Source organism: Prevotella sp. oral taxon 475 (assembly GCF_018127805.1).
In the GTDB taxonomy this organism is placed as follows: domain Bacteria; phylum Bacteroidota; class Bacteroidia; order Bacteroidales; family Bacteroidaceae; genus Prevotella.
On record NZ_CP072334.1, the window covers coordinates 115,343 to 230,685 of the forward strand.

A 115,343-nucleotide genomic window follows, 5' to 3' on the forward strand; every position below is an offset into this window, starting at 1 on the left:
TAGGGAAGCAAACACGGAACCGCCGACGAGCCTTTTTAACGGAATGAAGAGGTGGAAGGAGAGCTGTTGGTGGGCTTTTTCAGTCGGAAGGAGAGCTGGAACAGGGCAGGTGCGAAGATGAGCAGCGAGCAAAGAAGACCGAGATACATCCGTTTGTCATCGCCATGGAAAAGATCGATGAGTCGGCCATCGGCCTGATGGGGTAGCAACTGATACATCACGTAGGCTACGGTGTTGTTGATCCAATGCAAAACGATGCCGGGCACGATGCTTCCCGTGCGATGATAAAACCAACCAAGCAGCAAACCCATGAGGAAAGCGTTCGAGCTTTGGGCCACATTGCCGTGAACCAATCCGAAAAGAAGGGCCGATACCACGATGGGAATCCATGGCATGCGCCCGTTGAAATAGCGTAACAACGAACGAAGAATGGCTCCGCGGAACACCATCTCTTCGGCGATGGGGGCCAGAATGCCCAAAGCCAGATAGCCCCAGCGGTTGGACATCATGCTTTTCAGCACCTCTTCCATCTCGATGGGCAGGGTAAGGTTCAGCTGTTCGTATATCCATTCGAGCGGAAGGATGGCTCCCAAGCCCAACAAAGCCACCCAAAGGAGAACTGCCCAAGGCCGACTGCGAAGGTAAACACGAGAAAAAGGCGACCATCTGCGCCATACAAACAAGGCGATGGTGAGCACATTGCCTATCGCACTGCCCCATACCAGCACGCTGCTACGGGCTGAAAGGAGAGGGTTACCGCCCCCTCCATGAACTGAAGCCTGGGGACTAACGGTGTTCAAGACGAACATCACGACGGGGGTAACAAGAATGGAGATAGCGATAAATACAACGAGATACAGCAGTACGTTGAGAATGTCTTTGTTTTTAGCGTTCATGCCAAGTGCGGTTGTTAAGGATGAATAGGGTTCTTACTTTCCTCTTGTCGGCGGCTAACTGAATTTGCAAGTCCCGAAGAGAGTCGAATTTCTCTTCGTCACGTATGCGATAGAAGAATGAAAGGCGCAGATGCCGATCGTAGAGGAGACCATTGAAATCGAGGATATGGGTTTCGATGGTGGTGGTTTGTCCGCCGAAAGTGGGGCGATGGCCGATGTTGGTCATACCCAGGAAAGAGTCTTCCAGGCCTTCTATTTCGACGCGGGTGGCGTAAACGCCGTTCCGTGGCAACAGTTTTTGCGGATTTTCGAGCACTAGATTGGCCGTGGGGAAACCCAGTTTGCGCCCCTCCTGAAAGCCGGGAGCCACCGTTCCGCCAATCTTGTAGGCATACCCCAGGGCGCGATGAGCAGCCGAGACGTCGCCTTTTTCGAGCAGTCGACGGATGGAAGACGAACTGATCGTCTCGCCATAGGGGACAAAACGTGGAGCTTCCGTTACGGCCATACCCAGTGAGAGGCCATATCGAAGATAGTCTGCAAAGCCCTCTTGGCGGTTGTGCCCAAAGCGATTGTCGTGACCGATCACCAGATCGGCCACGCCAAGTTGCCTTTTCAGTACCCGTTGCATAAATTGGTGGGCAGAGAGTTGCGCCATTTTCTCATTGAAATCCAGCAGAATGCAACGGTCGACACCCATCTGTTGCAACATCGCGAGCTTCTCTTCGGGTGTGGAAAGCAAGGCGGGGATAAAATGTTGCTGCACCACTTGCCGCGGATGTTGCTTGAAAGTAATCACCAAAGAGGGGAGATCCTTGCGGTAAGCTCGCTGTTGAACATATTGAATCAAAAAGCGATGGCCGCGGTGAACGCCATCGAAGAAGCCGATCGTAGCCACTGTGGGCACGTCGATAGGAGTGTCTTTTTTGAGTGTTAGGATTTCCATCTACACCTTTTTATAGGGTTTGTCAATGCCATTCGTGAGGCGGGTTCAGGCTCTTCGTTTGAAAAGTCGCCACAGTTCGCCCGTCCACAACACCACCGAAGAGCCTGCCACAAGGCTCGTCCACTCGCCGAGTGAGAGGGGAGAGGTGCGGAACATTCTGCCGCCAAAGGTGACAATGAGCCACTGTCCACCAAGGATGAGCAGCAGGACGAAGAGCAATCCGCGGTCGGCATACAGTCGGCGGAAAGTGGAATGATGAGAGTTGAGCGTCTTTGCGTTGAAGAGATTCCAGAACTGAAGCATCACAAAGGCGGTGAAAAAGAGGGTGAGTTCGTGCACATCCACTCCTTTCGAAGCGTTGTTTTGGAAGAAAATCAGCATCGTAAAAAGCAGTACAAAAAACGTAATACCGCAAAACACAATGCCACGGGCCATCGATGGCGAGATGATGGGCGCATTTTGAGGACGCGGACGCTCTGTCATCACTTCCCGAGACGGAGGCAACGAGGCTAAAGCAAGGGCCGCAAAGGTGTCCATAATCAGATTGACCCACAGAATTTGGGTAACGGTGAGGGGTATTTCTGTACCGATGACCGCACCGCCCAACACCAAAAGAAGGGCCGTGAGATTGACAATGAGCTGGAAAAAGAGAAACCGACGGATGTTGTTATACAGCGAACGACCCCACATCACGGCTCGTTCGATGGAACGGAAAGAGTCGTCGAGGAGGGTCATATCCGAGGCTTCTTTCGCCACACTCGTGCCTGAGCCCAACGAAAGGCCTACATGAGCGTGGTTGAGAGCGGGCGCATCGTTGGTTCCATCGCCCGTGACAGCCACCACTTCTCCTCGTTTTTGCAACAGATTGACGAGCCTTTGCTTGTCGGTGGGTCGCGCCCGGGACATCACCCGCAGCACTTTCACCCGCTCATAGGCCTCTTCGTCGGTGAGAAGAGCGAAGTCGGGCCCGGTGATTTGTGCCTCTTGGGGAGTGGTTTCGTCCCAAATGCCAATCTGTCGGGCTATCTCTATGGCCGTGGCAGCAGTGTCTCCGGTCACCATCTTCACCTCGATGCCGGCATTGATACACTCTTTTACGGCCGCAGGAACATCGCTTCGGATGGGGTCGCTGATAGCGGTGACGGCCTGTAAACAGAGCGGATGGGTGGCGTTGAGGCGATTGAGGTCGGGAGTTTCGCCCTCGACCAGTTCTCGATAGGCAAAGGCCAGCGTGCGCATAGCTCGGTCTTGATAGCTGAGAAGTAATCGATTGATTTGAGAAACACGCTCTTGCGGTAGGTTACAAAGGGCCATCACCACTTCAGGAGCCCCTTTGACGAAGAGCCTCCGTTTGCCTTCGACCCGCGCAACAGTGGCCATGTATTTGCGTTCGGTGGAGAAAGGCAGTTGATTTTCAATCTTTTCCAGTCGCCGAAGGGTGTGATAGTCGGTACCATTGGCCTGCAACCACAGCAGTAAAGCCACCTCTGTAGGGTTTCCGATGCCTTTCAGGGAAGTCTCTTCATCGTCCGTTTGAGTTTCCAAATGGGCAGTTGTGTTGAGCGCAATGGCCTCTTTGAGCAAACTTTCGGCATCGAAACAGCGTAGTTCTTGCACCTGCATGCAGTTCTGAGTCAGCGTTCCTGTCTTGTCAGTGCATATCACTGTGACGGCACCCATCGTCTCACAAGCGTGCAATTTGCGAACCAGGTTGTTGCTCTTCAGCATCCGTCGCATGTTCAATGCCAAGCTAAGGGTCACCGCCATGGGCAATCCTTCGGGTACAGTCATCACGATCAGCGTGACCGACATCATGAAATAGTTCAGCACACGCTCGATCATCTGCATGTAATGGGTGGTGTGCCACACTTCCTGCGTGAAGAGATCGTGCCCCAGGAAGACGATGAATGCCGAGAGAGCCACGCCGAATCCCACTTTGCTGATGAGCTTGGCCAGTCGGTCGAGCTGCTGATTGAGGGGCGTTTTCACGGCCGTTAGTTCGGTAGACTTGCTGGCAACCTTTCCAATTTCGGTGTTGTCGCCCACCGAAATGACACGAGCCAGGCCGCTTCCGCTCATCACCATGGTAGAACGGAGCACGATATTGGCGGGATAAGTTGCCTCTTCTGTGGCACGAGAGGGGTCGGCATGCTTGGTGATGATGGGCTCGCCGGTGAGCGAAGATTCGTCGATTTGCAGGTCGGCCGACTGCAATAGCTCTCCGTCGGCCGGTATCTCATCGCCTACTTCCAGTACCATCACATCGCCCACAACCACCTCGTGGCGTGGAATCTGCGTGGTTTCGCCCTCGCGTCGCACGGTTACGGCTTGTTCTTCACTCAAAGTGGTGAGCACGTTGAACTTCTTTGCAGCATCGCGTTCAAAGTAAAAGCCGATGGTTGTGGCCAAAATCACAGCCAGAAAGATGCCTAAAGTCTCGAGAAATTCGCCGTCGATGAAACAAAATACCAGTGACACGGCGGCGGCCACAAGTAGTATTTGAATGATGGGATCGCGATATTTGTCGATGTAAAGGGCCCAAAGCGACGCTCGTTTAGGTGGTGTGAGCATATTTTCTCCATATCGATGGCGTTGTTCTATCACCTCTTTGGCAGTGAGTCCGCTCGTGTTCAACTGTCCTGTTGCTGTTTCTATACTCATCGTTTCATCCCAGTTTTCTGAACGACAGATGACTTTCGTCCATTCCTGTTCTCCTTGTTCGCGTTTGGTGGACGTGCCATCTATCTGATGCAAAGGTATATAAAACGTGTAGAAGTCTTCTTTCCGGCCTTTCAGATTTACGTCTTTTTATGGAAAAAAGATGTCAACGAGAGCAATGAGAACCAGCTCTCTAATTGCCGAGTGCAACCTATTTTATACAAAAAATTTGTGTATTTACATCGAAAAGATTATCTTTGCACCCATCAAAATGCCTGCATTCAGGCATTTAGGGCTTTTAGCTCAGTTGGTTAGAGCAACAGACTCATAATCTGGAGGTCCTTGGTTCAAGCCCAAGATGGCCCACAAATAAAAAGAGCTTTACATCTTTTTGTAAGGCTCTTTTTCTGTTGATGATCAGGCCTTTCTCTTTATTTTCTCTCTGAAAAGTCCTTTGGGGAGGCTTTTTAAGAAGGGCCGAAAGGGCGACAGACGGCAAAGCGTAGTGAAGAAGAACAGAAAGGAAAGCCTATTTTCTTTGAGAAGAAAATAGATTTTGGAGGAAGAAGAAGATCGGTTTGCGAGCAAATGCAGATCGATGAGCACCTAAGTGATTGATCGTTTCAGCTGTTTGGCCAATTCCCAAATAACAATTCCTGCGGCAACCGATACGTTCAGCGAGTGCTTGGTGCCAAATTGCGGAATCTCAATACAGCCATCGCAGAGGTCGACCACGCTTTGTTGAACCCCCTTCACCTCGTTTCCCAGCACCACGGCATAGCGTTTTCCCGATTCTGTGCAGAAGTTTTGCAGCATTGTCGACCCTTCGGTTTGCTCCACGGCGTAAACCAATGCACCGCTCTCGCGCAACTGTTGCACGGCATCTTCGGTGTGTTCGAAGTGCAACCAAGCCACACTGTCTTCCGCTCCCAGTGCTGTTTTGTGTATTTCGGCACTGGGCGGCGTGGCCGTTATGCCGCAAAGATAGACGGCTTCGATGCAGAACGCATCGCAGGAACGGAACACCGAACCTACGTTATGCAACGATCGGACATTGTCTAACACAACGATGAGCGGCCGTTTCGGGGCCTCTTTAAATGCTTCTACCGACAGGCGACGCATTTCTATGGTGCGGAGCTTGCGCATGTTTCTTTGTTAATGGAGGATGACGGATGAATCATCAGGCTCTTGAAGAGGGCTTTAGGGGTGGTGCGAGGATGGAGATGGACATGTAAAACAGGGCTGTTGGCTGTCGGGATGGAAGAGAGCATGGGGCCAAGTATGGAATGCCGTTTTCTCATCTCTTAGCTTTTGGCTTGTGAAAGCTAAGAAAATGAAGTGCAAAAGCTAAGAAAACGCACGGTGAAAGCTAAGCTTTTGCAAACCATTTTCTAAGTTATTGGCTCACAGAGAAATAGGGCTCTGTCTGGGAAAGCTCTGCATGCTCTCCTTTTTCTCGTGCTGTTGTGTAGGGCAAGAGGGTGGTTAGGCCTGACTGTAAGCCACGGCATAGGCCTTGATTTGCTTCACCATCGAGAGTAAACCATTGGAACGGGTAGGTGAAAGATGATCTTTCAGACCGATGGCGTCGATGAAATGGAGATCGGTTTCGATGATTTCCTTCGGTGTATGTCCGCTAATGACCCGTATGAGCAGGGCGATGATGCCCTTGGTGATGAGTGCATCGCTGTCGGCACTGAACTCTAAGAGTCCGTCTCTTAGGTCGCATTGCAGCCACACTCGGCTTTGGCAACCCTCAATGAGGTTTTCTTCCACTTTATACTTGGCATCCAAGGGTGGAAGTTCGTTGCCCAGGTCGATGAGCATTTGGTATTTGTCCATCCAATCGTCGAACGCCGAGAACTCTTCTATCACCTCTTCTTGCAGCGAGAGGATGCTTTTTGGGGGTGTCGTCATTGTCTTTTTTGATGTGTTGTGTGTGTGGAATGTTGTTGAAACGAGCCTGATGCTATGACTTGAGAATAAAGACCTTATCGTTGGGTCTTACCTTTTCGGGCACGGGAATAGACACCCGTGTGCCTTTCTCTGCGCGTTCTACCGGCTGAAGCTCGTAGCGTATCTCCGTTGCGTTGAGGTATAGCACGCCCGTTGTTGGTCCGGTAATGAGCAAAGCGTCGCCAACGCTCACTTCGGAAGCCTCGACGGCGATCTCGGCAACGCCTAAACGCGAGAAATATTTGATGACTTTTCCGGCCAATACCTTCTTTTCGGTGGCCTTATTGCCATAGTTTTTGGTCCATTCGCCCATTGTTTGCCCTTGATAATAGCCGTCCCAGAAGCCGCGATTGAACACTTTGGCCAGTCGTTCGTCCCACTCTTGTTTTTTCTCCTCGGTGAAAGTGCCGTCTGAAACGCTCCGGATGGCCTCCTGATAGCAACGAACCACAGTGTAAACATACTCCGGTCCGCGGGCTCGCCCTTCGATTTTGAACACCCGAACGCCTGCTTCCATCATGCGATCGATGAAGCGAACGGTTTTCAAATCTTTGGGGCTCATGATGTATTTGTTGTCTATTTCGAGCTGATGTCCCGTCTCATTGTCGGTCACAGTGTACGAACGACGACAGATTTGCACGCATTCTCCGCGGTTGGCAGAGCGATTAGCATCGTGCAAACTCATGTAACACTTCCCGCTTACGGCCATGCACAGCGCGCCATGACAGAACATTTCGATGCGAATGGGCTGTCCGTTAGGTCCTGTAATGTGCTGTTTGTCTATCTCCCGGGCGATGTGTTGCACCTGCTCCATGTTGAGTTCGCGGGCCAGAACGGCCACGTCGGCAAACTGTGCATAGAACTTCAGGGCTTCGATGTTCGAGATGTTGAGCTGCGTAGAGAGATGAACCTCTACTCCCACCTGCCGGCAATACATCATCACTGCTACGTCGCTGGCAATCACCGCCGAGACTTGGGCCTCTTTGGCCGCATCGATGATGGTACGCATGGTGGCTAAATCGTTGTCGTAAATGACGGTATTCACCGTGAGATAGCTCTTCATGCCGTGTTGTTGGCAAGTGCGAGCGATGTCGTTGAGGTCTTCGAGAGTGAAATGATTGGCCGAATGGGAGCGCATATTCAACTGTCCGATACCAAAATAAACCGAGTCTGCTCCTGCTTGCACGGCTGCAACGAGGCTCTCTCGCGAACCAACGGGGGCCATGACCTCAAAATCTGCTGTCTTCTTCTCGTTCATCACGTTGCAAAGTTACGAATTAAAAACATTATCTTTGTCTGCCTATGTACAGATTATTTGTAATGATGGCCGTGCTGACGCTTCTGTCAGGATGCGGCAAAAGGGAACCCAGGGCGGGCGAAAACCACCTGACGGTAGACGTGTTGCTTAAAACTACGCCGGTGAAAGACCAGGGACGGAGTGCGCTTTGCTGGGTGTATGCCATGTTGGCCACGATAGAAACGGAGCATTTGATGCGTGGCGACTCGGTGAATCTTTCCGTTTCTTATGCTGCGCGCATGGCTTTGACCGATCGCGCGCGCACCTATTATCTTACGCGTGCAGCCCGTCCGCTTTCTCAAAGGGGAATGGCTTCAGAACTATTGCATACCATTCACACCCACGGACTGCTGGCTTACGATACCTACTCTGTGCCCCGGGCCGACGTATTCAACGTCTTGGGTCGCAGGATGCAGAACGTCTGCCGGTTGGCCATAGCCCAACGAGAGGGCCTTTCATGGCTCAACGCACGGCTCGACGACCTTGCCGACCGCTCGTTGGGCTTTCTTCCGCGCACGCAGTTTATGCTGGGTGCCGCCTATACGCCGCAAGAATTTGCTCGCAGCGTTTGCCGTCGAGACGAGTATCAGGCACTGACCAGCTTTTCGCACCACCCGTTCTACGAGCGGTTTGCACTCGAAGTGCCCGACAATTACCGTCAAGACACGTTTCTCAATCTGCCTATCGACTCGCTCACAAACCTTGTCGAGCGTTCTCTTCGCTCTGGTCATCCCGTGTGTTGGGAGGGAGATGTCAGCGAGCCGGGCTTCCTTTTCCATCGCGGTCGGGCTGTTATCGAGAACCGGGATGCCGCTGTTACGCAACAATGGCGGCAAGAAGAGTTTGAGACATTCCGCACAACCGACGACCATTGCATGGCCATCGTGGGCCTGGCGCACGACGACAGCGGGCAGAAGTTCTTCATTTGCAAAAACTCTTGGGGCCCGAACAACCCTTATCAGGGCTTGATGTTTCTCTCTTTTGCCTATTTCAAACTCAAGACCATTGCTGTTTGGGCAATTCATCATTGATCATGGGGTGAATGGAGAATGAGCAATTCAGAGTTGGGAGGATTGCAAATTGGTAATGGATGGCTCGTTGCAGAGGGCCACTTTACTGAAAAGAGAACCGACAGCGTGCAGGCATGATCGGTTCTCTTTTCCTTTTTTATCTATCAAATGCGATCGAATCTAACGGTCGATCGTCCATTCTCAATCGCCAATCAACACTTTAAGGTCTTCTTCCACGGTGGTAATGCCGGCCAAGCCAAACTGTTCTACCAACACTTTCAGAACACCCGGCGAGACAAAGGCCGGCAACGTGGGGCCGATATGGATGTTTTTAACCCCCAACGACAGCAGAGCCAATAGCACGATCACAGCCTTTTGCTCATACCAAGCAATGTTAAAGGCCAGGGGAAGATCGTTGATGTCGGCCGCACCAAAGATTTCTTTGAGTTTCAAAGCCACCACAGCCCAAGTGTAAGAGTCGTTGCACTGCCCGGCATCGAGCACCCTTGGGATGCCATTGATGTCTCCGAGGTTCAGCTTATTGTATTTAAACTTCGCGCAACCCGAGGTCAATATCACCACATCCTGCGGCAGTTGACGGGCGAACTCGGTGTAATAGTTGCGGCTTTTCATACGTCCGTCGCATCCGCCCATCACCACAAACTTGCGGATGGCACCGCTTTTCACCGCCTCTACAATCTTGTCGGCCAGGGCAAACACCTGGTTGTGGGCAAAGCCGCCCACGATTTCGCCCGTCTCAATCTCAGTAGGAGCCTGGCAGGTCTTGGCCAAAGCAATCACCTCGGAAAAGTCTTTGTGCCCGTCAGTCCCCTCTTCGATGTGTTTCCAACCCGGAAAACCGGTCGAGTTCATCGTGAAGACACGATCTTTATAGTTGTCTTTCGCCGTGGGCGGAACGATGCAGTTGGTGGTGAACACGATGGGACCGTTGAACGTAGCAAACTCTTCGCGTTGCTTCCACCAAGCATTGCCGTAGTTGCCCACGAGATGTTTGTATTTCTTCAGCTGTGGATAGTAGTGCGCCGGAAGCATTTCTCCGTGCGTATAGACATCTACGCCAGTACCCTCGGTTTGTCGAAGCAGATCTTCGATGTCGTGAAGGTCGTGCCCACTGATGAGGATTCCGGGATTCTTTCCCACGCCGATGTTCACCCGAGTCATCTCCGGATGTCCGTAAGCACCCGTGTTAGCCTTGTCCAATAAGGCCATTGCGTCTACGCCCCACTTACCGGTTTGGAGCACACAGTCGAGCAATTCGTCCATGCCAGCGTCGGGATTGGCGATGATCGCCAAAGCGTCGCCCATAAAATCGGTTATCTCCGGACGGGTGCATCCCAAGCGCGAGGCATGCTCATAGTAAGCCGCCATACCTTTGAGGCCCAGCACAACGAGCTCTTTGAGCGAGCGCAGGTCTTCGTTTTCGTTGCGAAGCACACTCTCCCGGAGGCTCTGTGCGTCGTAGTCGACTTTCTCTCCACCCCACAAAATCTCGTGATAGGCTGGCAGTTGCACTCCGTTTTTCTCGGCAATCTCCAACAGTTGTTTCTTCAGAGCGATGCCTTTATCTACTTTTCTGAGGATAGAAGCGTTGTCGAAGTTGGCGTTGGTGATGGTGGCAAACAGAGCATCTACAAAGAACGTGTCTACCTTCGGCACACTCTGGAAGCCCGCTTTGCGGATGGCACGGTCGATGGTGGCCACGCCACGAACCACACCTAACAGCAGGTCTTGATAGTTAGAGGTGGATGCTTCCTTACCGCACACACCCTTGACGGTACATCCCGTACCCTTAGCTGTTTCCTGACATTGGAAACAAAACATCTTGTTCTCCATCTTGTTTTTGTCTTTTTTAGTGTAAGTCTTGAGCAAGCACATGGCGCGAGTGCGGGTAACATAGTCGCCGTTCTAAACAACTGTGATTCAACTGCTTACCCAACGTTTTTCAAAAGCTAAGCTTTTGACTTCCATTTCCTTAGCTTTCGAAGGTGAAAAACTAAGCTTTTGCACATCATTCTCTTAGCTTTTGCAAAACCTCTTGTCGGGTTTTGTTCGGCGAAGGGGCCACAGCCGGATGCGAAGGGGAAACGAAAGGTGCGCAGAACGACGGGGAAACCCGTGTCGAACCCGTGCTGCACGGTCTTGCATTTGCGGGTGCAAAGGTATTTTGCCGATACCTACTAAAGGGTAACAAATGTGCCTCCGAGTGGTTAATCTGCGTTAAAACTAATAATAAGTAGGTATTGGTGCTTGCTATAAATATCAGCTTTTTTTCCTCAAGAGTTCAGAAAATACGTCTCACTCCTCGGCTTATTACTCCTTATTCCTCTCCTCCCTCCTCCTTACTACTTCCTTTCTTACTACTTGCTCCTTTTCTCCTTACTCCTTACTACACAAAGAAAAGGCCCCTGCCTCGCTGGTAAAAACCGGGAGACAGGGGCTTTTTCTTAGGGTGTTGAGAGAGATACGGGCAGCAGAATGGCCCGAGAAAGGAGGCCTTAGAAGGGGCGTTTGATTTGCATCAGCATCTTATGCGGTATCTCTTTGAGGATAGTGGCTACGATTTCCCGACAGGAAAGACGCCAGAAAAGACCGTAGTGCTTGAACTTACGAACCGTGGCTTCGATGTTGTAACGCATGCCCGAACGCACCGCTGTCTGAGAGATGTACTTCCCAAAATTCCCTCCGTTGAAGACGATGTCCAAGATGGCCTTTTCGTATCGCTGAGCCTTAGCAGGCAGAGGGAGAGGAAATTCTTCTTCGGGCAGGCCCAATCGGTGGACAAGAATCCATCCCACAGCGCCGAAAGCTCGCCGAAAGCCCATCTTTTCGAGATGAAGAGCCAGTGCGTCTCTATCGATCTCGGTGCGAAAATGATGCAAGAGGCAGAGCAGATCGCAGAATTGACGCAGTCCTACACCCAGCTCCACCAAGTGATGATAGAGATGCAGAAAGGTGTAAAGCACATTCACGGTGGGACAGAGCGTGGGAATGCACACCCCGTCGATCTCCGTTTGGCTGCGAGGAGAGGAGTCTAACAGGCGGTTCCAATAGCGTTGAATGCCGGAATGGTTGAACTTGATCATACAGAAGTGCATCTCGAGCGGCACGTCTTGGTAGCTGAACTCGTGGTGTTGCTGCGATTCGCCCTCGTTGATGTCTACCTGCCACTGCGTTTTCAGCACCTCGACGGCCCGCCGGAAACAAGTGGGCGGACAGTAGAAGTCGATGTCGCCGGGCGTTCTCTCGGTGGGATGGGGATATAATCGAGCCAGGGTCTGCCCCTTAAAAACCAGGTGTTCGATGCCCTCTGCACCCAACACGTTCTCCAATGCAATCAGTACGCGATTGGCTTTGTGGTTCAACTGCTCGATCATTCTTGCTCTTGAAAAGACCAAAAGGGCATCCTCCCGCTCCAACTGTACGTTTCCACGCATCAAAACGCCGGCAACAAGTCCTTCAACGGTTTGCCGCCGCGCCTGCAACAGCAACTGTTGTAGGGCCGTATGCGAGAGTGCGGAAAGAGATAAAGGTTCGCCCCACAGCTCGTTGCGGAGCACCGAGAAGAGGAAAGCCTCGGTTCGGGCTTCCCGTTTCAGGGTTTCAGCGGCAAGAAGGCTCTGTTGTACGGCAACGTTTTTCATGCGTCCAGTTCTGCGTAGATCGAGTTTTTGCTCTTAAACTCGGGTACCATCTCCTTCATCTTCTTGACAATGGCCATCTCGTTGTAAGTGTGCGAGATGGAAACGAGCTCTTCTACGTCTCGATTCACTTGCTCATAATCGTATTCACGCACCTTGGCAATCCTCACTTTGGGGTTGAATGAGGGTAGCGTTCCTTCCTCATCGTTGAGCACTTCCTCGTAAAGCTTCTCTCCGGCACGCAGACCGGTGTATTCAATCTGCACGTTCTTGGCTCCCGAAAGCAGAATCATGCGCTTGGCGAGGTCGGCTATTCTGACGGGTTTTCCCATGTCGAAGACGAATATTTCGCCGCCATGCCCCTTCGTTCCGGCCTCTAACACCAACTTACAAGCTTCGGGAATGAGCATGAAGAAGCGAATGATGTCGGGATGAGTGACGGTAACCGGTCCGCCGGCTTTGATCTGTCGCTCGAACAAAGGAATGACCGAACCGTTCGAACCCAAAACGTTTCCGAAGCGGGTGGTGACAAACTGCGTACTGCCGGGCACCTTTCCTTCTTTCTCGGCTTTGTCTAAGCTCTGCACATAGATTTCGCAGATGCGTTTAGAACAGCCCATTACGTTGGTGGGATTGACGGCTTTGTCGGTGGAAACCATCACAAACTTCTTCACACCGTAGGCCCAACTCAAGTCGGCCACTACCTTTGTGCCCCACACATTGTTCTGAATGCTCTCGCTGGGGTTGTTCTCCATCATGGGCACATGCTTGTAAGCGGCAGCATGAAAGACATAGTCGGGGCGGAAATCGGCAAAGATTCGTTCCATGCGATCTTTGTTGGCGATGGATGCAATCACGGTAGAAGTCTTGATGTGGGGATGTTCGTGCGCCATCATCAGTCGGATATCGTGTTGCGGAGTCTCTGCCTGGTCTACCAGCATCAGCTCGGCCGGCGAGAAAAGACAGATCTGCCGCACCATCTCCGACCCGATACTGCCCGCCGAACCCGTGATGAGAATCTTCTTTCCGGCCAACAGATGGCCCACGCTCTCCATGTCGATCTGTATCTGATCGCGAGGCAAGAGGTCTTCGATACTGATTTCTTTGAGCGTGTTGACCAGCTGATTGGAAGAGGTATTGTCCCATTCCTGCACGCCCTCGGTCATGTATATACGCACGCCGGCATTGATCAACAAGTCTTGCAGGGCACTATTGTCACGGAAAGCATCATTGCGCAGTGGCGAAACCAGTACGGCATTGATTCGGTTTTCCCGGATGACATCTCGCAGTTCCTCGCTAAAGGGATATACTTTCTTGCCCATGAGATAGCGATTGGCAAAGCCATCCTCGTGAGCAATGAAGCCAAAGAGCCGAAACTGCTGAGGTTTCTGCGAGGCAATGTTCTTTGCCAGTCCTACGCCTCCCTCTTTCACGCCGTAGATGAGAGCCCGTTTGGCTTTCTCGTTGTCGAAAGCGGTGTCGTAAATGCCCTTGATCACAATGCGGAACGTCCACAACAAGATGGTAGACACGATGTAGATGGAGACGATGTGCCGCAGATTGAGCGGCAGAATCCAGGAGTGGATGGGCGGATAAAAGATGATGGGGTAATGAATGAGCGTTACGGCCAGGAAAGAACCGGTCATCGCGTAGGCCACCCGCTTGAGATCCACAAAGGAGGAGTAGCGGATGACGCCCGAATAGGTATGGAACCAGCGAAACCCCAGGATGTTGAAGAAGAGGTAGAACAGCAGTGTGGTGCTGATGGGGGCGATGTTTGCCACCGTCTTCGGTATCTTGAAGAATAGGGCAAAGACAAAGATCCCCGACAAAAAACAAATGGTACAGTCAATCAAAAAAATGCACCAATAGGGCAACGACTCTTTTTTGAAGTACCAGTCGATAATTTTACTAAACAGATTCATTGTTGTGCCAGTTTACGAATATCGGTTTGGGGAAGCACGAAAACCTATAGATGCTGTTGTCTTTCTACAGGTTTGAAAATCAAACGATTAGAAGATGCCTTGCAAAAGCTAAGAGATAGGTTGGCAAAAGTTAAGCTTTTGGAGGGCGAAAATTAAGCTTTTGAGGGGTAAAAGCTAAGAGATGACAAGACGATGGCTCAAAACGGGGAAACGACTTGGCCACATGGCGGGAAATCTTTTCGGCCCCATGGGGTATGGTTTCACCTCGTTCCGCCTTACGCTCGGAAACTCTCTGGCCCTGTCTCCACCTCCTGTCATCAACGCAAGAAAAAGGAAACGGGAGACCGGTGCCGATGCTTAGCAGAGAGCTTTCACTATCCGGGCGATGTCTTCGTCGGTGACATACGGTCCGGAAGGCAAGCACAGCCCCTTGGCAAAGAGCCTTTCGGACACGCCGTTGACATAGGCCGGAGCATCTTTGAACACCGGCTGCGTGTGCATAGGCTTCCACAGCGGTCTGCTTTCGATGTTGAGGCTCTCGAGATGCAGCCGCAGTTGTTCGTAGTCACGCCCCGTTTTCTTTGCGTCGACGGTGATGGTGTTGAGCCAATAGTTGGGTTCCATGTAGTCTTCGGGGGCCACATGCAGACAGATTCCATCCACCTGGGCAAAGGCCTCTTGGTAAAGGTCTTTCGTATGCCTGTGATGGGCCACATGATCGTGAGCGATCGTCATCTGTCCGCGACCGATTCCGGCGCAGATATTACTCATACGATAGTTGTAACCGATGTCTTTGTGCAGATAATAGGGCATCGGCTCGCGGGCCTGGGTGGCGTAAAACATGGCCCGCTTCTTGGTTTCTTCGTCGGGACAGATGAGTGCGCCGCCGCCACTGGTGGTGATCATCTTGTTGCCATTGAAGCTCATGATGCCGAATCGACCGAAAGTGCCCACCATTCGGCCTTTGTATCTCGAGCCGAAGGCCTCTGCCGAGTCTTCCACAACGGGGATTTCATATCGTTTAGCCACTTCCATCACCTCGTCGATATAGGCCGGCATGCCGTAGAGATAGACCAACATAATGGCCTTGGGCTTGCGTCCGGTCTTGGCGATGCGGTCTTTGATGGCCTCTTCCAGCAGGTTCGGATCCATGTTCCAGGTATGCTCTTCGCTGTCTACAAACACAGGAGTGGCTCCTAAATAGGTGATGGGATTGGCGGATGCCGCAAACGTGAACGATTGACAAAGCACTTCGTCGCCGCTCTTCACGCCTAATAACACCAATGAGAGGTGGATCGCCGCCGTACCGGCTGAAAGAGCCACGACGTGTTTCCCCTCTCCTGCAAACTCTTCTAAATCTTTCTCAAATTCATTGACGTTCGGACCTAAGGGTACTACCCAGTTGGTGTCGAACGCTTCCTGAATGTACTTCATTTCGTTGCCGCTCATGTGAGCAAGGCACAAGTAGATACGATTATCCATAACTCTTTTTTTATAACTTCGTTTCATTCGCTCCCGCCTTGAAAAGGTCGTGGGCGGTAGGATTGTTTTTATGTATTGTGAGAACTTTTCATCCGGGCCGGCACACCGATATAGAGCCCTCCGTCTTCCTGAGTGTCGTCTAAGAGGATGGCTCCGGCTCCGATTCGGTTGTCGTTCCCCACCTTGAGATATTGCGCCACGGCGGCGTTGATGCCCAAAAAGTTTCGGTCTCCCATGCAGACTCCACCCGATAGCTTGACGCCGGGCATGAGGGCATTGCCGTCTCCGAGGCAGACGTCGTGCCGCAGACTGATGTCTCCGTTCAGAATATTGAAGTTGCCGAGACGCACATTGCACGAGAAATGACAGTGCGGACAGATGATATTGCCCTCTCCGATGGAGAAAGTGTCGGGGTGCCAGCACTCAACGGTGGGATCGATCAGGTTGGGATAGGAGATATGGTTGTTGGTGATGCGCTGCCGAATGCGGGCCAGCGTCTGCGGATGGCCTACGGCAAGGACGACGGAAAGTTCTTCTTCGCGTCGGTTGAGCTCTTCTATTCCGCCTAAGATGGCTCCAAACTCGTTGGCTTCTCCTATGGCGATGCCGTCGTCATAGAATCCGATCAGGTTCCATATCGGGGCGTCGGCGGCGTTGTTGATGCGGTGGATGAGGCAAGCTGTCTCGCGTCCCATACCGCCTGCACCGAAAATGGCAATGTCTTTCATCTCAGTTGTGTCCGTTAAAAACCTCCATCGTGGCTTGCCCCTCTTTGGAAATGCCGTCTCTTTTCAATACGGCCCGGATGGTGTAGGCAATTACCCGAAGATCGGTCAGCAGGGAGACGTGGTCTACATACCACACGTCGTACTCAAATTTCTTTGTCCACGAGATGGCGTTGCGCCCATGACACTGCGCCCAACCGGAGATGCCGGGACGCACTTCATGCCGACGTGCCTGCTCTGGGGTGTATAATGGGAGGTATTGTGGCAGCAACGGTCGGGGACCTATTAAGGACATGTCGCCTAATAGGACGTTGATGAGCTGGGGCAGTTCGTCTATCGAAGTGGAACGAACGAAACGGCCGACGGGCGTCAGTCGTTGTTCGTCGGGCAGAAGTTGCCCTTGCGCATCTCGTTCGTCGGTCATCGTCTTGTATTTGATGACCCGAAAGAGCTTGCCATCTTTTCCTGGACGTTCCTGAAAGAAGAAAGCTCCCGCTCCTTTGTTGGCAAAGTGAAGCCATAGGGTGACTATCAACAGTAACGGACTGATGAACAGCAAAACCAATAACGCGATGCTGAAATCGATGATGCGTTTGAAAAAATGCTTGTACATCCTTTGTTCTTATCTAAATGAGGGATGGGTGTCGTCGGCAAGCACCTTTTCGTATTGGGCTATCACGTTTTTGATGTCGAAATTCTGCTCTGCCCATTGCCGACTATATAAAGACATGGCGTTTCTTTCGGCCGCCGGTAGTAAGAGATATTTCTCCATGGCATCAGCCAAAGCTGCTACATCTTGTACGGGAACGAGATAACCGTTCTTTCCGTCTCTTACCATTTCTCTGCATCCCGGATGCTCTGTCGTAATGATTGGCTTGCCTACGGCGCAGCCTTCCATCAAAGAACGGTTGAGTCCTTCCGAGTAATACGATGGTATACAGATGACATAACCCGGACGACTGTAGAAGTCGAGCATGTTTGTCGTTACGCCCATATATTCGATATAGCCATTTTCAACATCCTTTGCTACCTCTTCCCGACTGATGGCTTTGGGATAAGTGAGGTCATATTCTCCGACAACTTGGAATTGAACATCGGGATATTTCTTGCGAATCGCCTTTGCCGCCTCCACAAACTGTCGGTATCCCTTCTCTTCAATCAAGCGAGCAATAAAGAGAAAGGTGATAGATGGGGCTTCGTTGTTGAAGTATTGATAATGAGTAAGGTTGACTCCTTCACCCCCTTTCAACCAAATCATTTTCTTATCATTGCAAAGTTTCAACCGTTTGACTGCTTGAACATTCTCTTCATTCAGTAAGAAGAGATGTTGCGCACAGGCAAGTCCTATCCGATACAACGTGCGTGCAATTTTAGAAGAAAGGTTGTTGTTCGTAAAGGTATAGCCCAATCCCGCCATCATATCTGTGCAGGGGATACCTCGTAAGCGGCAAGCGATGGCCCCGTAGATATTGGGTTTGATGGTATAGTTGAAAACATAATCTGGTTTTTCTTGACCGAGAATCTTCCAAAAACTTGAGAAGAAACGTAAATCGTTAAGTGGATGGGTTGAAGTGCGGCTTACATCGATGGTGTAAACCTTGATTCCAGTCAACTCTTCCAGATATTTCTCGTCGGTTTCGCTCTTGATCACTACAAGAACGACGGTTTTTCCCTGCTCTTTAAAATGCTGAATGATGTCTCTCCGAAAGAGAAGCATTCCGCTTAACAGGTTGTTACAAAAAAGGATTTTGCTCATTTCCGTTCGAGTAAGGATTTGTATACTCCCACATATTCGTCTACCATCTTGTTGATATCGAACATTTGTGCACGGCGATAACAAGCTTCTGCCACCTGTTGATAATACGTTTCGTCGTCGTGTAGGCGTTGCAGAATCACAGATAAGGCTTCCGCATCTTCATGTGGGAAAAGAATGCCATATCCTTTGGTTACTTCGTGAAGCCCATTTACATCGCTTGCTACAAAGGGCTTGCCCGATGCCATTCCCTCAATGTTGGATAAAGAGAGGCCCTCCCAATGGGATGACATCACCACTACATCTGCTGATTTGAGAATGTTGGGGACGTCTGAGCGAACGCCTAATAGTGTTACTCGTTGCTGAAGTTGTAAGGAAGAAATCAAATTTTCCAACTCAGAACGACGTACACCGTCGCCTACAAGCCATAATCGATACTCTTCGGGTAACAGGGAGATAGCTTTGATAAGCGTATCTTGATCTTTCGCCTCTCTAAATCCTGCCACCATTACGGCAATGAATTGGTTAGGATGAGACAATTCGGTCAGAGGTTGCTCATTGTAGAAGCGCGATACATCCACTCCATTATTGATGGTGATGATCTTATGATGAGCAGAAGAACCTAAATATTCCTGTAATTTCTCTTTGGCGATATCGGAAATACATACCGTTTTGTCGTATTGCCCATACATCCATCGGTCTATCGGTCGATAACCAACCCAATTGCGACGCCGATTGTTTGTGGAATGTTCGGTTGTAACCAGTTTGGTTTTACGATGGATATTGGCCAATGCCGCAAAGAGCTGGGCTGAAGTGTTGTGCGTATGTACTATATCATAGGCTCTCATCAGGCGACGTAGCTTAAAGATGAACTTCCAATTGTACACATCCCATGTCTCACTGAATTCTATCACGCGACAGTTATGACTTTTCAGCTTTTGTTTGAAGATCGTATCTCCGCCGGCAAATGATACAACATCAACCTCATGTCCTCTTGAATGAAGAGCCAACGTAAGGTCGGTAACGATTTTTTCGGCACCACCAGTTTGGAGTGATGTAACAACTTGCAGTATCTTCATCTCATGCGTATTGATGTATAGTGGAACAAGGAACGGTCTGTAGTAGGAGTAAATGCCGTCTGTAGTAGGACTACATCTTGTTTGTCTTAGGAGTAGATCTCACCGGTTGGGATCACATCGTATACTTTGTTAGCTAAGCTCCAGCGATGATAACGTTGTTTTTCAGATCGAAAGAAAGGGTAGACAGTATTTAGTCTACCTCCCAACGCCTCCAAATAAAACGCCCGGGTGTTTTCATTGAAATAACCTTTGCTGGATTACCCGCTGCCGTACAATCCTCGGGAATATCTTTAACAACGACTGCTCCAGCACCGATGGTAACATTATTGCCGATATTTACATTCTCAACGATACATACCGAAGGACCAATATAGACATTATCGCCAATGGTGGCAGCATTGAGTGACAAACTACCGATGGTAGTAAACTGCCCGATATTGACGTTGTTACCTATCTTTGCAGAGACATTGATAACAACCGGTCCACCATGCATGATTTTAAAGCCGTAGCCTATTTTAGTTCCTCGTTCAATATCTATATGATGTCGTAGCGAGATGATTCTGCAAATCAGTCGAGGAAGGAGATTGAATGGTGACGGTAGGTGTTGAAGTCGGAACCAAAACATAAACCGGAAACCTATGTCAAAGAAGCCTTCGCGCAACAGACTCATCCATGTCATCTGTTTCTTTCCTGTGATGCGATAAAGATCGGAGCGTACATAAGTCCAACATTCTTTCAATCCCATCTCACTGTTTCTTGTTGAATTTTGAAAAAAGTAAATGCAATCGGTATCGAAGTGATAAGCAAATCATTCGCTGATAGGCGATTCCTTTCATTAAGAAAGGAGAATGAGAATGTAGCAATAGATACTCTCTTAGATTGGTTTTGTAATGATACCGTTTGATGTCTGCATTAATTCTGTCGAAAAAAGGATGTTCTTTCTTCGCTACATCCTGAGGAAAGTTGACGGCAACTCCGATTAAACCATTGATTCGGTTTCTAAGAATACTTTCCATATACCGCTCTCTTTGCTCCGGTGGAATGGAGTTGACACGGCAATCATCAAAAAGATATTCATAATCTAAGGTCTTTTTGATAGTATGAGAGGCACTCGACGTGTGTCGCATAAAGTGATATACGCTCTTTTTCACAAAGTGCGGTGGGCGAGTAAGTGAGAACAAGATGCGTATACTCATAATCATATCTTCTGCACCGTCTATCTCGCGAGGGAAATCGAATGTGTTTTCAGAAAACAGTTCTTTTCGATAGAGCTTTCCCCAAGGCTGTGGAGGAATCAGTGTCGAGTCGATAACGCCTTGTCGATATTGCTCTAAGGAGAGATTTTCGTCTACCTCTAAATTGACGAACGACCCTATTACCAATTCCGTATTCTCGGTTTGTGCATAAAGACGCTCCAAGGCATCAAGGGGAAGCGTGTCGTCATTGTCTGCGAAAGTGATCCAATCTGAGGTCGCCTTTTTAACTCCTGCGTAACGAGCTTTGTTAATTCCGCCATTCTCTTGATGAATAACCATTACATTTTGATGTTGGGCAGCGTATTCATCACAAATCTGTCCTGAACGGTCAGGGCTTCCATCGTCTACCAATACAATTTCAACATCTTTCAATGTCTGCTGTAAGATGCTGTCTACACACATCCGCAAAAAGTTCTCTGCTTTATAAACAGGAACGACGACAGATATTTTATATTTTCCCATATAGCGTTTTTGTCGATATGTTCAACGTTTTTGTAAGACCTAATGGTTTAAATTCCTATGGATAACGGGTAGAATATAAGGAGTAAAGATGCGGTTGAAGAGAAAACAGCATAAGCGATAGATGATGAAATGAGACACAACAGCATTTTCCATCTTCTGTAACAGAGTTGCCTTGATTCCATTTGACCAACGACGAATAGGATAAAAGCCCTTTTCGCGTGCATTTTTCATCACCTCGTCAAACTCTTTTCCGGTGTAGTCTGCTGTTAAGATTCTTGTGAGTCCATATCTTTTTTTCGAATTGAGGGTGTCAACACACATTTTGAAGAGTTGAGAATCGTATGCAGCATACGTTTCAAACAAACCATTCATCAGTCCTATCACCGTGATATAATCAGGCACTAATCTACGTGCCTTGGCTCTCGACCGATCTGTCGAAATACTATTAGACCGCACAACATATCTATGAATGGCGGCATTGCTTCTATAGATTCGTGGATTGAGCATAAAAACCTGTCCTGTCCATAAGGTGTCTTCGCATCCATAGTAATGAAACCGCAATTTGTTTTCCTCAATAAAGTCTCTTCGGTAAATAAAGTTCCAACAGAATGAGGGGAAATAATGATAGCGTTTGATCAGTTCATGGGTTGTCCCTTTGAAAGAGATGGTCTTGTCGATGGCCGGAATCTCTCGAAAGTCGTACCAGCTTTCATACATCAACAATTGCCAATCTGTGTCGCCTTCGAGTCCTTCCAGCACTTGTTTGATGCCTCCTTTTAAAAGATAATCATCAGAATCCAAGAAACAAATATACTCGCTATCGACATGATTTAGTCCTGTATTGCGAGCCTCGGCAAGTCCGCGATTCTCTTGATGAATAACTCGGATGTTTGCATAACGTGCTGCATAGCCATCACAGATGGCCGAAGAGCGGTCGGTCGACCCATCATCCACCAACAGAATTTCATATTCTTGATCCTCCAAGCCTTGATTGAGAAGAGAATCAATACATCCCTCCAAATATTCTTCCACATTATAAACCGGAACAATAAAAGACAGTTTCATGCTTATTTCTTTTTAGAGATGATGATATTGGGCAAGTTCTTATATTCTTTTTGATGAATCATTCTCTTTGCTTTCCAGTGTCCTACCAGGTAGGCCGTGAAGAATTTCGGACTGCATAGGAACAGAGAATAACAGAGACGAGTGCTCAAACCGTTCACAAAACGAGTGATATAAGCAATATCATCCAGCATTTTGCCTCCTATACTTTTCCCTTTCAGTTGATAACAGCACCTGTGCCAGGTCAGGTACAAAGACATGGCACGATACATCAGCTTAGAATAGCTTTTTTCCTTAATGTTGTTTGTCCCTGCGTCTAAATGAAGAATCCCCGTATCATAGGCCATAACAACTTGATAACCGTTGAGATGCATCTTGTGAAACATCACTTGATCTTCGCCAAATGTCCCCGCCGGAAACTGGTCTATCCATTGTTCGTCTTCATAATGTATATCCCGAAAGACTTGTGTTTTTACCAAACAGGCCGTTCCGGGTGCGCTCATCGTGGGTAGAACGGCCCCTTGATCGGGGTTTAAATTATACGAGAAAGTACCATTCCGACCAATTTTGATAGCCCAACCATCATTCTTCCGGCCATATTGTCCATGCGCAAAGAAATCGATGACACGCCTTTTCCACGGCGTATGATGATTATGAAAAGTGTCTGGCGCAATGCAATCGGCCTGACTGGCCTTCATTTTCTCATAGAGTTTCTCTACTCCATCTTCCGGAAAGTAGATGTCATCATCTAAGATCAGAAGGTATTCTGTATCCACCTTTTCACAAGATGCCGCACGTTGGTGTACCAATCCTCGTGGCGTGTCAATATATTCTTCCATCCCCACCTGCTCTTTGGGTCGATCAAAGCCATGTGCCAAATGCACAAAGATGTGCTTAGGCTTGACGGTTTGCTGATGCAAAGACCTTAATTCTTGCAAATATTTCTCTCCTGCCTTTCCCACTGTTCTGATGGCTACGGAGTATTCAAATTTCTCTTTCATGCTAATACAAAACGTTTACTTGTTTGAATTTTTTCTCTAAGAAAAAGATGAGCAACGAAAAGGTGAAGCCCAAAACCAATGTTAGAAGATAAGCCGTCCAACTTCTTATCCCTATCGCAAATAATATTCGAATGATAGGAAACTGAATAAAATAAATCATGGTGCTACAATTCCTTAATCGGCGATAAATCTGTCGAGGTTTGAGGTTGAACGTAAGACTTGTTGCCATCAACAAACAGGCCGATAACGGAAGAGAGAACGTGCTGTCGGTACGCAAGGTGCTTCCTACATAGCCCGATTGGATGCACCATCCCAACTCGATAACATTCATTCCTATTGCAAGGAGTGTGGCTACATACAACTTCGTTCTGTGCTTTTTCCATATCGGAATCCATGTTTTATGCTCTGCAAAGGTTTTCCCGATGACAAAAAACAATAGTGCCGCAGGAATGAAATTGCAGAACGAACCGAAGAATGTGCGGACTTCGTTGAAGAGCATTCCCTGTCCTAATAAAAAGTAATAGGAGCTATCCATGATAGAAAGGAGATAGAGAAACAGGGAAAGCCCCCATAACAGAACCGAGCTTTTCGGTGCAAGGTATTTTACGATCCAAATACACCAAATCGTTGAAAGGACAAACCAACCCCCTCCACAAAGACCTATAAAGAAGAATTGCTTGAAGAAGTAGGTTAGTAACTGAAGAAAGTCGTAACCTTCTTTTGAGAAGAGATGATAATAGGTGTATAGAATGAAAGGCAGTGTGAAGATACACCAAGTGGAATACAAGGTGAGAAGTCTTCTTGTCTGACTTCGACTTCGATCTTCCTGATGACTGTATAGCAGAAAAGCAGACGCCATAAAGAACAGTGGAACTCCATTTCTGGCTACAGCCATTAACATCCATGCGGCATACCATTGCCCTGTTCCCTCTTCATAATTCCAAAAAAGAACGGTATGCACTGATACAATCAGTAGGGCTGCAATCAGCTTATAAATGTCTATGGAGTAATATCTTTCTTTCATTTCTTATTTCAAGAATATGATTTTGATGCACAAGTGCCAGATAAATAATGATGTGATCGACTGTTACAACCAGGCTACAGCCTATATCTTTGCATCTGGCTGAGAATCAGATGCTTACAAAACGATTTGCAAAAGCTAAGAAAACGCATGCCAAAAGCTAAGAAAATAGAGTGTGAAAGCTAAGAAAACAGGATGCGAAAGTTAAGCGTAGGGCGAATGCAAGATCGACCGAGGTGCTGTTTTATGTTCTCAGCCGTTATCTGATGGTTGGTTATATCTAACATGAGGATGACTTTGTGATGTGATATTTTCTTCTCCAATAATGATATAAGGCAAGGCCCGGTAGCAGACTGATCGAGAGAAGTGCCCGGAAATGCGGTATCGATTGTATTTGACGTTGGTTGATTTCCGATGTTGGAAAATATATCTCCGACAAACTACGCTGGGCAAATCGAGAATAGACGATATAAAGGAGGGTTTGTTTGATGCGTGTTCGTAGATGAAACTCATGGCTCATCGTCTCCAGCGAACCTTCAATTCCTCCCAGGGGACATTGGAATCGCAATCGCTTGCCTTGTAGCGTGAGGCCTCCATCGACATATTCGGCTAAATAGATGATCTTATTGACAAAAAGCATTTTCCATCGCTTGCCTAACCGAATCCAAACGATGGCCTCACTCATAAATCGTTCGTTGGGATATTCGGTAAAGGGAAAATCTCGCAGAAGCTCGGTGCGGAAAATCTCTGCATGGTCTTCACCGCTCACACCTCGGTTGTATCTCACATCGATATAGTTTCCGATGAAAGAGGATTCCTGTGAATACGTATGTCCAAAAGCATTGTTGGGACAAGAAATGTGTCCTCTTAAATAAGAGATTCCAAAGATTTGTTCTGATTTTGTCTTTTGCCAATCTGAAGTAATGGTTGAGACGGCATCTGGAGTTAGGAGGTCATCACTGTCGACAATAAAAAATAAATCTCCTTTTGCTTCTCTTACTCCAACGTTGATGGCAGTGTGTTTGCCTCCATTTTCCTTTTGATAATACCTGATAGGGAATCGATCTTTATTCTCCCTTCGTATCTCTTCTATCACAAGGGATGTATGATCTGTACTCCCATCATCCACAATAAGCCATTCGAAATTATACAGACGCTGCTCTCTCAGACTCTTGTATAATTTGAAAAGGAGATCGGCTCGGTTGTAAGTAGGAGTGAAAATTGTTAGTAGGGGCATTTTAGATTCCATGTCGATGCTTGTTAATTCCATTTGAATACAGGACGATAGAATTTATTCGAGTCGTATTGTGGATCGTATTCGTATCTTTGATAAACCGGATCTCCTTCCCTATGTCCTTCTGTCAGGAATGTTTTGTAGGGATAGGCACGGATACCCCAGCTAATCAATATACGGCCATATAACAGACAACTCAGGAGGATAAGCATGGTACTTACCTGCCTCTGACGATTTACTTTCATTGCGATGGTTGTAAAAAGTGCTATAATGCCTATCATATAATACCAACCTAATCGGCCACCAGAGGAAGAACGAACGAAGAAAAGCAAAATCACACAGAACATCAAGGCACAATTGAGATAAACAAGCGATTTCTTGTTCTGAGGAATCTCTTTATATTGAGAAAAAATAATAAAAAGAAAAACAACGACCTCAAGTAGATATTCTATTCTGAGACCAGCTTCCTCATAGTCCTGCGCATATTGCATTACCCGCTCTTCTGAACCGGAAAGCTCTCCAAAACGTGAAAATAATGCTCCCGGAAGTGGAGAAAGGCCTATGATAAAGGCCACAAGCATGATGGTAAGAATAAGTGAGATTTTATACTTTCGGATGGGTATAAAATACATCGGAAGAAAAATAATGGCAGAGTTATGAAAGGAATAAGCGATCAACATCAGGAATAGAAACCTCTTTAGATTTCGTTCATAAATATACTTCAACGACAACCAGCCAACACCCACTCCTATGACTTCACGCAGATATGTAAACGTAAAGAAGAACATCAGTGCTAAAAACAAAATACAGGCAAAGGGATAGTTGTCTGCGTATTCTTTAATTGAGAAAAAGAAGAGTAAATAGATGATGAGCGTTACAAAGAAGATAAAAATATATCGGTTAGAGGTGATATGAGATAGAATGAAATTAAGAAAAACATATCCAAATTCTTTCTCATAGTCCATAATAGGTGATTCCGTATAGCTGAACCCTCTATCAATATCATCAGATAAGAGATCAAAGACTTCTCCATATATATAACGGTCGTATCCACCTAACATATCAGATATACCTACAAAGAGAGCTAAGAAGAATAGGAAGAAGAATAGTCTCCGGGCATTTTTGGAAGATTGCTCTTTGCTTGAGAAAAACCAAATAAGGGCCGCTGAAAATATCAAGATATAGACCAACATAGTTTTATCGCTTTCCTATCACAAAGGTTGTAAATCGAGGAGATAGTTTATCCATCAACCCATAAATGCCCACACATAGAATTGTGGTGCAGAGAGGTATGCCAAACAGTACCAACGTCAATGTGAAGGTGTTGATGGGCAGAATCTTTACCCAATAGAGCGATGGAAACTTGATAACAAACATGTGAAAAACAAAAACAAAGAAACTGCTCTCTACTAAAAACGGATGGGCTTGTAGCTTTTGGTGTTGTCGTAAAAGATCGGTAAAGAGAATGATCCCTAAAATACCGATCATCTGTGACAGTTGGAAAAAGGTTTGATATGGCAAATTGTTTGCCCAACAATAGGTGTTGATGCCTATCAGCAGGCAAGAGCCAAGCAGAATAGGGGTGCAGTATGGACGCAGAACTTCTACAAAATTATTTTGCCTAATGCTGAACCAGGCTCCCAGTGCATAGAAGAAAGAGGCCCTGACGCCTATTCCCGGAAGCCACTGCCCTATTTGGAAGATCCATAAGAGGCCCAAGACAACGATAATAAGGAAATTTGCTCTCTTTATCATCCAATAGAACACTGGAGCAAAAAGGTTTAATATCATCAGATCTCGAATAAACCACAATGGAATAAGTCCTTGATCTAAATCCCAATAGGCATTCAGAATTTCGGAGAAACTCATCTGTAAAATACTTCTTTTCTCGGTTAGCCAAGTCGGATAAAGTATTCCGATCAAGGCAATGAATAGGATAAAGCAGGTATTCCAAAATACATAGGGTATGAATAGCGAATGAAAACGCTTCTTCAGTTTATCTATGAACATTTTTGGAGTAAAGGCTTTTCCGCAAAAGAATAGAAATCCGGAGATGAAGAAGAAAAGGGGTACTGCCATATTGGCTATTTCCACTCTGACGATATGCTCAATATAATCAAAAATAGGGAATTGATCCTCTGTCACATAGACTATTCCTCCAATTGGCTTATCTATCAAATAGGTGTGCAACATCACAACCGCTGCACACAATGGGAAACGAAGCAATGAAATAACTTGTGATGTATCTTGGCTTGGTCTCATCTTATCAAACTACGGTTGGAACAAACTGAAAAAGTTTTTAGCAATCGTTCTACGAGAATGATGCTGAAGAACACAGTGCCTTCCTGTTGCAGCTATTTGCTCATAGGTGGGCACGTTGTCCACAACATCTTTCAATAAAACAGTTACCTCCTGAGGAGTTTCGTACTGTAAGCAAGAGACACCGTTCTTTACAGCAATATTTTCCAAAGCATATTCTGTTCCGATGACTAAGAGTCCGTTTGCTAAGGCGTCTAAAACCTTTCCTTTGGTACCTGTTCCCACAGTAATGGGGGTGAGTTGTATATCGTGTCGCTGCACCTCCTCTGTATAATTAGGCGCAAAAGGGATGTGTGTCACGGTATATCCCGCACGAGAAAGCTTCTGAACAGCTTGCTCCCATCCCCTTCCTAAGAAAGTAATTGCGTAATGTACTTTCAGTTCGGAACAAGCATTGATCATCTCAGGAATCCACTCTTCTACGCCTTGCTGCATATACAAATTATTTTGTCCTGCAATCAATAAACGAATCGGTGTATGGAATTTGATCTCTTTGGATGTGCTTATTTCATAATGCGGATGCCTTAAAAATTCTGCTTGTATATCGGGATTGACCCTTTTTAGGAAGTTAGCATCGGCCTCACCTACCACGCAACAGGTAATAGACTTGTCTGCAGGAAGCTCTTTTTCGATTTTTAAGTATTTGGGATACATCAGAAATTTACGAAAAAGATTCCATGTATCTTTAAAAATGAAACGTTGCCCTAACAGTCGATAGTAATATAATGCCTCACTATCTGGCCCCAATAAAACTCTTCGCGTGTTTGGGAATTGTTTCAGTAATGGTGCATACTCTTCTCCATAAATCCAAATTCCATCAGCATGCTGAGCCTGTATGTTCTCTAATTCTTTTTTGGAAAGACGAACATAACTGCTGAATGGATGGCTCATCAATATTCGTACTATGGGATGCAACCGAGAAAGAAACATCCATCTCATCCATCTCCTTTCTTTTAAAATGTGTATGCGTACATTTAGTTCTACCTCACTTTGTGAAATTTGTTCTTTAGATAATTGATTTGTATTAAAACTAAATATCTTAACTTCTACTTTCTCATCCTCTTGTTGCCTATGTATCAACAAATGATAAGGTAGAGCACTTACTCCTCTTAAGTTTTCTTTAAAGGGGGTAATGGGAGTTATTAATACGATTCTTGTGCAGGGCATGGAGTTGAATTAAGATCTTACGATTTGAGATAAATAGTCTTTATGAAGAAATTAAGTGAATATCTTGGGAAAATTTAAGAAGCAAGATGCAAATATTCTTTTTCTCCAAGAGTCCCACGGCCCTTTCATCGGATAGAGCCCTTGATTCTTTAATTCGTCAATAATGGCTTTGTTTATTCCAAGTTTACCCCAAATACTTTTATTTCTATATAATGAATAAACTAAGCCGAATAAGGAATTTTGACTCCTGTGATAAATCACATCGGCTAAATATGAATCTGAATGCTCATAGGACTTTGCCAAATCGCGAAAAGAACGTATAATAAAAATCTCGTCCTTGACATACTTTATTTTTTTCTCTGGAATTAATGATTTACTTGTAGAATTGATATGATGGATATAAAAATATGGAATAAGATTTGAAAATAATACTCTATTTGCCTTTGGCATAAGACGATATGTCAGCTCCACATCCTGATGTGTAATGCCTGGGACAAAAAATATATCATTATCAATAAATAATGTCTTCTTCACTATCAATGCACAGATGGAAGAAGGATTATATCCTCTTATAACTGCCTGGACACCCGTGATCACTTCGCAATGCGGTAAACTGGGTTGTCCGCACTCAATAGAGATTAATTCGCCTTGTTCAGAAATCCGCTGCAACTGTATAGCCAAGATATCTAAATCATTATATTCTCCCAATGTCCTAAAAACCTTAGATAATTCTTTGCCATTTAGCTTGTCATCTGCATCAATACACCAAACATAATCCCCTCTACAGTGTTTTATTCCTAAATTCCTTGCTACACTTTGACCTTGATTCTTTTGTGTTAGGTAAGTGATATTTGCATGCTGTTGTTTATACTGCTGAACAATATTCGGTCCATTATCAGTAGAGCCATCATTGATAATAATTATTTCATAATATTCTTCGGGCAATCTGGCATCTAAAATCGAATTCAAACATTTGTCGATGTATGCCCCTGCATTATACATTGGGATGACTATACTTATCTTACACTTATATTTCATGATTCAAGAAGCTAATATAATCAAAATTGTCCAAATAGCGTTTAACGCTAAAAAATCCTTTATACTCAAGTATTTTACCTGGAAACCAATCTCTATATAATGAATGCCCTTTATAAAAAGATATTCTTGTTCTCTACTTTTATCCGTAAGAGAGAAGACCAATTTGGGATACTTTATAGATGAAAAAGCCTTCAGCTCTTTATCCTTTATCGTCCGGCTTTCATATACAATAAACGTATTATTCAAATTTGCCCTCTTCATTCTCTTCATCCACACAGCCCTTCCTTCATCAAAAGATGCATAGTGCACGAAACCTATTTTAATTATACGTCCATTATACTCCTGTATTCCAACAGGAAACACATTCTCTGTTTGTTTCAGTTCATGCACATCTAATTTGGAGAACTCTTCGAGATGTTCAACAAAATAAAGGAAATCTTCAAAGCAAAGAAAGAGTGTATTAATTGTAGGTGTGTTAAACCTCAACCCTAAATCGTGAAGAATAACACCTCCAACACAATTATTGCAGATAATGGTTGGGTTATCATTTCTATTTATGCGAGATTTTCGGATATGATACATCTTACGAGGAAATCGCATCAGTCTGTCCGAAAGCCCTCTTTTATGTCCATTTAAATGGCCTTTCACTCTTTTTATAAAATTCATAGCCTGCCATCCACTTGTTCTCTTGTGATAGAACCTTTTACATCATAGACTACTCCATTCTCAGCTAAGTATCCCCTCCAATCGATTGCGGTAAATTCTTTATGAGAAACAGCGAGAATCACAGCATCATACCTTGCATATTCTGCAACAGAGTTAACAATGCGTATACCATACTCTCTTTCTACCTTGGCACTATCTGCCCATGGGTCGCATACGGTAATGTTATCCGTATATTCCTGCAGTGTGGTATAAATGTCTACAACCTTTGTATTCCGCACGTCGGGACAGTTTTCCTTAAACGTGATGCCGAGAATTAATATCTTAGCATCTTTCACCAGTACTCCTTTCTTATTCATTAGTCTTATCACTTGGTTAGCCACATAGGCTCCCATGCCATCATTCAAACGGCGTGCCTCTGATATGATACGAGGCATAACGCCATACACCTGTGCTTTCTGAATCAAGTAATAGGGATCTACGCTGATACAATGTCCGCCTACCAGACCGGGATTAAGTTTGATGAAGTTCCACTTTGAAGAAGCTGCCTCAATAGCATCGTGCGTATCAATACCCATAGCATTAAATATCTTCGCCAATTCGTTCATAAAGGCGATGTTCACGTCGCGTTGTGAATTCTCAATTATTTTCGATGCCTCGGCTACACGTATCGATGGAGCTTTGTGCGTACCATTCGTTAATACCGAATTGTAAATCGCATCAACAATATCAGCTATTTCGGGTGTAGAACCAGAGGTCACCTTCTTTATCTTCTCCACCGTATGTTCCTTGTCTCCAGGATTAATACGCTCAGGCGAATAGCCTGCATAGAAATCGGTGTTGAACTTCAAGCCCGAAACGTTCTCAACTACCGGCAGGCACTCTTCTTCAGTTACACCAGGGTAAACGGTTGATTCATAAACAACGATGTCTCCTTTTGAGATAACCTTCCCCACGGTAGTACTTGCCCCGATAAGTGGAGCTAAATCGGGTCGGTTATTCGCGTCTACCGGTGTGGGGACAGCAACCACATAGAAGTTGCAGTTGCGTAATTCTTCCAAGTCTGTAGTACATACAAAACCGTTACGTAAGGCCTCTTGTAACAATTCATCCGACACTTCTAACGTTACGTCATGACCTGCCATCAGAGCATTCACGCGATCTTGATTCATGTCAAAACCAATCGTTTTATACTTTGTAGAAAAAAGGCGAGCAAGAGGCAAGCCAACATAACCTAAGCCAATAACAGCAATTTTTATTTCTCTCTTCATATTTATTATCTTTCTAATATTTCATACATATGATAGATATAGTTTAAAAGATGTTTGCGTGATATGGTGTCAAGCATCCGTCTCCTATTTAGATTCACTTCAGCAGCAGATAAAGGAGTCTTCAGCTCTTCTGCATTTAATTCGTTCTGAAGGGCAAACACCCGTATACCAAGATTTTTATGAAACTGATAAGTCAATCCTGAAACAGACAGGAAGACTTTACAACCATTCCATACGCCCAATCTAATATTTCCCATCGCCTGTTGACGTTCATGGAACAAGATGATATTGCTGCAAGAGGAAATAATTTCATTATATTCTTGATAGGGTACAAATTTCTCCATGGCGACAAAGTTCTCACCCCAATACTCTTTACCAACAGTCTTCACTTTCTCACGATAGGCAATTGTTCCTCCATAGCTTAACGGAACATATATCTTACAATTTCCAATATCAATGTTTCGTAAGGATTCAAATACATCTAAGTGATTATTTGTTGGGTCTCCAGAATTACCGATAAGGATGTTATTCCCTTTGGGCAATGGATCTCCGAGGTTTTCTTCCGATACAATATCATCCAAACTAAAATAATATAGACCCACCTGTTGAGCCTTAAAGAAGGGTAGTCTTCTCATCAAGTCATACTCTTGAGGTATCACACTCGAGAAATAATCTATTCGTGAGATTGCCGATTCTATCTTCTTCTTATTGAAAAAATAGTTCATCTCTACATGCAGTCCCATCAGATGCTCCTTAACTCCCTTTCTCATCACACGCTTTGTGTATGGTTTGTATAGCGGGAGCTTTATAAAAGGATGCCCTTTGGTTGGAATAGAATATAAGTCATATCCCCATGAAGACCATATCACTTTTATTCTCTGTGGTATTTGCTGAAGCATATCGAAAACTCCGATTCTCAATCCATGCAATACCAACACCTCGCAGTCTGTTAAAACTCTTATGAGATCCTTGGAAGGGATAATTCTTATATATTCTTTCTGTTGGATATATGTAAAGTTATCACTGGCATGATCTGTTACAATGGCATAAATATGGCTGTGTTTACCTTTTGTATGTTCCATAATAGAGATAAGGACATCTATAAACTTATCATCTACTACCCAATGTAAAAACGTCATTATGATTTTCGTGCTAAAACAGATATGATCTCGTATAGTTCGGGAAATCTTAATAGATATGAGCTACCTATATAATATGTAATTGCTACACAGCTTGCCGTCAAAAGACTAATCAAGCTACCGTTGATAATAGTTGTTAGATAATAAGCAATAAAACCCATCACTATCGAATTGAGTAAAATAGGTAACAGATCTCTCACCTGTTTGAGAAATCCAACCCGAATCAAGGTACCCGTATAATAGGTGTTTATTCCCAATGAAAGAATAGAACCAATAACAAGCCCCCAACACATACCCATGACCCCCATTGGAATTGTACAAGACAGAATCAATACACCAAGTAACTTCTTGTATAATTCTAATTTCAGAAAAAGATCCGAACGTCCCTTCACTTGTAGTAGGTTAAGATTAATGGCATGAATGGGATACCACATCATTGCCAAACTGAGAAGTTGGAGGAACCGAACACAGCCATCCCACTTGGATGTAATCATAACGCGAATGAGAGGCGTAGCAACAGCAGCAAGCATAAGCATGGATGGAAATACCACAAAGGCTGAAACTCGAAGAATTCTTCTATAATTTGAAGCCAATTTCTCATCATCATTCTGCATCAAACTCAATACCGGGAAAGTCACTCTTTGTAAAATCCCTGTTATATTGGAAGAAGGTAGTGAGGCATAACCCTGAGCGCGCGAGAATAGACCCAATTGTATAGGATTGTAGAATTTACCGATTACGATTGGATAGGCATTATTATATAAAGTATCAAGTAAGCCGGAGGCCAGTACCTTAGATCCAAAATTAAACAAATAGCGAAACGATGTCTTGCTAAATCCTGTAACGGGGCGCCAACGTGAGAACAACCAAAGCAGCATACAATTAAATAAAGCCGAACCTGTAGACTGTACCACCAAAGCCCATACACCGAAACCATGGTATGCCATGACAAGTCCAATCACCCCTGAAACAATTGTACAAACGAGAGAGATGATGGCCTGGGATCTAAAATCTACAGCAATCGTAAATAATGCTCGTTGAACCACACATAGCGAATTAAAAATTATGCTCAATCCCGTTACCTTTATAATAGGTGACAATAAAGGTTCGTCATAAAAATCGGCAACCAGTGGAGAGATAAGAAACAGGATGCCATAACAGACTACTCCCACAATAATGTTGAAATAGAACGCCGTAGACTTATCCGCCTCACTCAAGTGCGGTTTCCTTATCAAAGCTGAAGAAAAGCCACTATCTACAAAAGCTTGAGCCACAGCCATAAAAACAACAATCATGGCTACAATGCCATAATCGCTGGGTGTCAGTATGCGTGCAAGGAAAATAGAGAAAACAAAGCTGACGCCTTGTGAAGAGAAGCGATCTACGCTGCTCCAAAACAAACCTCGTGTTGCCTTTGCCTTTAAATTATCAGACATCTCCTATCCCTTACATAACTAAATGTTGGAAGTACAGTTCATCACATCATTCGTCCGACAAGAGTCTCAATCTTTAGTTTCCTTCTTTCCATCCATCGGAACAAAGGTTGCTCTATATACTTGATCCGTAACAAATCAATCATTACACACACAACATAAACTGCTATGACAGAGAGGAATGCGTGTATCCATAAATAATAGGGGGGGGTAAAATATTTGACATTTTTCAAAACGTCACCCCACAACCATTCACGCATGGCATTACTATTGCCATGTATCAACAATACGCCAAATGTAGCTGTTGCTACTCTATTTATCCAAGCGCAGTATGGCAGCTTCATCTCTTTGAAAAAAAGAAATAATGATACGGAGGTAAGTAGGGCAAGAATCTTGTTAGAGTCGCTTACGAAATAATATAACGTTCCGATATGTAACTCTTTTCCCGTCATTTTGACGAGAAAGAAAACTGAAATGATACTAAGATAGACGACCAATAGGCTCCCCAACATCAACAAAACCACTCGCGATCTATTTCTTAGTAGTGATATACCATACAGTCGTATATATGAACCAATAAGGTAGACGACGACATACCATCCTATATATTCATAAAATCCAAAAGGGATGAACGTACCAATAACAGAATAGACGCCAATCAAAAGTATCAGGAGATGCCGAAATTCACGCTGGGACAGAACCCGCACCAACTTGTTGATAAAAGGGATGAGGAGATAGAGTACAATGAATGATCCGACAAAACCATGCCCTATTCCTAAAGGAATCCAAAGCACCATATCTTTCAATTCTCCCCACGAGAAGGGGCGACCGTTCATCAAGAAGATCAAGTATATGGTTGTGGCATAAAACTGTATCTCAAACAATAGCTTAAAGAGCTTCTTCCAAGAAAAACTTTTCTGACACATGAAATATCCTGTTATCAGAATAAAGCAATTAATACCTGTCTTTCCACTCCATCCGAATAGAGCTAAGAAGAGACTGTTCCCAGTTTCATCATTCGCACTCCACACATCTGTAAGACCGCTGTTTACCACATAATGGTGTGCAATAATCATTAACATCAACAAGATGCGGAAAAGTTCAAGGTTTGAATTTCTTACGAACACTTGTGTTTGATCTTTCATGTGGGTTTGCCTGTTTTCTTTGTTTATTTTGGACGACGTGTTCAAAAAAGAATCATTTGCATCGCATTTTTGACGTTTTCCTCCCACCTCTGATGTTCTGATGGAGATTTCTCCTTTTCAGAGATTTCTATGTCAAGGGTCTTTTACAGGATTCGGCAAGCATACTTTGCAACTCCCTGTGGGACAGGATCTTGCAAAGCGCATTCTGTTTTCTTATCTTTTGCAGGTCATTTTCTTAGCTTTTGCCTAGCAATCTCTTAGCTTTTACCATGCATTTTCTTAGCACAGAGCATACAGATGCTTTTCGATCGTAACCATTCATAACGTTGACCATGATCCCCAACTTGCGTATTTTTAGGAGTTTTATTCTAATAGTCAAGTATGTGCCTTAAATTGTTCCGGAATCTACGTGTATGTTCTGCCCTGTGATGCTTTGCGCTTTATCGCTCAGGATAAAGGCCACTGTTTCGGCAACAGAGTTAATCGAAGTCGCTTTTTTGAGTGAAGTGCGCTTGTATATTCTGTCTTTTTGCTCTTCGGTTAGTGTGGAACTCATGCTTGTTTCCATGAAGCCGGGAACCACGATATTGCTTCTGATGCCGAGCTCGCCCCATTCTCTTGCCGTGTCTTTTGAGAAAGCCTCCAAAGCTCCCTTCGATGAGGCATACATGGCCAGACCTTTATAGCCGGTGTGGGCACTGATGGACGAGATGTGAACAATGCAGCCTCGGGTGTGATGCAGCAGCATATTGCGAATGGCATATTTGGTTATCATCATCGGCGTGAACACGTTGACGGCATACATCGCTTGAAGTTTTGCGAGGTTCAGATTGGTTACAATGTCGTCGTAAGCGATGGCGGCGTTATTCACGAAGCCGTGTAAGCGCACTTTGTTCAATACGAAGTCTTTAAAAATAGATTGCCTAACGTTATCGGAGTCCGACAAGTCTACGCTTTTGAAATATAGACGGTCTTGGTATTCTCCTTGCAGCTTCTGAAACTCTTCGCTGAAACTGCGGGCAATACCGTAAACGGTATGACCTTGTTGTAGAAGAACTCTGCATATCTCGAGCCCGACGCCGCGGGAGCAACCTGTTACTAAATAGTTCATCTTTTTTATTCTATTCTGGAATATAAGTAATTCTATATCTTGTTTTTCTTCGGAGTAGATGCTGTTTGCTTGAGGAATAGACGAGCATGCAACTTGTCCCCTTTAGAGAGATGAATACGTGGTATGCATTTATCGTCTATCGTTTTAGTTTGCCAGTCCGCGTTAACGAAAAGGTTTCTACAAACTTGATTCTGCGGGGAATCTTGAAATCCTGCAATCTGCTTTGCAGCTGTTGTCTTATGTCTAATTCCGTGAGCTGCGACTCTTCATCCAATTGCAGTTCTGCGCAAAGAACGTTGCCAAGTATGGCGTTGGCTTTACCATATACCAAGGATTGACGCACGCCTTGAATACTGTTGATCACCTCTTCAACCTCTTGTGGATTTACCTTGTAGCCTCCAACGTTGATGAGTTCGTTCTTTCGGCTTTTGAATTTGAATAGCCCGGCAGCTTCATCCACCCATTCTATCAGGTCGCCCGAATGATAATAGTCGCCATCGAAAGCGAAACTATTTGATTGGCCTAATAAGGAACGATGAATCAACAACTCGTCGTCTACCACTCGGAACAGGCTTCTATTCCTTTCCGGTATCTGAAAATATTCGCCTTTAGCTGCGAACAACGTGCCGGCTTCGGTGGAAGCATACACGTTGTTAATCTTTGCTTGGGGGAATATCCTATGTATCTCTTCGTGCAAATGCGTATCCGACTTCTCGCCTCCCAGCGTAACACGAACAACCGATGGATATTCCTTCTCAACAGGCAGCAATAAACGATAGAATGTGGGGGTGGCTGAGATGTGGGTAATACCATACTCGGCAATCTTTCGATACACTTCTTTCCGACTGTCGTTGAACACATCAACCAGTGTGTTCTTATTCTCGAAAGCCTGAAAGAACACCTGTAAGCCGGCCATGTGAGTGGGATTATAGGCATAGCCCCACACCTGATTCCGATATTTATCGCCTGTGCGAACCGAGCGTGTGAGCGTGTCGATGGAATGAACCACTTGTTTCGGCTGTCCGGTTGTCCCCGATGTGAAAATCGTAATCGTGGAAGTAGATTTCTGCATAGCCGTTATAAGCTCGTCGATATGCTTAAAAGAGTATTTGGGCAGTGCCACCGACTTATTGATAAGCATGGGGTCTATGCCCGACATTTCAGAAATCGACAGATCGGAATCCAACAGCACCAAAGGCTGGTTCGTAGCAATTGCCTTTACCAGATTTGCGAAGAACGCGAAGAGTGTATCGGCCTTATGATAGGGATAGTATTCCTTGTGTAGCTGAATCTCCTCCAGCAGCATAGCATACGAATACTCTCTTTCTCTGTCATAAAGGAACATTGCCATTACTTCTGTAGCTTAGTATAGACCTCTGAAACAGTGTTCACAAGTCCGTCTTCAAAGATGTCAATATCGAAAGCATCTTCTATCTTCACTGTCAGTTCTGCTAAGTCGAAGGATGTTAGGCCAAGGTCATCGCGAAGATTATCTCCTTCGTGAATTTCCTGTAGCAGTTCTAACCCTTTTACTGCTCGTATTTCATTGATAATTTCTAATACTTTTTCTTCCATATTGTTTAAAATGATCTTTCTTTTCTATTGGAATATTACCTTTTTGTTAGATTAAAGTTATCCCTCCATCAATAACCAAATTGATACCTGTAACCCAATTGGAAGCATTGGATAATAAATAAATAACAGCCCATGCAATCTCGTTCGGTTGTCCGTATCGTTTTAATGGGTACATCGCCTTATCCTTATCTAATTGTTCTGTTGTAAGTGCACCTGTATTAATAAGTTCTGTCTCGACCATCCCTGGACAAACCGCATTTACTCTAATATTTTTATTTCCCAACTCTTTAGCTGCCCCTGCAATAAATGTGCTTATAGCCCCTTTACTTGTAGCATACATAGAATTTCCTAAAGAGACATACCCAATACCTGCGATAGAACTTGTGAATACGATAGAGGATCTATTGAGTATCTTCTTCTCCTTTAGGAGATTTTTTAGGAGCATAATAGGAGCAATCGTATTAATTTGCAGAATGCTTTTTAACCTCTCTTCCTTAATGAAATTAACCGGCCGCGATTCAACAATCCCAGCATTATTCACGAGTCCATGAATAACGGGGAGTTGAGAAACCATCTCTGCCATAGCTTTGGAGTCAGTCAAGTCACACAAGAACATTTTGTGCCCTTCGCCCGACAATTCGCTCATCGTCTCTTCAAGTCTCTCCTTGTTCCTTGCCATAGCGATCACCTTTGCTCCTAATTTAGAACATTCTATCGCTGTGGCTTTGCCTATGCCAGACGAAGCTCCTGTAACGAGGATGGTTTTTCCCTCTAAAGAGAATGGATTGTAATTGCTCATCATACTTCAACTAAGTTGGATACAACAACCTGTTCTGTAGAAAACGCAACCGTTCCCCATGACAGACCTACTCCGAAGCCACAGCAGATAAATTTTGTCGGTCGGTTTTCTATTTTTCCCTTTAACTGCGTTACCATTGTTAAGGGTATAGAGGCGGAAGAAGTATTGCCGAATTCATACATGCACGATGGAACCTTTGCCGGGTCTATACCCAGCTTTTTTATAATCATCGTATTCATCTTCATATTGGCTTGATGGAAGACGTAATAATCGGCTGTTTGGTAATCAAAGCTAAAATGTTCAGCCAATTTCTTTACCGATTTGGCTGCGGTACCCATGCCGAAGACAAAGACATCCATGCCTTTCATTCGCGTCTGTAGTCTGTTTAGCTTTTTCCCTTCTACGTCTTCATACTCCAAGGACTGTGCTGTTATCTGGTTCCTACTGCCACCATCAGGCGTGATAATAGCATCATAGCCAGAACCATCTGTCCCAAAATGGAATTGAAACCCTTTAGCCCCTTCAGCATATTCCAGTGCGGTTACGGTTCCAGCATGCCCGAAGAGAGGATCAAGAGGTCCTTCTGCTATAGGCTTAGCGTCTCCTACTAATAATAACGCCTTTTTCATACTCCCTGTAGAGAGTAAAGAGGCTATGGTGCTGAGCCCATAGACCCAACCGGAACACCCTAAAGAAATATCTTCAGCATAACATTCCTTACTCAAGCCCAGCCTGTCCTGCAGTATGCAAGAAGTGGCGGGCAGTATGTAGTCTGGTGTTTGAGAAAGGAATATCAGCATGTCTATATCCTTTTTCTCCCATTTCAAATCCGTAATCAATCTTTCTGCTGCTTCATAGCATAAGTCTGAAGTAGTTAGAGATGAGGATATCCTACGTTCTTTTACACCAGTTGTTTCTACAAAGGCCTCAGGCGTGTAATCAGTGGAAATATTATCTTTATCATTTGGATAAAGATTGCTCATAATATTTTTAGGCACACCCGCTGAAAGACCAGACAGCCTTACGTTCTTTATCTCTATAAATGCCATTAACCTCTTGATTTTACGATATTAAATAGGTCTTCTATCGTATTGCTACCCTTGATGTCATCTCCTTTCACGGTCACGTCGTATTCTTCATCAATCATTGCTATGATTGACAACGCAACTAAGGACGACCATTCATCAAGCTCTTTGAATACGGTCTCTGCTTTAAATGCACTCGCATCAGTATCATCAAACTGTGCTGCAAAATTCTCAATAAAATCTTTTAATTCCATGTTGATTAAATGTTATATAGTTAAAAAATAAAAGCTTTAAAACTTTAGTCGTATTGCAGGATTCCCAAATACGGTAGTATTTTCTTTAACTCGCCGTATAACGACAGCACCAGCTCCTACGATTGCATGGTTATCAACCTTTTGATGAGGGGTAATAATCGCTCCTGTATGGATGGTAACAAAATCTCCGATAGTAGCATAGCCTCCAATGAATGCGAAGGATTCTATCTCGCAATAATCACCCATCACCATGTCATGTCCCGTTGTAACATACTGTTGCAGTGTCACGAAATTGCCAACTGTCGCATTATTCGAAAGACTGACATCCTTAAAAATAATACAGCCGTATCCAATCTTTGTAAAGTCAGAGACATAAGCCTGTTTATGTATTAGATTGATAAATGTTCCTCCCTTTTGAAGAATTATATCGGTATATTTCTTCTTATAATGTACGTCCCCCAATGCACAGATAAAGACATCGTCGGGCTGTGGTTGATAATGCTCCACACTGTCAATAATAGGAGGATAATCCCCCAACCCATCTAAAGCATCTGATTTGCTATCCAAGAAACCTTTTACAATGAATTCTTCATTATATCCTCTACAAAATTTTGTTGTAGAGAATATCTCTCGTCCAAATCCTCTTGCACCTATAATTAATAAGTTCTTCATTTTGCAATACAATCAATGGTTCTTTGGATGTCTTCTTCGCTCAACGCGTGATGCATCGGCAAACAGATTACGCTGTTTGCCATCTTTGTGGCTTGCGGAAGATTGGCAGGATTGGCACTCTCTAATCCACGGTAGGTGGAGAACTCGCTGATGAGAGGATAGAAATAACGGCGTCCCCACACATTTCTATCCTTCATCTTGAAGTATAACTCATCGCGGGTCATACCATATCTCTCTGCATCCACAAAGATGGGGAAGTAACTGTAGTTATGTCTTACGCCGGGTATATCATCCCAGAAGGATATACCTTCTACGTTACGCAGTGCCTTACGATAGGCCATTGCCACCTTCTGTCTTGCCTCAATGGCGGCATCCACTTGCCTAAGGTTGAGCAATCCGTATGCAGACCGCACCTCATCCATCTTACTATTGATGCCGGGAGCTACCACTTCTGTCTCACTGGCGAAGCCAAAATTCTTCAGATAGTCAATGCGTTTCTTTGTCTTTTCATCGTGCATCACCAACGCACCACCTTCAATGGTGTTATAAACCTTAGTAGCATGAAAACTCAATGTAGCCACATCTCCCGCATTAATGATACTTTGACCATTCACCTCCACGCCAAAGGCGTGTGCTGCATCGTAGATAACCCTTAGCCCATATTTGTCGGCAATACTCTGAATGGCCCCCACATCGCATGGCTTACCATATACATGCACCGGCAGAATAGCTGTGGTACGGGGTGTTATGGCGGCCTCTATCTTATTGGGATCAATGTTTCCTGTACGCGGATTAATATCCACAAACACGGGTTTTATACCGTTCCACCACAGGGCATGTGTCGTTGCAACAAAACTATAGGGAGTTGTTATCACCTCACCTGTGATATGCAGAGCTTGGAAAGCCGTTATCAGAGGCAGCGTACCATTGGTAAACAGACTGATATATGGCACTTTCAGATATTCGCAAAGAGCTTTTTCCAACCGCTGATGAAACGATCCGTTGTTCGTAATCCACTTGCTATCCCATATCTCTTTTAAGAGAACGTTGAACTCTTCCAAATCAGGGAGCAGCGGAGCGGTAACTGTTATAATCTTCTTATCCATTTATTTGCTTAGCAATATCAATTTTCTTCAAACATCCGCATCACTCTTTCCACAATCGGAGCCATGTCGTAGTATTTGTATTCGGCCAGTCTACCACCGAAGATAACGTGTGATTCCTGATCTGCCAGCTGTTTATACTGCTGGTAAAGCAAACTGTTACGTTCGTCGTTAACGGGATAATAGGGCTCCATACCCGACTGCCACTCGGTGGAATACTCTTTAGAGACCACTGTCTTAGGGTTCTGATACACCTCTTCGCCGAACGATTCGAAATGCTTATGTTCAATGATACGCGTATAAGGTACCTCGGCTTCGGTGTAATTCACCACCGCATTTCCTTGATAGTTGGGCATATCAAGCACCTCATGTTCAAAACGCACGGTGCGATATTCCAGATTCCCGAATCGATAGTCGTAGAATTCATCGATTTTACCGGTAAAAACCACCTCCTTTGCCAAAGCATTGAATTCATCCCGGTGGCTAAAATAATCGGTATTCAGGCGTACTTCCACCCCCTTGAGCAAAGCCTCAATCAGGCGATTATAGCCTCCTATGGGGATGCCTTGATAACGATCGTTGAAATAGTTGTTGTCATAGACAAAACGAACGGGCAATCGTTTGATAATAAAAGCAGGTAAATCCGTGCACTTCCGGCCCCATTGTTTCTCGGTATAACCCTTGATGAGCCGTTCGTAAATATCGCTACCGATTAATAATAAAGCCTGTTCTTCCAAGTTGCGAGGCTGGGCAATACCCTCCGATTGCATTCTTTTCAGCACTTCTTGGCGTTGCTCTTCAATCTTGTTCATCGCCTCTTGCGGCGTTGTTACTCCCCACATCTGGTAGAAAGTGTTCATATTGAAAGGCAGATTGTAGAGACTTTTTCCGTAGCGAGCCACCGGACTGTTGGTGTAACGGTTGAATTCCACCAGCGAGTTGACAAAGTCCCACACACGCCGATTGGACGTATGGAAGATATGGGCCCCGTATTGATGCACCCTGATTCCCTCTACATCTTGGCAATAGATGTTTCCACCTGCGTGCGGACGTTTGTCTATCACCAGGCACCTCTTGCCTTGTTTCCGTGCTAAATGGGCAAAGGTTGCTCCAAAAAGGCCAGAACCGACAATCAGATAATCATACATAAAGATAAGTGATTCTTTTGTGGATGACCCGATAGGTCAACATATAGAAGAGATTTACTCTTCTTTTCCGTTCTTTTTCTCGTTTCTTTCAAAGTGCGTTCTTTTTGCCATGACAAAGTTCAAGCGAGCTTGGCATTGTTCATTTGTCTGAACAAAAACGTCCTTCGAGAAGTAAATGTTGTGATGCAGTGGTCGTAATGCACACCGTCTCCTCCCTCTTTTCTCTCTTGAAAGAGGCAAAGGATGTGGTTATCCCTCATTACGACATTCCCCCTGCTTTAGAATGAAATGATCATTCGCAAGTATTTGTCTATAACGTCTTTATCTATCTCGCATCAAATCGAGTGAATTGCTGCAACGGGAGAAGCCCCTTTGTTTGCTGCAAAACACAATTTTTGCAAAAGTAGATATTTTTCTTGAAAGAAACAATAGGGGAAGCCCTAATTAAAATAGGAATTTACACCAGGTCTTTTCTTTGCTTTTTACAGCCGTTCGGAGAGAGAACATACTTCATAGGCTGGCTCTTCCCCTCGAGCATCTAAAAAAGGCCCATTTCATCGGAAAGAAAAGACATTGTTAACGGACGGAGAGGTGCACCGTCTCCGCCCGAAAACACTTTTTATGCAGGGCTCGTTATCAAATGTGTCGGCCCCGAAACGCAACCGTCAAGGTGCGTCAAAGATTCGCCTTCTGTGAAAGAGCCGCTATAGGAAGAGGCTACAACCGAAGACCGCTGCTATGGTAACCATCAGCGCAAGGACTTTCAGGATGAAGAGAATCATCTCGCGACGCTCTCTGTCAAGCCTCATCTGCGCCGCCTTTACCCACCAGAACGCCGAGAATAGCCGTGGCGATGGCAGCAATCACTTTGATGACGAGTTTCCAAGTCGACATGTTGTTTTTACTCATGGAATGTTGATTTTAGGGTTGATACATGGTATTGAAAAGGTATGTACAAAGGGGTGGAATCGTTGTTTAGTGTCCGCTGGGAGGCGTTACGCTGCCACCGCCTGCGCCCGACGAGGCCTTTTTGCGCGCCTTTTCTACCTTGTTGTCGGGCAACTCTCTCACCTTGCAGCCATGCAGTAAGGCTTTCACACGCGACTTGTCTTTGTTGACCCGCACCTCCGGCCGAAACAGCACATGGGTGCCCACTACATTCTTCGTCACATTGAAGTCTTCGGCCTTGGCGGCAGGCTTGGTGTTAAGCCCAATCTTAAAGGTGCCGAGCCCATCGAGCTTGATTCGCTTCGAGTCTTGCAACTGTTGCTTCATCACATCCACCAGTTCGGCAATCACGGCTACGATGTCCGACCGCTTCAGGGTGCAGTTCTGCTGCATGATGTCGGCCAATGCCATGGTGTTGACGGTCTCGGTGGCCACTGCGCGTGCATACCACTGACCCTTGAACTTGCTTTCTTTTCTCTTTTCTTGGTGCAATTTATAAAACACTGCCATAAGAATAATGTTTAAATGGTTAAATTAATAAAGTTGAGAATATTGGTTTTGTCTTCGACGCGCCTCTTCCTTTTTGTCGCGATGCGTTAGTCGACGTTACGCATTTTTCTCGATTTCATCGGGAGATTTGTGTCTCATTACGTTTGCAAAGTTAGCACATTTCGGTCCCCTTGTCAAGAGTTGATGGGATAGAGTATGGGATAGTTTTTCATCAATACTTGCTGATGACGATCGATCGGTTGATCATAACCCGCTCGCAATCAGATGATTAAATTTTCCGATCGTCGGCGTTGAACTTTCGTTCTTCGGCGTTCCAGATGAAAGGAAACGTGAATCCACCGGGCGCCGTCGCTCTTTCGGTGTTCGAAGAAGAGCTGATGGTAGGGCAATGTTTTCTCGATGAAATGGTACATTTTAAGTCCTACCTCTCGATTCGACACGTGTATGTCGGCGGCCTCGCCGCAAAGATGCTGCGAATGGCCCACTCCGCCCACAGCTTGGTTGAGTGCTTGGCAGCGATAGCCGCTCGTGATCCGAATCACGCCGAAGCGACGGCGCAACGGTTCGAGAATGTTTTCGCAAAGTAAACGCAGATTTTTCACCACCTCTGCGGAGGGTTCGTTAGCGATGTTCAGTCGCACAGCTGCGCCGGAGCGTATCATCTCGGCCAGCGTAAAGTGTTGTGTAAGGTTCATGATTGTTAAATAGAAATACGATTATATCCTTCATCTCACGTCATCAGCGATGCATATAATCACCCATGTCCAGCCATTCTTGCAGCGGTTGAGGCCGATTCTGTTCGAAAAGCAGCCAGCCATATCGCTCGAGCACAGGTCGTTGATAGACATTTTTGCGCAGCATGCCCTTGCTCACCGGGGCATAGGGATTGCGGGGCACCGGTAAATGCAGATTAGCGCAGATGCGCCGAACAAGCCAAAGGAAAGAGGCAGCCCGCCCCTCGTCGTCTTTTACGTCTGCAAAACGGTAGACGATGTGGGTCATTTCCAGCAGATCGATTTTTGTGCCTCTCCATCTTCGTCGTTCGTTTGGAGCGGTTTGCAGCAGTGGCAGAAAAGCCTTTATCAAGTGTCTGCGCGCCAAATCCAGTTGTTCTTTCCCCGTTTGGGGGAGGGTTGTTGTTGCTTTCATGTGTTGAAACGTTTTTTTCGACATACATTATTTATACATATTAAGGTGTGATTTTTTGTGCGAATCGGCATCCATTGCTATTCCGATTTCGACTGCAAACTTAGGATCTTAAATGGAAGTATTCTTTCTAAAAATCACTATTCCCGTTAAAATGATATAAAAACATTCGTTCGGTATCGCTGTCAGGCACTCTTTACACGCACGATGACGCAGCCCTTGTCGATCGCCTCCCAACTCCTATTGCACCAAAGGACAACGTCTTTGGGGATAGGGATGCAGGATGGTGCGGAGAGGTTGAAGAAGTAGCGTTGGGCAAAAGCTAAGAAAACGAAGGCCCATCTCTTAGCTTTCGGCTTGCATTTTCTTAGTTTTTGGCCTGCGTTTTCTAAGCTTTTGCCATGTGCTTTGTAAGCCGCTGGTTGCCAGGGAGATAAAAAGGAACCTGCGGGAGGAGAAACGAGAGAGGGAAAAGCAAGAAGGAAAGACGGCTCCGATCGCCGTTTTTTGCGTATATTTGCAGTTCCATCTTAACGGAAGAACAATGAAAACAACGTCTACGCCTCCACTCCTCGAAACGCCGGTGCCTGCCCGTGGGCAGGGTTATGGACCAGTTCTCTCGCTCACGCTCGCCCCGATGCCTCGCCTACGCGTAGGTTTTGTGGGACTGGGGGCGCGCGGATGCCAAGCCGTTCGTCGTTGGTGCCATCTCCAGGGTGTAGAGATAACGGCTCTCTGCGATGCGTCTCGTCAGGCCACGGAAGAGGGAGTGCAAGTTGTCGAGCAGGCCGGCCTGCCGCGCCCAACCCTCTATTGGGGCGAGAAGGCTTACAGAGAGCTGTGCCGACGGCTGGATTTACATTTGGTTTATGTCTGCACCGACTGGCTCTCTCACACTCCTATTGCTCTCGAAGCCATGGCCTGCGGCAAGTGTGTAGCCATGGAAGTGCCGGCAGCCACTACGCTTTCCGACATTTGGCAGCTGGTAGACGCCGCTGAACGCAGCCGGCTTCACTGCATGATGTTGGAGAATTCGGTGTACGACCACTTCGAGATGTCTGTCCGATCGATAGCGCAAGCTGGGCTTTTCGGTCATGTGGTGCACGTGGAAGGTGGCTATGCCCACCCCATCGGAGAGCGATGGACGGCCTGGAGAATGGCGTATAACCAACAAACTCGGGGCGATCTCTACCCCACACATGGTTTGGCACCGGCCTGCCAGCTGTTGGGCATTCACCGAACCGACCGCTTAGAGCGTCTCGTCGCCATGGACACGGCGGCCTTTTCGGGGCCCGATGTCTATCGCCGCCTCATGGATCGCCCCTGCAATGCTTTTGCCAACGGCGACCAAACCTCTACGCTCATCCGCACTGCACAAGGGAAAACCATCTCTTTGCAACACAACGTGATGACGCCCCGCCCTTATAGCCGCTTCTTTCAGGTGGTGGGCACGCAGGGTTATGCTGCCAAATATCCGGCAGAAGAGTTGGTTTTCAGTTCCGCTTCGGCGGCAAAGCTGGGCCTCGAGACCGGCGTAGGCGATGCGCCGCTCACCCCAGCGCAGAGGGAAAAGGTGCTGCAAAGGTTTCGTCCGCCCTTCTCCGAGCAGACGTTGCAACTGGCCCGGCAGCTCGATTCGCGGGGCGGCATGTCGTTCTTGATGGACTTCCGCCTGGCGCAATGTCTCCAACAGGGACTCCCGTTGGACATGGACGTGTATGATTTAGCCGAATGGTGTTGCGTGGCCGAGCTCTCTCGGCTCTCCATCGAGCAGGGGTCGGTACCCGTCTCTGTGCCCGATTTCACGCGGGGCGCTCTGCCTTCTTCTCTCTCTTCGGACTTTTCTACACCCTGATGGCTACTCGTTTGCCCCGTCGAAAGACAAATCGACAAAAACCGAAAGGCAGAGATGACATTTTTTCTTCTCCGATTATATATATTAAAAAAGAAGTGTTATTTTTGCAAGTTGTTAGTATCTTTTTATTAGAAAACCGTTGTGGAGAAAACCATAGACATAGATAGCATACTGAAAAGCAAAATGGGCGATCGGGCTCGGCTGGTGCCTTCCTTGTTGATAAGGTGGCTCAAGCATATTCTCCACCAAGACGAGGTGAACGCTTTCCTTTGGGATAGTAGGCATTTGACGGGTGTAGAGTGGCTCGAAGCCTGCGTACGCTATCTCGACATGACGCTCGACATCCGCGGAAAAGAACATTTGCCCGACAAAAACAACGGTAAGCTCTACACTTTTGTCTCCAATCACCCCCTCGGAGGTATCGATGGGGTGGCTCTTGGGGCTTTAATAGGACGTCACTACGACGGAAACTTCCGCTATTTGGTGAACGACCTGCTGATGAATCTCCCCGGTTTGGCTCCGCTTTGCATCCCTATCAACAAGACCGGAAGCCAAAGTCGCCGCTTTCCGGCGATGGTCGAGGCTGGATTTAAAAGCGGAAAACATCACATCTTGATGTTCCCCGCCGGATTATGCAGTAGGAAAAACAACGGCATCATCCGCGATATTCCTTGGAGCAAAACGTTTATTACTAAGAGCGTAGAGGCTCAACGAGACGTAGTGCCTATCCATTTCGGCGGTCGAAACTCGGCTCGCTTCTATGCACTGGCCCATCTTTGCAAGCGGTTGGGCCTCCGATTCAATTTTGCCATGCTGTTCTTGGTGGACGAGATGTATCGAAATGTGCACCAAACGTTCACTGTCACCATTGGAAAACCCATTCCCTGGCAAACGTTCGACAAGAGTAAAACGCCGATGGAATGGGCTCATTTTGTAGAAAATAAGGTCTATGACCTGCCCCTAACAGAGCAATGATTCACTCTCAAACCAACCATCCCATCACAAGAAAGAAGGTTGCGGAAACCGACAACCGCATAACATCAGGCAAAATGGAAGAAGACATCATCCAACCGGTAGACAGACGCTTGCTCAAAAGCGAACTTACCCCCGAAAAACAACTCCGTATGACCAACAAAAGCCATAACGAAATCTATATCGTTACGGCTCAAAACTCGCCTCATGTGATGAAAGAGATCGGTCGTTTGCGCGAAATCGCCTTCCGCAATGCAGGCGGTGGAACGGGAAAAGCGGTGGATATAGACGAGTTTGACACCATGGACGGAGGCTATAAGCAGCTCATCGTGTGGAATCCCGATGCCGAAGACATCATCGGAGGCTACCGTTTTCTTTATGGAACAGACTGGAAGATGAATGCCAACGGGCAGCCTTTGCTGGCCACCAGTCACATGTTTCGCTTCTCGGAGAAATTCCTTACCGAGTATATGCCTTATACAGTAGAGCTTGGCCGATCGTTCGTAGCGGTGGAATATCAGAGCATTCGCAAGGGAGCCAAAAGCATTTTTGCACTCGATAACCTTTGGGACGGACTCGGAGCACTCACCGTGATCAACCCCAACCTGAAGTATTTCTTTGGCAAAATGACCATGTACCCTTCGTACATTCGGCGCGGACGCGACATGATTCTTTACTTTCTCAAGAAGCATTTCGACGATAAAGAGAATCTCATTACCCCGATGAAACCGCTGATAATCGAGACCGACCCTCGCGAACTCGAAGCTCTTTTCTGTCAAGACGACTTCAAAGAGGATTATAAAATCCTGAATCGGGAAATCCGGGCCTTGGGTTATAATATCCCACCGCTGGTCAATGCCTACATGGGGCTAAGTCCTACCATGAAGCTTTTTGGCACTGCCATCAACAATGGCTTCGGAGATGTCGAAGAAACGGGCATCCTTATCGCCGTAGACGAGATTTTAGAAGAGAAGCGGGTGCGCCATATCGATAGCTTTATCCAGGCCAACCGCGAAACATTGGAGTTGACAACAGGACTCAACAAAATCATTTATCGCGAAAAAGTATAATCTCTTACAACCGGCTTACTCCATTTCATTACCGATGAAATGGCCGAAAATCGCTCCCGTCGGGGCGATTTTTCTTTTTATTGTGCCGCTGATGAAAGGAGCAAGGAGGCGAATGTAAGGAGTAAGAGGGGAAAGTAATAGGGAGGGAGAAAGGGAATTGCACATCCGTTGAAGTTCATCAACAACTCCGTCAGCTTAGCTTTCGCACTTCAAAAGCTAAGAAAACGCATTGCGAAAGCTAAGAAAACGTGATGCAAAAGCAAAGCTTTTGAAAACGGGTTTGCAAGTGGCTGTGTACCAACTCACGAACCCGTTGCAATGCAAAGAGAGGAACGCGGAGAAAGGAAGTAAAGAAGAGAGGAACGTTCAGTCGAAAAGTCCGGGTTGAAGACTGTTCTCCGTCAGTATGTTTCGGCCCAAGTGGCGATAGGCCAACTCGGTGACCATGCGCCCGCGAGGGGTTCTTTTGATGAAACCCTCCATGATAAGATACGGTTCATAGACCTCTTCCAGTGTGCCGGCATCCTCACCTATGGCCGTGGCAATGGTAGAAACACCCACCGGTCCGCCTTTAAACTTATCGATAATGGTGAGCAAGATCTTGTTGTCTATCTCGTCCAGGCCATACTGATCGATGTTTAACGCCGTGAGAGAGAGGCGTGCGATGGTGGTGTCGATGCGTCCGTTGCCTTTCACTTGGGCAAAGTCGCGCACACGACGGAGCAGGGCATTGGCGATACGAGGCGTGCCACGAGAACGTCGAGAGATTTCGATGGCAGCGTCTTCGTCTATCGGAACATTCAGGATTCGGGCCGAACGGCGGATGATTCTCGCCAGTGTGTCGGGGTCGTAATACTCTAAATGCAGGTTGATGCCGAAGCGAGCGCGGAGCGGAGCGGTAAGGAGTCCGCTGCGAGTCGTGGCTCCGATGAGTGTAAAGGGGTTGAGGTCGATTTGGATGGAACGGGCCGACGGACCCTTATCGATCATGATGTCGATGCGATAATCTTCCATGGCCGAGTAGAGATACTCTTCTACCACGGGCGAGAGACGGTGTATCTCGTCGATAAAGAGCACGTCGTTGCTCTCGAGTGAGGTAAGAATGCCGGCCAAATCGCCGGGCTTGTCGAGTACAGGACCGCTGGTGATCTTGAAGCCTACGCCCAATTCGTTGGCGATAATGTTGCTCAAGGTGGTCTTCCCGAGTCCTGGCGGCCCGTGCAAAAGGGTGTGGTCGAGCGGCTCACCGCGATATTTGGCGGCTTCGACAAATACCTCTAAGTTTTCCACCACTTTGCTCTGACCGCTGAAATCCTCGAATTTCGGCGGACGAAGGGCGTTTTCAAACTCGCGTTCCGAAGGCGTAACATGCTCTTCTCTGATGTCAAAGTCTTCTGTCATAGTGCAAAGATACGCTTTTTTTGCAACTCGGTTGCACGTCGTTACGACTAACTTTGTAGCGGGTTTCCTTTGCTGGCGAGTTCGGAAACGGGCCAATCCGCGAGGAAACAAGTATGAACTTTCCTAATAAAAGAGGTATGAAAATGGGTAAGATAACAGCGTATTGGCAACCGTTGGTGGCCGGCGCGTTGCTCGGAACGGGCCTTTTGCTCTCGTGGCAGGAGGCAGATTGGTTTCAAAGTGGCTGGGTAAGACTGGCGTGGTATGTGGTTTCGTTCCTTCCGGTGGGACTGAACGTGATGCGCGAGGCCTGGGAATGCGCGGCAGAGGGCGACTTCTTCAGTGAGTTTATGCTCATGAGCGTGGCTTGCATCGGGGCTTTCTGCATTGGCGAATATCCTGAAGCCGTGGCCGTGATGTGGCTCTACCACATCGGCGAAACGCTGCAAGACAAGGCTGTAGACAAGGCCCGAGGGCACATCAAGAGTTTGATGGCCTTCCGTCCCGACCGAGTCCGACTGGCCGAAACGGGCCAGATGGTGGCTCCTGAGGTTGTAGACGTGGGCTGTTTGATCGAGGTGCTGCCCGGCGAACGCGTGCCCTTAGACGGCGTTCTGCCCCCCGACGCACCCTGCGCAGAGGTGAACACCGCAGCACTCACCGGCGAAAGCATGCCCCGAACGGTGGCGGCGGGGCAAGAAATTCTGGCCGGAATGGTGGTGATGGGTAGGCCTGTACAACTGAAAGTGAGGCGAAAGGCGGCCGATTCGGCTCTCGCTCGCATCTTGAAAATGGTGGAAGAGGCTGCCGAGCGAAAGGCGCCCACCGAGCTTTTTGTGCGTCGGTTTGCTCATGTTTACACGCCGGTGGTCATTGTTTTGGCCCTGCTCACGGTATTGTTGCCTTGGGTCTACTCGCTCCTGAACGGTTCTTTCTACTACGATTTCAGTTTGTGGCTCAACCGTGCGCTGGTGTTTCTCGTCATCTCCTGTCCTTGCGCACTGGTCGTTAGCATCCCGTTGAGCTACTTTGCAGGCATCGGCACGGCTTCGCGACAGGGCATTTTGTTCAAAGGGGGTGGCAGTTTAGACGCGCTGACGGGTATCGATGCCGTGGTGTTCGACAAGACAGGAACGCTTACCACGGGAATCTTCGAGGTGCAGGAGGTGAGCGGTCTGTCTGAAGAAGACCTGCAGACCGTTGTCGCTATGGAGCGAAGCAGCAATCATCCCATTGCCCAAGCCATTACGAAAGGGCATGAGGGCGTGGCCAAAATCGCTGCCACCGACCTCCCGGGCTATGGCCTTTCGGCTGTGGTAGACGGCGAAACCTGGCTCGTTGGCACACTCCGGCTGATGGAGAAAGAGGGGATTGCCTATCCGGAAGCTTTGAAGCAGATGCCCGAAACGATGGTCTCTTGTGCCTGTAATGGCTGTTTCAAGGGGTATCTCTTGCTGTCCGACACACTGAAAGCCGATGCTCGCCAGGCCATCGATGCGCTGAAGGCGGCCCGGGTGGGGCATATCGAGCTGCTCTCGGGCGACAAACAGGCGCTTGTCGACCGGGTAGCCCAGCAATTGGGCATTGAAAAAGCCTCGGGCGACTTGCTTCCCGAGCAGAAAGCAGAGCGCATCGAGGCGTTGAAACGAACTGGAAAACGTGTGGCTTTTGTAGGCGATGGCATCAACGATGCTCCGGTATTGGCTCTTAGTCACGTAGGGATTGCCATGGGAGGGATGGGGGCCGACATGGCTATCGAAACTGCTGATGTGGTGCTTCAGGCTGATCTCCCCTCGCATTTGGCCGTGGCCCTCCGCATCGGCAGGCGCACCCGGCGCATCGTTATCCAGAATATTACTTTCGCACTGGGCGTGAAACTCTTGGTGATGGGCCTGGGCGTCTTGGGCATGGCCAACCTTTGGGAGGCTGTTTTTGCCGATAGCGGCGTGGCATTGCTGGCCGTGCTGAACGCGTTGAGGGTGAAAAACGCCTAAACTCTGACTTATTTGAGATTGAAAATCACCGACGTGCCCAACATGAACGGCTTGCCCTGCTGTCCCATCTTGTGCGAGGCTACGAAGTAATAGGCCAGATAACGGGTGTTGGTGGTGTTTCTCGTCCACACCTCCCACGTAAATCTACCTTTCGTTGCAGCTACTTTCAGGTTGAGCAAGCTGTAGAAAGACTGTTTCATCGCATTGTCTTCGCGCCAGTATAGCTTGCCCACGCCTGTGAGATTGGCGTTGAAGAGGAGCTTGTCCAACCATTTACCCGTGGGGTAGAGGGTGTAGTTGGCATTGAGCGAGAGCGTGTTCCGAGGCACCATAGGTAGCATGTGGCCCGAGTAATCTTGGGCTTCCATCTCCGCACGCAGCATCTTGGCGTAGGTATAACCGTAATTCATTTGCAGGAAAAGTCCTTTTACGGGATTCATATTCACGGAGAGTTCTAAGCCCTTGCTGGACGAATGGGCTACGTTGCGCACGATATTGCCCAGGGCTGGGATGGTGATGGGCAGCTGCTGATGCTTCCAGTCGATGTAAAACAGACTGGCCTCGAGAGTCAGTCGGCCGTCGCAAAGGCCGATTTTCGTGCCTATCTCGTAGTTCCAGGTGTATTCTGGCTGATAAGAACGATCGGCTTCGGTTTTGATCGAGGCATTGAATCCACCGGCCTTAAACCCTTTCGACACCGTGGCATAGAGCATCCGGTAGAGCGAGGGCTGGTATTTCAGCGTGAACTTGGGCGTGAGCTGCGTGTTGTGCAGGCGACTCTGAAAGCTGCTGAGCTCTGTTCGTCCGGAAGGATTGTTGAGTGGTGTACGATAGGAATGATGGTCGATGTGCGCCTCTTCGAAGTCGTAGCGCAGACCAAGAGAGGCTGAGAAATGAGTAAATAGATCGAACGTGGAGACGTGATACACCGCGATGCCGGCGGTAGAGAGGCGATTGGAGCGTTCGGCATTGAAGTTCTTCTGAATATAATCGGTGTATGAGGTAAAGTTTTCTCGTTGGTAGAACCCAAAGAGGCCGGTGATCCAGTGATACCACGTGTCGTTTTTCGAACGGAAGGTGAACTCCTGGCTCCACTGGTTTTGTCGCAGCGGTACGTTCACAAAGAGGAGGTCGGCCTGGGTGTAGTCTTGGTCTACGTGAATCTTATCATGGCTGTGCTGGAAAGCTGTCTGACTGTTGAAGCTGAACCGACGACGATCGTACCGCCAGTTCATCCCTGCCATGGCCACTAACCGTTGATAGCCGCTCTCGCGGTTGTAGAAAACGGGTTGAAGTCGGGCTGCAGTCTCGTCGTAAAGACCGTAAGGGTAACCTTTTTGGCGAGTGAGATCGAGACTGAAACTATACCGCGCGAGCCAGTTGGGAGAGGGTTTCCAGGTCAGACCCAGTCGTGCCGTTCCGTTGTTGATGCGATCGGCCTTCGTGCCAAGATAGTGATTGCGAAAGAAACCGTCGTTGTGATGATAGTTGGCCGTAAGCGAAATGCCAACACTGGGCGAGAGTCGGTTGTAGGTGGATAGGCCTATTTGCAGATCGTTGTAGGTGGCGAAGCTCGCTTTGAGCATCGTGTTCTGGTAGTCGAGCGGCGAATGGGTGAAGATATTGATGAGACCCGCGGTGGCGTTTCGCCCGAAGAGCGTGCCTTGCGGACCGCGTAATACCTCTACTTTGCTTACCCCGAAAAGATCCATATCTAATACCGTGCGGTCGAAATAGGGCATTCCGTCGACGTAGATACCTACCGCAGGCGAATTGATTTTCGACCCGATGCCCCTAATATAAATAGGAGAATACTGCCGGGAACCGTAGTCGGGCATGTAAAAGTTGGCCATCATGCCGCTGAGATCTCGTAAGCCGGCGAGTTCATTGTTCTGAACGAAGAGGCTTCCCACGGTCGATTGCGACACGGGCGAGAGTGCAGCGCGGTCTTGTTTGAAACCTATCACGGCCACTTCTTCCAATTGTTCGCCTATGCGCACAGAGTCTTCTGTCTCTGCCAGGGCTGTTGTTGTCAATGCTAAGCTAAATAAAATTCCGTATAATCTCATCGATAGTGTGATCAAGAGGTTGCAAAATTATACAAAAACCCTACCAACCGCAATCCTTATTTATAAGGAAAGTAGTGCGAGTGGGTGCCTTGCACGAGGCATCCGCTTCGATGGAAGGGCATCTTTCTTACTTGCCTGCCTGTGGTTTTGTTTTCAAAATAAGGGAGCCGCATCCATACCAGGAGGCAGAATGCGGCTCTTTGAGGTGGATATGCATTGATTCAGGAGAATCGGATGCAAGGATGTGTTTTGCTGCGATGAGATGCTGCGGGGTTATCGCTTCCCTTTCTTCGACCAGCCGAACTGTAAGCCGATGATAAAGAGCACGAGCAGCACTTCGCCAAGGGCCAGGAACGTATCGCCGGGAATGCGTAACCAACGCAGCGTCTGCATGAAGTCTTGCTGCATAAATTCGGCCGACCGCGCCGACCAATAGGCATTCGTGATGCTCTCATGAGCTTGTGCGATGCCGATGGGCAGAATACTCACCACGGTCATAAGGAGTAAACCGATGTTGATGCTCCAAAAGGCAAGTCCGATGAGGCGGTCGTTCCACTTGTCGTTGGGGTAAAGCCCACGCAAAACGAAGAGCATCAGCCCGATGCCCAGGATGCCATACACGCCGAAAAGCGCGGCATGACCGTGAACAGCAGTGGTGTTAAGCCCTTGCAAATAGTAGAGCGCGATGGGTGGATTGATGGCGAATCCGAAGATTCCGGCACCTAAGAAGTTCCAGAAACACATGGCAATGAAACAGTAGATGGGCCATTTGTATGCCTCGATCCATGGAGTGGAACGGCTAAGCTGATAGTTGTGATAGGCTTCCATGCCGATGAGCACCAACGGAACAATCTCGAGCGCACTGAAAGTAGCACCGAGAGCCAGCACCGCCGTGGGTGTAGCACTAAAGTAAAGATGATGGAAGGTGCCGAGAATACCGCCTGACAGGAAAATGATGGTGGAGAAAAGCACTGAGACTGTGGCACTCTGTATCTTGAGTAACCCAAGTCGGCAGAAGAGGAATGAGGCCACAACAGTGGCAAACACTTCGAAGAAGCCTTCTACCCAGAGGTGAACCACCCACCAACGCCAATATTCGGCAATGGCCATGTGGGTCTGTCGGCCGTACATCAGACCTGCTGCATAGAAGAAGGCGATAGCTAACGAGGCAATGATAAAGAGCGTAAGCAGATGTCGACTCTCGTCTTTGCGTTTAAGAGCAGGTATCAAAGCGCGAATCATTAAGAAGAGCCACAGTACGAGTCCAGTGAGAAGGAGTATCTGCCAAAGCCGTCCCAGTTCTACATATTCGTAACCTTGATGCCCAAACCAGAAGTTCTCCACCAGTCCCAGCTTCTGCATCACACCGAACCACTGACCTGCTAGCGAACCTGCCACGACAAATACCAACGCACCAAACAGTATGTTGACACCCAAAGCTTGGTATTTGGGTTCTATTCCCGATACGGCCGGAGCGATATACAATCCTGTTGCTAACCATGAGGTGGCTATCCACAGAATGGCTAACTGCACATGCCAACTACGAGACACTGCATAGGGGAACACTTCTTGAATAGGCAGTCCGAAGAAGGCATCGCCCTCGACACCATAATGTGCCGTAATCACACCTGAGAGCATCTGTACAAGCATCAGCGCACCAACTACCCAGATGTATTTTAGTACTGCTCGCATTGAAGGCGTGGGTTTTAAGTTCCGCATGGGGTCGCTATCGGGCACGTGTGAAACGTGTTCTTCCTTGTGCTGCGCATAATAATAAACTAGGATTCCCACAAAGAAGAGCAACAGCAAGATGCTGAAACCCGACCACAGATGCAACGATGTGGGAGCCACATTACCGATAAGAGGATCGTGTGGCCAGTTGTTGGTGTAGCTCACATCGCTGCCTGGACGATTGGTAACGCATACCCAACTCGACCAGGCAAAGAAGGCATCCATCTTCTCGAACCGCTGTTGAGCAGTGAGTCCGTCAACTGCTTCGATCGATTTTTCACGCATGGCATAAGCCGATCGCAGTCGATTCATGGAAGGATCGTTGAGAAACAGCTTAGCATAATATCGACTCAACTCTCGAGCTACGTTTGCTCGTAGCTCAGAATAGGTGATGACACCTGTCGCAGGATCATAGGTATTTCGTCGCAGTTCCTCTTTCAACAGCACTTGATACTTAGCTTTCTCAGCCTCAGACAGCCGACTATACACCTTACCTTCTTTCTTAGCCAAGGCCGTGAGCATCAACTGCGACTCGCGATGCAGATAGTCGGCCGTCCAATCGGGAGCCACATACGAGCCGTGTCCCCAAATGCTACCTACCGTCTGTCCGCCTATCGACTGCCACACGTTTTGCCCATCTTTGATGTCTTGTCCTTCAAATAGCGTCTCTCCCTTCTCCGTTACCACCTTATTAGGGAAAGGAGGCATCTCGCGGAAGATTTCAACGCCGTAGAATCCCAACACGGCGAACGATCCGATGATGACCGCCGCCAATGTCAACCATAATTTCTTTGGTGTCATTTCTTTCTTATCGTTTAGATGATTGATATAATGAATGTGGAAAAGGACTACTTGATTTCAGGATCCTTTTCCTGCAAATGGAGGGCGAACAAGCACTGTGCCATTTGCTCTCTGTCGGTAGAAGAAAGGGGAAATTAGGTTTTCTGCGGTAACAAATGTTTCTGGCGTGGCGTATTTTTACAGTAACATTTGTTGCATTTTTTATTCTGTGAGGTGATGTATCGCGGTATAACATCACTTTTGTTTTGAGAGGAGTATTACAAAAAGAGGAGGGATCGTCCCTCCTCTTTATACATATACACCGCAGAATGGTGCTTACTTATCTCCATTGTACACGCCTATGAAGTAGATGGAGCCTGTTGTCGTCTCACTGATGACGTAAACAAAGGAGCGGTTGGCATGGAACACGGCGGAAGGAGGTTGCTGATCGGGTAGGGCCGTGGTGGTAAACTCTCCTCCGGTGATGGCTGCAGCTTCACTGCCTTCCTCGTTCACCTTGATTCTCGCCTTCTGAAATATTTCGGAAACGCAGGTCTCTACGTTGCAGAACTTAGTGAAGCGAGCTGCCGACGGGTTGAACATGCTTGCTGCGCCCAAGGTCTTGAGCACTCCGCTCAACGTCGTTCTGTATTGGGTTTCAAAGCGTGGGAACTCTACATCTACATCATAGAGGCTCTGAGCGTTCAGCAGACTCTTCCACTTTTTGCCGTCCAGCTTCGTCAGCATCTGCGCAATGGTCTTTCCTTCGTTGGGAAGGAACACCGACATGCAATAGCCCTCATTGCCGTAGGGCATGCTGAGCACGGAATAATCCTGATGCGAACTGTAAGCATAATGTCCCTTTCGACACATCATCGGAACTTCAACCTGCCGACCGTTGGAGGTCGTAAAAGTCTTGCTTTGTGTTTGTGCCGGGTTGAATTTGTTTCGCCATTCGCCCTTGAAATAAATGGCATTGAAGAGGTAGGCCACTGCCACGGGGTTGATTTCCTCGATCATTTGCGGTATCATGCCATTGGTTTGCTCCGAGCACCAATTGTTGATACGTTTTGTCGTGGCAGATTTGGTAAAGTCGGCATTCTCCACCAAGGCGGCATAAGCCTGCTCTACGGTTTGCTTAAAGGCCGGTTGCAATGCGTATTGCTGGTTGACTTCGACGAGATTAGCCAATTTGATCTTCACGCTCCGGTCCACTTTGGGCGCACCAGTCATCAGTTTGTGACAGAAATCATTGATGTCTGCGGCATCGCCTTGGCCGAATCCTAACAGGCGGTTGATTTCCTCGCGGGTGATTCCATCGGCCCCATTGTTGAGCATTCCCAAAGCGTAGGTCACGCTGAGTGGCGAGAGAAGGAAACTCTTCCCAGCCCCATCGCCGTCGGCTACGGCCTTGAAGAGTCGGAGAGCAAAGGCATTGTTGTGATCTACAAACCCCCTTTCGGTATTGGTAAGATTGATTTTCTCCAGTTTGGGGATGTTTTTTCCCGTTTTGCCATTCTCTCCTTCATTGTCGGAAGAGGTGCAACCCGAGTTAAGGGCAGTAGCCAATAAGGCAGCTGCCATCATCATGAGTGTTACTGTTCTTTTCATTTTTGTAAGTATTAAAGGGTGAAACGTCTTCTCTATCATTCCTTTCCCATCCCCTGCAGAGCGTGCTATCCGGCTTTTTTCTTGGGAGAAGCGGCAGGCGTTCGCAAGATATCGTCATACCGTTTGGCGTCTCCGAGCAGCTCGATAGCCGCTTTCATCTGTTTGTCGGAAGCCAGCGTGTGCCGGATGCGCCCCTTTTGAAAGTAATAGGCGGGGATAATACCGCCGGCGATCAACTTCTTGAGGGCCTCTTTGTTGAAGTTGAGATCCTTGGAGAGGTTATGGCTGAGTTTCTTTTCCAGTTGTTCGAACTCAACGCGGGCCTCTTCATAATAGCCTTCAAACTTCGCCAGCTTCACAAGCTCTTTGAGAAACTTTTCGCTCTCACGGTCGTAGCTGAAGTTCGACCGTAGCACGCGCTGCTTAAATTCCTCGTAGTCGGCATCCGAAAGCGTGAACTTTTCAGGTTCGGCGATGGTGGGATGTGCCGCGATATAATCCACTTCGTAGCTGTGGAGCAATTCGTTCGAATCTTTCACACCCGCCAGATAGAAAGCAATGTTGGGCAGCGAGTCGGGTTTTACCTCCACGTCGGGCATGATACCACCCCCATCTCGCACCACTCTTCCATGTGCAGTGTAGAAGATTTTTGTAAGAGAGTCGGGCACATGTTCGGTTGTCCCGCCGTTGTTATGCTTGTAGTTGATGGCCTGAATACATCTTCCGCTGGGGATATAGTATTTGCTGGTCGTGAGTTTGAGCATCCCATTGTAGGGTAAATCCAGCGTCATCTGCACCAGTCCCTTGCCGAAGGTTCGCGTACCGAGCACCACGGCGCGATCCAAGTCTTGCAGTGCACCGCAGGTGATCTCGCTGGCACTGGCCGAATTGCCGTCTACCAGCACCACCATCGGCATCACCGTGTCGATGGGTTCGACGGTAGTTTTGTAGTCGCGGTTCGCCCTTTTGAGTTTTCCGCGATTGGAAACCACGAGCGTACCTTTAGGAACAAACATGTTGACGATGTTGACAGCCTCCGACTCCGACCCTCCGCCGTTGCCCCGGAGGTCGAGCACCAATGCCTTCATGCCCTGTTGTTGCAAGTCTACGAAAGCCTTGCGCACATCCTTCGAGCAGTTTTCCGTGAACGAAGACAGATTGATATACCCCACTCCGTCCCTTTGCATACCATAGAAAGGTACTGCCGGTGTTTGTATGGCTCGGCGTGTCACCTTCATTTTCATGATCTTTCCCGTACTGGGTCGCTTGATTTTCAGGATGAAACTCGAGCCGGGGTCGCCTCTCAGGTGGTCGCTCACGAACGATTGGTCTTTATCCGTCATATCAATATTGTCTATAGCCAGGATGATGTCTCCCTTTCGGAGGCCCACTTCTGCTGCCGGCATATTCTCGTAGGGTTCTTCGATGACCACGCGTTTGAGCAAACTGTTGTACTTGATGATAGAACCGATGCCGCCATACTTACCCGTAATCATGAATTTAAGGTCTTTCACCTTGTCCTCCGGATAGTAAACGGTGTAAGGATCGAGTGCTTTCAGCATCGCTCCCACGCCGGTTCCCACGGCATTGTCGGCATCCAGCGTGTCGACATACATCAAATCAAGGTTCTTGTAGATGGCATGGAACACGTCAAGGTTCTTTGCCACCGTGAAATTGTGGTCCTTCTCTGCCTGTGCCATTGCGCTCTGAGCAGCCAACACAAGGCCAATTCCCAGTAATAGTCTCTTCATTGACAATTCAATTGGTTCTTTTTCTTTCCTTCAAAGTGCATTTCCCGCCTTGACATTGCTCATTGGGCTGAATGGAAACGACGTTTTTACAAAGTTACAACATAATATGTAAGCACGTTTCTTTGCGTGCTTCTTTTTATTATAATTTATGTATAAAACGATTTTTTCTGATGAAATGTTTGGTTGTTTCAGAAAAACGAAATACCTTTGCAACCGCAAACAGACAGAAATGCTTCAATAGCTCAGTTGGTTAGAGCACCTGACTGTTAATCAGGGGGTCGTTGGTTCAAGCCCATCTTGAAGCGCAAAAGAAGAGATTACTTCGGTAATCTCTTCTTTTTTAATGCCGATACGACAGGTCAACCGCCAGCTATCACCCTTGTCTCTTCAAGAGAGACGAAGAGAGAGGGAGGCTCTATGAAATGCGAAAGAGGTGTTTTCCCATTATGGGAAAACACCTCTTTCTCTTTCAGCACAATGAGATGGAGGGCGGAATCACTTCTTTCCTTTCTTCATCTTCTTGTCTATCTTTTCCCAATATTTCTTGCCTCGGGCCTTGAGCTGTTGGGTAAAGGCCTGGGCTTCTTGCAGCGTTTGGGCCTCGTCGGCAGGCGATGCATAGGCATGATGGAAGCCTTTCACCTCGTTCCAATGACCTCTGGTGAAATCGGGAACCTCTACCGGCAGGTTGCCATGGTCCATAGAGAGAGCTCCCAGCTCGGCCAAGCAGCACCATTCGGCCAGGTCGTAGACGTCCATATCCAGCGGCAGACCGTTCTGAAGGCAATAAACCAACCGACTGTCCATGATGAAATCCATACCGCCATGTCCGCCTACTTCTTTGGCTTCCTCGCCGTATTTCTTCACGATCGGACTCGTATACCGTTCCACCAATGCCTTGCTGTCGGCACCCGACAAGTAGCTGTGACCCGACAGGTCGTCGTTAGAGGGCTGCACGCCCGCCTCTTTCATCTCTTTGGCCGAGAGGGCGTAACCCTCGATGGGATATTTGTTGGCAAAACCCTTGGTTCCCGTGAGTTGATACATACGGTTGTAGGGTTGCGGTGTCATCACGTTGTGGCGTATTTCGAGCACTTTCCCCTGTTCGGTGCGGATGAGCGTAGTGGTTTGGTCGCCGTTTTTGAAGTCGCTACAGGGTTCTCCGCTGAATTTTTCTACCAGTTTTCGTCCGTTGAACGACTTTGTGTCCATGGCCACCAGCGTGCGCATGCGGTCGCCGCGATGAATGTTGAGCACCTGAGCGATGGGCCCCAGTCCGTGCGTGGCATAAACATCGCCACGGAAATCTTTATTGTAGCGCAATCGCCAACCCAATTTGTCGTTGGCATCCTTCTTCCAATAGTGAGCCCAAAAGGGTGAAAGCTCGTGGCAGTAGGCCCCTTGTGCATAGATCACATCGCCGAAAAGACCCTTTTGGGCCATGTAGAGCGAGTTGAGTTCGAAGAAGTCGTAGCAACAATTTTCCAAAATCATGCAGTGCAAACGCTTCTCTTCGGCCAGATTAATGAGTGTCCAAATCTCGTTCATGTTCATGGCCGAGGGCACTTCGATGGCCACATGCTTGCCTTGTTGCAAGGCTTCTTGGGCCACGAGGAAGTGATGTATCCAGTCGGTAGCGATATATACGAGGTCGATGTCGGGGCGTTTGCACAGCTCTTTATAGCCTTCTTCGCCGCTGTAGACATCGGCTGCGGGCATATCCGCCTTCCGAAGGAACTTTTGGCAGGCTTCTGCGCGCTGCTTTTCATAGTCGCACAGGGCCTTGATCTCAATGCCCGGGATGTGTGTCCAGCGTTCTACGGCTCCGGGGCCTCGCATTCCTAAGCCCACAAAGGCCACTCTCACCACTTTGAGCTTGGGAGTTGTGAGGCCGATGGCCGACTGCTGCCCTGCCTTTCGCTGGGGAACTTCGGTCACGAGGGTACCGTTGACGTTTTTGTAGGGCCAGTTGAACTGGGCTTTTACAGCTTGCGGAGCGATGAGCAGAACCGCAAGTGTTAGTTTGAGAAACAGTTGTTGACGTTTCATGTGAGTGAAGTTGATGGGTTGTAAGTTATTAGTTATTACGTTCTTTTTCGCTGTCTGTCAGTCATCGAGTCTGTCATTGGCGGGTGTAAGCGGTTCTTTTTGTGTTCTGCGGCAGGCAGTGGGCTGTTTCACCGCTTTGCATAGCCACGGCCCTATCTTGTTTCTGCCCTGCCCAACAACAGAGACCGGCGTTTTCTTCATGAGCAAGTAAAGGTATACATTAACTGATATTCGGAGCAACAAAGCCAGATCGATTTAATAAAAAAAAACAATCGTTGGCGGATTTTTATCGTTTCATAAAGTCTTTCATCCGCTTATTGTTTCTCTCTCAAGAGCCCGAAGAAAGAGCTTGATAACTTCCTGATCAACAGCGGCTTGCAAATCTCATTTCCAAAGCTAAGAAAACGACGTGCAAAAGCTAAGAAAACGCATGGCAAAAGCTAAGAAAATGGATTGTAAAAGCTAAGAGAATAAGTAGTAAGGAGAGGAGGAGTAAGTAGTAAGGAGGGAGGTAGTAAGAAGTAAGGAGGAAAGAAGTAAGATGTAAGGAGGGGAGTTGGAAGAGGAGAAGGAGTAAGTAATCAAGTGAAAAGAAGCAAGGAAGAAGGGATAAAGAGGGAAGAAGAAGGGTGCAAAAAAGGGAAGAGGGTATGTCAAAACCGGTGTTTTGGCATACCCTCTTCTCGCTTTGTAGGTGTCGTTCTACGACTTATTTTCCGTGATGCTCGTCGGAAACGGTGAGTTTTTTGCGACCGCGTGCACGGCGCGAAGCCAATACGCGACGACCATTCTTGGTTGCCATTCTCTCACGGAAGCCGTGTTTGTTAACCCTTCTACGGTTGTGGGGCTGAAATGTTCTTTTCATTGCTTTATCTTTTTATTGTTATATTCACGCTTTGGGCTGCAAAAGTACGCATTTCTTTTCAAACAACCAAATGTCTTCCTTACAATTCCGCGCGCGCGGATGGTTTTCGATGGTGGCCGATGACGGGGAAGAAATCAGTTGAACACACCTAAGGAGAGTCCGAAAACGCGATTGTGGAGATGGTTGTGGGTGGTGAGATAGGAGGCGTAGGCGCGGAGGAAGAAGGTGGAACGCACTTTTTTGATGACGAGTGGGAAGTGATAGGTGGCCTGGATACGGCCGCGAAAGAGGTTGGCACGATAGAAATCGAGATCGGGCAGGAGAATGTTTTGGGCGTATTCGCCAGTGGGGTTGGCCAGCAACTGAGAGACTTGGGTGGAGAATTGGAACCCGGCGAGGGCGTCGACCCAAAGCCGACGATTGCGCAAAAACGACCATCCGCCTTCGGCTTGGAGGCTGAGGGAGGAGTGAATGAGTTCCGACTCGTTGAGCAGATGTTTGTTATCCGTGCGGTGGAAACGGGCTTGCGCGCCGGCATAACCCTGGAACGTGCGGCCTGTGGGGGCGAAATTGGCACGGTAGTGCAGGTCGAGGTCGAGGAGCATCACCTGGTAGCGTTTCTTGAAGGTGAGGATTCGGTCGTAGCGATAGGAAGTGAAACCGCGCAGAGGGTCGGTCTCCTGGACGAGCATCTGTCGATATTCGTCGGCATAGGCTTGGGTGTATTGCGCCCGAGCGTCCAACTGATGGAGGGTGTGAGCTGTCTGAAGGCGGTTCTGTGAGTGCAAGGCGTAGCGGTAGGCGACGTATTTTCCGGGTTCGTATCGGTAGGTGCCATAGACGTTTTCGGTGCTACGGGCGATGCTGACGGCGGTGAGACTGTAGAGGTTTTCTGCTTGAAGGGCGTAGGAGAGTTCGGTGCCGAACTCGTGACTCACCCATTCGCGGTTGAAGCTACTAAAGCCACCGGTGGTTCCTGAGACGTTTTCCAAACCCGCCATGAGGTAGTATTTCATCGTGGCATCGGTCTGAACGGTTTTGATATTGGCGATTTTCTCTTTGCGTCGGTTGTAGAAGGCTGCCAGTCCGAGCCTGTTTTTGCCGAGAGAATAGAGGATGGCGGGGGTGAGTTGATACTGCAAAAGCTGACTGCGGGAGCGGGGATCGCGCAGCCGACTGAGGTCGCCGAGTTCGTAGTCGAGCGTGAATCCGTAGCGCAACGGTCCGATCGGGAGGGTTGCCACGGCAGCTTTCAGACGGATGTCTTGCTGGTCGTAGCGACCTTTGATGGAGCTTCCCGAGAAGAAGGGGTTGCTGTCGTAGCTGCGAAGCACGTCACTCCAGGCGCGATCTTTGATGCGGGCGGTGTTGAAGTGGAAGCTACCGTAGGCGTAAAGTCGGCTGCCGATGTGCTGATAGCGTTCGGTGAAGAAAGCCAATCGATTGCCCTGGCTGCCTTCTTGGACGCGATGGAAATTGCCGGAGCAATGACTCAGGTCGAAGAAAGACTGTCCGCGGTTGGACATAGAATCTGCCGTGAGCCCTGCGGCATTGAGGGTGTTGTGCCAAAGTTGCCGAACATCGTCGAGGCGATAGCTGCCTTCGGTGGGCAGATTGGGTTGCGCCAACAGGGCGGAGGAGGTGCCAAGGAGGGCAAAGAGGAGAAGAAATTTAGAGGTCATAGCGGCGAATTTTGAAGGTGTTGCCCGTCTTGAAGTCGTTGCGACTGTTGTTGGTGTCTTGCAGAAGAGGGCGTCCGTTGACGGTGCGGGCCACTTTCCGGCAGATGACCTCGCCCGTTCCGCCGCTCAGACTCTCGGAGTGGGTGTAGCCTGCGTCGATGTTTGGATAGAGGCGTTTGGTGGAAACGTCTGCGCCGGTGGGCTTATTCTTGAGCAGATCGACGCCGTCGAGGATGTATCGGACGGGTAGGAGCATCCACTGCATTCCCGAAGTCTTGCCATATTGGTACACTTTCGTCCACTTCGATACATCTTCCGAGGTGCGGAAAATCACGACTCCGCAGGGCCCACCCTGAACAAGATTCATTTGAGAGATGCCCGGAAGCGAGGTATAAACCAACTCGAGGGCCGGCGTGGAAGGATTGTTTTGAGCTCCGGCTTTACGGTCTTTGGCTTCGAAATCGGCCTGGGTGAGGTCGTTTTCGTAAGTGCTGGCCAGCGAGTGGTTCACGGCACTGTTGACTAAGAGCACCGTTCCGCCGGGCTGAACCTTTACGGGCGTACTCGTAGGGATGCGAAACACTTGTTTGGCCACGACAACAGAGTCGGCATATTGTTCGTGAAGGCGGTCTAAAGTCCAGGCTTGGGTGCTGCCGCTTTCGAGGAGAGCGAGGTAGAGTCCGGCTACATCGACGGTGCTATCCGACTGATTGTAGAGCTCTACGTACTTTCCTGCCTGGTAGGCACGGTTGTTTTTGTCTTTCGAACCCGAGTGATACACCTTTCCAATCACAATATCTCGATTGGCCGAAACGTGAGTTGGCAGACTGACAGCGGTGTTTCCCTCCACCTTTTGATGAGTGAGACTGCCTGAGACTGTGTAGCTTTGGGCCACGTTAGGGTCGCCGGTGTAGGCAGTATAATCGGTTTGGTTCACCGTCCAGGAAGCAGAAAGGGTGTAGATGTCGGGCACCAGCCCCTCGAACACGGCTCGACCGTCGGCATTAGAGAGAACCGTCAGCGGGCGTTCGCCACCGGTGAGCGTGACGGGCTGCCCGCTAATGGGTCCGCCGTTGATAAATTCGGTGGGGCGAACAAGCTGCACTTCCAGTCGGGCTGGTTGCGTTGCGTCGTCGTAGTTGATGCAGTTGGCGAACAGAAATGCCGTTGCTGCGAAGGCGACAGAGGCGCAAGCGTATCGTTGAAATATTCTTTTTAAAAACATATTTTTTCTTTATTATATAGATGTGGTTCTGTTATACAAGTGTGTAAGCCTACAGTTTGAGATATAATTCGATGCCGTAGCCGAAGGTTCCGGTGTTTCTTTGGCTCAATGTTGCCGTCTGATCGCTACGCAGGAAAGGCTCGTAGAACATGAGATTGTTGACAAAGAGCGAGAGTCCGCCCAGCTTTCCCAGTTCTTTGGTAAGCCTACCCATCAGGTTCCACGTGATAGGCGAAGTCGCAGGCTGATTGTCGGAGGTCTTGACGCTAAGATCGGAAATTTTAATGGCATCGCCACTGGCGGGTTTCGTGTCGTGATACGTGCCATCAAGAGCAATGTATCCGCCGGCCATCGAGGGCGTAATTTCGTGGCGAACGAGGTCGGTGGTGATCCAACCGATGGGTTCGCGGTCGGCTGTAAAGGAATAACTGTAGTTGTGCCAGATAACTTGCGCTGAGAACGAAGCCACTAATCGCAGGGCAGGAATAGCCGTAACGATGCGCAGGGTGTTGAGGAAACGGCGGTAACGACTGAAGTCTTTGCCCGAGGGATAAATCACCTTGAAGGGCGAAAAACCGTAGATGGTGTAGGAGGAGGGCAGAAGAGCCGGGCGAGGAGAGGCAGAATTGAGATCGGTCGACCAGGATTTGCTCTCCGTATAGGCTCCACTCAGTTCCAAAGTCGTGTTGAGTGCGGAGATTCGACCCAGGTCGAGACTGAACTCAACGCCCCGATTGAGCGACGAAAGAGTGTTGCCCACCTTGCCCGTGGTGGTCATCACGGTGAAGGTTTGTGCAGGATGAGCAGGGTCGAGCATCGTAGCTGCACCGGGAGAGAGGATCAGTCCGCTTCCCGGAGCATAGTAATTGTAGCGGTAGGCGGTGTATTCCGTCACGGGACCAAAGCCGTTGGGCGTGCGATCTTGATAGGCCAGAAGACTAAGTTGCCGCTGATGAGGTAGACGGAAGTCGAGCCCCAGCTCCACCTTGGTTGTCGTAGCGTTCTTCATCTCGGTAGATCGCTTCACGTCATACACCTGCGTATGATACACCAACAGCTGTGCAGCGGGGTCGCTGGGGGGCATATAGTTGGCCGAAACGCGGTCGTCGTATTTCTTATCGGGATAAAGATAAGCCAAGCTCGGCGTCTTAGCGTTGAGTCCGAAACCGCCGCGCAGGTCGAGCCAGGGTGTCAATGAGAACGAAATATTCAGCCGTGGCGAGAGCGAAGTGGTAGCGATGGCGGAGAATGGCTGTTGAGAAGTGAATCGCAAGCCCAACTGAACACGCAGCCGATGCACCTGATTGAGGTTCCAATTGAAGTGGTCTTCCCCGTAGAGAGAGAGCTGATGCAGCGCGGGAATATCGGAGAAGGCTCTCGGCTGTCCGTTCGAATTGGGCGCATAAGGCAGACTTTCGTCGGCGTTGTAATAGCCTCTGCCGCTGTTCCAGTCGCAGTGATACTCGGCCCCCAGCTTGAAACTCTGTCGTGTCGGCCCGGCTTTCAGATAAAAAGCATCGCCCACTTTGGCGTAGAAACTTCCCGGTCGGCTCTCGGTGATGCCCGTGGCCAGATACGAAGAGGTTTTCCACGGCACGCTGAAATAGCCCGTCTCACGAGCCGTGATGAGAGGAATCAGTCCCGAGGCATTGCCGCGATAGGTCGTGTTTCGTGTGTCAAGACGGTTCAGACTCAGGCCCACGGTGTAGGAAAGGGTGCGGACCAAAAGGCGGTTGAGCGAGAGCCGGCCGTTGTGGGTCAAGCCGAACGTAAAGTTCCGACTATCGTTTGATGTGCCGTCGTCCACGGCATCGGGGTCATTACCCGACCAGTCGCGCATTCGCATATAGCGAAGCTTCGTCTCCGTGTGCCACTCCCGAGTGATGTCCAAGCCATAACCCACGCCGAAAGTGTAACGATTGTACGAGCGAGTCTTCATCTGCGGGTCGCCCCAAGCCTTGGCATAATCGGCGTTGAGATTGACGATGCCTGCACGTCCCAAGGCAAATCCCTTGCCCAAAGAGTAGTTCTGCAACTCGGGATTCATCTTAGCGCGGACCATCCAGGGCGTTACACCCGTCTTCGAATGCACCACAACGAGCCCCGAAGTCAGGTCGCCATACTCGGCAGAGGGGATTCCACGAATTACCTCCACCTGCTCGATGTTGTCGGCCGAGACCTGTCTGAGGTCTGTTCCCACGGCTGCCGTGGAAGAATATCCTCCTTGTGTCACCTCTCCGTTGTTCGAGATGGGAACGCCGTCTACGATGATGCTCGAACCAAAAGCACTCGTGCTGTTATACGACAAACTGCGCAACTGCAACGGCGTGCGCACCGTGAGGTCGGCATTCCCATCAACTGCCCCGGCACCAACTGCATCACATCTGCCAAACTCGTGGCTTGGAGATGGTCGATGGCCTGCCGACCGATGATAGAAGCTGTGGAAGCGCCCGCCACGTTCTGCTTGGCCGTCACCACCACTTCCTTCAATGCCAACGACGTGGGCGTGAGTTGTAGCCGCAGGTCGAGGTCTTTCGTCACCAGCACCTGCGTCTTGAGTTCCTCGAAACCCACATAAGTGGTCTGCAACGTGTAGCTTCCCGCCGGCACGTTCGCGATGGTTGCCTTTCCGTCTGCATTCGTGGTGGCATACGCTCCCAGCGGTTGCAGTAGGCAATTGCCCATCACGATGGCCTCGTTGCTGCCTTTTTCTACCAGCGTGATGTGCACGCTGTATCGCCCTTTGCTGTCGCTTTTCTGGGCATCGATGCCCAAAACAAACGTCAGCGACAGTAGGAGAGCGATAAAAAGTCTTCTCTTCATCATCTGAAAAATACTACTTATCGGTGTTTGGTGCTCGTTCGGGAGTCGTCTCCATTTGGCTCCGCATCATCCGTTCTGCCACAAGTCGGCGGGCCTTTCTCGATGCTCTGTGGGAGGCCATCCGGCAAAGCCTATTCCATTCTCTTAGCTTTTGACTTGCATTTTCTTAGCTTTTGGCCTGCCATCTCTTAGCTTTTGACTTGCGTTTTCTTAGCTTTTGCCGCACCGGCATATCACTTTACGCCAACAGCCGACGATCACGCTGTTGATGATTTCGAACTTGCACTGATCTTGTTATCTTGAATACGGTGGCAAAGGTAAAGAAAAAGGCCCTCTCGGGCAATACCTATTAGTGGGTAAAGTGGTCGTCCGGGGTGTTCCATCACTGCACGCGTTGCAAAAGAAAGGCCTGCAACGCTTCTCTCGAACTGCTTTCTATGATCAGCGAATTCGGGAGATGTTGGAACGTTTACGGGCTTGTTGATGATCCCGAACGGGCGTATCGAATCAAGTTAGAAGGAAAGTGTTTCTAACTGAATGCCTCTTCCGTGAGAATACTCTCTAATTCTTCGGCCGAGAGGCGCAGACGAAATTTTCCGCCGATGGAAACCGAAATATTACCCGTCTCTTCCGAAACAATCACCGCCACAGCGTCGCTGCTCTGCGAAATGCCCATGGCTGCACGGTGACGGAGCCCCAACGAACGGGGAATGTCTTGATTGTGCGACACGGGAAGGATGCACCCCGCTGCCTTGATGCGCTTCTTCGAGATGACCATCGCTCCATCATGTAGGGGGGAATTTTTAAAAAAGATGTTCTCGATGAGCCGCTGATTGATTTTGGCATCAATCAAGTCGCCCGTGTCTACAATGTCATCGAGCGGTGCTCCGCGTTCGATGACGATGAGGGCACCCACCTTTCCGCGCGCCATCGCCATGCAGGCCATCACAATTGGGATGATAGTCTCTTTGTCTTCCTTGGCTTTGTTGTCGCCCGTATAGAAAAATCGCATGATGCCCCGCATCCTTTGGTGAGCTCCAAGGGTGTAAAGAAACTTGCGAATCTCTTCCTGAAAGAGGATGATCAGCGTCACAACACCTACGCTTACCAGCTTGTCGAGAATGCCACCAAGCAGCCGCATCTCGAAAACCTGACTCACTAAGAGCCATATCAACACAAAGAACATGATGCCGATGAAGATGTTCAGCGAGCGAGACTCTTTCATCAGGCGATAGAGATAGTAGAGCATCAGTGCCACAAGCACGATGTCGATGATGTCTTTTATACCGAAATCGAAAAACATATGTTCTTTTATCTGTTATCCTTATCCTTTGATTCGCAATGCATTTCTTCTCTCTTCTTTTCTCCTTCTGCCCTCATCTTGCCCACCAACTCGACCGTCTCTACCGCTTCTTTTACGTCGTGTACACGCAGAATCGAGGCTCCTTTCATCAGAGAAATCGTGTGGACAACGGTTGTTCCGTTAAGGGCCGTCGTGGCATCTCCGCCCGTTTGTTTGTAAATCATCGACTTACGCGATACGCCTACCAGAATGGGTAGCCCCAGGACGGTGAGCTTTTCAGCCTCGGACAGGAGCTGATAGTTCTGCTCTAAGGTCTTTCCGAATCCGTAACCGGGGTCGATGATGATGTCTTTCACACCGAGTTCGTGTAGCTGTTGCACTTCTTTGGCAAAACCGATGAGCATTTTTCGCAGTGTGGGTTGTACCGACATGAGGATGTAAGGCACACCTAAACGGGCCACCATGCGAAACATCGTCGGGTAATCGCCTGTCTCCTCTTCCAGCGGAACATTGGCAATGCCTGTGATTCCGCCTTCGGATACATCGTTGATGAGGTCTGCTCCAAATTCTTCTACGCTCATTCGGGCCACTTCCGGACGAAAGGTGTCCACCGAGACAAGTGTCTCCGGCTGTTCGCGCCGCACTGTTTTCAAGGCCAGCCGCAACCGTTCCATCTCCTCTTCCTGGGACACTTGCACGCCACCAGGCCGCGTAGAGAAGGCTCCTATGTCGATGATTCGCCCGCCTTCTTCCACGATTTGGTTCGCCCGACGTGCCACTTCGGCTTCTGTCTGCACCCTGCTACCGATGTAAAACGAGTCGGGCGTGGCGTTGAGAATCCCCATGACAAGAGGAAAATCGGCAGCATCTGCCAATTTTCCTCTAAAAGATAATGTGGGAAACACGTTCATTCTTACTTGCCGAAGAGCTCATCCAACAAGGTGTAGAAGGCTGGATCTTCGCCCACCACCGTCTTTACGATTTTTCCATCGGGACCTATTACAATCTTGGTGGGGAAACCTTGAATGGCATATTCGCTCAGAACTTTGCTTTCTTTTGTGTTGTAGACGTGTAGCCAAGGCAGTTCGTGCTTCTTAACGGCCTCTTTCCACTTTTCAAGAGGGTCGTTGCAGTCGATGCCAAGAATCTCAAACTTGCCCTTGTATTTGGCATAATACTCTTTCATCTTCGGGAAACCCTTGATGCACCAGCCGCACCATGAGCCCCAAAAGTCGAGAACCACGTATTTGCCACGTAGACTCGACAAGCTCAGCGGCTGTCCATTCAGGTCGTTGAGCGTAAAGTTGGGAGCCTCTACACCTGCTGCTTGCATCTTGGCCGCCCGTTCTTCCGACTCTTTTTTCTCGCGAAGCTGATTGAGTCGTACCTCATAATAGGGTTTCATTCGCCCTTCTCTCACTGCCGGAGCGAGCAGTTTTACGGCTGCTTCCATCTCTTCCAGGTCGTGCAGTTGGGCAATTGTGTAGACGTTGGCTTCGTAGCCGGGATGTTTCTTGATAAAGTCGATACTGGCATTCGTTACCTTTGCTTTCAGAATGGGGCTTTTTTCTTCATACTCTTTCATCAAAACCTCCTGGCTTTCGCCCTTTTCCATGCGGGTGTTGAGTGAGCGAATAAAATCGTCCAGTTCTTTCTGTGCACTCTCTACGGCCAGGTCTATTTCGCGAAACTCTTTGTAGAATTTCGACCCTGTGATAGTAAACGACTCGTTGGCATCGCCATTCAACTCCATCGTTTCGTTGGGAACGGCGATGAAAGTGAGGTATTTGCCTTTCGCTCCACGAACGACATCGGGCGAAACAAACTCTACATCCGATACCTTATTTATTTTAAGGCTGAAGCTGAACTTACCGTCTTTCAGCAGAACGGTGTCTTTTCGGGTTCCCGCCTCTCCCGGAGTGTGAATAAAGACGAGGGCCGAATCGCCAAAATTCTTGAGCGTTCCTTTTACTTGCAGCACACCGTTGGCTGCTTTTACTTCGCCCGTTCCCAAGAGAGCAACGGTTGTCAAGAGTGTAAGAAATGTTTTTTTCATCGTTTTTGGATAGGGTATTTGTTATGGATGATTCTACAAAAATACATCAAGAAAACTGTTTCCGCTGCATTTTCTCCGTTTTATTGTGTTAATTTAATGGAAAGTCTGTCTCTGTTGCTTGAGTGATCGTGTTTCCTTGGAGGAACAAACAAAAAGCCCCATTCCGCAAAAGAATGGGGCTTATGATAGGAGTTATCCGTTGGGATTACAACTTCGGACCGGCAGCAACCAGTGCCTTACCTGCTTCATTGCCTTCATATTTCTTGAAGTTCTTGATGAAGCGGGCAGCCAAGTCTTTGGCTTTCTCGTCCCACTGAGCAGCATCTGCATACGTATCGCGAGGATCGAGGATGTTGGTAGCAACGCCTTCGAGCACAGTAGGTATCTCAAAGTTGAAGATCGGCAAGGTTTTGGTGGGAGCCTGGTTGATTGCACCACTCAGAATGCCGTCGATGATACCGCGTGTATCCTTGATGGAGATACGTTTGCCCGTTCCATTCCAGCCGGTATTCACGAGATAAGCCTTCGCTCCGTTCTTTTCCATCTTCTTCACCAGTTCTTCTGCATACTTAGTGGGGTGAAGTTCGAGGAAAGCTTGTCCGAAACAAGCCGAGAAAGTGGGTGTAGGTTCGGTGATACCACGCTCTGTTCCGGCCAACTTAGCAGTGAAACCGGAGAGGAAGTAGTATTTGGTTTGCTCGGGAGTAAGGATCGATACGGGAGGAAGAACGCCGAATGCGTCTGCACTCAGGAAGATGACCTGTTTTGCAGCGGGACCTGCCGAGATGGGTTTCACGATGTTCTTGATGTGGTTGATGGGGTAAGAAACACGTGTGTTCTCGGTGGTGCTACCGTCGGTGAAGTCGATTTTGCCATTGGCATCTACAGTAACGTTCTCCAGAAGAGCGTCGCGTGTGATGGCACCATAGATGTCGGGCTCGCTCTCTTTGTCGAGATTGATCACCTTTGCATAGCATCCGCCTTCGAAATTGAACACGCCATTGTCGTCCCATCCATGCTCGTCGTCGCCGATCAACAGACGTTTCGGGTCGGTAGAGAGGGTTGTCTTACCCGTGCCCGAGAGGCCGAAGAAGATCGCAGTGTTCTTTCCTTCGAGGTCGGTATTGGCCGAACAGTGCATCGAAGCGATACCCTTGAGGGGCAGATAGTAGTTCATCATGGAGAACATACCCTTCTTCATCTCGCCGCCATACCAGGTATTGAGAATCACCTGCTCTTTGGTTGTTACGTTGAACACCACGGCAGTCTCAGAGTTCAGGCCCAATTCCTTGTAGTTTTCCACCTTAGCTTTCGACGCATTGTAGACAATGAAGTCGGGCTCTTGGTCGAGTTCTTCCTGGTTAATGGGCTTAATGAACATGTTGGTTACGAAATGTGCCTGCCAAGCCACTTCCACAATGAAGCGGATTTTCATGCGGGTGTCTTTGTTGGCACCGCAGAAACCGTCTACCACAAACAAGCGTTTGTTAGAGAGTTCGGCCTTAGCCAGTTTGTTAACAGCCAGCCAAGCCTCTTTGCTAGCCCGGTGGTTGTCGTTCTTATATTCGTCGGATGTCCACCAAACGGTGTCGTGCGAGTTCTCATCGTCAACGATAAATTTGTCTTTAGGCGAACGTCCGGTATAGATACCCGTCATTACGTTCACGGCACCCAGCTCTGTGAGCTGACCTTTTTCAAAACCTTCGAGACCGGATTTGGTCTCTTCTTCGAACAGCACCTCGTAAGAGGGGTTGTAAACCACTTCTGTTGTCCCTGTAATACCATACTTTTCGAGTATGGACTTATCAAACTTTGCCATTATAAATGTATTTAAGTGTGAAACTTTATCCATTGCATAAGCACACTTCTGTATGCCGCGCAAAGTTAGCAAAATCGCAAAAAACACACAAGTTTGCATCAAGAAAAAAGGCTTTCGGCTTCTCTTTTTAGGTTAAAGAATATGAAAAACAAACCTCGCTGCGGCTTTTGCAATTTACACTTTGCAAAAATAAGGCCGGAAATATCTACTTTTGCACTCAAAACAACCTATTTATTCCCTACCTCAACAATGAAGATCATCAATTTCAGCGAGCAAAATTCGATTATCAATCAGTATCTGGCCGAGATTCGCGACGTGGAATATCAGAAGAACAGACTCCTTTTTCGCAACAACATTCTACGCATTGGCGAGATGGAAGCATACGAGATCAGCAAGACGCTCGACTATGCTTCGAAGTCTATTTCCACTCCCTTGGGTACGGCAGAGGTGGCTGTTCCTACCGATAAAATCGTGCTTGCAACGATATTCCGTGCCGGATTGCCTTTCCACAACGGTTTTCTCAACATCTTCGATCATGCCGGCAACGCTTTCGTTTCTGCTTATCGAGAGTACATCGACGAGCAACACACCAAGGTGGGCATCCATGTGGAGTATTTGGCAACCCCGAATCTTGAAGGAAAAAACCTCATTATCGCCGACCCGATGTTGGCAACGGGCGGCTCGATGGAGTTGGGTTACAAGGCTCTTCTCACCAAAGGAACACCCAAACAGGTGCATGTGGCCTGCGTGATTGCCTCGCCCGAGGGTATCGAACATATCCAAAAGACTTTCCCTCACGACCGAACCACCATTTGGTGCGCCGCTATCGACCCGGGACTCAACGAGCATCAATATATCGTTCCGGGGTTCGGCGATGCCGGAGACCTCTGTTACGGCGAGAAGCTATAACCGGTTCCGACACCCCCTAACGCCTCTTTCTCTTTTCCGAGGGTGGGAAACAGACTGTCACACGCCTGCTAATGGTCGACTCGACTGTCTGTTTCTCATCCTCCTTTTCTTTCTTTTCCCGCTGTCCGGAAAGTGCATTTTCCTCTCTTTCCCTCACTGTCAACCCCTCCTCACTTCTCTCCTTACTTCTTACTCTTTTCCTCTTTACATCTTCCTCGTTCTTCTCTTACTCCTTACTACTCCCCTCCTTCCTCCTCAAAAGCTAAGCTTTTACCTTCCATTTTCTTAGCTTTCGCCATGCGTTTTCTTAGCTTTTGCACGTCGTTTTCTTAGCTTTTGAAAAACAGCCTTAGTTGATCGACTTCGCGACATCCTGCATTCGGGCCACTTTCCTTTCCAAATAAGCTTTGAAGTCGGGACTACCCAACACGCAGATGTCATCGTAGAGCCCCAAAACAAAGCGACCGATGCCCACAAAACTGGCTACCTCCATCTCGAGAAGCCAGACATCGGGCCTCTCTGTGGGCGTAATAAAAGGCTCGGAAAGGGGAAACTCCTCTATCATCAGGTTGCGTGCGAGTTGTCCCAGGTGCATCTTCACCGGGAAACGCTCTTCTCCGATGAACATAAAGATGTCGGTATAGACGGCTTTGTGGTGCTGTTCGTGCGTCCAATCGGCGTCGCATATCTCTACGGAGGCGGCTCTTGTGGTTTTAAAAGTTTTGTTGGTGTGGGTCTTCAACTCGTAACAGCGCACGTCCCAACTACCGTTGAGAAAGAGAAAGGGCTCCACCAAACGGTCGGACACGGTGTGACTGCTGGGCGAAGAATAGGCTTTCAGCACCACCACCTTATGCCTCTCGATGGCCTCTTGCAAGAGGGCAGCATTGCGCTCGGCCTGTTTGCGTTGCCCAACGTGGGTCTTCGTGTCGAGGCTGAAGAAGCGTTCGAGCTTCGACTGGATGTTGCGGGTGAGGTAATCGGGGTGAGGCACACTGTCGAGCAGTCGGTAGACGTAGGCGGCTTCCGGCTCGGTGAGGGCGATGTTTTCGTGCAGTCGTTTAAAGAAAGGAGATTTGCGGTCGAGCCGATACTTCGTTCCGGTTTTCATAAGTTGAAAACCCAGTCGTTTCAAGTTCTCGAAATCGTTGTAGATTTGGCGTCGACTCACGCCCAATCGCTCGGCCAGCTCGCTCGTAGAGTAGTCTTTGTTCTCGGTCAGGAGTAGGAGTAGTTGATGTTTCATACGTTCTTTTGATCTGTGGGCAGACAGCTGCCGAGGGGGCTGCAGCAGTTGGCCAACGGCCCCTTGCAGGCCTTTTACCAAGGAGAAAGACCGTGGCGATGGGGCCGTTACTTGCGAAGAAGCTGAAATGTTTTGCGATGAAAGGGGCAGATGCCATGCTTCTCGATGGCCTCGCGGTGCTTTTTGGTGGGATAGCCCTTATTGGTTTTCCAGTCGTAAACGGGATATTCCTCAGCCAGTCGGTCGATGTAGTCGTCGCGATAGGTCTTGGCCAGGATGCTGGCCGCTGCGATAGAGAGAAACTTTCCGTCGCCTTTCACCACCGTTGTATAGGGCAAATCGTGATAGGGTTGAAAGCGATTGCCGTCTACAATCACCGCTTCGGGGCGCACATGCAGTGCGTCTAAGGCGCGATGCATGGCCAGGATGCTGGCGTTGAGAATGTTGATTTGGTCGATTTCCTCGGCCGTGGCCACCCCAACAGCCCATGCCACGGCGTCGCGTTCGATCTCTTGGCGAAGTAGATACCGCTGTTTGGCGGAGAGTTTCTTCGAGTCGTTGAGCAAAGGATGACTGTAGTCGGCAGGCAGAATCACAGCCGCGGCATATACATCGCCGGCCAAACAGCCTCTGCCGGCTTCGTCGCAGCCGGCTTCTATGAGGTTGTCGTAAAAATGATTTTGAAGCATGCGTCTCTCTAAAACATGGTTTCTACGCGGCGTATGCCCTCTACGAGAGCGTCCACCTCTTCGCGGGTATTATACAATCCGAAAGAGGCACGCACGGTTCCTGAGACTTTCAGGCGCGTCATCAGCGGTTGAGCGCAATGGTGTCCCGTGCGAACGGCGATGCCAAGACGGTCTAACAGCGTGCCCATATCCAGGTGATGGATGTCGCGAAGCAGAAAACTCACTACGGCATCTTTGTGCTCGGCCTCGCCGAAGAGTCTCATTCCGTCGATGGCTTTCAGCTGTTGGGTGCAATAGTTGGTGAGTTCCTGCTCGTGCCTTTCGATGTTGTTCATCCCCAAACGGGTGAGATAATCGAGAGCCTTTGCCAAGCCATGGGTGGCGATATAGTCGGGGGTTCCGGCCTCGAATTTGAAAGGCAAGGCGGCAAACGTGGTTTTCTCGAAGGCCACCGTCTCAATCATCTCGCCCCCACCTTGGTAAGGTGGCAAGCGATCGAGCCACTCTTCCTTGCCATAAAGCACGCCAACGCCCGTCGGTCCGTAGGTTTTGTGGCCGCTGAAGGTGAAGAAATCGCAGTCTAACGCCTGCATATCCACCTGGAAATGCGGAGCACTCTGCGCCCCATCTACCAGCACCGGCACGCCATGACTGTGTGCCCGACGAACGATCTCGGCAATCGGGTTCACCGTTCCCAAGACATTGCTCACGTGAGCGATGCTGATCAGTCGGGTGCGAGGGGTAAACAGTGCATCCATCTCTTCGAGAAGCAATTCTCCGCGGTCGTTGATGGGAATCACTTTCAGGGCGATTCCGCGGCGTGCGGCTTGCAACTGCCACGGCACAATGTTGCTATGGTGTTCCATTTCCGAGACGATCACCTCGTCGCCGGGCTGCATCAAGGCCTCGCAAAACGAGGATGCAATGAGGTTGATGCCCTCGGTGGTGCCGCGGGTAAAGACGATTTCGTTTGTGGAACGGGCGTTGATGAAAGCCCGAACGGTCTCTCTGGCGGCCTCATGTAGGTCGGTTGCCTGTTGAGAAAGATAGTGCACGCCGCGGTGCACATTGGCATTGACGTTGAGATACTCGTCTCTCATCGCGTCGAGAACGCAAAGCGGCTTCTGCGTAGTGGCTCCATTATCGAGATAGACCAAGGGTCGGCCGTACACTTGGCGAGAGAGAATGGGGAAATCGGCCCGTATGAAAGAGAGGTTATACATCGGATGGGTGTTGGTTGAGTTGATGTTTGCAGCCCTCACACTTGTCGAACTCGCCCCGAAAGCGTTTTTCCACGAGATGATGGAGCCTGTCTCGCAGCGGAGCCAGGTTCATTTGGTCGATCACTTCGTTGATAAAGGCAAACTCAAGCAGCAGCTTGGCTTCCTTTTGGCTGATGCCTCGCTGTCGCATATAGAACAAAGCAGCATCGTTGAGTTGTCCTACGGTAGACCCGTGGGCACATTTCACATCGTCGGCATAGATTTCCAGCATCGGCTGTGTATACATACGGGCCTGCTTGGTGGCACAAATATTCTGGTTGCGCATCTGCGAATCGGTGTGCTGCGCATCCTTTCTGACGAGCACAAGCCCAGCGAATGCACCCACAGCCTCATCGTCGAGCACGTATTTATAGAGTTCATGGCTCTGACAGTTGGGCACAGCGTGGTCGATGACGGTGTGATTGTCCACGTGCTGCTTCTTATCGGCGATGACACAACCCGACAAACGACACTCGGCACCTTCTCCGCGGAACACCTGGAACGTGTTGTTGCGGGTGATGCCGTTGTGCAATGTGATGACATTATGGTTGACCCTGCTGCCGGCCTCTTGCTCGATGTAGACGTTGCTCAGGCGAACATTCTTTTCGTGGGTCTCTTCCATGCAGTAGAGATCCAAGCGAGCGTTGTCTCCTACATAGGCTTCAATGACTTGTGTGGTCAGGAAGTGACGGTCGTCTAAGGTGTGATCGCAGAAGAGAAACTGCACTTCAGCCTGCGGTTCGACCACGATGAGCACGCGACGGTTCACCATCAGGTCGACATCGGCCCGCAGAAGGTTGATCACCTGTATGGTCTTGTCCACCTTCACACCTTTGGGCACATAGACGAAGAGCCCATCTTGTGCCAGCATCGTGTTGAAAGCGGTCACGGCATCGCCGTCTGTGGCGGCGATACGGGCGTAATATCGACCGACGAGCTCGGGCTTTTCACTTGCTGCCTTGTGCAAAGAGCCCACCCAAACGCCCTCGGGGAGTTTGTGTTTGGGCAGATGTCGCGTGTCGAAAGCATCGTTCACCATGATGTAGTTGGCGGTGCTGAGGTTGGGAACGTCGCAACAGAATACCTCGTTGGCATTCATCGGGATGGGTAGGCGATTGATGTTCAGTCCGTAATCGGGCTGAAAAAGCTTGTCGATGTCCGTGTATTTGTATCTCTCGCACTTACGGGAAGGGAATCCCAAGTGGCGGAAATCCTCGAGCGAGCGGTCGCGAACGGCATTCATCACCTCTGTAGAATGACTGAAGATAGCCTCTCTGTTGCGCTCGTAAAGGTCTATATATTGCTTTTCACTGCTCATGTCTTCTCTGCTTATTTCTCGCCAATCTCTTCTTTAATCCAGTCGTATCCCCGCGCCTCGATCTCTTTTGCCAGTTCGGGCCCGGCTGTTTTCACAATCCGCCCTTTGTAAAGCACGTGGATGACGTCGGGTTGGAGGATGTCGAGCAGGCGATCGTAGTGCGTAATCACAATCGTACTCTTGTCGGGACGTTTGAGTTTGTTCACGCCCTCGGCCACAATGCGCAGGGCGTCTACATCGAGTCCCGAGTCGGTTTCGTCGAGAATGGAGAGCTGCGGTTCGAGCATCGCCATCTGGAAAATTTCGTTTCGCTTCTTCTCTCCGCCGCTGAATCCCTCGTTGACGGAGCGTTGCGAGAGTTTGGCATCGAGTTCGACGATTTGCCGTTTCTCCTTCATCAGTTTGATAAAGTCGGCCGCCGACATCGGTTCCAGTCCCTGATACTTGCGTTTTTCGTTGATGGCGGCGCGCATAAAGTTGGTCATCGACACGCCGGGAATCTCCACCGGATATTGAAAAGAGAGGAAGATGCCCTCGTTGGCTCTGTCTTCGGGAGCCATCTCAAGCAGGTTTTTGCCATTGAAAACGGCTGTTCCTGCGGTGACCTCGAAGAGCGGATTGCCTACGAGAACGGCCGAAAGCGTGCTCTTTCCCGAGCCGTTGGGGCCCATGATGGCATGCGTCTCACCATCCTTCACGGTGAGGTCGATGCCTTTTAATATTTCTTTTTCGCCGATGTTGGCGTGCAAATTTCTTACTTCTAACATATCTATCTGTATTAAAAAATCAATATCTCCGTGTCCTCTTCTAACATCCTGACTCCCAGCAGGTTGCAAAGCAGGTTGCCAAAGCTTAGCTTTTGATCTTTATTTTCTTAGCTTTTGCCCGTCGTTTTCTTAGCTTTTGAGGGCTGAAAGCTTAGCTTTTGTCCAACATAGGCAGAAAGGGTGAGGGGCAGTGGACCTGCCGGTGGGTGGGTTCTGTTTTGAAAATGGAGGTTGAGGTGGGTTCTTATTCTCTATCCCACGGTGCCTTCGAGCGAGACGCTGAGCAGCTTCTGCGCCTCGACGGCAAACTCCATGGGCAGCTTGTTGAGCACTTCCTTGGCATATCCGTTCACAATCAGGCCCACGGCTTGTTCTGTGGGGATGCCGCGTTGGTTGCAATAGAAGAGCTGTGCCTCGCTGATTTTGCTCGTTGTGGCCTCGTGTTCGATGATGGCTGTGTCGTTATGGATGTCCATATAGGGGAAAGTGTGCGCTCCACACTTGTCGCCCAGTAGCAAACTGTCGCAAGAACTGTAGTTGCGAGCGTTGTCGGCGTTGGCTGTTGCACGCACTAAGCCGCGGTAGGAGTTCTGACTGTGCCCCGCACTGATGCCCTTAGAGATGATGGTGCTCTTGGTGTTCTTGCCCATGTGTATCATCTTCGTGCCGGTGTCGGCTTGCTGGTAGTTGTTGGTTACGGCCACGGAATAGAACTCTGCTTGCGAGTAATCGCCGCGAAGAATGCAGGAAGGGTATTTCCAGGTGATGGCACTGCCGGTCTCAACCTGGGTCCACGAGAGCTTGGAATGGACTCCGCGCAGGTCGCCACGCTTGGTGACGAGGTTGAAAACGCCGCCCTTGCCCGTCTCATCGCCCGGATACCAGTTCTGAACGGTGGAATATTTCACCTCGGCATGGTCCTTCACGATGATTTCTACGATAGCGGCGTGCAGCTGATTCTCGTCTCTCATGGGCGCGGTGCAACCTTCCAGGTAGCTCACATAGGCTTCGTCTTCAGCTATGATGAGGGTTCTTTCAAACTGTCCGGTGTTTCTTGCGTTGATGCGGAAGTAGGAACTCAACTCCATCGGACAACGCACGCCCTTCGGAATGTAGACGAACGAACCGTCGGAGAAGACAGCACTGTTGAGTGCCGCAAAGAAATTGTCGCGATAAGGCACCACGCTGCCCAGATATTCTCTCACCAAGTCGGGATGCTCTTGCACGGCTTCGCCTATCGATGAGAAGATAACGCCTTTCTCGGCAAGCTTTTCTTTAAAGGTGGTTTTGACGGAGACGGAGTCCATAATGGCATCTACAGCCACGCCACCCAGAACCAAACGCTCTTCAAGAGGGATACCTAACTTGTCGAAAGTTTTCTCTAATTCGGGGTCGAGCTCTTTGTTGGCGGGCTTTTTGGCCATCGGGTCGGCATAATAAGAGATGTCTTGATAGTCGATGGCCGGCAGATCGACATGCGCCCAGGAGGGTTGCGTGAGCGTTTTCCAGTAATTGAAAGCCTGTAAACGGAAGTCTAACAGCCACTGCGGCTCGTTTTTCTTACTCGAAATCAGACGCACCACCTCTTCATTCAAACCCTTTTCTATAATATCGGTATGTACATCGGTGGTGAAACCGAACTCATATTTCTGCTCGGCCACACTCCGCACATACGCGTTTTTTTCGTTTTTTACTTCTTCCATACACGTGTTTGTATTTAGCAATGATAGGGACACCCCTCCGGATGTCCCTATATCTCTGTACAGCAAACATCATACCCCGCAACAAGGCGGTAACAAATGTTACTGAGAATTGAATGTTCTGCCACTCGCGAACTCGACAGATGCCGGTCTACAGCTTCTGTTCCACCTCGATAACGGTGAAGGTCTCGATGATGTCGCCTATCTGAATGTCGTTGAAGTTGACTAAGCTGATACCGCATTCGAAACCCGTGGGCACTTCTTTCACGTCGTCTTTGTATCGCTTCAGGGCGTTGATGTCGCCGGTGTGAACCACAATTCCGTCGCGAACAAGCCGGGCTTTGTCTGTCCGGTGCACCTTTCCTTCGGTGACAATTGCACCTGCCACGGTTCCGATTTTCGAGATTTTGAAGACTTCGCGCACTTCAACCTGTCCGGTAACAACCTCTTTCTTCACCTTGTCGAGCATGCCTTCCATAGCCAAATGTACGTCGTCGATGGCATCGTAGATCACCGAATAGGTGTTGATTTCCACGCCTTCCTGGTCGGCTAACTTACGAGCTGCTGCCGACGGACGAACCTGGAAGCCCACAATCAGGGCATCCGAAGCATCGGCCAGCGTGACATCGTTCTCCGAAATCTGACCCACCGCCTTGTGAATGACGTTGACCTTGATCTTCTCGGTAGAGAGTTTGAGGAACGAATCGCTAAGGGCTTCGATAGAACCGTCGGTATCTCCCTTGACGATAATGTTGAGTTCCTTGAACGAACCCAACGCAATGCGGTGCGAAATGTCGCTGAGCGTGAGTCGTTTCTGGGTTCTCAGGCCCTGTTCACGCTGCAATTGCAGACGTTTGTTGGCAATATCGCGCGCCTCTTGTTCGGTTTCGAGCACGTGGAAGGTGTCTCCGGCAGTGGGCGCACCATTCAATCCCAAGATGATAGCAGGCTCTGCAGGTCGTGCTGCTTCAATGCGTTGGTTACGTTCGTTGAACATCGCTTTGATACGACCCCAACTTGTGCCGGCAATCACATTGTCGCCGACATGCAAGGTGCCGTTGCTCACCAGTAGTGTAGAGACATATCCGCGCCCTTTGTCAAGCGAACTCTCGATGATACTTCCCGTTGCCCGGCGGTTGGGATTGGCTTTGAGATCCAACATCTCGGCTTCGAGCAACACTTTCTCCAACAGTTCGTTCACGCCCAGTCCCTTCTTGGCACTGATTTCCTGGCATTGGTACTTGCCACCCCACTCTTCTACGAGTAGATTCATTTGCGAAAGGTCTTCCCGTATCTTGTCGGGGTTCGCTCCGGGCTTATCAATCTTGTTGATAGCAAACACCATTGGCACGTTGGCCGCTTGGGCATGAGCGATGGCCTCTTTGGTTGTGGGCATCACACTGTCATCTGCTGCAATAATAATGATGGCAATATCGGTCACCTGAGCTCCTCGGGCACGCATGGCTGTAAAGGCTTCGTGACCCGGTGTATCGAGAAATGTGATCTTTCGGCCGTCTTCCAACTGCACGTTATAGGCTCCGATGTGCTGCGTAATGCCGCCCGCCTCTCCGGCAATGACGTTGGTATTGCGGATATAATCGAGCAAAGAGGTCTTTCCATGGTCAACATGTCCCATCACAGTAACGATAGGTGAGCGAGGAATGAGGTCGGCTTCGTCGTCTGCTTCTTCTGTAACGGCTTCCGAAACCTCTGCACTCACATACTCGGTCTTAAATCCAAACTCCTCGGCAACGAGGTTAATGGTCTCAGCATCTAAGCGTTGGTTGATGGAAACCATGATACCAACACTCATCAACGTGCCAATCACTTGGTTAACCGATACGTTCATCATCGTGGCAAGCTCGCTTACGGTAACGAACTCCGTGAGTTTGAGCGTCTTGCTCTCTGCTCTCTCCTCTGCGCGCTCTTCGTTGAGACGCTCCAAAGCGGCATCTCGTTTCTCCTTACGATACTTGGCGCCTTTCTTATTTTGGTTTTTGCTGGTGAGACGGGCCAGCGTTTCCTTTACCTGACGTGCCACATCTTCCTCGTTTACTTCGAGAGGCCGCTGGTTTCGGTTGTTTTTTTTGTTTTTCTTCGACGCATTACGGCCGCCATTGGCATTGTTTCCTCCGCCGGCATTGTTGTTTTTGTTACGGTTGTTGTTGGCACTTGGCTGATTGGCCGCAGCGTTAATGTCTACCCGTTCCTTATTGATACGCGCCCGTTTCTTGCGTTCGCCGCCCTGTTGGTTCTTGTCTTCGCGTTCCTTTCGTTTTTCTTCTTTCGTCTTTTTCTTAGGACGTGTATTCTGATTGAGAGCAGAGAGATCTATCTTGCCCAGCACATTCACCTTCGGAGCTGCCTTTTGCTCGCTCTTCAGGGTGAAGATTTCAGGACCGGAAGTTGTCGGTGCCGATTCTTTCGTTGGTTCTGCAGTCGCTGTTGGAGGCTCTTCTGTCGCAGGAGTCTCTGTCTTGACAGACTCTTCGGGGATTTTTGACTCTACCGTTTCAAGCTTTTCTACGACAGTTTCTTCTGTCTTTGCAACCGTTTGCTCCGCTTTTACCGGTTCAGTCTTTACTTCTTCGGCCTGCTTTTTCGTTTCCTGTTCTTGAGAAGGAGTCGTTTCGGCAACGGGAGACGTTGTTTTTGCCGTTTCAGAAGGGGTAACGCTCACGGCAGCAGGCGTTGTTTCTTCTTTCTTGAGAACTTCCTTTGCATCAGACTTCTTCGCCGACGGTTTACCGTTGAGGCTGTCCAAGTCGATTTTTCCCAAAGGTTTGTATTGCTGTTTATTTTCGTTCAGCACGCTCTCGGCCCTGTGATCGGTCGTTTCTGGGGTACGTTTTTTCTCCTTGGGTTTCTTTTGGAAGAGCTTTTCGGCTTGTGTGCGCACTTCCTTATCCTGCTGAAAGGCTTTTGCCAAGGCAGCATATTGTTCGTCGCTCAGTTTGAAGCTGGGTTCTGCTTTGACTTCTCCCAGTTCGCTCTTCTTCTCAAGGAACTCCACTGCCGTTTGGAGTCCGATGTTCAACTCGCGTATGGCTTTATTTAATCTGATGCTCATTCTGTGTGATTGTTTTTGAATTGATGGGTTGACGGCTTCTTTTTTGCGGGCTGTAGGGTAAGCTATTTTCTATTCGAACTCAGCCTTCAGAACTCTCAGAAGGTTGTCAACGGTTTCTTCTTCCAAGTCGGCCTTCTCTACGAGCATCTCTCGCGGAGCGTTGATCACAGCCTTTGCCGTATCGAGCCCGATGCTCTTGATGGCGTCGATCACCCATTGGTCGATTTCATCGGAGAACTCATCGAGGTAGATATCTTCGTCGGCTTCGTCCTCGCCCACTTCTCTGAACACATCGATGGTATATTCTGTCAGCATGGAAGCCAACTTAATGTTGAGTCCGCCCCGACCGATGGCCAGTGAAACTTCCTCAGGATGGAGGAATACCTCTGCTTTTTTGGTTTCCTCGTCGATGTTGATGCTGCTCACTTTGGCCGGACTCAGTGCGCGTTGGATAAAGAGTTTGATATTGGCCGTATAGTTGATGACATCGATATTTTCGTTGCACAGTTCGCGAACGATGCCGTGTACACGGCTACCCCGAACACCAACGCAGGCTCCTACGGGGTCGATTCGGTCGTCATAGCTCTCTACAGCAATCTTGGCACGTTCTCCCGGCATGCGTGCTATCTTCTTAATGGAAATCAGACCGTCGTTGATCTCGGGCACTTCTGCCTCTAAGAGTCTTTCGAGGAACATGGGACTGGTGCGGCTGAGAATGATTTTCGGGTTATTGTTCTCATTATCCACACGCAGGATGACAGCGCGCACGGTTTCGCCTTTGCGATATTGATCGGCAGGAATCTGTTCTGTCTTGGGCAGAATGAGCTCGTTGTTCTCGTCGTCGATGATCAACGCTTCGCGTTTCCACACCTGATACACCTCGCCGGAGATGACTTGGCCCACGCGGTCTTTATACTTATTATATAAGGAGTCGTGTTCCAGCTCCAGTACTTTAGAGGCCAGCGTCTGACGCAGGGTGAGGATGGCGCGACGACCGAACTTGGCGAAGTCTACCCGTTCGGAAACGTCTTCGTCTACTTCGTAATCGGGTTCTATCTTCCGGGCATCCGACAGCGAGATTTGTTTGTTTTCGTCTTCCACTTCGCCGTCTGCCACCACCACACGATTGCGATAGATTTCGAAGTCGCCCTTATCCGGGTTGACAATCACATCGAAATTTTCGTCACTACCGAAGATTTTGGCCAGCACATTGCGGAAACTCTCCTCCAATACGCTCACCAACGTCGTGCGGTCGATGTTTTTCGTGTCTTTGAACTCTTTGAACGTGTCGACCATGCTCAAGATATTCTCATCCTTTTTTCTTGCTACCATAGCGTTTTGTCTTATTGTTTAGCGAACCGGGAGGCCTGGCGGAGCGAACCGATGAAGGTTCTTCTCCATCTCTTGTCGGCTTTTCGGTTCTTCATTTTTGTGTCTGATTGTTGTTAGCCCGGCCCTGTAGGTCGAGCCTATGGCCGTTGGGCGAGGGATTAAAACTGAATTAAGTATTTGGCATACTTCACGTCGTTCATCCCGAAAGTGTGCTCTACCTCCTGTATCACGGGGCGTTTCTTGCCTTCGATCTTCACTTTTTCGGGGATGGCCACGGTGAATTGGTCGCCATCGACGGCCTTCAGCAGTCCCCGATGTTTCTTTCCTCCTTTGTCGAGAACCTCTATTTCTTTCCCGATGAAGTTGACATACTGTTGCGGAACCTTAAAAGGCTGTCCCAAACCGGCTGAACCTACCTCGAGTTCATAGTCTTCTTCGTCTCTGTTGAGACGTTCTTCGATATAACGACTCAGCTCTACGCAGTCTTCAATCCATACGCCATCGGCATGGTCTATCTCGACGACGATGCGTGCATCTGCGCCCACTTCGACGTCTACAAGGAAGTATTCCTTGTTGGCGAGCCATTCTTCTACGATTCCTTTAACGACGTTTTTATCTATCATATATAATGAATTATAATGAAAATGAGGAACTCTCGCCGGAGTTCCTCATTCCACTGAACGCTGCAAAGGTACGAACATTTCTGTATATTCACAAAATATTTGGACTTTTTTCTTCTTTTCTCATTTCTCGAAAACTCAGTTTCTGTTGGGCGAAGGAGGGGGAGTAGGAGGTCGTAAGGAGGGGAGTAGGAAGGAGAGAAGAAGTAGGGAGTACGCCAGCTCAGGATGATCAACAACCGTCTATGTGGATGCGTTCTACTTGTATAAGGAGAAATAATAGGTGGATTCGTGCTCACTAACAACCTCATGGGGGCTGTTTGCGCAAAAGAATTTGAGAAGAATCTTAGGTATCGGTAAGTGTTTGATTTTCATGAAGTTATAAAGCGGATTTCAAAAGCTAAGAAAACGAGATGCAAAAGCTAAGAAAACGCATGACGAAAGCTAAGAGAATGCACGTCAAAAGCTAAGAGAATAAGGAGTAAGGAGAGAAGTAGTAAGTAGTAAGGAGGAAAGTAATAAGGAGTAATTAGAGAAGGAGTCAGGAGTAAAGAGAGAGGTGATCGGTAGTAAGGGAAGAACGAGGAAGGTGTAAAGAGGGGAGGAGGAAGTGGAAAAGAGAGAAGGAGTAAGGGAAAAACTTCTTAACTTTGTGGTCGCAACGGTCTGTATTCATTTTCTATGATAATGATTTTTCATCCCCTCAACACTGATATTCCGAAGCCTTCGAGGCTGAACAATCCTTTCTTCTACGAGCCTCACCCGCTTTGTTTGCTGGCGACCGAGGAGGTGAAGGCTGCTGTGTCGGCGCGCAAAGAGTGGCAGGCAGAGGTAAAACAGGGAAAGATGTTCGGGGTGTTGGTGGTGGAACGGTTGTCCGGGCAGGGGTCGTCGTTGGGCTATCTCGCGGCCTACTCGGGGCAGATTCTTGGCCGGAGCAACTGGGAAGGTTTTGTTCCGGCCGTGTTTGACTATCTTCTGCCTGGTGGATACTTCAAAACACACGAGCAGAAAATTTCTCTTCTCAACGCTGAAGTGGAGCGATTGGAGACCGACGAGGAACGACAACAACTGAAAAATAGGCTCGACGAACAGGAAAAACGGGCTGTGTGCCAGATAGAGGCTTACAAAGAGGAGATGAAAAGGGCGAAAGCACGGCGCGATGCCTTGCGAAAGGCGGGGGCAGACGCCCTGCAACAGGAGGCGATGCAGGCTGAAAGCCAGTGGATGAAGGCCGAGCTGCACCGCATGAAGAAGCGATTTCGGGCTGAGCGAGACGTTCTTTTGCAAGGCGTTGAACGCTTCGACAGGGCGTTGGCAAGGCTGAAAGAGGAACGAAAAAGACAATCGGACGAGCTGCAACGGTGGTTGTTCGCTCGCTTCGAGATGCGAAACGGACGGGGCGAAAGGTGTTCGCTGCTCGATATTTTTGCCCGTGAGACGGGCCAACTGCCACCTGCCGGAACGGGCGAATGCTGCGCGCCGAAACTGTTGCAGTATGCTTTCGCGCACCATCTCCGGCCGGTGTGCATGGCAGAGTTCTGGATGGGACAGACGGTCATGGGCGAAGTGCGACGCGAAGGTTGTTTCTATCCTGCCTGTCAGGGCAAATGCGGGCCTACGCTTCGCTTTATGTTGCAGGGCATCGAGGTAGATCCGGCCACGCCGGAGGGTCACGTCGGCGGCCAACTGAAGGTGGTTTACGAGGACAAGAACCTGACCGTGGTATGCAAACCCGCCGGGATGCTGAGCGTTCCGGGCAAGAGTGGCGCGGCGTCGGTCTACAGTCTGATGCGCGCCCGCTATCCCGATGCGGCCTCGCCGCTCGTTGTTCACCGATTGGATATGGACACTTCGGGGTTGATGCTCATAGCCAAAACCAAGGAAAAGCATAAGAACTTGCAGTCGGCCTTTAAAAATCGTGCGGTGAAAAAGAGGTATGTGGCATTGCTGGAGGGCCTTCTGCCGGCAGAAAAACAAGGTGGACGCATCTCGCTTCCGCTCTCTCCCGACTATTTAGACCGTCCTCGGCAGCGCGTCGACCGAGAAAAGGGGAAGTCGGCTGTGACGGATTACGAAGTGTTAGGGCAGGTGTCGGGGCATAGCCTTGTGGCCCTCTACCCGCAAACCGGGCGCACCCATCAGTTGCGCGTTCATTGTGCGCATGCCGAGGGCTTGAACATGCCCATCCTCGGCGATGCGCTTTACGGGCGAAAAGCAGACCGACTGTATCTTCATGCCGAAGCCATCGAGATACCGTCGGAAGGTATTTCTTTTAGAATAGAAGCAGATTTTTAAAGGATGAAGGAAGCGTTCTCCCTTCATCCGGCACAAAACAGCATCACCATCATCTGTACGATGATGACGCGAAGGAACATGCCCAGCGGGTAGACCGTGGCATAAGTCACGGAAGAAGAGTCGCCCTCGAGGGTCTCGTTGGCGTAAGTGAGGGCCATAGGGTTGGCCATCGCGCCGCAAAGAATGCCACAGATCGAACCGAAATCGAGCCGTTTGGTGCGCAATGCCACATAACCCACGAGGAGAACGGGCACGATGGTGAGGACGAAACCCAGTGCCACCCAAAGCAAACCCTCGGGACGAATTACCGTTTCAAAGAAGTCTTTGCCGGCATCTAAGCCCAAACAAGCCAGGTAAAGGGATAATCCCAACTGCCGCAACATCAGCGAGGCACTGCGGGTGGTATAGGAAATGAGTCGGAAACGCGGACCAATCGACCCCACAAGAATCCCCATCACGATGGGCCCACCGGCCAAACCCATACGCACTGGGGCAGACATGCCCGGCAGTTGGATGGGAATGGTGCCGATGGCCAGTCCGAGAAGCATGCCCAGGAAGAGCGCACCGAGATTGGGTTCGTTCAGTGTGCGAACAGCGTTTCCCAAATACTGTTCTACATTTTCCAGAGCTTCGTGCTTGCCGACCACCGTCATCCGGTCGCCGTATTGCAGGCGGAGGTCGTTGGTGCCCAACAGTTTTGTGTCGCCACGCGTCACCCTACTCACGTTCACGCCATAGGTGTTGCGCAGTTGTAGACTGCCAAGCTTCTTGCCGTTGAGCATTGGGCGGGTGATCACGACCACTTTCGACTCTACCTTCGAGTCGATATGGTTCCAGTCGATGTGAGCTTTGTTCCAGTCGGTGTCCACCTTTCGGCCCAAAAGCAGCTCCATCCCGGCCACCTCATCATCGGTTGTCACCACCAGAACGTTGTCTCCCACCTGCAATTGGGTGGATGAAAGCGGTACAATCACCTGGCTCCCGCGCCATATTCTTGAGATGATGAACCGGATATGGGCCATCTGCGAAATCTCGGCAATGGTCTTTCCGCCTATCGCTTGGTTCACTACCTCGTATTGTGCCACGAAAGTATGGTCTTCATCTCCGGGCGAACGGGGCACGAGGTCGGCCGGTTTGACAAAGAATTTTCTCAGAAGAATCATCGCAAAGATCACTCCCACCACGCCTAAAGGGTAGGCTACGGCACAGCCTAAGGCCGCACTTCGGGTGGAAAGACCGAAGTTTTCCAAGGCTTGTTGCGCTGCTCCCAGTGCCGGGGTGTTGGTAACTGCCCCGCAAAGAATGCCTACCATCGCTTGTATCGGCGTGTCGGTGAGCTGCGAAAGCAAAAGAGCCAGCAATGTTCCCACAAGAATCACGGCTAAAGCCCATAGATTGAGCGAGATGCCCTCTTGTCGAAACGACCCGAAGAAGTTGGGCCCTACGTGCAATCCCAGGGTGTAGACGAAGAGAACCAATCCGAAAGTTTCGGCATAATCCAACACCTTAGGGTCGATATCCAGTCCCCAGTGCCCGGCAATGATACCGATAAAAAAAACAAAAGCCACGCCAAGAGAGATGCCTCTGACGTGAATCTTTCCCAATATCAATCCCACAAAACATATCAACGATAACACTACCACCGTCTGAAAAGCCGAGTGAACGGTGAAAAGGGCGTTTATCCATTCCATTTCTTTTTGCCATTTGATAATCGGCACAAAGGTACGAAGAAAAGAGAGGAAAGCCGTTTTTCTCTCTCTTCTAAGTGATAAGAGACGAAAGAGAGGGCCGTCAGGAAGGCTATTCTCCCGTTTGCTGAAGGATCGACTTGCTAAAAAACCAAAAAATAGCCCTATATAATAATGTATAAGCGAAAGATTTACTTATTTTTGCGCCGCAAATAAAAGTACGATAGGCGTATGCAAGAAAATTTAGTGATCGTAGAGAGCCCCGCAAAGGCAAAGACAATAGAGAAGTTTTTGGGTAAAGATTTCAAGGTGATGTCCAGCTATGGCCACATCCGCGACCTGAAAAAGAAAGAACTGAGCATCGATATTGATACGCTTCAGCCCGATTATGAGATTCCCGATGAGAAGAAAAAACTGGTGAGCGAACTGAAAAAGGCGGCCAAAGAAACGGGTAATGTGTGGCTCGCATCCGATGAAGACCGCGAGGGAGAAGCTATTTCGTGGCACCTTTGCGAGGTTCTCGGACTGGATGAGGCTAAAACCCGCCGCATCGTTTTTCATGAAATCACGAAGCCGGCCATCCTAAAAGCTATCGAAACACCTCGACATCTTGACATGAATCTGGTGAATGCGCAGCAGGCTCGGCGAGTGCTCGACCGACTGGTGGGCTTTAAACTCTCGCCCGTTTTGTGGAGAAAGGTGAAGCCGGCCTTGTCTGCCGGTCGCGTACAAAGCGTTGCCGTGCGGCTCATCGTTGAGCGAGAGCGCGAGATTCATGCCTTTCACACCGAGCCATATTACCGCATCAACGCCATCTTTGCAGCGATAGGGCCCGACGGTTCGGCTACAGAAGTAGACGCAGAGCTGGATACTCGCTTCAAAACACACGATGAAGCACTGGCCTTTCTCGAAAAATGCAAGAACGGAAAGTTCACCGTTTCGACCATCGCTAAGAAGCCACTGAAACGCACTCCCGCACCTCCTTTCACCACATCGACGTTGCAACAGGAGGCAGCTCGCAAGCTGGGGTTCACCGTTTCGCAAACAATGATGGTGGCACAACGGCTCTATGAGAGCGGACGAATCACCTATATGCGTACCGATAGCGTCAATCTGTCGGGCCTTTGCATCAATGCCGCGAAAGAAGAGGTAACACAACTGTGGGGGGAAGCTTACAGTAGGCCGCGTAACTATCATACGAATGCCAAAGGAGCGCAGGAAGCTCATGAGGCGATTCGGCCCACTTACATGAACCAACAGCAAATTGATGGCACGCAACAGGAGAAACGTCTCTATGAATTGATTTGGAAACGAACGGTCGCTTCACAAATGGCTGACGCGCAAATAGAGAAAACCACGGTGACCATTGATATGACCGGAGCCGACGAAAAATTTGTGGCAACGGGCGAAGTGGTGGTCTTCGATGGTTTTCTAAAGGTGTATCGCGAGTCTACCGACGAAGAAAACAGCAGCTCAACACCCTCGCCTACGCTGCCTGTTATGCAGCAAGGAGACACGCTCGAACGGCGTGAAGTCACCTCGACAGAACGATTCAGTCAAGGCCCGGCTCGTTATACGGAAGCCAGTTTGGTGCATAAGCTCGAAGAATTGGGCATCGGACGCCCCTCCACCTACGCTCCGACCATCAGCACAATCCAACAAAGAGAATACGTACAGAAGGGTGATCGCAAGGGCGAAGAACGACTTTACACCGTCGATACGCTCAAAGGCATCAAGATAACTGCCAAAAACCGACGTGAAATGGTGGGTAGCGAGAAAGGCAAACTGCTACCTACCGACATCGGAATGGTAGTGAACGACTTTCTGATGGATAACTTTCCTACCATCATGGACTATCATTTCACAGCTCATGTAGAGGAAGAGTTTGACCGCATTGCCGAGGGAAAAGAGCAGTGGACACAGATGATGAAAGAGTTTTATACCTCGTTCGAGCCTACGGTAGAAGACGTGATGAATGCCCGTTCGGAGCATAAGGCCGGCGAAAGACAGCTCGGCGTCGACCCGAAAACAAACAAACCCGTCTTCGTAAAGATAGGTCGCTTCGGTCCGGTGGTGCAGATTGGCACGGCAGACGATAACGATAAGCCTCGCTTTTCGCAGATTCCCACCGGCATGAGCATCGAGACTATCACCTTAGAAGAGGCCTTAGAACTGTTCAAACTGCCGCGCACGGTGGGCGAATTCGAAGGAAAGCCAGTCGTAATCGGTGCCGGACGCTTCGGGCCTTACATCCTTCACAATAAAAAATACACCTCTTTGCCCAAGACAGAAGATCCTATGACAGTGACATTGGAGACCTCTGTTGCACTGATCGAACTGAAACGAATACAGGAAAAGCAAAAACATCTCAAGACATTTGCCGAAGATGGCAAGCTGGAAGTGCTCAATGGACGTTACGGACCTTATCTTGTGTACGACGGAAAGAACTTTCGCCTCCCCAAAAACCTGCACGACAAGGCTTCCGAACTCACCTATGAGCAGTGCATGGAAATAGTGAATGCAGCCCCGGCAAAGAGCAAAAAGTAGATGGCTGAGCGGATTATCCTCGTAGGTTACATGGGTTCGGGCAAGACAACGGTGGGAAAAGCCCTGGCTTCCGAACTGAAAATGCGTTTCTACGACCTGGATTGGTATATCGAAAGCCGAATGCATCGAACCGTAGCTCAGCTCTTTCGAGAGCGAGGAGAAGAGGGGTTTCGAACCATCGAGCACAATATGCTACACGAAGTGGCCGAGTTTGAAGACGTACTCATCAGTTGTGGTGGCGGGACCCCTTGCTTTTTCGACAATATGGACTATCTCAACGCTCAAGGCAAGACGCTTTATCTGAAAGCAGAACCCGAAGTTTTGTACAATCATCTCAAGATGGGCAGAATCGTAAGGCCGCTTCTGCTCGACAAAACGCAAGAAGAAATGCTCTCCTTTATCAAAGAACAGTTGTTGAATCGTGAGCCTTTCTATCTCAAAGCCCAATATTTACTCGACGTCAGTTTGATGGATAACTACGAGAAAATCAAGATTTCAGTAGCCAAAGCCCGCCAACTGCTCGGCGTATAAGCCCGTTGTAGCTGGGCAACAATGGTTGGAGGAACCTCCTTCGCCCACCCAAAAACGGGGAATAACGATCAAAAAAAACAGCAATCACCAATAAAAGAAGTATAAAACACCCACAGAAGAAGAAATGAAGAAATGGACTATTGACGACTCGAAGGAACTGTATAACATCAATGGATGGGGAACTTCGTTTTTCGGAATCAACGAACGGGGCGACGTTTACGTTTCACCATGCAAGGATAACGTAGAAATCGATCTGCGCGATGTGATGGACGAGCTGGCACTTCGCGACGTAACGCCGCCGGTACTTCTGCGTTTCCCCGATATTCTCGACAGTCGTATCGAGAAAACAGCCAGTTGTTTCCGCCAGGCAGCGAAAGAATATGATTACAAAGGCGAGAACTTCGTCATCTATCCCATCAAGGTGAACCAGATGCAGCCCGTTGTCGAAGAGATCATTTCTCACGGTCGGAAATTCAATTTAGGATTAGAGGCCGGGTCGAAGCCCGAACTTCACGCCGTCATTGCCGTGCAATGCCAAAGCGATTCGCTCATTATCTGCAATGGATACAAAGACCAAAGTTACATCGAACTGGCTCTTTTGGCACAAAAAATGGGCAAACGCATCTTCATCGTGGTAGAGAAACTCAACGAACTCGACCTCATTGCGCGTGCCGCCAAAAAACTGAACGTGCGTCCCAACCTCGGCATTCGCATCAAATTAGCTTCTTCCGGGTCGGGCAAATGGGAAGAAAGCGGTGGCGATGCCAGCAAATTCGGGCTCACCAGCAGCGAACTTTTGCAGGCCCTGGAGTTGCTCGATCAGAAAGGATTGCACGACAGTCTCAAGCTCATCCACTTCCACATCGGGTCGCAAATCACGAAGATACGCCGCATCCAGACAGCCCTTCGCGAGGCCTCCCAGTTCTATGTGCAGCTTCATAAGATGGGGTACGACGTCGATTTTGTAGACTGTGGTGGCGGATTGGGTGTGGATTACGACGGTACACGCTCGCCCAGCAGCGAGAGTTCGGTCAACTATTCCATTCAAGAATACGTCAACGACTGTATTTATACCTTTGTCGACGCAGCCAATAAGAACGGCATCGGCCATCCGAATATCATCACCGAGAGTGGCCGATCGCTCACCGCACACCACAGCATCTTGGTTATCGACGTCTTAGAGACCGCTACCCTGCCCGAAATGAAGGAAGAATTCGAACCCTCCGACAACGAACACCAACTCGTCAAAGACCTTTACGACATTTGGGATAACATCAATTCGCGTTCGATGCTCGAAGATTGGCACGATGCCGAGCAGATTCGGGAAGAAGCACTCGACCTTTTCGCACACGGACTGGTAGACCTTCGCACGCGAGCAGAGATAGAAAGCATGTACTGGAGCGTGTGTCGGGAAATCAACACCTTATCGAAAGGCCTCAAACACGTGCCCGAAGAGCTTCGTAACATGGACAAACTCCTGGCCGACAAGTATTTTTGCAACTTCTCTCTCTTCCAATCTCTGCCCGATAGTTGGGCCATCGATCAGCTCTTTCCTATCGTTCCCATCCAGCGACTCGATGAACGTCCCACCCGCAATGCCACCCTTCAAGACATCACCTGCGACAGTGACGGCAAGATTGCCAACTTCGTCACCAATCGACACATCTCTCATGTGCTGCCCGTTCATACTTTGAAGAAAACCGAACCCTACTATCTCGGTGTCTTTCTCGTAGGAGCTTATCAAGAGATTCTTGGCGATATGCACAACCTTTTCGGAGATACCAACGCCGTACACGTATCGGTGAAAGACGGACAATACCACATCGACCAGATCTTCGACGGCGAAACCGTGGAAGAAGTTTTGGCCTACGTGCAGTATAACCCCAAAAAACTGGTGCGACAACTCGAGATATGGGTCACCAAGAGCGTAAAGCAAGGAAAGATTTCGCTCGAAGAAGGCAAAGAATTTCTCTCCAACTATCGCTCGGGACTTTACGGTTACACCTATTTAGAATAAGACGACAGTCCTCCTCCAGTCCCTTTCCCACTGATCGGGAAAGGGACAATTACTCCCGTTTAATGGTTAAAAAATATTTATGCATGTAACCATTTACCCCTCCAATCGTCACTTATAACAGAGATAGAGATGAATCATATCAGCTTTCGCAACGACGTTTTGCCCCTCAAGGACAAGCTCTACAGGCTCGCCCTCCGCATAACGCTCAATGCAAACGATGCCGAAGACATCGTGCAAGACACGCTGATAAAGGTCTGGAACAAGCGAGACAAATGGCAAGAGATCGACTCCATCGAGGCTTTCAGCCTCACCGTATGTCGCAACCTCTCGCTCGACAGCTTGAAAAAGCACAGTCGCAGCAGCCATTCGCTGGAAGACGGCTATGCTGAAAGCCCCGACCCATCATCCAATCCCTACGAGGAGATGTGGAAAAACGATAGGCTCCGCTTCATCAAAAACCTCGTCAACGCCTTGCCCGAGAAGCAAAAAAGCTGCATGCAGCTGAGGGATTTCGAGGGGAAAACCTACAAAGAGATTGCCCACATCCTACAAATCACCGAAGAGCAGGTGAAAGTCAACATCTTCAGAGCAAGGCAAACCATTAAACAAAAGTTTAAACAATTCGACAATGATGGATTATAAATACATCGAACAACTCTTGGAACGCTATTGGAACGGCGAGACTTCTCTCGAAGAAGAAGGCATCCTGCGCGCGTTTTTCGCACAGAAAGACGTGCCGGAAGTTCTGCGTCCCTATCAGTCTCTCTTTGTTTACCAAAGACAAGAGACGAGCCAGAAGATGTTGGGCATCGACTTCGACCGCCGCCTTCTCTCCATGATTGAAGAAGAAGAGCCCGCCACAGCAACAACCAAACGCGTCACACTGACACAGCGGTTCATGCCTTTGTTCAGGGCTGCAGCCGTTGTAGCCATCTTCCTCACCCTGGGAAATGCCGCACAAGAGTCGTTCGAGACTCCGCAAAATCCCCCCGTCGGTCAGGCAGGATACAACAAAGTGGAAAAAGGAGCCTCCGTGGCCATGGGCGATTCGGCCGTTGCCGACACGCTGCAAAAAGCCGTCTTTCAGGCGGTTCCCGGCAGCATCATCAAATGAAATTTTTCTATGCTTTCTCTATAAAATGTTTAGTAAAACGACATGAGGCTGTGAAGTCTCTCATTCTCTCAAATTTTTCATAACATATAATGTTAGGCAAAAGGCCGCAGTTCTTTAGAACTTGCGGCCTTTCGTTTGGATAGCGAGGCAGATCTCTTATGCGAGTGTGAGATTATTGGGAACGTTTTTTATGCCAGCAGATCAACCCCTACAGAGACATTTGTCATCGCAACTTGTCTACTACTTCCCTCCCTACAACTTACTCGTTCTTCCCTTATTACCGATCACCTCTCTCCTTACTCCTGACTCCTTCTCTAATTACTCCTTACTACTTTCCTCCTTACTACTTATTCCTTCTCTCCTTACTACTTATTCTCTTAGCTTTTGACGTGCATTTTCTTAGCTTTCGTCATGCGTTTTCTTAGCTTTTGCATCTCGTTTTCTTAGCTTTTGAAATCCGTTTTGTAACTTTATGAAAATCAGATACTTACCGATGCCTAAGATTCTTTTCAAATTCTTTTGTGCAAACAACCGCATGAGGATTGGTCTGTGTAAGTGTAATTAAGAAAAGCCTCAAGCAGACGGGGAAATAGACCCACCCTTATAAGGTTGGTTATGAGTCTAAATAACCGGGAAAACCAAGAGAAAGGCATAAAAATCTTTTGTAAAAAGAACAGCATCCGGATAAAAATCGTATTTTTGCAAATGTGAGAACAAAAATTCATAAAAACCACCTCGAATGATGAAAACTTTCCTTACCCTCGTTGCCTTGGCCCTTTCGGCATCCGTGCAGGCACAGAACGCTCCGTTGTGGATGCGCCATTGCGCCATCTCACCCGACGGAACAACGATTGCTTTCTCCTATCAAGGCGACCTCTTCACCGTGCCCTCTACCGGTGGAACAGCCCGACAACTCACCACTAACGCCTCCTACGACGCCCATCCCGTGTGGAGTCCCGACGGCAAACGACTGGCTTTCGCCTCTACCCGCGAAGGAAGCATGGACGTGTATGTGATGAATCGAGACGGCGGAACACCCCTGCGGCTCACCACTCACAGCGGCGACGAAATGCCGATGGCTTTCAAAGACGCACACACGGTGCTCTATACGGCGGTAGAGATGCCCACGGCACAATCGATTTTCTTTGCCAGTAACGTCTTTCCGCAGGTCTACGAGGTGGACATCGACGGCAGCAGGCCGCGTCTGTTCTCAGCTCTGCCGATGATGGACGTGAGCGTGGGGCCCGGCGGCGACCTGCTCTACCACGACCAAAAAGGCTATGAAGACCCCTTTAGAAAGCATCATCGATCGCCCATCGCAAGAGATATTTGGCTGAAAAGCCACGACCGATTCACCCGACTCACGTCTTTCAACGGCGAAGATCGCACACCCGTGTGGGCAGCCGACGGCAAGTCATATTACTATCTGAGCGAGGAGGATGGCACGTTCAACATCTATCGCCGTGGCATCGATGGCTCGGGCAAGGTACAAATCACCCATCACCAGAGCCATCCCGTGCGTTTTCTCACGGCCTCTACCGATGGTATGCTGTGTTATGGCTATGACGGAGAGATCTATACGGTCAGAGAGGGCGCGAAGCCCACTAAGCTACAGGTGACGATACTCACCGACCGCACCGACCGAGTGCTCGACCGACAGACGCTCACCAGCGGTGCCCGGGAGATCGCGCTCTCGCCCGACGGTAAGGAGATCGCCTTCGTTCTGCACGGAGATGTCTATGTCACATCGATCGACTACAAAACAACGAAGCAGCTGACCAATACACCCCAGCAGGAAAGAGACATCGATTTTGCACCCGACGGGCGGAGCATCGTCTATGCTTCGGAGCGAAACGGACTATGGCAAATCTATCAAACCCGCCTTAAAAAGAAAGAGGAGCAAGGCTTTGTTTATGCCACCGAACTGGAGGAAGAACAACTGGTGAAAAGCACTCGCACGTCGCAACAACCGCAATTCAGTCCCGATGGCAAGTCGATTGCTTTCTTTGAAGACCGCTCTACACTGCGCGTGCTCGACTTGAAAAGCCGAGAAGTGCGCACGGTGATGGAGGGAAAATATGTCTATTCGTATGCCGATGGCGACATTGGTTTCAGATGGAGCCCCGACAGTCGTTGGCTTTTGAGTTCTTATATCGGTACGGGCGGTTGGAATAGTCCTGACATCGCCCTCGTAAAAGCCGACGGCAAGGGCGAGATTCACAATCTCACGCAGAGCGGATACAGCGATGGCAATGCACAATGGGTGCTCGGTGGTAAAGCGATGACCTTCGTCAGCGACCGCGCCGGCTATCGCAGTCATGGCTCTTGGGGAGCCGAACGCGATGTGTACATCATGTTCTTCGATCTCGATGCCTATGAACGCTTCCGCATGGATAAGGAAGAATGCGAGCGACTGAAGGCTTCCGAGACAGACAAAAAGAAAGGGAAAACCGAGAAAGAAACCGATAAAGACACTGCCGCTACCAATAAAAAGAAGACGGAAAAGATCAAACCGTTGGAGTTCGATTTAGAGAATTGTCGCGATAGAGTGGTTCGTCTCACGGTCAACTCTTCGCACTTGGGTGACGCTATCTTGAGTCCCGGCGGCGATACCTTATATTATCAGGCCGCTTTCGAGGGTGGTTACGACCTGTGGAAGCGCGAAATCAAAGAAAACAAAACCGCTATCGTGATGAAAGATGTGGGCGGTGGTGGTTTCGTGGCCGACCGGAAGTTTCAACATCTCTATCTCTGCACCCGCCAAGCCATCAAGAACATCGACCTGGCAAAGGGTTCCAGCAAGTCTGTCGAGTTCGAAGCACGTTTCAATTACCAGCCTTACGCCGAACGGGAGTATCTCTTCCATCACGTTTGGCAGCAGGTAAAAGATAAGTTTTACGAACCGACTCTGCACGGAGTAGACTGGGAGGACTATCGAAAAGCCTACGAACGCTTTCTGCCTTACATCAACAACAACTTCGATTTCAAGGATATGCTGAGCGAGATGCTGGGCGAACTGAATGCTTCTCACACCGGTGCGCGCTACTTTTACTCAGGAGCTAAACTGCAAACGGCAGCCCTGGGCCTGTTCTTCGATAACAATTACGACGGCGACGGCCTGAAAATAGAAGAGGTAATCAAGCGAGGACCGTTCGCTATACGAAACACCGGCGTGTCATCCGGCTGTATCATCGAGCGGATAGACGGCGAACCCATTCTCAAAGGCAAAGACTACAACCACCTTCTTGATGGAAAGGCAGGCCGACCACTTCGTGTTTCGATCTTCAACCCAAAAGAAAAGAAACGCTTCGATGTCATAATCAAACCCATTAGCCTGCGAGAACAGCAGGAGTTGCTCTATAAACGGTGGGTGGAACGCAACCGTCAGCTCGTAGATAGCCTCTCTGGAGGACGCTTGGCCTATGTACATGTAAAGGCAATGAATAGTCCGAGCTTCCGAGAAGTGTACAGTGAGCTGCTCAACGATCAGAATCGACAACGCGAAGCGGTGATTGTCGACGAGCGACACAATGGCGGTGGCTGGCTGCACGACGACCTTTGTACGCTGCTCAGCGGGAAAGAATACCAGCAATTCGTGCCCAACGGCCGGTATGTAGGGAGCGATCCGTACAACAAATGGCTGAAACCGTCGTGCGTCATGATCTGTGAAGACGACTATAGCAACGGTCATGGTTTCCCGTGGGTTTACAAAGAGCTGGGCATTGGCAAGCTCATCGGTACACCGGTGGCGGGCACAATGACAGCGGTATGGTGGGAAACGCTGCTCGACAACAGTCTTGTCTTCGGCATTCCGCAAGTGGGCTGTCGCGATATGCACGGCCATTACGGCGAGAATACACAGCTCAATCCCGATATCGAGGTGTATAACACGCCCGAAGATCTTCTCAACGGGCATGATCGACAATTGGAAAAGGCGGTCGAAGAAATGATGAAGGGGTTGAAATAAGAAGAAGACGGCCATGGATTGGAAACAGTTGATATCGAATAAACGATTAGGACAGGAAGACAAACACCCCGAACGGCACGACGATCGTTCGGAATTTAAACGCGATTACGACCGATTGATCTTCTCGGCCCCTTTCAGAAGACTGCAAAACAAAACACAAGTCTTCCCGCTTCCGGGCAGTGTTTTTGTGCACAACAGGCTCACTCACAGTTTGGAAGTGGCATCGGTGGGCATGTCATTGGGCAACGACGTGGCACAGGCACTCAAACAACGACATCCCGAACTCAAAGACACGCTTTTCGAAGAAATCGGAACCATCGTCAGTGCAGCCTGTCTGGCACACGACATGGGCAACCCACCGTTCGGTCATAGCGGCGAAAAGGCCATACAGACGTTCTTCACCGAAGGAGCGGGAAAGAAGCTTCAAGGCGATGTCAGTGCCGCTTTTTGAAACGACATCACCCGCTTCGAAGGCAATGCAAATGCCTTTCGCCTGCTCACCCATCGTTTTAACGGGCGCAGAGAAGGCGGTTTTGTGATGACTTATACCACCCTTGCCAGCATCGTTAAGTATCCTTTCTCGAGTAGTTGGGCCGGAAAGAAAAGCAAATTCGGTTTTTTCGCCTCAGAAGAAGCAGCCTATCGAAAGATAGCCCATGAGTTGGGCGTTCTTTGTCTGTCGGCTCCCGGAGAGCCTTTGCACTGCGCTCGCCATCCATTGGTCTATCTTGTCGAGGCAGCCGACGACATTTGCTATGAGATAATGGACATAGAAGACTCGCACAAACTCAAAATCCTGACCTATGAAGAGACCGAATCGCTGCTCCTGGGCTTCTTCGACGAGAGACAGAAAACGCGAATCCGACAGCGAATCGAAGACGAGGGCGTGACCGACATCCACGAGAAAGTGGTCTATATGCGGGCTTGCGTCATCGGACTCTTGGAGCGACGGTGCGTGGAAACCTTTGTAGAAAATGAAGAAAAGATACTCGCCGGCACCTTTGAAGGTAGCCTCGTTCAGCACATCGCACCGCTCGAGCGCGAGGCTTATCTCCACTGTGCAGCCGTGTCCAAACAGAAAATATACAACAGCAAACCTGTGCTCGACGTAGAACTGAGTGGCTATAAAATCATGGAAACCCTGCTATCGGCTTTGATAGAGGCTGCCACCCATCCCGAACGCTACTATTCCCAACAACTGATTCAGCGGTTCAGCAGTCAGTACGACATCAAAAGCGACTGTCTGGAGACACGAATCCAAGCCGTGATCGACTATATCAGCGGTATGACCGATATCTTTGCGCTCGACATCTATCAAAAAATCAACGGCATTTCCCTTCCCATCGTATAGTCTGTATCTCTCGTTCGGCATCGAATGGAGTAAAGAAACAGTCGGACAAAGAGGACGAACCGAGAAAGCAACGAAGAACGTTCCCAAACGTCTCTCTATCTTTCTTGTTATCAGCGACTTATAAAACGCGATGCAAAAGCTTAGCTTTTGCATCGCGTTTTCTTAGCTTTCGCCTTGCATTTTCTTAGCTTTTGCACGCCAAAAGCTAAGAGATGGCAGAGCTGATGCCGCTCCTTGAGAAAGGAACCTTCTGCGTTTATCCGATCAACTCTTCAACAAGGAGGGGTAAGAAAGACGGTTCTGAATAACGCTGGAGCCCGAATGAGGATGCATCCGATCATCATTCCTCCCTTGTTTTTCCTTCTAAAGAAACAGCTTCTCACTGAACAAGGACATCTAAGAAAAAGAAAAAGGGGTTGATGATCAACCCCTTCGTCTTTGCATCTGTCGGGATGAGGCGACTCGAACGCCCGACCCCTACGTCCCGAACGTAGTGCGCTACCAACTGCGCTACATCCCGATGCCATCTAAAAAGCAATCACTCAAAACCATTAAAAACGCGAAACGCATCTTCTTGCCTTGCGATATTGCGGTGCAAAGATACGCCAAAAATCTGAATAATATGCATTCTGCCTAAAAATGTTGAAGAAAACAGCCCTTAAATGACCTGCGTCGAAACTCCCATCCCGCACAGTCTACCTAAAAATGTTGAAGAAAAGCATCCGAAAATTTGCGGCACCCAGATTTTATTCCTATCTTTGCACCCGCAAACAAGCAAGGTGCCATAGCTCAGTTGGTAGAGCAAAGGACTGAAAATCCTTGTGTCCCCGGTTCGATTCCTGGTGGCACCACTCGCAAAACTCTGAAGCATAACCGTAGAAGAGTTGCAAAACAAAAGCAAAGTGTCATAACTTGAAGGAGTTATGACACTTTTTCTTTTATCCACATATCCTTTATAAAGGATGCCTTTTTATCGTACTCCGACGCTTTATCCAAAGAGTTCTTTCAAAACTTCGAAAGATTTCAGTTCGGGAAAATTGGGGATGTGTAAGCGATAAAAAAACAAAACGATCTCCGCACAACGGTTGCGCTCGTGGCGCGACATGGCAAAAAGATGCATCGTATCGGGCGTCATGCGCATCAGAAGAGAAATTTTAGAGGTCTCTTCGGCGGTGAGAAAATCGGGATGGAGCGGCAAGACGGTCGTGAAGCAACCATTGCGCAGATCGAAAAAACAGCCTCTTTGATCGTTGTCGAGATTGGGATAAAAACCTAAAAAGCGCGACAGGCGAATCATAAAGACCAAATGGAAATTGGCAAACTGTCGTCTGGCACTGTCCAACCATCGAATGCTCGTCTCTACATATTTATATAAGGCGAGGTTCTTTTGCTCGTCGCGGGTGGCATAAGAGAGAAATTCGGCCATAAAGAGAGAGAGAGAAAGTTTGGCCGCATCAAAAGGAATGGTGGAAAAAGGATAAGCCATTCGGACGTCGCGGATGCGTTGCAGACGGTTTTTCGACCGATAGTCGAACTCTATTTCTAAGAGAGTGAGTGGCTGGAAAAACTGTTTCTTTACCTTTCCTCTTGCCGATCGGGGGATGTTATTGATAAAAGAAAGTCGCCCGAGCTCCTCGGTGAGAAGGTCGGTGATGAGTTGTGTCTCCCCATATTTGAAAGAGTGCAACACGACGGCATGGGTTTTGATGAGCATCCGTTGAGAATTGGTGCGGAAAAAAGCGATACAGACTCGATCATTGGTGCGCAAGTGCAGTCTGCATGGCTGCAAAAGTACGAAAAATCAGTTGCTTAGAGAAAAATGTATATCAAAAGTTTGGCGGATAATAGAAAAGTGCGTACCTTTGCATCCGCAATTAAACACTGGTCCCTTCGTCTATCGGTTAGGACGAGAGATTTTCATTCTCTAAAGAGGAGTTCGACTCTCCTAGGGACTACAGAAAAATAAAAGAACATAAGAGATGGCAAACCACAAATCATCAATCAAGAGAATACGTCAGACAAAGACGAGAACTCTGCACAATAAGTATTATGCGAAGACCATGCGTAATGCTGTTCGCAAGCTACGTGCACTTACCGACAAGGAAGAAGCAGTGAAACTGTATCCTGTTGTGCAAAAGATGTTAGACAAATTGGCGAAAACCAACATTATCCATAAGAACAAAGCTGCCAATCTGAAATCGAGTTTGGCTCTGCATATCCATAAGCTGGGATAACTTCTCTGAGGCTTATTGGCAAACGATATATAGTCGCGGTTCGAGAGAACTGCGACTTTTTGTTTCTCCTGAAAACGGCATCCTTTTTATCAACATAAGATTTTTTGCATTCATTACTTTTTCGTATCTTTGCATACTAATAATTTGAAACAAGACAATGGCAGAACAACAGAACATCGAGAACAATTACTCCGCCAGTAATATTCAGGTGCTTGAAGGCTTAGAGGCCGTGCGCAAACGCCCTGCAATGTATATTGGCGACATCAGCGAAAAGGGTTTACATCATTTGGTCAACGAGACGGTGGACAACTCTATCGACGAGGCGATGGCGGGTTATTGTACGAATATAGAAGTGACCATCAACGAAGACAACTCGATCACCGTGCAAGACGATGGCCGAGGAATCCCTGTTGACGAGCATGAAAAGCTGCATAAATCGGCCTTAGAGGTGGTGATGACGGTGCTACACGCAGGAGGTAAGTTCGACAAGGGCTCGTATAAGGTGAGCGGAGGCTTGCATGGCGTGGGCGTGAGCTGTGTCAACGCCCTGTCCAGCCACATGAAGTCGCAGGTGTTTCGCGATGGAAAGATCTACCAACAAGAATATGAACAGGGTAAACCTCTTTATCCCGTCAAGGTGGTTGGCGAGACAACGCTGCGCGGAACCCGTCAGCAGTTCTGGCCAGATCCGAAGATTTTTACGACCACTACCTATAAATGGGAAATTATTGCGTCGCGAATGCGCGAGCTGGCTTACTTGAATGCGGGTGTGAAAATTACGCTCACCGATCTTCGTCTTGATGAAAACGGCAAAACAAAGACCGAGACGTTCCATGCCAAAGACGGACTGAAAGAGTTTGTTCGCTATGTGGACCGTCATCGCACGCATCTCTTCGACGATGTGATCTATCTCAAAACCGAGAAGCAGAACATTCCTATCGAGGTGGCTGTGATGTACAATACCGACTACAGCGAGAACATTCACTCCTATGTCAACAACATCAACACCATCGAGGGAGGTACCCATCTCACCGGATTCCGCATGGCCTTGACCCGCACACTCAAGGCTTATGCCGACAGCGACCCCGTTATCTCCAAGCAGATCGAGAAATCGAAAATCGAAATCGCAGGCGAAGACTTTCGCGAAGGGCTCACGGCCGTCATCTCAATTAAGGTAGCCGAGCCGCAGTTCGAAGGTCAGACGAAAACCAAACTGGGCAACAGTGAAGTCTCGGGAGCCGTTCAACAGGCCGTGGGAGAGGCTTTGGGATATTATCTGGAAGAACATCCCAAAGAGGCAAAACAGATTTGTGACAAGGTGATACTGGCCGCTACGGCGCGCATCGCAGCACGAAAGGCACGCGAAAGCGTACAGAGGAAGAACCCGATGTCGGGAGGCGGACTGCCCGGAAAGCTGGCCGACTGCTCGAACAAAGACCCAAAGACTTCCGAAATCTTCCTTGTCGAGGGCGATTCGGCAGGCGGTTCGGCCAAGCAAGGCCGCGATCGCTACACGCAAGCTATCCTTCCGCTGAAAGGAAAAATCCTCAACGTAGAGAAAGTGCAATGGCATAAAGTGTTCGAAGCCGAATCGGTGATGAACATTATTCAGAGTATCGGCGTACGTTTCGGCGTCGAAGGCGAAGACGACAAAGAGGCCAACATCGACAAACTGCGTTACGATAAAATCATTATCATGACCGATGCCGACGTCGATGGTTCGCATATCGACACGCTCATCATGACGCTCTTCTACCGTTTCATGCCCCGCATCATTCAAGAAGGGCATCTTTACATCGCCACCCCGCCGCTTTACCTCTGCACTTACAAAAACAAGGTGAAAGAATATTGCTACAACGAACAGCAGCGACAGGCCTTTATCGACAAATACGGCGAGGGACAGGAAGACAACAAAAGCATTCACGTGCAGCGATATAAAGGTCTTGGAGAGATGAACCCCGAGCAGTTGTGGGAAACAACGATGGATCCCAGTACGCGTCTATTGAAGCAAGTCACCATCCAGAACGCTGCCGAAGCCGACGAAATCTTCTCGATGCTGATGGGAGATGACGTAGAACCGCGCCGCGAGTTTATCGAACAGAATGCCACATACGCCAATATCGACGCGTAAGGCAAAGCAAACAAAACGAAAAAGAAAGGAGATGACCCAGCAGTCATCTCCTTTTTTCTTGCCTTTATCAGCCAACCAATCCTCCCTCTTTCAGCAATTCCTCAGCATTTTGGAAGAACCCATCCATCGTTTTTCTCTTTCTGCAGGTGTAGAAAGCTCATTCCGTTGCCCGTTTGATCAATCTACGGGTGTAGAAAGCCCATCCTTTTGCCGGTTTGATCAATCTACGGGTAGAGAAAGCTCATTTCTTTGCCGGTTTGATCAATCTACGGGTGCAGAAAGCTCATTCTGTTGCCGGTTCTGCAAATCTACGGGTGTAGAAGCTCATTTTTTAGCCGATACGGCCCATCTACCAGGGGTGGAAGCCTATTTTTGAGTCAATCGCGCCCGACAATCTTCCAGAATCGCCATCAGTTCGTCGACCTTCGTAGCCCGCAACATGGCGATGCGCACCTGTTTAAAGTCGGGAATGCCCTTAAAAATCGGACTGGCGGCCAAGTGACGACGTGTATGTAGAATGCCACGATACTCGTCTATGCGTTCGATATTGATGCGGAGCTGCTCCTCGAGCAGGTCGATCTTTCGGTCGAGGGTAAGCAACGGATCGGTCGGTCGCCCCTCGATCAAGTCGTTCATCTCTTGAAACACCCATGGACGGCCGAACGTAGCCCGCCCCACCATGACCGCATCCACGCCATAATCGTCGAAAGCACGCTTAGCCTCTTCGGCCGACGTGATGTCACCGTTACCGATAATGGGGATGTGCATACGCGGATTGCGTTTCACCTCGCCAATCAACGACCAGTCGGCCCTGCCGGTATACATCTGCGAACGTGTGCGTCCGTGGATCGTGAGAGCCCGAATGCCGCAGTCTTGCAGTTTTTCGGCCAAATCTCCAATGATCATTTCCTCCGCATCCCATCCCAAACGCGTCTTCACCGTCACAGGCGTTTTCACCGCTTTGACCACCTCTCGCGTGATCTCCAGCATCAGCGGCACATTGCGAAGCATACCTGCCCCCGCGCCTTTGCCCGCTACTTTCTTCACGGGACACCCGAAGTTGAGATCGATTACATCCGGTTGGCTCTGCTCAACGATCTGTGCAGCCTCGACCATCGACGGCACATCGCGGCCATAGATTTGGATACCAACGGGTCGTTCCTCGTTGCTGATGGCGAGTTTGCCCACAGTCGACTTCACCGACCTGATCAATGCCTCCGCACTTACAAACTCGGTGTAGACCATCGCCGCCCCATAGCGTTTGCAAAGCAGCCGAAACCCAATATCGGTAACATCCTCCATCGGTGCCAGAAAGAGCGGATGAGGTCCAAATTCGATATCTCCTATTTTCATGCGTGCAAAGGTAAGGCTTTTTTTGCAGAATGATTCGCGCCGGAAATTCCACCCATATCGGTGGGTTTCCATCGCATTTCCCGTCGTTTTTGTTGTCAGACGTTAAGAAATAGGTTACATTTGCAGCATCAATTGATAAAAAAACAAATCACAATGAAGACATTTTTATGGATGGCAATAGCCTTTTGCCTGCAATTAGAGAGTGCTTTTGCACAAGTGACGGGGCGCATTGAATACCCCCACAAAGGCGATTACGAAGATCAAGTGGTAGCTCCCATCGGCCAGCAGGGGCTCTTGGTCTACTCCTTTGCCCGAAAATCGGAGAAAGGAAAGCGGTTTTTCAAGACCGAATACTTCTCTACCGACCTCAAACCACTCTTCACCGACTCCGTCCAGGTGGACAAAGACATGTATTTCTACGACTCCGTTTACGACGGCGGCGTGAGTTATGCCATCCTTCGCGAGAGCGATGGCACCTTTTTGGTGTTGGCTTTCGACACCAAAACTAAGAAAACCAAGATCACCGACAGCGAGTATACCCGCAAAGGCAGCATGCGCAACTTAGTGATCTCAGACGGAATGATGGTGTTCAGCTCCACACAGAAGAAGTTAGACCGCATCGGCATCGTCGATTTGAAGACAGGCGAGAGTCGGTTCACCGATATGCACTTCGACGGAGTGAAAGACCGCAACGTCTTTATTCTGCTACAAACCGTGATTGATCACACCATCTACGCCCTTGTGAAGGTAGAAACCGAGATGTATCTGGCCCGTATCGACATGAAAGGCAACCAGCTCGGCACCTCCAACCTCACCAAAGACGTGGCCGAAACCCTCCTGACAGCCTCCATCTCCAAGGCCGGCAACCGCTTTTTCATCACCGGAACCTACACCAAAGAAAAGAAAGGTGGAGCGCAGGGCATTTATTTCTCGCAGCTGGACAACTGGCAATTCAAGAATTTAAAGTGCCTCAACTTCCTCGATCTGAAAAACTTCACCGAGTATATGAGCGACCGGCGCAAGGCCAAAATAGAACGGAAGAAAGAAAAAGCCGAGAAATCCGGCAAGGAATACGCCCTGAAATATCTCATGGCCTCGCACCGAATCATGACCGATGGCAAAGACTATTTCTACCTGGGCGAGGCCTATTACCCCACCTATCGCACCATGCAAATGGGCAATATGTCGACCACCGTCTTCGACGGATATGCCTATACACACGCCGTCCTGGCCAAATTCGACGCAGAAAGCAACCTGCTTTGGGACAACTGCTTCGAGATGAAACCCAAACAGAAACCCATGTATGTAAAGCGATTCATCTCGACAGGATTTAAGGGCAACAACGTCAACCTCATCTATGCCGACGGCAAGCGACTCCTTTCCAAGCTCTTCAAAAACTCGGACGGAACGGTGATTCAGGAAAAGAAGGCCGAACTGATGGAGACCGACAACGAAGACGAGGACGTCAAGAAAGTGAGAGACTCGGGAACACTCCACTGGTATGACGAAAACTTTATTCTCTACAGCACGCAGGTGGTGAAAAACCGCGACACGGGCGACCGTCGTAAAGTGTTCTCCATCACCAAATATACCATTAAATAAGAACAAGAACATGGCAACAACCCTTCTACAGCGAATCGCCCTCCGCCTCGTCTGCCTGCTCACGCTGTGCCTTCTCCTCCCGATCAAGGCGCAAGCGCAGGCCTACGACGGCGATGCCGACTTCAAAATCTATGCCGGCTATATGAATGTGGGTGGAAAATCGGGAGCCGAACTGGGCTACGATCAGGGACTTTCCGACTATTTCTCGTATGGTGCACAGCTCAATATGCTCTTTATCGGGAAAGAAGCCGATCGCGACGCACCTAAATTTATGGACTGTGCCGACATGTCGTTTCACCTCAACTTTCATTGGGCAGAACCTTTGAAGCTGCCTCAGAGCATGGATATTTACAGTGGCGTAGTGGCCGGACTGCAAATTGTAGGCCTCCAGACGGGTCTTCGCTATAACTTCAGCGAGACTTTCGGCCTTTATTGCGAAGCCCAATACAACCCTCTGCGCACTTTTCACTCCAGCACCGACCATGCCTCGCTCTACACCCGGCGGTTAGGTCTGTCGGCAGGGCTCACCTTTAGTTTCTGAATCCCTGCCTCACTCCATCCCCGCGGTTGAGTCTTCAAGGGGGCCTCTCACCTGATAGGCAGGGTGAGGGCCCCCTTTTTTTAGCTCCATACCATCGTATCGCAGCCCCATTGCAGATTCCGAACAAACACGTTCTATCAGGCATCGGAAAGCATATCAATCGCATCGATTTTGTCTGTATGGAGAGTCTCCCCCTTACTGCTTCCCTCCTTACTCCTCAAAAGCTAAGAAAACGAGGTGCGTTTTCTTAGCTTTTGCAATGCCATCTCTTAGCTTTTGCACATCGTTTTCTTAGCGTTTAGAACATCCTACTTCTCTCCCCTCTCTTTACGACTTACTTCCCTCCTCCTTATTTCTCAGATTAATATTTAAACGAACTGCCGCCAAGAAACTCGCGGAGCAAAGAAGTAGGGGGCAATTGGCCGAAGGGCATGGGGGCGAAATAACGGAGAAACTTGCGCAGACGATAGGCTTCGGAATATTCGTCGCAGTTTTCGGGCACTTGTTCGAGCAGAGGTTCGGCTTGCGTTTTGAGGATGGCCAGCTCGAAAAGCATGGCCGTGTTGAACATGACATCGGCATTTTCCTGGTAAGGAAATATCCATTTGTTCTCTCCGGCACGAACGCTGGGCCACCGACGGATGGTTTCTGCAGCCGAAACGCCCCGGTATTTGTAGTCGCGAACGATGCGGCGGAGCAGTCGATTGTCGGTGGTGGGGATATAATTGTGGTCGTCTAAGAGGATGGTTGTCAGGGCTGAGGCGTAGACACGATACTTTTGAGCTTCGGGAATCTGAGCTGTAAGCTCGGGATTGAGGGCGTGGATGCCCTCGACCACCAGGATGCTGCGCGCGTCTAACCGCAGTCGGCGGCCGCCAGGTTCGCTTTTGCCCGTCACAAAGTTATAGTGCGGCATCTCGATTTCCTCTCCACGGAAGAGTGCAGAGAGCTGTTGGTTGAGCAAAGGAATGTTCAGGGCGTAGAGACTCTCGTAATCCAGTTCGCCAGAGGTATCTCGGGGCGTGCATTCGCGGTCTACGAAGTAGTCGTCCAGCGAGATCTGCACCGGCCGGATGCCGTTGGTCAGCAACTGAATGGAGAGCCTTTTGCAGGTGGTTGTTTTGCCCGACGACGACGGACCGGCCAACAACACCATCCTTACGCCCTCTTTTTGAGCGATTTCATCGGCGATACGAGCAATTTTTTTCTCTTGCAAAGCCTCGGAAACGTTGATCAGATCGGTGCTGAAACCCTTGGCCACGGCTCGGTTGAAGTCGCCCACGGTGGAGATGCCGAGGATGTTTTGCCAGCGATGATGTTCTTTAAAAATCTCGAACATCTTGTCTTGCCTCACCAGTTCGCCCAGCTGCGAGGGATCAGCCAGCGAGGGCACACGCAGCAACAAGCCGTCGTAATATTGCTCCAAACCGAACAAATGCAGGTTACCGGTGTTGGTGAGCAGCGATCCGTAGTAGTAATCCACATAATCGTCGAGCTGATAATAAGTGGTGTAGAGTGTGCCGATGGTCTCGAGGAGTTTCACTTTGGCCTCGTCTCCCTTGGTGCGAAACATGTCGATGGCAGCCTCGGTGGTGGTTTCGTGGCGAGAGATGGGGATGCGTTGATCGATGAGTTGTTGCATACGGGCGCGAATTCGGCCGGCATCCTCTGGGCTGACGGGTCGCCCCATCTGCAAGTTCACATAATAACCGTTGCTCACTGGGATGCCGATCACCACCTCGCTGCCCGCATACAAGTCGTGAATGGCCTTGCAAAGCACGAAGAACAAGGTGCGGGTATAGGCCCGTGAGGCAGAGGGAGCATGCAAATCGAGAAACTCCACGTCTTTGTTGTGATAAAGACGGTAGTGCATTCCCTCCACTTTATTGTTGACTTTAGCGTTCACCGGGCCAAAAGGCATCGTCAAATTTAATTCGTAAAAAACGTCATAAAGTGTACTTCCCGTTGGCACTTTTACCGTTTTTTTATTATTTTTGCATCGAACTTGTACAACTTGTTTCATCTAATTGGATTGTTAGAGATTATAGCGCATAAAGTTATCACATACGAAGCGAACACCCAAACATGCCCTATTCACATATTATTATTTTATGCAGACAAGTGATTATTTAATGTTTTTTTTCAGGATAGCAGGAGCTTTGGCCTTGCTTATCTATGGTATGAAAATCATGAGCGAGGCCTTACAGAAGATGGCCGGCTCGCAACTGCGACACATTCTCGGTGCAATGACCACCAATCGATTCACCGGAATGCTCACCGGAACGTTCATTACCTGCGCCGTCCAGTCGTCTTCGGCCACGACAGTGATGACCGTTTCCTTCGTCAACGCCGGTCTGCTGACGCTGGCACAAGCCATATCGGTCATCATGGGAGCCAATATCGGCACCACATTCACGGCCTGGATCATGTCATTAGGCTATTCGATAGACCTTACGAACTTTGTTTTTCCCGCCTTTTTAGTAGGTATTGCGCTCATCTATTCTCGCAAACACCGCTACAAAGGCGATTTTCTTTTCGGCATTTCCTTTCTTTTCTTCAGTCTGGTATTGCTTAGCGACACCGGAAAAGCACTGGACTTGCAACACAACCAGGGCGTGATCGACTTCTTTAGGTCGTTCGACGTCAACAGCTACTTCACGATCCTCATCTTTTTGCTCATCGGAACGATCATCACCTGTATGGTTCAGTCGTCGGCAGCAGTGATGGCCATCACCATTCTCTTGTGTTCCACCGGCGTGCTGCCCATCTATCTGGGCATCGCTCTTGTGATGGGAGAGAACATCGGCACGACAGCCACGGCCAATCTGGCCGCTTTGGGAGCCAACACGCAGGCCCGGCGGGCAGCCTTTGCCCATCTGCTGTTCAATGTTTTCGGAGTGATTTGGGTGCTTTGCGTGTTCTATCCCTTCGTCAACGGCGTGTGCCGCATCGTGGGTTACGACCCTGCGACCTCTCATCTTTCTGTGCACGAGTTTTCGATGAAGATCCCTATCATCCTGGCCGCTTTCCATACGTGTTTCAATCTCTTCAATACCTTCATTCTGATTTGGCTGATTCCGCAGTTGGAACGAGTGGCTTGCTGGGCTATTCAGTCGGGAAAGAAAGACGAAGAAGAAGAATTTCGCTTGCGTTTCATACAGGCTGGCATCATGAAAACGCCCGAACTGTCGGTGCTCGAGGCTCAAAAGGAGATCACTTCCTTTGCCGAGCGCATCCAACGCATGTTCGGTATGGTGCGTGAACTGCTCGGAACGCGCGAGGAATCGAAGTTTGTGAAGCTCTACTCGCGCATCGAGAAATACGAAAGCATATCGGACAACATGGAATTGGAGATTGCTAAGTATCTGAGTCAGGTGAGCGACGCCCACCTCAGCGACGAAACGAAGGGCAAGATACGAGACATGATGCGCGAAATTTCCGAACTCGAGAGCATCGGAGACAGCTGTTACAACCTGGCTCGCACCATCAGCCGACTCGAAAACTCGAAGGAAGACTTTACCGAGCATCAATACGAACGCATTCACCAGATGTTCGAACTCACCGACGACAGTCTCTCGCAGATGAACATCATTGTGAATGGGCGCAAGGAGAATGTAGACGCCAACCGGTCGTTCAACATCGAGAACGAAATCAACAACTATCGCAACCAGCTGCGCACGCAAAATCTCACCGACATCGACAACCATGAGTATACCTATACCCTCGGAACGATGTATATGGACATCATCAACGAGTGTGAAAAACTGGGCGATTATGTTGTCAATGTGGTGGAAGCGCGCATGGGCACCCGTCGTCATGAGGCTTAAACTCACGAAGACAGCTCTCCCTTAGTCTCCGTTCGAGAACTCTCCAATCCAGCCCCGGCAAGTCTCTTTTTGGCTTGTCGGGGCTTGTTTTGTGCAGTTTTATAGGCGAGGGCAGACCAGTGATGCTTTACTTCTTCCCTCCTGATTCTGCAAAAGCTAAGCTTTTAGATCCCATTTTCTTAGCTTTTGCACTTCATTTTCTTAGCTTTTGCCATGCGTTTTCTTAGCTTTTGAAAAACGAAGAAGAAAAAGCCTGGGAGCAATGGCTTTGAGCTGTGTGCCTTA

Annotated in this window: 90 protein-coding genes, 5 tRNA genes and 2 pseudogenes; 25 read left to right on the top strand and 72 right to left on the bottom strand. The window is 48.9% G+C overall.

The window, feature by feature from the left end:
• Positions 1–35 precede the first annotated feature (35 nt).
• From J5A66_RS00405 to J5A66_RS00415, 3 genes are read right to left on the bottom strand one after another with little or no spacing between them, the layout of a single operon-like run.
• A complete protein-coding gene (locus J5A66_RS00405) occupies positions 36–896 on the bottom strand; it encodes a CPBP family intramembrane glutamic endopeptidase (protein WP_211790535.1) in 861 nt (286 codons plus the stop codon).
• Positions 886–1,842, bottom strand: a complete 957-nt coding sequence (locus J5A66_RS00410) for a bifunctional riboflavin kinase/FAD synthetase (RefSeq protein WP_211790536.1) — start codon at positions 1,840–1,842, stop codon at positions 886–888. The genes J5A66_RS00405 and J5A66_RS00410 overlap by 11 nt, the downstream gene beginning before the upstream one ends.
• 45 nt (positions 1,843–1,887) lie before the next feature.
• The gene (locus J5A66_RS00415) at positions 1,888–4,503 is read right to left on the bottom strand and encodes a calcium-translocating P-type ATPase, PMCA-type (protein WP_211790537.1); all 2,616 of its coding nucleotides are present in this window, start codon (positions 4,501–4,503) and stop codon (positions 1,888–1,890) included.
• Positions 4,504–4,792: 289 nt separating this feature from the next.
• On the opposite strand from J5A66_RS00415, the gene J5A66_RS00420 reads away from it, so the two are divergent.
• Positions 4,793–4,866: transfer RNA gene (locus J5A66_RS00420), tRNA-Ile, on the top strand.
• 240 nt (positions 4,867–5,106) lie between these two features.
• Here the strand turns inward: J5A66_RS00420 and J5A66_RS00425 are convergent.
• The 3 genes from J5A66_RS00425 to J5A66_RS00435 all read right to left on the bottom strand — a co-directional run bounded on the left by J5A66_RS00425 (position 5,107) and on the right by J5A66_RS00435 (position 7,714).
• A complete protein-coding gene (locus J5A66_RS00425; protein ID WP_211790538.1) occupies positions 5,107–5,646 on the bottom strand; it encodes an RNA methyltransferase in 540 nt (179 codons plus the stop codon).
• Positions 5,647–5,985: 339 nt separating this feature from the next.
• Positions 5,986–6,417 carry a SufE family protein gene (locus tag J5A66_RS00430; RefSeq protein ID WP_211790539.1) on the bottom strand — a complete coding sequence of 144 codons (432 nt, stop codon included), beginning with the start codon at positions 6,415–6,417 and terminating at the stop codon, positions 5,986–5,988.
• Between the two features lie 52 nt (positions 6,418–6,469).
• Positions 6,470–7,714, bottom strand: coding sequence for a peptidase U32 family protein (locus J5A66_RS00435; RefSeq protein WP_211790540.1), 1,245 nt, complete (start codon positions 7,712–7,714; stop codon positions 6,470–6,472).
• 44 nt (positions 7,715–7,758) lie between these two features.
• Between J5A66_RS00435 and J5A66_RS00440 the strand changes: the two genes are divergently transcribed.
• Entirely contained in the window at positions 7,759–8,784 is a 1,026-nt protein-coding gene (locus J5A66_RS00440) for a C1 family peptidase (protein WP_211790541.1), read from the top strand.
• Between the two features lie 180 nt (positions 8,785–8,964).
• Here J5A66_RS00440 and hcp read toward each other — a convergent pair whose 3' ends face one another.
• The 3 genes from hcp to J5A66_RS00455 form a co-directional block, all read right to left on the bottom strand.
• Complete coding sequence (gene hcp, locus J5A66_RS00445) at positions 8,965–10,617, bottom strand: hydroxylamine reductase (protein WP_211790542.1); 1,653 nt, start codon at positions 10,615–10,617, stop codon at positions 8,965–8,967.
• Positions 10,618–11,279: 662 nt separating this feature from the next.
• On the bottom strand, positions 11,280–12,425 hold the full coding sequence (locus J5A66_RS00450) for a nucleotidyltransferase family protein (protein ID WP_211790543.1): 1,146 nt from the start codon (positions 12,423–12,425) through the stop codon (positions 11,280–11,282).
• Positions 12,422–14,347: a nucleoside-diphosphate sugar epimerase/dehydratase gene (locus J5A66_RS00455; RefSeq protein ID WP_211790544.1), complete on the bottom strand. Its 1,926-nt coding sequence runs from the start codon at positions 14,345–14,347 to the stop codon at positions 12,422–12,424. Before J5A66_RS00455 ends, J5A66_RS00450 begins: the two co-directional genes overlap by 4 nt.
• A 181-nt stretch (positions 14,348–14,528) precedes the next feature.
• Between J5A66_RS00455 and J5A66_RS00460 the strand changes: the two genes are divergently transcribed.
• Complete coding sequence (locus J5A66_RS00460; RefSeq protein ID WP_211790545.1) at positions 14,529–14,708, top strand: hypothetical protein; 180 nt, start codon at positions 14,529–14,531, stop codon at positions 14,706–14,708.
• Here J5A66_RS00460 and J5A66_RS00465 read toward each other — a convergent pair.
• The 34 genes and pseudogenes from J5A66_RS00465 to J5A66_RS00625 form a co-directional block, all read right to left on the bottom strand.
• The gene (locus tag J5A66_RS00465) at positions 14,705–15,829 is read right to left on the bottom strand and encodes a DegT/DnrJ/EryC1/StrS aminotransferase family protein (protein WP_211790546.1); all 1,125 of its coding nucleotides are present in this window, start codon (positions 15,827–15,829) and stop codon (positions 14,705–14,707) included. The genes J5A66_RS00460 and J5A66_RS00465 overlap by 4 nt on opposite strands.
• Before the next feature lie 68 nt (positions 15,830–15,897).
• Positions 15,898–16,557: a serine acetyltransferase gene (locus J5A66_RS00470; RefSeq protein WP_211790547.1), complete on the bottom strand. Its 660-nt coding sequence runs from the start codon at positions 16,555–16,557 to the stop codon at positions 15,898–15,900.
• Between the two features lies 1 nt (position 16,558).
• Positions 16,559–17,167: a sugar transferase gene (locus tag J5A66_RS00475; RefSeq protein WP_211790548.1), complete on the bottom strand. Its 609-nt coding sequence runs from the start codon at positions 17,165–17,167 to the stop codon at positions 16,559–16,561.
• Between the two features lie 9 nt (positions 17,168–17,176).
• Entirely contained in the window at positions 17,177–18,310 is a 1,134-nt protein-coding gene (locus J5A66_RS00480) for a glycosyltransferase family 4 protein (protein WP_211790549.1), read from the bottom strand.
• Positions 18,307–19,386: a glycosyltransferase gene (locus tag J5A66_RS00485; protein ID WP_211790550.1), complete on the bottom strand. Its 1,080-nt coding sequence runs from the start codon at positions 19,384–19,386 to the stop codon at positions 18,307–18,309. The genes J5A66_RS00480 and J5A66_RS00485 overlap by 4 nt, the downstream gene beginning before the upstream one ends.
• Positions 19,387–19,576: 190 nt before the next feature.
• Positions 19,577–20,131 carry a serine O-acetyltransferase gene (locus tag J5A66_RS00490; RefSeq protein WP_211790551.1) on the bottom strand — a complete coding sequence of 185 codons (555 nt, stop codon included), beginning with the start codon at positions 20,129–20,131 and terminating at the stop codon, positions 19,577–19,579.
• A 1-nt stretch (position 20,132) separates the two neighbouring features.
• On the bottom strand, positions 20,133–21,104 hold the full coding sequence (locus J5A66_RS00495) for a glycosyltransferase (RefSeq protein ID WP_211790552.1): 972 nt from the start codon (positions 21,102–21,104) through the stop codon (positions 20,133–20,135).
• A 39-nt stretch (positions 21,105–21,143) separates the two neighbouring features.
• Complete coding sequence (locus J5A66_RS00500) at positions 21,144–22,169, bottom strand: glycosyltransferase (protein WP_211790553.1); 1,026 nt, start codon at positions 22,167–22,169, stop codon at positions 21,144–21,146.
• A gap of 2 nt (positions 22,170–22,171) precedes the next feature.
• Positions 22,172–23,167, bottom strand: coding sequence for a glycosyltransferase (locus J5A66_RS00505; RefSeq protein WP_211790554.1), 996 nt, complete (start codon positions 23,165–23,167; stop codon positions 22,172–22,174).
• 1 nt (position 23,168) lies between these two features.
• Entirely contained in the window at positions 23,169–24,191 is a 1,023-nt protein-coding gene (locus J5A66_RS00510) for an acyltransferase (RefSeq protein ID WP_211790555.1), read from the bottom strand.
• Between the two features lie 277 nt (positions 24,192–24,468).
• Complete coding sequence (locus J5A66_RS10135; RefSeq protein ID WP_249109979.1) at positions 24,469–24,975, bottom strand: hypothetical protein; 507 nt, start codon at positions 24,973–24,975, stop codon at positions 24,469–24,471.
• Positions 24,976–25,125: 150 nt separating this feature from the next.
• Positions 25,126–25,458 (bottom strand): annotated as a pseudogene (locus J5A66_RS10230) (glycosyltransferase family A protein); the annotation flags it as partial.
• On the bottom strand, positions 25,449–26,615 hold the full coding sequence (locus J5A66_RS00520; RefSeq protein WP_211790557.1) for an EpsG family protein: 1,167 nt from the start codon (positions 26,613–26,615) through the stop codon (positions 25,449–25,451). The gene J5A66_RS00520 and the pseudogene J5A66_RS10230, both read right to left, overlap by 10 nt.
• Before the next feature lie 4 nt (positions 26,616–26,619).
• Entirely contained in the window at positions 26,620–27,684 is a 1,065-nt protein-coding gene (locus tag J5A66_RS00525) for an acyltransferase family protein (RefSeq protein ID WP_211790558.1), read from the bottom strand.
• A 9-nt stretch (positions 27,685–27,693) separates the two neighbouring features.
• A complete protein-coding gene (locus J5A66_RS00530) occupies positions 27,694–28,908 on the bottom strand; it encodes a glycosyltransferase (RefSeq protein ID WP_211790559.1) in 1,215 nt (404 codons plus the stop codon).
• Positions 28,909–28,959: 51 nt separating this feature from the next.
• Positions 28,960–29,877 carry a glycosyltransferase gene (locus J5A66_RS00535; RefSeq protein WP_249109980.1) on the bottom strand — a complete coding sequence of 306 codons (918 nt, stop codon included), beginning with the start codon at positions 29,875–29,877 and terminating at the stop codon, positions 28,960–28,962.
• A gap of 72 nt (positions 29,878–29,949) precedes the next feature.
• Entirely contained in the window at positions 29,950–30,612 is a 663-nt protein-coding gene (locus tag J5A66_RS00540) for a DUF1919 domain-containing protein (RefSeq protein ID WP_249109981.1), read from the bottom strand.
• Positions 30,609–31,880 carry a nucleotide sugar dehydrogenase gene (locus J5A66_RS00545; protein ID WP_211790561.1) on the bottom strand — a complete coding sequence of 424 codons (1,272 nt, stop codon included), beginning with the start codon at positions 31,878–31,880 and terminating at the stop codon, positions 30,609–30,611. Before J5A66_RS00545 ends, J5A66_RS00540 begins: the two co-directional genes overlap by 4 nt.
• Positions 31,881–31,885: 5 nt before the next feature.
• A complete protein-coding gene (locus J5A66_RS00550; RefSeq protein WP_211790562.1) occupies positions 31,886–33,019 on the bottom strand; it encodes a TDP-N-acetylfucosamine:lipid II N-acetylfucosaminyltransferase in 1,134 nt (377 codons plus the stop codon).
• A complete protein-coding gene (locus J5A66_RS00555) occupies positions 33,019–34,455 on the bottom strand; it encodes a lipopolysaccharide biosynthesis protein (RefSeq protein WP_211790563.1) in 1,437 nt (478 codons plus the stop codon). Before J5A66_RS00555 ends, J5A66_RS00550 begins: the two co-directional genes overlap by 1 nt.
• Positions 34,456–34,496: 41 nt before the next feature.
• Entirely contained in the window at positions 34,497–35,597 is a 1,101-nt protein-coding gene (locus J5A66_RS00560) for an acyltransferase (protein WP_211790564.1), read from the bottom strand.
• Positions 35,598–35,985: 388 nt separating this feature from the next.
• Positions 35,986–36,708 carry an SDR family NAD(P)-dependent oxidoreductase gene (locus tag J5A66_RS00565; RefSeq protein WP_211790565.1) on the bottom strand — a complete coding sequence of 241 codons (723 nt, stop codon included), beginning with the start codon at positions 36,706–36,708 and terminating at the stop codon, positions 35,986–35,988.
• Between the two features lie 136 nt (positions 36,709–36,844).
• Positions 36,845–38,059 carry a fatty acid--CoA ligase family protein gene (locus tag J5A66_RS00570; protein ID WP_211790566.1) on the bottom strand — a complete coding sequence of 405 codons (1,215 nt, stop codon included), beginning with the start codon at positions 38,057–38,059 and terminating at the stop codon, positions 36,845–36,847.
• Positions 38,059–38,283, bottom strand: a complete 225-nt coding sequence (locus tag J5A66_RS00575) for an acyl carrier protein (RefSeq protein WP_211790567.1) — start codon at positions 38,281–38,283, stop codon at positions 38,059–38,061. Before J5A66_RS00575 ends, J5A66_RS00570 begins: the two co-directional genes overlap by 1 nt.
• 46 nt (positions 38,284–38,329) lie before the next feature.
• Complete coding sequence (locus J5A66_RS00580; RefSeq protein WP_371742860.1) at positions 38,330–39,085, bottom strand: SDR family NAD(P)-dependent oxidoreductase; 756 nt, start codon at positions 39,083–39,085, stop codon at positions 38,330–38,332.
• Positions 39,082–40,131 (bottom strand): 3-oxoacyl-ACP synthase III family protein, encoded by a 1,050-nt coding sequence (locus J5A66_RS00585; protein WP_211790568.1) that lies wholly within the window; start codon positions 40,129–40,131, stop codon positions 39,082–39,084. Before J5A66_RS00585 ends, J5A66_RS00580 begins: the two co-directional genes overlap by 4 nt.
• Entirely contained in the window at positions 40,131–40,361 is a 231-nt protein-coding gene (locus tag J5A66_RS00590; RefSeq protein WP_211790569.1) for an acyl carrier protein, read from the bottom strand. The genes J5A66_RS00585 and J5A66_RS00590 overlap by 1 nt, the downstream gene beginning before the upstream one ends.
• Before the next feature lie 36 nt (positions 40,362–40,397).
• Positions 40,398–41,033, bottom strand: a complete 636-nt coding sequence (locus J5A66_RS00595) for an acetyltransferase (protein WP_211790570.1) — start codon at positions 41,031–41,033, stop codon at positions 40,398–40,400.
• Positions 41,030–42,139, bottom strand: coding sequence for a DegT/DnrJ/EryC1/StrS aminotransferase family protein (locus J5A66_RS00600; RefSeq protein WP_211790571.1), 1,110 nt, complete (start codon positions 42,137–42,139; stop codon positions 41,030–41,032). The genes J5A66_RS00595 and J5A66_RS00600 overlap by 4 nt, the downstream gene beginning before the upstream one ends.
• A 17-nt stretch (positions 42,140–42,156) precedes the next feature.
• A complete protein-coding gene (gene glf / locus J5A66_RS00605; protein ID WP_211790572.1) occupies positions 42,157–43,284 on the bottom strand; it encodes a UDP-galactopyranose mutase in 1,128 nt (375 codons plus the stop codon).
• Between the two features lie 798 nt (positions 43,285–44,082).
• Entirely contained in the window at positions 44,083–44,178 is a 96-nt protein-coding gene (locus tag J5A66_RS00610) for a smalltalk protein (RefSeq protein WP_249109982.1), read from the bottom strand.
• Positions 44,179–44,259: 81 nt separating this feature from the next.
• Positions 44,260–44,742, bottom strand: a complete 483-nt coding sequence (locus tag J5A66_RS00615) for an HU family DNA-binding protein (RefSeq protein WP_211790574.1) — start codon at positions 44,740–44,742, stop codon at positions 44,260–44,262.
• 260 nt (positions 44,743–45,002) lie between these two features.
• The gene (locus J5A66_RS00620; RefSeq protein ID WP_211790575.1) at positions 45,003–45,437 is read right to left on the bottom strand and encodes a D-Ala-D-Ala carboxypeptidase family metallohydrolase; all 435 of its coding nucleotides are present in this window, start codon (positions 45,435–45,437) and stop codon (positions 45,003–45,005) included.
• A gap of 43 nt (positions 45,438–45,480) precedes the next feature.
• A complete protein-coding gene (locus tag J5A66_RS00625) occupies positions 45,481–45,891 on the bottom strand; it encodes a hypothetical protein (RefSeq protein ID WP_211790576.1) in 411 nt (136 codons plus the stop codon).
• Between the two features lie 541 nt (positions 45,892–46,432).
• Between J5A66_RS00625 and J5A66_RS00630 the strand changes: the two genes are divergently transcribed.
• From J5A66_RS00630 to J5A66_RS00640, 3 genes are all read left to right on the top strand, one after another.
• Positions 46,433–47,743 carry a Gfo/Idh/MocA family protein gene (locus J5A66_RS00630; RefSeq protein WP_211790577.1) on the top strand — a complete coding sequence of 437 codons (1,311 nt, stop codon included), beginning with the start codon at positions 46,433–46,435 and terminating at the stop codon, positions 47,741–47,743.
• 183 nt (positions 47,744–47,926) lie between these two features.
• A complete protein-coding gene (locus J5A66_RS00635; protein ID WP_211791378.1) occupies positions 47,927–48,718 on the top strand; it encodes a 1-acyl-sn-glycerol-3-phosphate acyltransferase in 792 nt (263 codons plus the stop codon).
• Positions 48,719–48,792: 74 nt separating this feature from the next.
• Positions 48,793–49,785, top strand: coding sequence for a GNAT family N-acetyltransferase (locus tag J5A66_RS00640; RefSeq protein ID WP_211791379.1), 993 nt, complete (start codon positions 48,793–48,795; stop codon positions 49,783–49,785).
• Between the two features lie 366 nt (positions 49,786–50,151).
• Here J5A66_RS00640 and ruvB read toward each other — a convergent pair whose 3' ends face one another.
• A complete protein-coding gene (gene ruvB / locus J5A66_RS00645; protein ID WP_211790578.1) occupies positions 50,152–51,186 on the bottom strand; it encodes a Holliday junction branch migration DNA helicase RuvB in 1,035 nt (344 codons plus the stop codon).
• A gap of 143 nt (positions 51,187–51,329) precedes the next feature.
• Between ruvB and J5A66_RS00650 the strand changes: the two genes are divergently transcribed.
• Positions 51,330–53,180, top strand: coding sequence for a heavy metal translocating P-type ATPase (locus tag J5A66_RS00650; protein WP_249109983.1), 1,851 nt, complete (start codon positions 51,330–51,332; stop codon positions 53,178–53,180).
• An 8-nt stretch (positions 53,181–53,188) separates the two neighbouring features.
• Here the strand turns inward: J5A66_RS00650 and J5A66_RS00655 are convergent, their stop codons facing one another.
• The 4 genes from J5A66_RS00655 to J5A66_RS00670 all read right to left on the bottom strand — a co-directional run bounded on the left by J5A66_RS00655 (position 53,189) and on the right by J5A66_RS00670 (position 61,122).
• Positions 53,189–55,249, bottom strand: a complete 2,061-nt coding sequence (locus J5A66_RS00655; RefSeq protein ID WP_211790579.1) for a TonB-dependent receptor — start codon at positions 55,247–55,249, stop codon at positions 53,189–53,191.
• 273 nt (positions 55,250–55,522) lie between these two features.
• Positions 55,523–57,781, bottom strand: a complete 2,259-nt coding sequence (locus J5A66_RS00660) for a nitric-oxide reductase large subunit (protein ID WP_211790580.1) — start codon at positions 57,779–57,781, stop codon at positions 55,523–55,525.
• Between the two features lie 315 nt (positions 57,782–58,096).
• A complete protein-coding gene (locus tag J5A66_RS00665) occupies positions 58,097–59,371 on the bottom strand; it encodes a serpin family protein (protein ID WP_211790581.1) in 1,275 nt (424 codons plus the stop codon).
• 65 nt (positions 59,372–59,436) lie between these two features.
• A complete protein-coding gene (locus tag J5A66_RS00670; protein WP_211790582.1) occupies positions 59,437–61,122 on the bottom strand; it encodes a S41 family peptidase in 1,686 nt (561 codons plus the stop codon).
• A 231-nt stretch (positions 61,123–61,353) separates the two neighbouring features.
• Between J5A66_RS00670 and J5A66_RS00675 the strand changes: the two genes are divergently transcribed.
• Positions 61,354–61,427, top strand: a tRNA-Asn gene (locus J5A66_RS00675).
• 190 nt (positions 61,428–61,617) lie between these two features.
• Here the strand turns inward: J5A66_RS00675 and J5A66_RS00680 are convergent.
• The 10 genes from J5A66_RS00680 to pckA all read right to left on the bottom strand — a co-directional run bounded on the left by J5A66_RS00680 (position 61,618) and on the right by pckA (position 74,944).
• A complete protein-coding gene (locus J5A66_RS00680) occupies positions 61,618–63,171 on the bottom strand; it encodes a Gfo/Idh/MocA family protein (RefSeq protein WP_211790583.1) in 1,554 nt (517 codons plus the stop codon).
• 709 nt (positions 63,172–63,880) lie between these two features.
• A complete protein-coding gene (gene rpmH / locus J5A66_RS00685) occupies positions 63,881–64,036 on the bottom strand; it encodes a 50S ribosomal protein L34 (protein ID WP_025065500.1) in 156 nt (51 codons plus the stop codon).
• Positions 64,037–64,170: 134 nt separating this feature from the next.
• Complete coding sequence (locus J5A66_RS00690; protein ID WP_211790584.1) at positions 64,171–65,718, bottom strand: DUF6850 family outer membrane beta-barrel protein; 1,548 nt, start codon at positions 65,716–65,718, stop codon at positions 64,171–64,173.
• On the bottom strand, positions 65,708–66,943 hold the full coding sequence (locus tag J5A66_RS00695; RefSeq protein WP_211790585.1) for a DUF4876 domain-containing protein: 1,236 nt from the start codon (positions 66,941–66,943) through the stop codon (positions 65,708–65,710). The genes J5A66_RS00690 and J5A66_RS00695 overlap by 11 nt, the downstream gene beginning before the upstream one ends.
• Before the next feature lie 49 nt (positions 66,944–66,992).
• Entirely contained in the window at positions 66,993–69,278 is a 2,286-nt protein-coding gene (locus J5A66_RS00700; RefSeq protein WP_249109985.1) for a TonB-dependent siderophore receptor, read from the bottom strand.
• On the bottom strand, positions 69,206–69,769 hold the full coding sequence (locus tag J5A66_RS10140; RefSeq protein ID WP_249109987.1) for a carboxypeptidase-like regulatory domain-containing protein: 564 nt from the start codon (positions 69,767–69,769) through the stop codon (positions 69,206–69,208). Before J5A66_RS10140 ends, J5A66_RS00700 begins: the two co-directional genes overlap by 73 nt.
• Positions 69,770–70,295: 526 nt before the next feature.
• On the bottom strand, positions 70,296–71,069 hold the full coding sequence (cdaA, locus tag J5A66_RS00705; RefSeq protein WP_211790586.1) for a diadenylate cyclase CdaA: 774 nt from the start codon (positions 71,067–71,069) through the stop codon (positions 70,296–70,298).
• Positions 71,070–71,077: 8 nt separating this feature from the next.
• Positions 71,078–71,980, bottom strand: coding sequence for a dihydropteroate synthase (folP, locus tag J5A66_RS00710; RefSeq protein ID WP_211790587.1), 903 nt, complete (start codon positions 71,978–71,980; stop codon positions 71,078–71,080).
• 2 nt (positions 71,981–71,982) lie between these two features.
• Positions 71,983–73,125, bottom strand: coding sequence for a redoxin domain-containing protein (locus J5A66_RS00715; RefSeq protein WP_211790588.1), 1,143 nt, complete (start codon positions 73,123–73,125; stop codon positions 71,983–71,985).
• A gap of 205 nt (positions 73,126–73,330) precedes the next feature.
• Positions 73,331–74,944 carry a phosphoenolpyruvate carboxykinase (ATP) gene (gene pckA, locus J5A66_RS00720; protein ID WP_211790589.1) on the bottom strand — a complete coding sequence of 538 codons (1,614 nt, stop codon included), beginning with the start codon at positions 74,942–74,944 and terminating at the stop codon, positions 73,331–73,333.
• A 249-nt stretch (positions 74,945–75,193) separates the two neighbouring features.
• On the opposite strand from pckA, the gene upp reads away from it, so the two are divergent.
• Positions 75,194–75,853, top strand: coding sequence for a uracil phosphoribosyltransferase (gene upp / locus J5A66_RS00725; protein ID WP_211790590.1), 660 nt, complete (start codon positions 75,194–75,196; stop codon positions 75,851–75,853).
• Between the two features lie 349 nt (positions 75,854–76,202).
• Here the strand turns inward: upp and J5A66_RS00730 are convergent, their stop codons facing one another.
• The 9 genes from J5A66_RS00730 to rimP all read right to left on the bottom strand — a co-directional run bounded on the left by J5A66_RS00730 (position 76,203) and on the right by rimP (position 87,860).
• A complete protein-coding gene (locus J5A66_RS00730) occupies positions 76,203–77,099 on the bottom strand; it encodes a YafY family protein (protein WP_211790591.1) in 897 nt (298 codons plus the stop codon).
• A gap of 107 nt (positions 77,100–77,206) precedes the next feature.
• Complete coding sequence (locus J5A66_RS00735) at positions 77,207–77,788, bottom strand: ribonuclease HII (protein ID WP_211790592.1); 582 nt, start codon at positions 77,786–77,788, stop codon at positions 77,207–77,209.
• An 8-nt stretch (positions 77,789–77,796) separates the two neighbouring features.
• Complete coding sequence (locus tag J5A66_RS00740) at positions 77,797–79,011, bottom strand: aminotransferase class V-fold PLP-dependent enzyme (RefSeq protein WP_211790593.1); 1,215 nt, start codon at positions 79,009–79,011, stop codon at positions 77,797–77,799.
• Complete coding sequence (gene sufD / locus J5A66_RS00745) at positions 79,004–80,368, bottom strand: Fe-S cluster assembly protein SufD (protein ID WP_211790594.1); 1,365 nt, start codon at positions 80,366–80,368, stop codon at positions 79,004–79,006. The genes J5A66_RS00740 and sufD overlap by 8 nt, the downstream gene beginning before the upstream one ends.
• An 11-nt stretch (positions 80,369–80,379) precedes the next feature.
• Positions 80,380–81,135 carry a Fe-S cluster assembly ATPase SufC gene (sufC, locus tag J5A66_RS00750; RefSeq protein WP_211790595.1) on the bottom strand — a complete coding sequence of 252 codons (756 nt, stop codon included), beginning with the start codon at positions 81,133–81,135 and terminating at the stop codon, positions 80,380–80,382.
• 251 nt (positions 81,136–81,386) lie between these two features.
• On the bottom strand, positions 81,387–82,838 hold the full coding sequence (gene sufB / locus J5A66_RS00755; RefSeq protein ID WP_211790596.1) for a Fe-S cluster assembly protein SufB: 1,452 nt from the start codon (positions 82,836–82,838) through the stop codon (positions 81,387–81,389).
• Between the two features lie 148 nt (positions 82,839–82,986).
• Positions 82,987–85,905: a translation initiation factor IF-2 gene (gene infB, locus J5A66_RS00760; RefSeq protein ID WP_211790597.1), complete on the bottom strand. Its 2,919-nt coding sequence runs from the start codon at positions 85,903–85,905 to the stop codon at positions 82,987–82,989.
• A 69-nt stretch (positions 85,906–85,974) separates the two neighbouring features.
• The gene (gene nusA, locus J5A66_RS00765; RefSeq protein ID WP_211790598.1) at positions 85,975–87,237 is read right to left on the bottom strand and encodes a transcription termination factor NusA; all 1,263 of its coding nucleotides are present in this window, start codon (positions 87,235–87,237) and stop codon (positions 85,975–85,977) included.
• Positions 87,238–87,395: 158 nt separating this feature from the next.
• Positions 87,396–87,860 carry a ribosome assembly cofactor RimP gene (gene rimP / locus J5A66_RS00770; protein WP_211790599.1) on the bottom strand — a complete coding sequence of 155 codons (465 nt, stop codon included), beginning with the start codon at positions 87,858–87,860 and terminating at the stop codon, positions 87,396–87,398.
• A gap of 684 nt (positions 87,861–88,544) precedes the next feature.
• Between rimP and J5A66_RS00775 the strand changes: the two genes are divergently transcribed.
• Complete coding sequence (locus J5A66_RS00775; protein ID WP_211790600.1) at positions 88,545–90,155, top strand: pseudouridine synthase; 1,611 nt, start codon at positions 88,545–88,547, stop codon at positions 90,153–90,155.
• A 23-nt stretch (positions 90,156–90,178) separates the two neighbouring features.
• Here the strand turns inward: J5A66_RS00775 and J5A66_RS00780 are convergent, their stop codons facing one another.
• Positions 90,179–91,846, bottom strand: a complete 1,668-nt coding sequence (locus tag J5A66_RS00780) for a putative transporter (protein ID WP_211790601.1) — start codon at positions 91,844–91,846, stop codon at positions 90,179–90,181.
• A gap of 228 nt (positions 91,847–92,074) precedes the next feature.
• Here J5A66_RS00780 and topA point away from each other — a divergent pair, with 228 nt between their 5' ends.
• The 7 genes and pseudogenes from topA to dgt all read left to right on the top strand — a co-directional run bounded on the left by topA (position 92,075) and on the right by dgt (position 103,370).
• Positions 92,075–94,390 (top strand): type I DNA topoisomerase, encoded by a 2,316-nt coding sequence (gene topA, locus J5A66_RS00785; RefSeq protein ID WP_211790602.1) that lies wholly within the window; start codon positions 92,075–92,077, stop codon positions 94,388–94,390.
• Positions 94,391–94,921 carry a shikimate kinase gene (locus J5A66_RS00790; RefSeq protein ID WP_211790603.1) on the top strand — a complete coding sequence of 177 codons (531 nt, stop codon included), beginning with the start codon at positions 94,391–94,393 and terminating at the stop codon, positions 94,919–94,921.
• Positions 94,922–95,045: 124 nt separating this feature from the next.
• The gene (gene speA, locus J5A66_RS00795) at positions 95,046–96,938 is read left to right on the top strand and encodes a biosynthetic arginine decarboxylase (RefSeq protein WP_211790604.1); all 1,893 of its coding nucleotides are present in this window, start codon (positions 95,046–95,048) and stop codon (positions 96,936–96,938) included.
• A 129-nt stretch (positions 96,939–97,067) separates the two neighbouring features.
• Entirely contained in the window at positions 97,068–97,580 is a 513-nt protein-coding gene (locus tag J5A66_RS00800) for an RNA polymerase sigma factor (RefSeq protein ID WP_211790605.1), read from the top strand.
• Positions 97,570–98,052, top strand: coding sequence for a pyruvate ferredoxin oxidoreductase (locus J5A66_RS00805; RefSeq protein WP_211791381.1), 483 nt, complete (start codon positions 97,570–97,572; stop codon positions 98,050–98,052). Before J5A66_RS00800 ends, J5A66_RS00805 begins: the two co-directional genes overlap by 11 nt.
• A 739-nt stretch (positions 98,053–98,791) precedes the next feature.
• Positions 98,792–102,019 carry a S41 family peptidase gene (locus J5A66_RS00810; RefSeq protein WP_211790606.1) on the top strand — a complete coding sequence of 1,076 codons (3,228 nt, stop codon included), beginning with the start codon at positions 98,792–98,794 and terminating at the stop codon, positions 102,017–102,019.
• A gap of 13 nt (positions 102,020–102,032) precedes the next feature.
• Positions 102,033–103,370 (top strand): annotated as a pseudogene (gene dgt, locus J5A66_RS00815) (dGTP triphosphohydrolase).
• A 447-nt stretch (positions 103,371–103,817) separates the two neighbouring features.
• Here the strand turns inward: dgt and J5A66_RS00820 are convergent.
• Positions 103,818–103,890 (bottom strand) — tRNA-Pro (locus tag J5A66_RS00820).
• Positions 103,891–104,148: 258 nt separating this feature from the next.
• On the opposite strand from J5A66_RS00820, the gene J5A66_RS00825 reads away from it, so the two are divergent.
• Positions 104,149–104,221 (top strand) — tRNA-Phe (locus J5A66_RS00825).
• Between the two features lie 137 nt (positions 104,222–104,358).
• Here the strand turns inward: J5A66_RS00825 and recO are convergent.
• Positions 104,359–105,084 (bottom strand): DNA repair protein RecO, encoded by a 726-nt coding sequence (gene recO, locus J5A66_RS00830; RefSeq protein ID WP_211790607.1) that lies wholly within the window; start codon positions 105,082–105,084, stop codon positions 104,359–104,361.
• A gap of 169 nt (positions 105,085–105,253) precedes the next feature.
• Here recO and J5A66_RS00835 point away from each other — a divergent pair.
• The 4 genes from J5A66_RS00835 to J5A66_RS00850 all read left to right on the top strand — a co-directional run bounded on the left by J5A66_RS00835 (position 105,254) and on the right by J5A66_RS00850 (position 108,111).
• Positions 105,254–105,325: transfer RNA gene (locus J5A66_RS00835), tRNA-Glu, on the top strand.
• A 24-nt stretch (positions 105,326–105,349) separates the two neighbouring features.
• Complete coding sequence (gene rpsT / locus J5A66_RS00840; RefSeq protein WP_211790608.1) at positions 105,350–105,604, top strand: 30S ribosomal protein S20; 255 nt, start codon at positions 105,350–105,352, stop codon at positions 105,602–105,604.
• A gap of 157 nt (positions 105,605–105,761) precedes the next feature.
• Positions 105,762–107,735, top strand: coding sequence for a DNA topoisomerase (ATP-hydrolyzing) subunit B (gene gyrB / locus J5A66_RS00845; RefSeq protein WP_211790609.1), 1,974 nt, complete (start codon positions 105,762–105,764; stop codon positions 107,733–107,735).
• Positions 107,707–108,111 carry a hypothetical protein gene (locus J5A66_RS00850; protein ID WP_211790610.1) on the top strand — a complete coding sequence of 135 codons (405 nt, stop codon included), beginning with the start codon at positions 107,707–107,709 and terminating at the stop codon, positions 108,109–108,111. Before gyrB ends, J5A66_RS00850 begins: the two co-directional genes overlap by 29 nt.
• Here the strand turns inward: J5A66_RS00850 and dusB are convergent.
• Positions 108,102–109,088, bottom strand: coding sequence for a tRNA dihydrouridine synthase DusB (gene dusB, locus J5A66_RS00855; protein WP_211790611.1), 987 nt, complete (start codon positions 109,086–109,088; stop codon positions 108,102–108,104). The two genes, J5A66_RS00850 and dusB, sit on opposite strands and share 10 nt — an antisense overlap.
• A 153-nt stretch (positions 109,089–109,241) precedes the next feature.
• Between dusB and J5A66_RS00860 the strand changes: the two genes are divergently transcribed.
• Together J5A66_RS00860 and J5A66_RS00865 are read left to right on the top strand one after the other, a co-directional pair.
• Positions 109,242–110,690 carry a hypothetical protein gene (locus J5A66_RS00860; protein ID WP_211790612.1) on the top strand — a complete coding sequence of 483 codons (1,449 nt, stop codon included), beginning with the start codon at positions 109,242–109,244 and terminating at the stop codon, positions 110,688–110,690.
• A gap of 10 nt (positions 110,691–110,700) precedes the next feature.
• Positions 110,701–111,231, top strand: coding sequence for a DUF6646 family protein (locus J5A66_RS00865; protein ID WP_211790613.1), 531 nt, complete (start codon positions 110,701–110,703; stop codon positions 111,229–111,231).
• A gap of 361 nt (positions 111,232–111,592) precedes the next feature.
• On the opposite strand, the gene J5A66_RS00870 is transcribed toward J5A66_RS00865, so the two are convergent.
• Positions 111,593–113,254: a nucleoside kinase gene (locus tag J5A66_RS00870; RefSeq protein ID WP_211790614.1), complete on the bottom strand. Its 1,662-nt coding sequence runs from the start codon at positions 113,252–113,254 to the stop codon at positions 111,593–111,595.
• 88 nt (positions 113,255–113,342) lie between these two features.
• Here J5A66_RS00870 and J5A66_RS00875 point away from each other — a divergent pair, with 88 nt between their 5' ends.
• Positions 113,343–115,058 carry a Na/Pi cotransporter family protein gene (locus tag J5A66_RS00875; RefSeq protein WP_211790615.1) on the top strand — a complete coding sequence of 572 codons (1,716 nt, stop codon included), beginning with the start codon at positions 113,343–113,345 and terminating at the stop codon, positions 115,056–115,058.
• The last annotated feature ends 285 nt before the right edge of the window (positions 115,059–115,343 follow it).

What these genes read in the sequence shown, in the direction of transcription:
- J5A66_RS00405 (WP_211790535.1), bottom strand. Translation starts at nt 896, where the DNA reads ATGAACGCTAAAAACAAAGACATTCTCAACGTACTGCTGTATCTCGTT.
- J5A66_RS00410 (WP_211790536.1), bottom strand. Translation starts at nt 1,842, where the DNA reads ATGGAAATCCTAACACTCAAAAAAGACACTCCTATCGACGTGCCCACA.
- J5A66_RS00415 (WP_211790537.1), bottom strand. Translation starts at nt 4,503, where the DNA reads ATGAGTATAGAAACAGCAACAGGACAGTTGAACACGAGCGGACTCACT.
- J5A66_RS00425 (WP_211790538.1), bottom strand. Translation starts at nt 5,646, where the DNA reads ATGCGCAAGCTCCGCACCATAGAAATGCGTCGCCTGTCGGTAGAAGCA.
- J5A66_RS00430 (WP_211790539.1), bottom strand. Translation starts at nt 6,417, where the DNA reads ATGACGACACCCCCAAAAAGCATCCTCTCGCTGCAAGAAGAGGTGATA.
- J5A66_RS00435 (WP_211790540.1), bottom strand. Translation starts at nt 7,714, where the DNA reads ATGAACGAGAAGAAGACAGCAGATTTTGAGGTCATGGCCCCCGTTGGT.
- J5A66_RS00440 (WP_211790541.1), top strand. Translation starts at nt 7,759, where the DNA reads ATGTACAGATTATTTGTAATGATGGCCGTGCTGACGCTTCTGTCAGGA.
- hcp (WP_211790542.1), bottom strand. Translation starts at nt 10,617, where the DNA reads ATGGAGAACAAGATGTTTTGTTTCCAATGTCAGGAAACAGCTAAGGGT.
- J5A66_RS00450 (WP_211790543.1), bottom strand. Translation starts at nt 12,425, where the DNA reads ATGAAAAACGTTGCCGTACAACAGAGCCTTCTTGCCGCTGAAACCCTG.
- J5A66_RS00455 (WP_211790544.1), bottom strand. Translation starts at nt 14,347, where the DNA reads ATGAATCTGTTTAGTAAAATTATCGACTGGTACTTCAAAAAAGAGTCG.
- J5A66_RS00460 (WP_211790545.1), top strand. Translation starts at nt 14,529, where the DNA reads ATGACAAGACGATGGCTCAAAACGGGGAAACGACTTGGCCACATGGCG.
- J5A66_RS00465 (WP_211790546.1), bottom strand. Translation starts at nt 15,829, where the DNA reads ATGGATAATCGTATCTACTTGTGCCTTGCTCACATGAGCGGCAACGAA.
- J5A66_RS00470 (WP_211790547.1), bottom strand. Translation starts at nt 16,557, where the DNA reads ATGAAAGACATTGCCATTTTCGGTGCAGGCGGTATGGGACGCGAGACA.
- J5A66_RS00475 (WP_211790548.1), bottom strand. Translation starts at nt 17,167, where the DNA reads ATGTACAAGCATTTTTTCAAACGCATCATCGATTTCAGCATCGCGTTA.
- J5A66_RS00480 (WP_211790549.1), bottom strand. Translation starts at nt 18,310, where the DNA reads ATGAGCAAAATCCTTTTTTGTAACAACCTGTTAAGCGGAATGCTTCTC.
- J5A66_RS00485 (WP_211790550.1), bottom strand. Translation starts at nt 19,386, where the DNA reads ATGAAGATACTGCAAGTTGTTACATCACTCCAAACTGGTGGTGCCGAA.
- J5A66_RS00490 (WP_211790551.1), bottom strand. Translation starts at nt 20,131, where the DNA reads ATGGGATTGAAAGAATGTTGGACTTATGTACGCTCCGATCTTTATCGC.
- J5A66_RS00495 (WP_211790552.1), bottom strand. Translation starts at nt 21,104, where the DNA reads ATGGGAAAATATAAAATATCTGTCGTCGTTCCTGTTTATAAAGCAGAG.
- J5A66_RS00500 (WP_211790553.1), bottom strand. Translation starts at nt 22,169, where the DNA reads ATGAAACTGTCTTTTATTGTTCCGGTTTATAATGTGGAAGAATATTTG.
- J5A66_RS00505 (WP_211790554.1), bottom strand. Translation starts at nt 23,167, where the DNA reads ATGAAAGAGAAATTTGAATACTCCGTAGCCATCAGAACAGTGGGAAAG.
- J5A66_RS00510 (WP_211790555.1), bottom strand. Translation starts at nt 24,191, where the DNA reads ATGAAAGAAAGATATTACTCCATAGACATTTATAAGCTGATTGCAGCC.
- J5A66_RS00520 (WP_211790557.1), bottom strand. Translation starts at nt 26,615, where the DNA reads ATGTTGGTCTATATCTTGATATTTTCAGCGGCCCTTATTTGGTTTTTC.
- J5A66_RS00525 (WP_211790558.1), bottom strand. Translation starts at nt 27,684, where the DNA reads ATGAGACCAAGCCAAGATACATCACAAGTTATTTCATTGCTTCGTTTC.
- J5A66_RS00530 (WP_211790559.1), bottom strand. Translation starts at nt 28,908, where the DNA reads ATGCCCTGCACAAGAATCGTATTAATAACTCCCATTACCCCCTTTAAA.
- J5A66_RS00540 (WP_249109981.1), bottom strand. Translation starts at nt 30,612, where the DNA reads ATGAATTTTATAAAAAGAGTGAAAGGCCATTTAAATGGACATAAAAGA.
- J5A66_RS00545 (WP_211790561.1), bottom strand. Translation starts at nt 31,880, where the DNA reads ATGAAGAGAGAAATAAAAATTGCTGTTATTGGCTTAGGTTATGTTGGC.
- J5A66_RS00550 (WP_211790562.1), bottom strand. Translation starts at nt 33,019, where the DNA reads ATGACGTTTTTACATTGGGTAGTAGATGATAAGTTTATAGATGTCCTT.
- J5A66_RS00555 (WP_211790563.1), bottom strand. Translation starts at nt 34,455, where the DNA reads ATGTCTGATAATTTAAAGGCAAAGGCAACACGAGGTTTGTTTTGGAGC.
- J5A66_RS00560 (WP_211790564.1), bottom strand. Translation starts at nt 35,597, where the DNA reads ATGAAAGATCAAACACAAGTGTTCGTAAGAAATTCAAACCTTGAACTT.
- J5A66_RS00565 (WP_211790565.1), bottom strand. Translation starts at nt 36,708, where the DNA reads ATGAACTATTTAGTAACAGGTTGCTCCCGCGGCGTCGGGCTCGAGATA.
- J5A66_RS00570 (WP_211790566.1), bottom strand. Translation starts at nt 38,059, where the DNA reads ATGGCAATGTTCCTTTATGACAGAGAAAGAGAGTATTCGTATGCTATG.
- J5A66_RS00575 (WP_211790567.1), bottom strand. Translation starts at nt 38,283, where the DNA reads ATGGAAGAAAAAGTATTAGAAATTATCAATGAAATACGAGCAGTAAAA.
- J5A66_RS00580 (WP_371742860.1), bottom strand. Translation starts at nt 39,085, where the DNA reads ATGATGAGCAATTACAATCCATTCTCTTTAGAGGGAAAAACCATCCTC.
- J5A66_RS00585 (WP_211790568.1), bottom strand. Translation starts at nt 40,131, where the DNA reads ATGGCATTTATAGAGATAAAGAACGTAAGGCTGTCTGGTCTTTCAGCG.
- J5A66_RS00590 (WP_211790569.1), bottom strand. Translation starts at nt 40,361, where the DNA reads ATGGAATTAAAAGATTTTATTGAGAATTTTGCAGCACAGTTTGATGAT.
- J5A66_RS00595 (WP_211790570.1), bottom strand. Translation starts at nt 41,033, where the DNA reads ATGAAGAACTTATTAATTATAGGTGCAAGAGGATTTGGACGAGAGATA.
- J5A66_RS00600 (WP_211790571.1), bottom strand. Translation starts at nt 42,139, where the DNA reads ATGGATAAGAAGATTATAACAGTTACCGCTCCGCTGCTCCCTGATTTG.
- glf (WP_211790572.1), bottom strand. Translation starts at nt 43,284, where the DNA reads ATGTATGATTATCTGATTGTCGGTTCTGGCCTTTTTGGAGCAACCTTT.
- J5A66_RS00610 (WP_249109982.1), bottom strand. Translation starts at nt 44,178, where the DNA reads ATGTCGACTTGGAAACTCGTCATCAAAGTGATTGCTGCCATCGCCACG.
- J5A66_RS00615 (WP_211790574.1), bottom strand. Translation starts at nt 44,742, where the DNA reads ATGGCAGTGTTTTATAAATTGCACCAAGAAAAGAGAAAAGAAAGCAAG.
- J5A66_RS00620 (WP_211790575.1), bottom strand. Translation starts at nt 45,437, where the DNA reads ATGAACCTTACACAACACTTTACGCTGGCCGAGATGATACGCTCCGGC.
- J5A66_RS00625 (WP_211790576.1), bottom strand. Translation starts at nt 45,891, where the DNA reads ATGAAAGCAACAACAACCCTCCCCCAAACGGGGAAAGAACAACTGGAT.
- J5A66_RS00630 (WP_211790577.1), top strand. Translation starts at nt 46,433, where the DNA reads ATGAAAACAACGTCTACGCCTCCACTCCTCGAAACGCCGGTGCCTGCC.
- J5A66_RS00635 (WP_211791378.1), top strand. Translation starts at nt 47,927, where the DNA reads ATGGGCGATCGGGCTCGGCTGGTGCCTTCCTTGTTGATAAGGTGGCTC.
- J5A66_RS00640 (WP_211791379.1), top strand. Translation starts at nt 48,793, where the DNA reads ATGGAAGAAGACATCATCCAACCGGTAGACAGACGCTTGCTCAAAAGC.
- ruvB (WP_211790578.1), bottom strand. Translation starts at nt 51,186, where the DNA reads ATGACAGAAGACTTTGACATCAGAGAAGAGCATGTTACGCCTTCGGAA.
- J5A66_RS00650 (WP_249109983.1), top strand. Translation starts at nt 51,330, where the DNA reads ATGGGTAAGATAACAGCGTATTGGCAACCGTTGGTGGCCGGCGCGTTG.
- J5A66_RS00655 (WP_211790579.1), bottom strand. Translation starts at nt 55,249, where the DNA reads ATGAGATTATACGGAATTTTATTTAGCTTAGCATTGACAACAACAGCC.
- J5A66_RS00660 (WP_211790580.1), bottom strand. Translation starts at nt 57,781, where the DNA reads ATGACACCAAAGAAATTATGGTTGACATTGGCGGCGGTCATCATCGGA.
- J5A66_RS00665 (WP_211790581.1), bottom strand. Translation starts at nt 59,371, where the DNA reads ATGAAAAGAACAGTAACACTCATGATGATGGCAGCTGCCTTATTGGCT.
- J5A66_RS00670 (WP_211790582.1), bottom strand. Translation starts at nt 61,122, where the DNA reads ATGAAGAGACTATTACTGGGAATTGGCCTTGTGTTGGCTGCTCAGAGC.
- J5A66_RS00680 (WP_211790583.1), bottom strand. Translation starts at nt 63,171, where the DNA reads ATGAAACGTCAACAACTGTTTCTCAAACTAACACTTGCGGTTCTGCTC.
- rpmH (WP_025065500.1), bottom strand. Translation starts at nt 64,036, where the DNA reads ATGAAAAGAACATTTCAGCCCCACAACCGTAGAAGGGTTAACAAACAC.
- J5A66_RS00690 (WP_211790584.1), bottom strand. Translation starts at nt 65,718, where the DNA reads ATGACCTCTAAATTTCTTCTCCTCTTTGCCCTCCTTGGCACCTCCTCC.
- J5A66_RS00695 (WP_211790585.1), bottom strand. Translation starts at nt 66,943, where the DNA reads ATGTTTTTAAAAAGAATATTTCAACGATACGCTTGCGCCTCTGTCGCC.
- J5A66_RS10140 (WP_249109987.1), bottom strand. Translation starts at nt 69,769, where the DNA reads ATGATGAAGAGAAGACTTTTTATCGCTCTCCTACTGTCGCTGACGTTT.
- cdaA (WP_211790586.1), bottom strand. Translation starts at nt 71,069, where the DNA reads ATGTTTTTCGATTTCGGTATAAAAGACATCATCGACATCGTGCTTGTG.
- folP (WP_211790587.1), bottom strand. Translation starts at nt 71,980, where the DNA reads ATGAACGTGTTTCCCACATTATCTTTTAGAGGAAAATTGGCAGATGCT.
- J5A66_RS00715 (WP_211790588.1), bottom strand. Translation starts at nt 73,125, where the DNA reads ATGAAAAAAACATTTCTTACACTCTTGACAACCGTTGCTCTCTTGGGA.
- pckA (WP_211790589.1), bottom strand. Translation starts at nt 74,944, where the DNA reads ATGGCAAAGTTTGATAAGTCCATACTCGAAAAGTATGGTATTACAGGG.
- upp (WP_211790590.1), top strand. Translation starts at nt 75,194, where the DNA reads ATGAAGATCATCAATTTCAGCGAGCAAAATTCGATTATCAATCAGTAT.
- J5A66_RS00730 (WP_211790591.1), bottom strand. Translation starts at nt 77,099, where the DNA reads ATGAAACATCAACTACTCCTACTCCTGACCGAGAACAAAGACTACTCT.
- J5A66_RS00735 (WP_211790592.1), bottom strand. Translation starts at nt 77,788, where the DNA reads ATGCTTCAAAATCATTTTTACGACAACCTCATAGAAGCCGGCTGCGAC.
- J5A66_RS00740 (WP_211790593.1), bottom strand. Translation starts at nt 79,011, where the DNA reads ATGTATAACCTCTCTTTCATACGGGCCGATTTCCCCATTCTCTCTCGC.
- sufD (WP_211790594.1), bottom strand. Translation starts at nt 80,368, where the DNA reads ATGAGCAGTGAAAAGCAATATATAGACCTTTACGAGCGCAACAGAGAG.
- sufC (WP_211790595.1), bottom strand. Translation starts at nt 81,135, where the DNA reads ATGTTAGAAGTAAGAAATTTGCACGCCAACATCGGCGAAAAAGAAATA.
- sufB (WP_211790596.1), bottom strand. Translation starts at nt 82,838, where the DNA reads ATGGAAGAAGTAAAAAACGAAAAAAACGCGTATGTGCGGAGTGTGGCC.
- infB (WP_211790597.1), bottom strand. Translation starts at nt 85,905, where the DNA reads ATGAGCATCAGATTAAATAAAGCCATACGCGAGTTGAACATCGGACTC.
- nusA (WP_211790598.1), bottom strand. Translation starts at nt 87,237, where the DNA reads ATGGTAGCAAGAAAAAAGGATGAGAATATCTTGAGCATGGTCGACACG.
- rimP (WP_211790599.1), bottom strand. Translation starts at nt 87,860, where the DNA reads ATGATAGATAAAAACGTCGTTAAAGGAATCGTAGAAGAATGGCTCGCC.
- J5A66_RS00775 (WP_211790600.1), top strand. Translation starts at nt 88,545, where the DNA reads ATGATTTTTCATCCCCTCAACACTGATATTCCGAAGCCTTCGAGGCTG.
- J5A66_RS00780 (WP_211790601.1), bottom strand. Translation starts at nt 91,846, where the DNA reads ATGGAATGGATAAACGCCCTTTTCACCGTTCACTCGGCTTTTCAGACG.
- topA (WP_211790602.1), top strand. Translation starts at nt 92,075, where the DNA reads ATGCAAGAAAATTTAGTGATCGTAGAGAGCCCCGCAAAGGCAAAGACA.
- J5A66_RS00790 (WP_211790603.1), top strand. Translation starts at nt 94,391, where the DNA reads ATGGCTGAGCGGATTATCCTCGTAGGTTACATGGGTTCGGGCAAGACA.
- speA (WP_211790604.1), top strand. Translation starts at nt 95,046, where the DNA reads ATGAAGAAATGGACTATTGACGACTCGAAGGAACTGTATAACATCAAT.
- J5A66_RS00800 (WP_211790605.1), top strand. Translation starts at nt 97,068, where the DNA reads ATGAATCATATCAGCTTTCGCAACGACGTTTTGCCCCTCAAGGACAAG.
- J5A66_RS00805 (WP_211791381.1), top strand. Translation starts at nt 97,570, where the DNA reads ATGGATTATAAATACATCGAACAACTCTTGGAACGCTATTGGAACGGC.
- J5A66_RS00810 (WP_211790606.1), top strand. Translation starts at nt 98,792, where the DNA reads ATGATGAAAACTTTCCTTACCCTCGTTGCCTTGGCCCTTTCGGCATCC.
- recO (WP_211790607.1), bottom strand. Translation starts at nt 105,084, where the DNA reads ATGCTCATCAAAACCCATGCCGTCGTGTTGCACTCTTTCAAATATGGG.
- rpsT (WP_211790608.1), top strand. Translation starts at nt 105,350, where the DNA reads ATGGCAAACCACAAATCATCAATCAAGAGAATACGTCAGACAAAGACG.
- gyrB (WP_211790609.1), top strand. Translation starts at nt 105,762, where the DNA reads ATGGCAGAACAACAGAACATCGAGAACAATTACTCCGCCAGTAATATT.
- J5A66_RS00850 (WP_211790610.1), top strand. Translation starts at nt 107,707, where the DNA reads ATGCCACATACGCCAATATCGACGCGTAAGGCAAAGCAAACAAAACGA.
- dusB (WP_211790611.1), bottom strand. Translation starts at nt 109,088, where the DNA reads ATGAAAATAGGAGATATCGAATTTGGACCTCATCCGCTCTTTCTGGCA.
- J5A66_RS00860 (WP_211790612.1), top strand. Translation starts at nt 109,242, where the DNA reads ATGAAGACATTTTTATGGATGGCAATAGCCTTTTGCCTGCAATTAGAG.
- J5A66_RS00865 (WP_211790613.1), top strand. Translation starts at nt 110,701, where the DNA reads ATGGCAACAACCCTTCTACAGCGAATCGCCCTCCGCCTCGTCTGCCTG.
- J5A66_RS00870 (WP_211790614.1), bottom strand. Translation starts at nt 113,254, where the DNA reads ATGAAACAAGTTGTACAAGTTCGATGCAAAAATAATAAAAAAACGGTA.
- J5A66_RS00875 (WP_211790615.1), top strand. Translation starts at nt 113,343, where the DNA reads ATGCAGACAAGTGATTATTTAATGTTTTTTTTCAGGATAGCAGGAGCT.